This is a genomic window from Arthrobacter sp. sptzw32 (assembly GCF_059089735.1).
Genome location: NZ_JBNHEZ010000009.1, coordinates 1 through 111095, shown reverse-complemented (window position 1 = coordinate 111095; position 111095 = coordinate 1). Strand labels below are relative to the sequence as shown.

Below are 111095 nucleotides of genomic sequence, written 5' to 3'. Positions count from 1 at the left end.
CCGCTGACCGCCATGACCGGCCTTGGGTACTTCCCGGCCGCTGCCGTCCCGCCGCCGGATGCCTGCGCCCTCAAGGTGCCGGCCGGTCGCCTTTCCGGTGCACCCGGAACCAGCGGTAACCGTACCGTACCAGCTCAACCGTGAAGCCGCCGTCGGGCTCCAGAGGCACGTTGTCGCCGTCGAACAGGTCCAGCAGGATGGCATCCTGGAATGCCTGCTCCGGCCCGTCTTCCGGCCCGGCCTTGGCAGTGACTTTTACCGGTTCCTCGCCGAGGTTATGCAGGAGGACCAAGGTGCCGCCGTCGGAGCTGCAGGTGTGTGCGAAAACCGCGGGCTCCGGCTGGTCGATGATGGCGAATTTGCCCCAGCCCAGCTCAGGGGATTCGCGGTAGCGCAGGATCAGGGTGGCCATGAAGTTGAACAGGGAGCCGGGGTCGCGCTTTGCGTCGGCGGCGTTAACCCGTTCCGGGCCGTACTCCCCGCGGGCCAGCGGTGCCACCAGGTCTGATGCTTTGGCCGTGGAGAAACCGCCGTTGTCCGCGTCGCTCCACTGCATGGGGGTGCGCACCGCGGCGCGGCTCTTTTGCTGGAGGTCCTCGCCCATGCCGATCTCCTCGCCGTAGAACAGCACCGGGGTGCCGGGGAGGGAAAACATCAGTGAGTACACCATCCGAAGGCGCTCCGGGTCACCGCCCAGCATCGGGGGGAGGCGCCGGCGCAGCCCGCGGCCGTAGATCTGCATGTCCTCCTCCGGGCCGAAGGCGGCGAAAACCTCACCGCGTTCGCCGTCGCTGAGCTTGTCCAGGGTGAGTTCGTCATGGTTGCGCACGAACATGGCCCACTGGTTGTCGGGATGGAGCGCCGGGCGGCTGGTGAGCGTTTCTGCCAGTGGCCGGGCATCTTGCCGGGCCAGGGACAGGTAGAGGTGCTGCATAGTCATAAAGTCGAACTGCATATTCAGTTCGTTGCCTTCCGGGCCGCCGAAGTACTCCAGCTGCTCTTTGTACGGCAGGTTCACCTCGCCCAGCAGCACCGCGCTCCCGTTCCGGCGGCTGACGAAACTCCGCAACGCGGTGAGGTAGCCGTGGGGATCCAGGTTAGCCGCCTCCTCCTGGGGCTGGCCGCGGGTTTCCAGGAAGAACGGCACGGCGTCCAGCCGGAAGCCGTCCAGCCCAAGTTCGAGCCACAGGCCCATGGCCTTCGCAATCTGATTCCGCACCGCGGGGTTGGTGACGTTCAGGTCCGGCTGGTGCTTGGCGAACATGTGCAGGTACCACTCCCCGGTGGCGTCATCCTGGGTCCACAGCGAGGTTTCCTCTCCAGGGAACACCACCTCGGCGGACGTGTCCGGGGGAGTGTCGCTGCGCCACACGTAGAAGTTCCGGTACGGGTTGTCGGTGGACTGCCGGGCCTGAACGAACCAGGGGTGCTGGTCCGAGGTGTGGTTGACCACGAAGTCCGCGATGACCCGCATGCCCCGGTCCTTGGCCGCGCGGATGAACTCCACCAGGTCCCCCATGGTGCCCAGCCGGGGGTCGACGCCGAAGAAATCGGTGACGTCGTAGCCGTCGTCCCGGTCCGGGGAGGGGTAGAACGGCATCAGCCAGATGCAGGTGACGCCCAGCGCAGCGAGGTAGTCCACGCGCTGGGTGAGGCCGGCGAAATCACCGGTGCCGTCGCCGTCATCGTCGAAGAACGTCTCCACGTCCAGGCAATAGACCACTGCGTTCTTCCACCAGAGGTCTGAGGTTTCGGCGATCCTCACGCCGGAGCGCCCGACGCCGGTTCGGCAGCGGAGGCGACCAGCTGGGGTTCGGCGGGGGTACCGGCAGTGATGCTGCCGGGATTGCGGAGCTGCGGCAGGACCTCCCCGGCAAAGGCATCGATGAACCGTTCCTGTTCCTGTCCCACGAAGTGCAGGTAGAGCTCGTCGAACCCCAGGTCCGCGTAACCGGCCAACAGGTCCACGTGCCGGTCCAGGCTGGCTGAGATGTTGACCGTCTTGCGGACCTGTTCCTCTGTCACGTGTTCGCCCACGAGGTCGAAGTGTCCGGCCGTGGGCAGGTCCCAGGGGATGGGAGGATCGTAGGTGTTGGTGCGCCACTGATCGAGGGCAATGGCCGTTGCCTCGTCCTCGTTCGCGGCCCAGGACAGGTGGACCTGCAGGACAGCCTTGCCCTGTCCGCCGTTGTCCCGGTAGGCGGCGAGCACTTCCCGAAGCTTGTCAGCAGGCTGGTTCACGGTGACCAGCCCATCGGCCCAGCTGGCAGCCCGCCGGGCGGTGTCCGCGCTGACAGCGGGAGCAATGAGCGGCGGCGTATTTTCGGGAACATCCCAGATCCGCGCCTGCTCCACGGTAACCAGGCCGCGGTGGGTGACCTCCTCGCCGCGGTGCAGCCGCCGAATCACCTCAACACACTCCTCCAGCCGGCGCTGGCGGATGTCCTTTGCCGGCCATCCGTCACCGGTAATGTGTTCGTTCATGTTCTCGCCGCTGCCTGGTGCAAGCCAAAAGCGGTCCGGGAACATGCTGGCGAGGGTGGCCGAAGCATGCGCGGTGATGGCCGGGTGGTACCGCTGTCCGGGCGCCGTCACCACCCCAAAGCGGAGCTGTGTGGTGGCCAGCGCCGCACCCAGCCATGACCAGGCGAACCCCGAGTGTCCCTGCCGGGCGGACCACGGCTCAATGTGGTCCGAGCACATGGCGGCGTCAAAGCCCGCCCGTTCGGCGTGCTGGACGTCCTTAAGCAGTTGGCCGGGACTGATCTGTTCGTGGGAGGCATGGAAGCCGACAGTAACCATCCGTTAACCTCTACTGTCACGGACGGTGCTGTGTCGAGGATTTTCTTGGCGGCGCCGCCGGGGACCGGGGGCGTGCCAGGTGCACGTTACTTGTCGGATAAGTTTGTAACTTGTAGTACTGCGCTCCCCGAAACTCCTGCGCAGGCGGCGGAACTGGAAGGAAGTACCACTCGTGGGCGGTGTGCTGATCGGGTTGGCGGTGATCGGCGTCGTCATCGCGGTGGGATACATCGCCGCACGGTGCGGGCTGGGCGGTGAGCCGACCGTTTCGGCGCTGACCAAAACCGCGTTCTTCATCACCAACCCCGTGCTGCTGTTCACAGTGGTACTGGAATCCGATGTCACCACCATCTTTTCCGCGTACGTTCCGCTGGCGCTGGTCACTGCCCTCTTCACCGCACTGCTGTACATCCTGGCCAGCCGGCTGTGGTTCCGCCGCCCGCTCGCGGAAACGGCCATCGGCGCCATGGCCAGCTCTTACGTCAACGCCAACAACATCGGCATCCCCATCACCCTGTACGCCTTGGGCGACGCAACGCCGGTGGCCCCGGTCCTGCTGGTCCAGCTGCTCCTGCTGGCACCGCTGGTCCTCACCCTCCTGGACCTGTCGGCGGCGGGCCGGTTTTCCCCGAAGCTGATGCTCACGCAACCCTTCCGGAATCCCATGATCATCGCGACCCTCCTGGGTGTGGTCCTGGCAGCGTTCGACGTCGAACTGCCCGAACCCGTGATGGCGCCATTGACACTCCTGGGCGGTGCCGCCGTTCCGGTGGTGCTGCTGGCTTTCGGCATGTCCCTGCACGGCAGCCGGATGCTGGGCAGCGGCGGGCACACGGCGGAGATCCTTACTGCCACCGCGCTGAAGTCCGCGGTGATGCCCGCAGTAGCCTTCGTCGTCGGGCGCTTCCTGTTCAATCTGGACCAGCACATGCTCCTGGGTGTGGTGCTGATGGCGGCCCTGCCGCCGGCCCAAAATGTCTTCCTGTTCGCCAGCAAGTACGGGAGGGGAGTTGCGGTGGCCCGGGAAAGCATCCTCATTTCGACGGCCGCGGCCGCCCCGGTGCTGGTCCTGATCGTGTGGTTGCTCGCGGGATAAGCAACCCCTGCAACCCGGGCTCCGTGACCCCTGCAACCCGCCTGGGGTTCCACGAGCGGCTGTCTCCGGGCAAGAATGGGCACATGGAACTTCCCGTGATGCCGCCCGTCCCGCCCATGCTCGCCAAGGCCGTCAGCGGCGTCCCGGAAGGGGACCTCAGCTATGAGCCAAAGTGGGACGGCTTCCGGTCCATCATCTTCCGTGACGGCGACGAGGTGGAGATCGGCAGCCGCAATGAAAAGCCCATGACCCGCTACTTTCCCGAACTCGCGGAGGCGCTGAAGGAGAACCTCCCTGAGCGCTGCGTGGTGGATGGCGAGATCATCCTGATTGGCTCCTCCGGTGACCGCCTCGATTTCGATGCTCTCCAGCAGCGCATCCACCCGGCGGCCAGCCGGGTGAAGCTGCTCGCTGCGCAGACGCCCGCCTCGTTCGTTGCCTTTGATCTGCTGTCCCTGGGTGAGGACGATTACACGGGCAAACCTTTCACCGAGCGGCGGGCGGCGCTTGAAAAGGCGCTGGCGGCCAGCAGGGCCCCGGTGCATCTCACCGCCGCCACCACGGACAAGGCCACGGCGGAACAGTGGTTCGAACAGTTCGAGGGCGCGGGCCTGGACGGCATTGTTGCCAAGCGCCTGGACGGGCGGTATGAGCCGGACAAGCGGGTGATGTTCAAAACCAAGCACGAGCGCACCGCCGACTGCGTGGTTGCAGGGTACCGGCTGCACAAGAGCGGACCGGACGCCATCGGCTCGCTGCTGCTCGGCCTGTACAAGGACGACGGCGCCCTGGCCAGCGTGGGCGTGATCGGCGCCTTCCCCATGAAGCGCCGGCAGGAGCTGTACGAACAGCTCCAGCCGCTGGTCACCGGCTTCGACGGCCACCCCTGGGCCTGGGGAAAGCAGGAGGAAGGGGAGCGGACCCCGCGGAACGCCGAAGGGAGCCGCTGGAGCGCCGGGAAGGACCTCTCCTTTGTGCCGCTGCGCCCGGAACTGGTGGTGGAGGTCCGGTACGACCACATGGAGGGGGACCGTTTCCGGCACACCGCCCAGTTCAACCGCTGGCGGCCGGACCGGGACCCGGATTCGTGCACCTACGCGCAGCTGGAGGAGCCTGTCAGCTTTGACCTGGCATCTGTGTTGGAGACCGGCCGGCCTTAGTTGGGCTTCGCACCGTCCAGGACACTCCACAGCCCGTCCGCGCGGCAGGGGATCGAGGCCTCCACCAGCGCCTGGCTGTGCTGGTGCTGCGGCGCGGCGAAGAAGTCCTTGGTTTCCGCCACCTCAACCACCCGGCCCTCAAGCAGAACAGCCACGCGGTCGCACATGTACCGCACCACGTCCATATCGTGCGAGATGACGATCAGGGACAGGTTGCGCTCACGCTGGAGCCGCAGCAGCAGGTTGAGGATGGTGCGCTGTGTGAGGGCGTCAAGTGCCGAGGTGGCTTCATCACAGATCAGGACCTGCGGCTCCAGCAGCAGGGCCCTTGCGATGGTGGCACGCTGCAGTTGGCCGCCTGAGCACTGGCCGGGGCGCTTGTCCAGCAAGGCCGCATCCAGCTCCACCTCAGCCATCACGGCGGTTATCCGCTGGTCCTGCTGTTCCGGCGACAAGCCGTGGCGTGTGTGCAGCGGGGCCTGGAGGCTGGTGCGGAGCGTCATCCGCGGGTCAAACGCGCCGTGCGGTTCCTGGAACACCAGCTGCACGGCCGTGGCCTCGTGAGGTCCGGCAGCATCGAGCTGCCGGGTGATGGTTCCCGTGCTGGCGGTCTCGAGGCCCACAATGGCCTTGGCCAGGGTGCTCTTGCCGGAGCCTGACTGGCCCAGCACGCCCAGGATTTCCCCGCGCCGAAGGGTCAGTGACACGTCCTGCAGCGCCGCGTGGCCCAGCTTCCGCCGCGACCCGAAGTGCTTGCCCACGCCGCTGAGCACCAGGACTTCACGTTCCCTGGACGGCGGACGACGGCGGGACTCCGGCGCAAGGCGTGCGGCGGCCAGCAGCTCACGGGTATAGGCGGTTTCGGGCCGGGTGAGGAGGGCGCCGGCGGGGCCGGCTTCCACAATGCTGCCCGAGTTCATCACGAGCACGCGGTCGGCAAATGCGGCAACGGAGGCGATGTTGTGGGTGATGTAGAGGATGCCCAGGCCGCGTTCCCGGCGTTCCCTGTCCAGCAGCTGCAGGATCTGGCGCTCCAGCACCTTGTCCAGCGCCGACGTCGGCTCATCCGCCAGCAGCATGCCGGGCTGCCCGGCCAGCGCCAGTGCGGTCATGGCCCGCTGTGCCATGCCTCCGGAGAGCTGGTGCGGATAGGCCCGGATGCCCTTGCCGGGATCGGCAAAGCCCACCTCCTCGAGCAGTTCCAGCGCCTTGCTGCGCGCCTTCGCTCCACGCAGCTTGGCATGCAGGCGCAGCGGTTCCTTGAGGTGCTGCTCAATGGTCCGGTTCGGGTTGAACATGCGCTTGGGCTGCTGGAACAGCATCCCCAACCGTCCGCCGCGCACCGAGTTGAGTTCCTGTTCGGACGCACGGGTCAGGTCCAGGTCGCCGAGCCTGATGGAACCATCGGCAATGCCAAGGCTGGGCGGCAGCAGCTGGAGGCAGGACATCGCGGTCAGCGTCTTTCCGGATCCGGAACTGCCCACGAGCGCCACGAACTCACCGGGATCAACGGACAGCGAGACCCCGGACAGCAGGAGCTTGCCGGACGTCCCGCCGTCGGACTCCTTGTGGCCCACCGCCAGGTTCTCCAGGACCAGGCGGGTGTTCATGAAGCTGCCTTTTCCAAAGTTTGCGGCATCAGCAGCGGCGCCGCGGCCATGTGGGCGGCCCGCTGGCCGAGCAGTGTCACGCACAGGGCCACAGTGAAGATGACCAGGCCGGGGGCGAGGATACCCAGCGGTGCCCGGTCCGCGAACGGCTGTGCCGCAGCCAGCATGGAACCCCAGTCCGACTGCGGCGGCTGCACGCCCAGGCCCAGGTAGGACAGCGCCCCCACGCTGATGAGCAGGTGCCCGAACCGCAGCGTCGCCTGCCCGAGGATCGGCGCCGCAAGGTGGGGCAGGACGTGCCGGAAGATAATAAACCGCGGCGTGCAGCCCACCACGCGCGCGGCGTCCACGAAACCCCGGGCCGAGACGTCGTACGCCAGGGTGCGGGCAAGCCGGGCGAAGGGAGTCCACCCGGTGACCACAAGCGCGAGCAGCAGCGGCCCGAAGCCTGTGCCCAGCGCCGCCACGATGAACAGCGCCACCACCATTTCCGGCAGGGCGAGCAGGACGTCGTTGGTGCGGGTCAGGAACTCATCCACCCAGCCGCGCCGCCTGGCGCTGATGATGCCGATGGCCACACCCAGCAGGCACGTCAGCAGCGTAGCCAGAGCCGCCACGGACATGGAGAAGCGGCCACCCTCCAGGATCCGGCTGAGGGTGTCACGGCCCAGGTTGTCCGTCCCCAGCCAGTGCCCGGGAGAGGGCGGCGCCAGGCGTTCGGCCAGGTTCTGTTCCGCCGGCGGGTAGGGCGAGATCCACGGTGCCAGGAGCACCGCCAGCACGATCAGGGCCAGCACGGCCGCGGCCAGGGTGGTCACGTTCAGCCATTTACGCAAGGGAGGCCCCCACGGTGCGGCTGAGGAAGCGGTGCACAAAGTCCGCCAGTGTGGTCACGCCAACGGCAAGGGCCACTACTACCACCACGCCGCCCTGGGCAAGCGGGATGTCGCTGTTGACCACGGCGTCAAAGAGCAGCCTGCCCATGCCGGGCACGGCGAAAATGACCTCCACGATGACCGATCCGCCCAACAGGCCCGCGAACCATACGGCGAACAGGGTGGACAGCGGTACCAGCCCGTTCGGCACCACGTGGCGGAGGATGGCCTGGCCCTGGCTCAGGCCGCGTGCCCGGGCTGCCGGCACGTGCTCGGCGGCAGCGGCGTCAATGATGCCGGCCCGGACAGCCGAAGTGAAAAAACTGATGGGCCGCAGGGCCAGGGTCAGGGCGGGCAGGACAGCGGACGAAAGATCGTTCCAGCCCGCCGTGGGCAGCACGGCCAACTTCAGGGCGAAGACCAGCACCAGCACGGGCGCCACCCAGTACTCCGGCATGGCGATCAGGGCCTGGGTGACCGCGGTAATGGCCTTGTCCGCGGCGCTTCCCGGCCGCAGCCCGGCAATGATTCCCAGCGGCAGGGATACCGCCACGGCCAGGACCAGTGCCATGGTGACCAGGCTGAGCGTGACCGAAAGCGCCGGAAGCACCTGCTCCGCCACAGGGGTGCGGCTGACAAAAGACAGCCCCATGTCCCCGCTGAAGAAGTCCCCCAGCCAACGGAAGTACTGGACGGCCAGGGGATCGTTCAGGCCGAGGCTCTCGCTGAGGCCCTGCACCGCTGACTCGTCCACGGCTTCCCCCGCCACCCTGGAGCGGATGATCTTCCGCACGGGGTCACCGGGGGTGAAATACGGGATCAGGAAGACCGCGAAAGAGGACACCACAACGGCGGCCACCAGGGTGGCCGTCCGTTTAGTGATGAACTGCAGCATTCGCGGGGGATTCGGGGAGTTGGACTAGGACGCGGCCTTGGCCGTTTTTGCGGTCAGGACGTAGCGGGACAGCGGGTCCTGGACGTAGGAGAGGACGTTGGTGCGGATCGCGTCGGTTGCCTGTTCGTTCACGAGCCAGGCGTTGACGGCTTTGTCCTGGAGAATCCGGCCTGCCTCCGCGTACAGCTTGTAGCGCTCGTTGGTGTCAATGGTGGTGGCGGCTTCGGCGATGATCCGGTCGTACTCGGGATCGCAGAAGTGGCTCAGGTTGTAGGTGCCTTTGCAGGTGTAGTCCGCGGTGAGGAAGCCGATGGGATCGGCGATGTCGATCAGACGGTTCCGCTGGCTGAGCAGCATGTCGTAGTTGCCGGCCAGGACATCCGGCTCCGCCGAGGCGTATTCCTTGGACGTGATGGTCACCGGGATGCCGATGTTCTTCAGGTTTTCCTGCACGACGGCGGCAACGTCCGCGAACTCCGCGCGCTCCACGATGGCGATGATCGCCAACGGGCGGTCCGCGGTGTAGCCGGCGCCGGCCAGCAGGCTGCGGGCTTCCTCAACGTTCTGCTGCTGCTTGTCCTGTTTCTCGCCGGCCCAGGGTTCGGACGGGGCAAAGGGTCCGGTGGCGGGGAGGGCGGCACCTTCGTAGACGCTGGTAGCCAGGGCATCAAGGTCCAGCGCGTCGCGGATCGCCTTGCGGACGTCAACCTTGTCCAGTGGTGCACGGCCGTTGTTCATGTAGAGCGTGGCAGTGCGGGGGGAATCGGCACCCAGCACGGAGACGCCGTCGTCTGCCTTCAGCGCCGCCAGGCTGGCGACGGGGATGGACAGCGAGATGTCTGCCTCGCCGGTTTGCACCTGGGCGGCGCGGGTGGCGCCGTTGGTGATGAAGCGGATTTCGGCGCCGGCAAGCTGTACGTCGCCGCCCCAGTAGTTCTCGTTGCGGTCCAGGGTCAGGGACTGCTTGGCTTTCTCAGACACGGGGGTGAAGGGGCCGGTGCAGTGGCCGAACGGGTCCAGGCCTTCAGGCTTGTAGGCAACCGGCGCGAGGATTCCTGTGTTGACGCTGGCCATCCGGTACGGCACAAGCGGGTTCTCCGCGGGCGTGCTGACGCGGACGGTCTGCGCATCCACCGCCGTGACACTGCTGATCATGGTGCGGTTGAAGGCGCGGGCGGGGACCTTCGCATCGAGCACGTGGTTGAGTGCCGACACCACCGACTCGGCGGTGAGATCGGTGCCGTCCTGGAACTTGACGCCCTGGCGGACGCTGAAGTCCCAGTCCAGGGGCGAGCTCTGCTTCCACTCCGTTGCCAGCGAGGGGAGGACCTTGCCCTCGGCCTGGTTGAAGGTGGTCAGCGTCTCCAGGCAGCCGGACAGGGAAAGGATGTAGGCAGCGTCGGATTCGACGGCCCAGTTCGCTACCGGCGCGCGGAAGTTGTCGACGACGATCCGCTGGCTGGTGTCCGCCGCTGCCGAGGGCTGTGGGGCCTGAGTCTGGGTGCCGCTGAATCCGCAGCCGGTGAGGGCGAGGGCAGCCGCCGCGGCCATCAGGACGCGGGGACGGAGGTAGGAACGCACAGAAAACCGCCTTGAAAGGTTGCCGTGGGGAAGGCAGAAATAAAAAAGGGGACGACTTAGGGTAGCCTTCCCTTCCGGTAAAGCGTGAATTCATGAAATGGCTGCTCAGTGCCGGACGCGATTGGTGGAGCTGCCCCCGCCCTCCCCCGATCCACTGGGGCTGCGCTGGGGCCAGGCCGCCGGGTAACTGTTTGCCATCCAAGCCCGCGGACCTACTCCCGCGACAGCGCGTGCGGGCCATAGACTCTAGCCAACTACGTGCAGCAGCGCCGCTTCGCGAAGCCGACTGGATCCAGAACCAGGGAGTACAGCAGGGCAGGGCGGCGCTCCCGTACTCGTGCAGCGAGGGGAGTCGGCGGGTGAAACTAGGCATACCGCGGGAACGCCGTGAAGGTGAACGGCGGGTGGCCGCCACACCGGAAACGGTGAAGCAACTGACCGCGTTGGGCGTGGAGGTACTCCTTGAGGCAGGCGCGGGTGCAGCTGCCGGTCATCCCGACGCCGACTACGGCCATGCTGGAGCACGCATCGTCCCGGCACTCGACGGAACCCAGTTGGATGTCCTCACACACGTCCGCCCGCTCGATCCGCAAACGGCGGGGTCCCTGAAAAGGGGCGCCGTGACAGTGGGGCTGGCATCGCCGTCGTCCGAACTGCCTACCGTCGAGGCACTCGCACAAGCTGGCGTCACGTCCTTCGCCCTTGAACTGGTGCCCCGCATCTCCAGGGCCCAGTCCATGGACGCCCTCAGCTCGCAGGCACTGGTGGCCGGCTACCGCTGCGTTCTGGAGGCGGCCATCAGGCTGCCCCGGTTCTTTCCGCTGTACATGACCGCCGCCGGCACCGTCCCACCCGCCCGCGTGCTGGTTTTGGGGGCGGGCGTCGCCGGACTTCAGGCCATCGGCACCGCGAAACGGCTCGGCGCCCGGGTCTTCGCCAACGACATCCGGCCAGCCTCCGCAGACGAGGTTGCCTCCATGGGCGGCACGTTCATCCGGCTGGACCTTGAGACAGCTGAGGCGGCAGGAGGATACGCGCGCCAGCTCAGTTCCGACGCCGGCACCCGCCAACGGCAGCTGCTCGCCCCGCATGTGGCGCAGGCTGACGTTTTGATTACCACCGCGGCCGTCCCCGGAAGGCGGGCCCCGCTTCTAGTCACTACCGAGATGGTGCAGGGAATGCGGCCGGGGTCGGTCGTCGTCGACCTCGCTGCCGAGTCCGGCGGCAACGTGGAGGCGGTGGTGCCGGGCCAGGACATTCCCGTCCCGACGGCCGACGGTTCCGGCCATGTGACCCTGGTGGGCCTGAAGGACGCGCCCTCCGCAATGGCGTCCGATGCCTCACGCCTGTATGCGAAAAACGTGGCCAACCTGCTGGCGCTCATCATCCGGGACGGTTCCCTGGCCCCCGATTTCGACGACGAAGTGCTCGCCGGAGCCTGCCTCACCCACGACGGCGCGGTGCGGCACCAGCCCACGGCGGAATTGCTTGCTGCCAGGGCCGGCACACGGCGGGAAGAGGTGCTCTGATGGACGGGATGAGCCTGCTGACCATCACGGTCCTGGCGGTTTTTGTGGGCTTCGAGGTGGTATCGAAGGTCTCCAGCACCCTGCACACGCCGCTGATGTCCGGCGCCAACGCCATCCACGGAATCATCCTCGTGGGCGCCATCATCGTGGCCGGGCAGGCAACGGACCCCTGGATGCTCGCGGTGGCGCTCCTCGCCGTCGTCCTGGCCACCGCTAACCTGGTGGGCGGATTTGTGGTGACCGACCGCATGCTGCACATGTTCCACGCGAGGAAAGAGGTGGGGCGCAAGGATTCCGGCGCCGCGGCAATCAGGAAGGACGGCAGATGACCCTCCTCGACCCGGTCTCGACCTCGCTCCTGTACCTGGCCGCCGCCGTCTTCTTCATCCTGGCCCTGCGAGGCCTCAGTTCCCCGAGGACCGCCCGCCGGGGCAACCTGATCGGCGCGCTGGGAGCCCTGATCGCCGTCGTCACCGTGTTCCTGTCCTCGCGGCTGGAGAACATCCCGTGGATCCTCGCCGCGATTGCCGTTGGCTCGGCCGTGGCCGCCCCGGTGGCGCGCCGGGTCAAAATGACCCAAATGCCTCAGCTGGTGGCGCTTTTCAACGGCGTGGGCGGCGGCGCCGCGGCGTTGGTGGCACTCCTGGAACTCAGCCATGCGGACAACCCTTGGGTCCGCCTGGCCATCGTGTTCACTCTCCTGGTGGGGGCCGTTTCCTTTGCCGGATCCGGGGTTACCTTCGCAAAGCTGCAGGAGCTGATGACCACCCGGCCCGTGGTGTTCCCGGGCCTTCCGGTAGTGATGGCTGCCGTGCTGCTCGCAGCAGTGGCAGCCGGCGTGGGCGTCATCTTTACCGGCTCCGGGGCGCTCGCGGTGCTGCTCCTGGTCCTGGGACTCGCCGCGGGGATCCTCCTGGTACTGCCTGTGGGCGGCGCCGACGTCCCGATCGTCATCTCGCTGCTGAACGCCTTCACCGGCCTGGCCGTGGCCGCCTCCGGCGTGGTCCTCGGCAACGTGCTGCTTGTGGTGGCAGGCACCCTGGTGGGAGCGTCCGGCACCATCCTTACCCGGGCCATGGCAGCGGCAATGGGCCGCAGCGTCGCCGGCATCCTCTTCGGCGCCTTCAAGGGACGTTCGACGGCGGGATCCACCGCCGTGAGCGAACGTCCGGTCCGCTCCTCCAGCCCCGAGGACGTGGCCGTGCTGCTGGGCTACGCGCAACGGGTAATCATCGTTCCCGGTTACGGCCTGGCAGTGGCGCAGGGCCAGCACACCGCTGCCGAGCTGGCACAAGCGCTGGAAGCCCGCGGCATCGATGTCGACTTTGCCATCCACCCGGTTGCCGGCCGGATGCCGGGGCATATGAACGTCCTCCTGGCGGAAGCCAACGTGCCCTACGAATCGCTCAAGGAAATGGGTGAAATCAACCCGCAGTTCAAAACCGCGGACGTGGCACTTGTGGTGGGCGCCAACGACGTGGTTAATCCTGCTGCCAAGACGTCCTCCGGGTCACCGATCTACGGCATGCCCATCCTGGAGGTGGCGGACGCACGTCAGGTGGTGTTCCTGAAACGGTCCATGCGGCCGGGTTTTGCCGGGATCGAAAACGACCTGCTTTACGAGCCCCAGACATCCCTGCTCTTCGGCGACGCCAAGGACTCCCTGGCCCAGGTTCTCGGAGCAGTAAAAACGCTCTAGCCGCCTTACTGCTGACCCGCCCTCGGCGGGCAGGCTACTCTTCTTTCAGAAGCAACCTTTCCATTCGCCACCAGAGGACGCCATGACTGCCACCCCCACTGCCCCCCAGCGCGCAGCCATCATTATCAATCCCGCCAAGACGGTGGACATCGACGTGCGTGAACTGGCAGCCAAGCACAGCGCCGAGAACGGCTGGGGCGAAACACTGTGGTTCGAGACCACCAAGGAGGACCCCGGCGTCGGCCAGGCGAAGGAAGCCCTCGCTCAGGGGGCCGACATCGTTATCGCCGGCGGCGGCGACGGCACAGTCCGCTGCGTGGCGGAAGTCCTCTCCGGGGGCAACATCCCCATGGGCCTGCTTCCCCTGGGTACGGGCAACCTCCTGGCCCGCAACCTTGGCATGGATGTAACTGATTACGACGGCGCGATGGCCGGCGCGTTCGCCGGGACTGAGCGCAAGATCGATGTGGTCCGCGCCCGCCGCAGCGATCCCGAGAAGGAGCAGCTCTTCCTGGTGATGGCGGGCGTTGGCTACGACGCCACCATCATGGCTGACACCGACGAGGAGCTTAAGCACAAGGTGGGCTGGTTGGCCTACGTGGACGCCGGCATCCGCAACCTGCCCGGCAAACCGGTCAAAGCAACCATCGTGATTGACGGAAAGACCGCTGTTCGCCGTGGCGTCCGCAGCGTGATGGTGGGCAACTGCGGCAAGGTCCAGGGCGGCCTGGAGATTTTCCCCGAAGCCAAGATGGATGATGGCCTCTTGGACGTTGCGGTGCTCGCCCCCCACCATGGCCGGCTGGGCTGGCTCTCCGTTCTCGTGGGAATGATCGGCAAGGGCCGCGGCAAAGACACCGCAGTGGAGTATTACCAGGGCAAAACCGTGGAAATCACCCTTGAACACAAGGACGATTACCAGCTAGACGGCGACCACGAGGGCGAGGGCAAGCACGTCCTGATGACCATGGACCCGGGTGCCCTGACTATCCGGATGTAACTCCCCAACTGACTCGCATTTATTGTCGTTTTGGAGCTTCAAAACGACATCAAATGCGAGTCAGTTGAGTGCGGTGCTCTGTTCCAGGCACGGCCTGGCCTACCTTGCCGAGGCCTGCACCGGCTGGCCGGGCACTGCCTCCCAGCACGTCGCGTCCTGGACATACGACGGCGGGTGAGTGCCGCTGCGGCGGCAGGCCGCCGTCGGGCGGGTAAGGAAAGCAGTGGCAAAAGGCGCCTTAGGGCACCAGCAGCCGCCGGATGGCCGCGGCGATGGCGGCAGGGTCAGGCTGCTCGTCCCGCCTGACGGTTAGCAGGTGGAGCAGCACGCCGTCACCGTAGTCGGCCACATCCCGCGCCCGTGCGCGCGCATCCGGCACTCCCAGCGCGGCAAGAGCCTGCTCAAGGCCCCCCACCAGCCGGAAGTGCCCGGGTGTCACCGCCTCGGGCCTATCCAGGGAGACGGCCAACCGGACGCGGGTCAGGCCCGCTTGCTGTCCGGCAAGCGCCAGCACCAGGGCGGCCAGCTGATGGGACAGCTCCTTAATGTTCTGCGGGGGACCGGCTGGCCCCTGGTCCTGCAGGAGTGCGGCGTCCCGTTGTTCCAGGCGGTCCAGCACTGCTTCGACGAGGGCGCTGCGGTTCCGGTAATAGTTGGACGTCGTTCCTTCGGGGAGCTGCGCCGCGCCGTCGACAGCCCGGTGGGTCAGGCCCTTCATTCCTTTGTCCGCCACGACGGCCAGGGCAGCGTCCATCAGTTCGGTGCGGCGGTCGGGCATGGGGCCAGTGTATTGCCCCTTTCCTGCCACTACAAAAGTAGTAAAATTGACGCATGGAAAAGATCTCGGTCATTGGCGGAGGAATTGCCGGGCTTGCACTGGCCGCCTGCCTGGATCAAACCAAGTTCCAGGTGAGCGTCTACGAGAAGCGGCCGGAACTGCCCACTGTTGGCACCGCCCTGGGAATGTGGCCAGACGCCCAACGCGCCCTGGCGCGGATCGGGGTGCTGGAGGAGGCGCGGGCCGCCAGTCCGGTGATCGGCAGCGGATCTGTGCGCAATGCCGCAGGTGAACCCTGGATTACCGTGAACGGCGGGGAGATGTTTGCGATCGCCCGGCTAGACCTGGTGCGGCTGCTTGATGCTGCCGTGCCCGGAACTGTCCGAAGGATTACCGCCAATGTCCAGGAGCCCCCGGGTGAAGGCGGCCTGGTTGTAGGCGCTGATGGCGTGCACAGCATGGTCCGCCGCGAGGTTTGGGGCGCAGGCACCGCTGCGAGGCTCACCCCGTACCTTGCGCTGCGCGGGACCCTTCCCTTCCCGGTTGCTCCGGATGAGGTGGGCGAGTACTGGGGCCGCGGAGACCTTTTCGGGATGGCGGCCGCGCGCGCCGGCATGTTCTGGTACGCCAGTTACCGGTCCGGACTTGGTCCCTACGGCATCGAGGTGGAACCGGTTTTGGCGGAGGCACGTGAACGCTACGCCGGTCACGCGCCGGCCATCAGGCGGGTGCTGGGCGCGGCCACTCCGGAAGCCTGTCTGGTGCAGCGGATTTGGACTGCTCCGCGTCTTCCGTCCTTCGCCCGTGGCCGGACCGTGCTCATCGGCGACGCCGCCCATGCCATGCTGCCCACCCTCGGCCGTGGTGCCTGCGAATCGCTGGTGGACGCCGTGACACTGGCCAACCTCCTCAATACGCTCCACGAGGACCAGGCGCTTCGAGCCTACGACCGGCAGCGGCGGCTGAGGACACGTGGCCTGAGTGTGGCCTCCGCCGCGCTCGGGCGCGTTGCGCTTGCCGAAGGGGCCCAGCCCCTGCGTGACCGCCTGCTCAACCTGGCCCGGCTGCGGCAGGCCGGCACCGCCGTCGCCAGTCGTTCCGGCAGCTGATCAGACCTACGCCTGCAGCAGAAGGGTGACCGCCCCGGCCCCCGCACTGCTAGGCCATGGCGGTGTGGGCCGCACTGCGGGCATCAATGCTTTTGGCGTAGCAGTAGGAGTGCGCCACCCCCACGTAGGCGCCGAAATTGGGCACGGGCTCAAAGCCGGAATTTTCGTAGAAGTTCCGTCCGTCGGGCTGGGCGGATCCCGCCTCCGCCTTGATGCGCGTGATCCCCTGTTTGTGCGCTTCGGCTTCCAGGGCGGCGAGGATGGAGCTGGCCACTCCTGATCCCCGGGTATAGGGGAGAACGTACAGGCGTTTGATTTCGGCTGTCCTGTCATCCAGGAGCCGCAAGCCGCCGCACCCTACTGGCTGGCCGGACCCTTTGTCATACGCCACGAGGAACACGGCGCAATCAGCGTCCGACGGCGGAGTGCCGGGTTCGTGGTCAGGGGAACCAAAGCGGGCGTCAAGTTCAGCCTGCTGTGCCCGGCGCAGATCAGCGCCCACGGGATGGGCCCAGGCAACCTGCCGGATGTTCAGGCGCGGGTTGGTTTGCATGTCTGCCTCGTTTCGCCGAAGGGATATGCGAAACAAGACTAGAAGTGTGCAGTTACGCTGATGTTTCTTCTGCGTAAGCGCCGGGATAACCCCGCGCATGCATTCTGCTTGGTTGCCTAGATACATGCTGGTCTAGAATGTTTCCATGCGTTCAATGGGAAATGAGGGCTCTGGCTATTGGTACGGGCCGGACGGCCAGTTGGATTACAGTGCCGCCGTGTTGAAGTCCCTGCGGGATTACCGGGCTGCTGAAACCAACGTCCGGCGGACTACCCGCGATTCCATGGGAATGGGTGAAACAGACATCCTCGCCCTGCGGTACCTCCTGCGCATGCAGGCCTCCGGCAAGGCCACGGCCCCCAAGGACTTGAGCCAGTTCCTCCGTATCACCAGCGCTTCCACCACTTCGTTGATCGACCGCCTGGTGGCAAGCGGACATGTGCGGCGTGAAGCCCACCCAACCGACCGCCGCTCGGTGGTGGTGGTCCCAACAGCGGAATCGGACAAGGAGGTCCGGGTCACCCTGGGGGCTATGCACCGGCGGATGATGGCCGTTGCGGAAGGGCTAAGTGCTGACGAGGCGCAGGTTGTGATCGGATTCCTGCAACGCATGACCGACGCCCTGGCCAACCTCGGTGAAGAAAGTGAACAAAGTAGTTAGCTGGACTAGTTAGCTTGACTAGTAATATGTATGCTTACGATCAGTCCTGAAAATCCCCTGGCTGGAGTCGTGAGTGTGTTGGTAATTTTCACTGGGCTAGGTGCCCTGGTCGCCCCGGCCAAGATGGCTGTGCAGCACGAAGAGTATGAGGAAGGCGGCTGGGACGGCGCCGCCGTTCATTGCGGCTCCGCGATGGACCTTGTGACGCCGGCTGTAGGTCCTGCCGACGTCGGCTACTCCTTCGAGCCGGACGCTGCCGGCCCCGTTCAGCTTCCTCCGGTGTGGCGGTGTCGCTGCGGGTTTCAGCTCGACGCCTGGTTCTACTCGCCGTACGCTTCGCAGGGCCAGGTTGCTGGTCCGGGAGCAGTGCACAGCCCGGTTCTCTCGGCGTGACGTGCGTCGCTGCAGCGCGGCAGCAGAACGCTGCCCCTATGCTTTCCGTGGAAACCGTGAGTGGGCGTTACGAGCTTAAAGAGCGTTTGGGACGGGGTTCACTAGCGGAGGTGTACCGCGCCGTCGACCGTGACAATGGCCCGGATGTGGCGGTCAAGGTTGCTGTTGGCACCTCGGAAAAGCACTTCGAGCGGATCCGCAATGAAGCCCAGTTTCTGGCAGCACTGGACCACCCCTCCATCATCAGGTTCATCGCCAGGTCCGTCATGCCCGGTACCACGCCCCTCGCGGGCCGTCCTTTCCTGGTTGAAGAGCTGGCCCTCGGTGCGAGCCTTGCCGAGGCATCCCGCGCCGGCTTGCCGGGCGCCGTCAACGTAGCCGCCTGGGCACGCGGCCTCTTCGGAGCGTTGGCCCACCTGCATGAGCAGGGGCTCGTCCACCGGGACATCAAACCCGCGAACCTCATGCTCAGCGGTCTGCGGAGAAGTCCGGTCCGCATCATCGACTTCGGCATAGTGGCCGCTGCCGGAGCGGCTCCCGAGCCAGGCATCTCCTCGGGAACAGTTCACTACATGAGCCCGGAGCAGGCTGCAGGCGGACCTGCGCGTACCTCCTGGGACGTTTACGCCATGGGCCTTGTCCTGCTGGAACTCCTCACGGGCACCAAAGCCTTTCCCGGAACGGCCATTGAATCCCTGGTAGCCAGGACCCTTAGGAGCCCGGAAATACCCGACTCGCTCGGGCCCGTATGGTGCTCCTTCCTTCGCGCGCTTACCGCAATGGACGGTGACGCACGGCCGACGGCGGCTGATGCGGCCGTTATGGCGGCGGGGCTTATCCCCCCGGCCGCCGCCGGCCAGTTCAACGGCACGTGCCGAAGTATGGCGGTGTTCCCGGCACGCCGGATCAGGCAGCTGGTTTAGGGCTCCGCCAGGTTCCGTCCCATGGGGTCCTCCGCAGTGGGATCGGCAAGGGCAAGTCCGCCCACCGGGCTGCCGTCCCAGTGGATCAACCGCCAGCCGCTGTCCGGGTCACCATTCAGCGCCACAATTCCGGTGTTGGCCAGCACATGCTTGGCCGCGAACTCGTGGTCCGCGTCCTGAGCCCTGCGGCCGGCCCAGGTGCGGATCGCGGCGCCGTGGCTGACGACTGCTGCCGTGGCCTGCTCCCCGGATGTGCGTTCAAGGACGCGGGCGATGGCGGCATCAAAGCGCTCAAAGAATGCATGGCCGTCGGGCCCGGCGGGCATGCGCCGGTCCAGGTCGCCCGCGGCCCAGGAGATTACCGTCCCCATGTACCGCTTGTGCGACTCGTGGTCCGTCAGTTTCTCCAGCGAGCCGGCTTCTATCTCGTGGAGTCCATCCAGCACCTGGACGTCGAGGCTGTGCAGCCGGCCCAGCGGTGCTGCGGTGATCTGCGTCCGAACCAGGGTGGAGGCATATAGCGCGTCGATCGGCTCGTTGGCCAGCGAACGGGCCAAGGCTTCCGCCTGCCGCTCACCCAGTTCGGTTAAGCCGGGACCCGGGTGGGCGGTGTCCAGTTGGCCGAGCACATTCCCCGGGGTTTGTCCGTGGCGGATCAAGAGCAACCTCATGCTTCCAGTTTCGCACTAGGAAGCATGCCGCCCCGCCCGGCCCGTCCCAGGGAAGGCGGGCCGAAAGGCGCCGGGCATGTCGCAGCCCGGCGCCGACGTCGAGCGTTACTTCAGGTGGTTCACCAGCTGGTCCGCGATGCCGGTGTACTTGCCCGGGGTCAGCGCCAGGAGGCGTGCTTCGGCTTCGGGTGAAAGGCCCAGGCTTTGGACGAATTCCTGCATGCGGGCAGCGTCCACCCGCTGTCCGCGGGTGAGGTCCTTGAGCCGCTCGTAAGGGTTCTCCATGCCTTCGACGCCGGCAATCGCCTCGGCGCGCATGACCATCTGGATTGCTTCGCCCAGAACTTCCCAGTTGGTGTCCAGGTCACCAGCGAGAACATCCTCGGCAACATCCAGGCGCTCGAGGCCCTTGGCCACGTTGGAAATCGCCAGCAGGGAGTGGCCGAACGCCACCCCGATGTTCCGCTGGCTTGAGGAGTCGGTGAGGTCGCGCTGCCACCGGGAGGTAACCAGGGTGGAACCCAGGACGTCCAGCAGCCCGGACGAAATCTCAAGGTTGGCCTCGGCATTTTCGAAACGGATGGGGTTGACCTTGTGCGGCATGGTGGACGATCCCGTGGCCCCGGCCACCGGGATCTGGGCGAAGTAGCCGATGGAGATGTAGCTCCAGATGTCCGTGCAGACGTTGTGCAGGATGCGGTTGAAGCGCGCGACGTCGGCGTACAGTTCGGCCTGCCAGTCGTGGCTTTCGATCTGCGTGGTCAGCGGATTCCAGGTCAGTCCCAGGGCCTCCACGAAGGATTTGGACACCTGCTGCCAGTCAGCGCCGGGGACGGAGGCAACGTGGGCGGCGTAAGTGCCGGTGGCGCCGTTGATTTTCCCCAGGTACTCGGTCTTTTCGATCCGGTCGAGCTGCCGGGTCAGGCGGTGCGCAATGACCGCAAGTTCCTTGCCGAGCGTCGTAGGGGTGGCGGGCTGGCCGTGGGTGCGGGACAGCATGGGGACGGCCCGGTTGTCCTGCGCCATCCTGCTGATCTGGGCCGCCAGCGCACGCGCTGCCGGGAGCCACACGTCTTCCACAGCGCCCTTGACACCGAGCGCGTAGGAAAGGTTGTTGATGTCCTCGGAGGTGCAGCCGAAGTGCACCATGGCCGTGAGGTGCCCGATGCCGATGGCCGGGAGGCGGCGGCCGATGTAGTACTCCACAGCCTTCACGTCGTGGACTGTTACCGCTTCGATGTCAGCCAGTTCCGTCACTGAGTTGGCGTCGAACCCGGTGACAATGGCCCGGAGCTGCTCCTGCTGCTGGGCTGTCAGTGGTCCCGCGCCGGGAAGGACATTGTTGCTGGTCAGGTGGATGAGCCATTCAACTTCCACTGCCACCCGGTCGCGGTTGAGCGCAGCTTCCGACAGGTAGTCCACCAGCGGGGCGACGGCGGACTGGTAGCGGCCGTCCAGCGGGCCGAGCGCGATTTTTTCCGGGGACGCGGCGAGGGCCAGGCGTCCTGAGGGCGTACGGGTGTCAGCTGTGGCGGCAGTTTCAGGCATGTGCTGATTCTTTCATGAACTCCCGCGGCGGCTTTAGCCCTTCCCGGGACGCTACTTGTCCACATACACGACGGCGGTGGTTGGGCAGGCCGGTTGCCCTCCGTAGCGTTCATTCCAGGCAGGGCCTGCCGCGGGAGCCGCGGTGTTGCAGGCGGGAGAGGTAAGAGCCATGGGCGGTCAATTGGCAGGGGCGGAGCTGCAGCAGGACATGCTCCGTGCTGCACAGGTGGAGCAGTTGGCTGTCCGCGTCGCCTCCTGCATCGGCCGCGCAGAAGAGGTGCTTGCCGGGTTCAGGGAGATCCAGCTGCTGGAATGGGAGTCTCCGGCCGGCCGTGCTTACCGCGATACCGTGTCGCTGCAGTCCACTGTCCTGCGGCGTGCGCTTGAAGCGCTGGTTGAGGCAAAGGCTGCTGTGGAGCGGCACGCCCGCGAGACATTTACCGCTGGCTGCACCTATTTGGGCAGCCCCTGATGGCCGAGGCAACACCGTCCAGCACTGGGTCCATCAAGGTTTTCAGCCCGCCCGATGACGGAGCCCTTTCCATTCGCGGCGGCGTGGGCGGAATAACTTTCCAGCTGGAGGAACTGGCGGCGGGCGCGAAGAAGCTGGATGAACTGGCGTGCACACTCTCCGATTTGGAGATTGAAGTCCGCCGGATATGGGAGGAACTCGTGCCTTTCCAGGACTTGCCGCGGTGGTCCGGCACGCAGGCTCTTAGCGTGGTGGGTGAGTCCGGGCGGAATATCCATGCAGTGCGCGCCGGGCTGCAGCACATCAGCGGCGAGGTCCGGGCGTGCAAACAGGAGTACGAAGTGGCGGAGTGGCTTGCCGGCACTGCAAGATACCTCGGCATAGTCAGCCCGCAGGACGTCCACGCGTCCCTGGCGCATATGGCCTCCACCCGGGCCGTTGACAGCAAGACGGCAGAAACCATGGTGGCCGGCCTTGGTCTCGAGGCCGCCGATGTGAAGCGGCGGGTCAAGGAGGATCCCGGGGTCTGGGGTGGCTTGGAGCAGGGAGGCATCTTCGGCCGCCCTTTGGCCATGCACCAGGAGGAGACAGTTCAGGTGGACCTGGACACGTCCCCGGCCGGCCTGCTGGAGCGTATCCGGCTTATAGATGCTCGTGGTGCGGGGTTTATCGAGGTCATCGAAGTCCCCAGCGGAGGGGAGAAGGCTTACGTGCTCGTTGTTCCCGGCACCCAGCCTGCTGGTTCCGGTGCCGGTGGTAAGAACCCGTTTGATGAAGCTGGAATAGTGGAAGCCTTGGTCTACAGCTCCGATGATTTGAGCGCTGCGGCGGTTGCAGCTCTGCAGGCGGCGGGCGCCGAGCAGGGAGCCGCCGTGGTGGCCGTTGGATACAGCCAAGGCGGTATCCATGCCATGAACATGGCCGCCGATCCGCATTTCCTCCGAAACTACGACCTCCGGTACGTGCTCACGGCCGGTTCCCCGGTCGCCGGCATTAACGCCGCGGAGGGAGTGCAGTCGCTGCACCTGGAGCATCGCACAGATTGGGTGCCGGGATCAGACGGGTCACCAAATCCGGACTCAAGGGACCAGGTGACGGTTTCCTTGGGGAACGCGCCGAGGGCCGCAGAAGGAGAAGGGGGCCTCGGGCCTGGCCACACCCTCAGTACCTACCAGGACGGCGCCCGGCTGGTCTCCGCCAGCAACGACCCCTCACTGGTGGGATCCACTGCCGCGTTGGGCGCTGTGCTTGGAGCGGGTGGCGCGGCCACCGCTACCCGCTTTTCCCTGACCCGGACCAAGGCCCCCGCTCCAAAATCCCGCGCGACAGACACCCGCACCGAGGGGCGCGGGTATGGCGGACGGTAGCCATGGCCGCCGGCGAAGCCTCTCAGGCAGCACGTTCGCGAGCGGGAGCAGCACTACTATTGCCCAGCTACCGCCGTGCTCCGGTAATCCGGCCGGCAACCAGGGACGTCAGCGTGATGATGATCGCCGCCAGGATGGCAGTCCAAAAGAAGGAATCAATCGTGAAGCGCACCGGCGTATAGGTGCTGATCCATGATGTCAGGTAGAGCATCGCGGCATTGATGACGATAGTAAACAGGCCAAGGGTCAGGATGGTTATTGGCAGGGCGAGGAGGCTCACCAGCGGGCGGACCAAGGCGTTGACCAAACCGAAGATGACACCGATGAACAAGTAGCCGAGGACGGTGCCGATCGTGTCAGTTCCCTGCGTAACCCCGGTTTCGGCCACTGCATCAGCGGCTGCGGAGCTGGAGATCTCCAGCCCTGGCAGTATCCAACCCGCCACCCAAAGGGCAAGGGCGTTAATCAGTACCCGGGCAATCAGTCGCATGGGCTAATGGTTGCATATGCCCCCGATGGTCTGCCGTTCAGTCGCTGCATTTGTTGGCCGGGATCCTGCATCGAAACCCGTCCGCCGAAAGTGGCTCCTCGAAAAGTGCGTGCCGGAAAATCAACCGATCGCGGACCCACCTCCAGCAGGCCGCAGCTCGATCCGGGGCTGCAAAAAAGTTCACACACCGGAGGCGTACCTCCATGCTGCCGCCAGCGTGGGAACACCGCCTACTTTCCCCTGGACGGAGAAGTAGGCTGGTCTGCATGACGTCATCAGAGACCCTTGCCGGGGGCATCCAGCCGCGCCCTGTGGTGGCAAAGCTGCCCCGCTATGCGGCCGGCAAGCCGCCCGCCGCAGTTGACGGACTGGCCAGTTACAAGCTGTCCTCAAACGAAAACCCCTTGCCCCCGCTGCCCGCGGTGGTTGAGGCAGTCGCCGGGCAGACAGACTTCAACCGCTACCCGGATCCGCTGAGCAGCCGGCTTCGCACCGAACTCGCCGCTTTCCTCGATGTTCCTGCTGGGGATATCGTCACGGGAGCCGGCAGTCTGGGCGCACTGAACCAGCTGCTGGCGGCATTCGCGGGGCGGAACGACGACGGCAAACCCGATGAAGTCATTTACGCGTGGCGTTCCTTTGAGGCATACCCCATCAGTGTTGGCCTCTCAGGAGCCGAAGGTGTCCCTGTTCCACTGGCTGCCGGGGGCCGGCACGACCTCGCGGCCATGGCAGCGGCAGTAACAGCCCGCACCAAACTGATCCTCCTCTGCACACCGAACAATCCCACCGGCCCCGCCCTTCGAGCTGCCGAGACCGAGGCCTTCATCCGTTCCGTCCCGTCAGGCGTGGTGGTAGTGATTGACGAGGCCTACCAGGAATTCGTGCGGGACCCGGAGGCGGTGGATGGGATCGCGCTCTACCGCAAATACCCCAATGTTGTAGTGCTGCGCACATTCTCAAAGGCCCACGGACTGGCCGGCCTGCGGGTTGGCTACAGCATTTCCAATTCCGGGCTGACCCAACACCTGCGGGTGGCTGCCACACCCTTTGCGGTGTCGCAAATAGCCGAAACTGCTGCAATTGTGTCCCTGCAAAATTATCCCCAGATTGTAGAAAGGGTACAAAGGCTTGTGGACGAACGGGAGCGCGTCACGGCCGGACTGAGGAATCTGGGCTGGGCCGTACCCGACGCTCAGGGCAACTTCGTGTGGTTGGATCTGGGCGCAGACAGTGCCGGGTTTGCGGAACTGGCGGGGGCGCGGGCCCTGTCCGTCAGGGCGTTCCCCGGGGAAGGGGTCCGGGTAAGCATTGGCGAGGCCGAAGCGAATACGCGTTTCCTCGAGCTGTGTGCGAACTATACAAAGGCCCCACACCGTTCCTAGCACTTAACAAGTAGGCCCGCACTTACCTACTGAAGATAAAGTTAGGATCAATAAGCCATTGTATATGCCTTAGCAGGAATCTATTCCTTTTGCGGCATATATCCCAGCGACATTGCATTGCATCCGCATGCGGCAAGCAAGGAGACGGTATGGGCGCACATCTGCCTGCCACCGAGTTCGACGGAACAGCTGTAGACGACCAACGCGAAGCTGATGCCGAAGCCGTTATGGGCGAACCTCCGGCACAGATGGTCCAGCTCCTGGCGCCGGATGGAAAGCTCGGTTTCGATCCCGTTTTCTCCGGTTACGCAGAAAAGATCACGCCGGAGAAGCTTCGCGGGCTCTACGCGGACATGGCCGCAATCCGCCGGTTCGACGTCGAAGCCACCGCCCTGCAGCGCCAGGGACAGCTCGCGCTGTGGGTCCCACTGACCGGCCAGGAAGCTGCCCAAATCGGATCGGGCCGCGCCAGCCAGCCGCAGGACTACATCTTTCCCACTTACAGGGAGCACGGCGTCGCGCTGACACGCAATGTGGACCTGGCCGAACTCCTGCGCCAGTTCCGCGGCGTGTCCAACGGTGGCTGGAACCCGAAGGACACCAACTTCCACCTCTACACACTGGTCCTGGCGGCCCAGACGCTCCATGCCGTGGGCTACGCCATGGGCATCCAGCGGGACCAGAAGTTGGCCGCTTCCAGTACTGCCGGCTCCCCGACCGCCGGCTCGGGCGCCGCAGCGGCCGCGCCGGATGCTGCAGTGATCGCCTACTTCGGGGACGGCGCCAGCTCCGAGGGCGACGTCCATGAATCCATGGTCTTCGCCTCCTCCTACAGCGCCCCCGTGGTGTTTTTCTGCCAGAACAACCACTGGGCCATCTCCGTCCCCACCAACGTGCAGACGCGGGTGCCGCTGTCCAACCGGGCCAAGGGCTACGGCTTCCCTGGTATCCGGGTGGACGGCAACGACGTCATCGCCGTGCACGCGGTTACGGAGTGGGCATTGGAGCACGCCCGCCAGGGCAAGGGCCCCGTCCTGATCGAAGCCTTCACCTACAGGGTGGGTGCGCACACGACGGCCGATGATCCCACCAAGTACCGCGAGTCGGCGGAGGAGGATGCCTGGCGGGCGAAGGATCCGCTGGCGCGCCTGGAGAAATACTTGCGCTCGGAAGGCCTGGCTGACGAAGCATTCTTCGCCAAGGTCAAGGCCGACGGCGACGAACTCGCAGCCTACGTCCGGCGCACCACCCATGACCTTGAAACTCCCGATATCCGGTCCGCTTTCGCCAACACCTACGTGGAAGCCCACCCCCTGGTGGCAGAAGAACTGGCCTGGTTCGAGGAGTACTCGGCGGGCTTTGCGGGCGAAGAGCCGGCAGAAGAACTGCAGGCAGCAACGCCGGCGTCCCAAAAGGCAGGCCACTGATGACCACCATGACCATCGCCAAGGCCATCAACGAGGGCCTCCGGGCAGCACTGTCAGACAACCCCAAGTCGCTGCTCATGGGCGAAGACATCGGCGCCCTGGGCGGTGTCTACCGGGTGACGGACGGGCTCATCGCCGAGTTCGGCCCGGACCGCGTGGTGGACACCCCGCTCGCCGAATCAGGCATCATCGGCACCGCGATCGGCTTGGCCTTGCGCGGCTACACCCCGGTCTGTGAAATCCAGTTCGACGGGTTCGTCTTCCCCGGCTTCAACCAGATCACCACCCAGCTGGCCAAGATGCACGCGCGCAGCAACGGCAACCTCACGGTGCCGGTGGTCATCCGGATCCCCTACGGCGGCGGCATCGGCTCCGTAGAGCACCATTCCGAGTCTCCCGAAGCGCTCTTCGCCCACACGGCAGGCCTCCGGATCATCACCCCGTCCAACCCGCACGACGCCTACTGGATGATCCAGCAGGCCGTGGACTGCCAGGACCCGGTGATCGTCTTCGAGCCCAAGCGCCGCTACTGGCTCAAGGGCGAAGTGGACACCGAAGCGCCGGGCCACGCCGCGGACCCGTTCAAGGCCCACGTCCTCCGTGAAGGCGCCGACGCCACCGTCGTCGCCTACGGGCCACTGGTACCGGTGGCCCTGGCCGCCGCCAACGCCGCGGAGGAGGACGGACGCAGCGTCGAGGTCATTGACCTGCGCTCCATCTCACCCTTGGACTTCGACACCGTCACCGCCTCGGTACAGAAGACCGGGCGCCTGATCGTCGCCCACGAGGCACCCACGTTCGGCGGCATTGGCGGCGAAATCGCCGCCCGGATCAGCGAGCGGGCCTTCCATTCCCTGGAGGCGCCGGTGATCCGTGTGGGAGGCTTCCACATGCCCTATCCCGTGGCCAAGGTGGAGGAAGACTACCTTCCGGACATCGACCGCATCCTCGAGGCGCTGGACCGCGCCCTCTCCTACTGAGGACACTATGACTCTGAACAAGTTCAACCTGCCCGACGTCGGCGAAGGCCTCACCGAGGCCGAAATCGTCTCCTGGAAGGTCAAGGCCGGCGACGCCGTCGCCATCAATGACGTCCTGTGTGAGATCGAAACCGCCAAGTCCATCGTGGAACTGCCTTCCCCCTTTGCCGGGACCGTCACGGAACTGCTGGTGCCTGAAGGGGTGACCATCGACGTCGGCACGGCCATCATCAGCGTCAGTGATGACGTCGCGGGCGACCCCACACCGGCCGACGCGCGGGCACCCGAGACACCCGTGCAGCCGCTGTACGGCAAGCTCCCCGCTGAGGACGCAACGTCCGACGCCGGCACAACAGACAGTGCCCCGGCTGGAGAAAGTTCCCTAACCGGCGGCCCGCTGGTGGGCTCGGGTCCCAAGGCCGACGCCGTCAAACGCCGCCCGCGGAAGGCTGCAGCTGCCTCGGGCTCTCAGGTGAGCGGGCCCGCCGCCGCCCGCGCCGCGGCTTCCACCCTGGAGCCTGTGCAGCCGCATTCTGCGGCCGAGGTGGTGGAGGCTGCCGGGACCCAGTCCGCCGAGCCGGTGGACAGCCGGCCGACTTTCGGCGGCGCCATCACCGGGCTGGTAAACAAGGTCCTGGCCAAGCCGCCGGTCCGCAAGATCGCACGGGACCTGGGCATCGATCTGGCTGACGTGGTGGCCACCGGCCTGCGCGGCGAGGTGACGCGCGAGGACCTGGTCAGCTACCAGGCCCAGCGGGACGCCGAGCTGGACAAGGCGGACGGCTTCTGGGGCAAGGCAGGAAAACCGCAGGACCAGCGGGTTGAGCGGATTCCGGTCAAGGGGGTCCGCAAGGCCACGGCAAAGGCGATGGTGGACTCGGCTTTTTCGGCACCCCATGTCAGCATCTTCGTGGATGTGGACGCCAGCCGCACCATGGAGTTCGTTAAGCGGCTCAAGTCCTCACGCGACTTTGAGGGGATCCGTGTATCGCCGCTGCTTATCCTCGCCAAGGCCGTGATCTGGGCGGCCGCCCGCAACCCGAGCGTCAACGCCACGTGGGTGGACAACGGCGAGGGCGCTGCGGAGATCCAGGTCAAGCACTACATGAATCTGGGAATTGCGGCGGCAACCCCCCGCGGCTTGATGGTCCCGAACATCAAGAACGCCCAGGACCTGTCCCTGAAGGAACTGGCGCTGGCCCTGAACAACCTCGCCACCACTGCCAGGGCCGGAAAGACGCAGCCTGCCGAGATGCAGGGCGGAACCTTGACCATCACCAACATCGGGGCCTTGGGCATCGACACGGGTACCCCCATCATCAACCCCGGCGAGGTGGCAATTGTTGCCTTTGGAACGATCAAGCAGAAGCCTTGGGTCCTGGACGGCGAGGTGATCCCCCGATGGATCACTACGCTGGGCGGTTCCTTTGACCACCGCGTGGTGGACGGTGACCTGTCGGCCCGTTTCATGGCCGACGTCGCCGCCATCCTGGAGGAACCCGCGCTGCTGCTGGACTAGGAAAACTGACAGCAGTGGTAATGGATGCAGGGGCTGTCCGTGCCAAAAACAGGACAGCCAGGTGGATCACTGAGGTGTTCCAGCCGCCAGTGGTGGTGAGCGTGCAGCTGTTGTTCAGCCCGATGACCCAGGCCGGCTTTCCCGGAACCATGGCCTATGGGGCGCTGGCAGCCTTGTTCGTCTGCGTGATCCCGCTGTTGCTGCTGCTTGTCCTGGTGAAGCGCGGTAAAGTCACCGACCATCACGTCAGCGACCGCAAACAGCGCGCACCCGTCCTGCTGATGGCGCTGGCTTCCATTGTGGCCGGCCTGCTGGTGCTGGCGGCGGTGGGGGCGCCGCAGAGCGTGGTCGCCATGGTCCTGGCGGTGGTGGGGGGAGTTGTGGTCCTGGCGGGGGTCAGCCCGTTCTGGAAGATCAGCGGGCACGCTGCGGCCATATCCTCGTCAGCGGTGATTGGCGTCCTGATGCTCGGCGCGGCGTGGCTTCCGTTGCTGCTGCTCATCCCCGCTGTCGGCTGGTCGCGGGTGGTGCTGCGCGCCCACACGGTGGCCCAGGTGGTTGCCGGCTCATTGTTCGGCGGTGTGGTGATGGCCGGTATCTGGTGGCTCCTGCAGGGCTGGATGGTGCCTTGGCCGGGAGCCCTCCTTTAGTGGACCGTGTAGGCCGAGAGCATCTCAACGGTGGATAGATCCGCAATGGTGCCCAGGGCAACGGCCGCTGAGATCATCAATGCGCCCATCCCGGCAGCCACGGCCCCGCAGACGGTCAGGATCTTCCAGTCCTCACGCAGCACGCTGCCCACCGAAGCGGGAAGTTCGAGGCCTGGAGAAATGAGGTTCGGTGCGCTGTCCACGGTTCCATCGTCCAGCAGCGCTACAACCCTGCCGCTGCTGCGGTCTATGCGCATGGAACAGATGTGGTTTCCGTGGCGGGCCAGGAGGATGTCGTGCCCTACGAGCTGGCGGCGCTGGAGAGTTATCAATGAAGCCCCTTGAAGATGGTGAATGGCGGATGACCGCACCATTGAGGGCTTAACCAATTTTATCCGGGGCTTCAGCTTCAAAACCCTGTTTCCAGGGTGAGAACGGACACCACGGGGCGGAATGCTGCCGCCCCATGGTGTCCAGCCGCTAGTCGGCGTCGTAGGTGTTGGCGATGTACACGTCGCAGGGAGCGTTGTGGGCCACGCTGTTGGCAACGCTGCCCAGGACCCGCCCAATGCCCTGCATCCTGCGGTTCCCCACCACGATGATTCTGGCCTCCATCCGGATGGCCTCCTTGATGAGGGCGTCTGCCGGGCGGCCGCGGGCTGCTGAGTAGGTCACTTTGATGTCCCGGCCGAGGGAGTCGGCGACGGTGCGGGCCACATGCTCGGCAGCATCGGCGTCGGAGACAATCCACTGGTCGCTGCCACTGCCGAAGACCTCGGTGCGGTCGCTGTCGAAAGCTGACACCACGTGCAGCGAGGCGCCGAGTGCTGCAGCGAGGTCCCGGGCGGACTCTGCTGCCTTCTTGGCCGTACCGCTGCCGTCAACGCCTACAACGATGATTCCGCTCATGTGCTGCTCCTTTGCTTGGTGATGAGGGCTTAAGCCAGTGAGCCCAAGGCTACCGTCCTGCAATGGCTTCCCGCAGTACCGGCGCCAGGCGCCGCACGCCTTCGGTGATGGATTCCGGCGGCACGGCGCTGTACGCCAGGCGCAGCTTGTTGGACGGCTCGTCCGACGGCGTGAAGGCGGCACCGGGGATGAACACCACTCCGGCGTCGATCGCCTTTTGCAGCAGCGGGTAGGTGTCCACGCCCTCCGGCAGCGTCACCCAGACGAAAAATCCGCCTTCCGGACTGGTCCAGCTGGTTCCGGCGGGCATGTACATCTCGAGGGCTGCCAGCATTGCCCGGCACCGCGCCGCATACAGGCCGCGGTAGGTTTCGATCTGGCCGCGCCAGTCGAAGTCGCGCAGGTAGGCGGACACCAGCATCTGGTTAAGCGCCGGCGGGCAGAGGGTGACAGCTTCTGCGGCCAGGTAGTACCGGCGCTGCAGGTGCTCGGGCACGAGGGCCCAGCCGATGCGAAGGCCGGGGGCGAAGATCTTTGAAAAGGAGCCCATGTAAATGACGTCGGCGGCATTGTCGGCGCGCAGCGGGGCCAGCGGCTCGCCGTCGAACCTCAGGAGGCCGTAGGGGTTGTCCTCAAGGACCAGTATATTCGCGTTACGGCATATGTCTACGACCTGCTGCCGCCGCTCCCGGGCCAAAGTGATGCCCGAGGGGTTGTTGAAGTTCGGTATGGTGTAGAGGAATTTCACGCTTTTGCCCGCGAGCTGCAGGGCGGCGATTTTTGCCTCAAGAAGATCCGGAACGAGGCCGTCTCCGTCCATCTCCACCGTTTCCACCTGAACCTGGTATGCCTCGAACGTGTTGAGCGCGCCCACGTAGGTGGGGTTCTCAACCAGCACCACGTCCCCCGGATTGCAGAAAACCTTGGTGGCGACGTCCTGGGCCGACTGTGACCCTGCGGTGATAACAACGTTCCGCGGCAGGGCGTCCAGGATGCCCTCCGCCGCCATCACCTCACAGATTTGGGCGCGAAGTACCTCTGTTCCCTGGCCGCTGCCATACTGCAGGGCCGTGAGGCCGTCTTCCGCAATGATTGCTGCCGCTGTGGTCGCGAGCCGTTCGAGAGGGAGGGACTGAAGGTAGGGGCTTCCGCCGGCCAGGGAAACCAGTCCGGGGCGCAGGGAGATGTCGAAGACATCCCTGACTGCTGACTGGCGGATGTTTGCTGCGCGCTCTGAGAAGAGTTCCTCGTGGCGGTGGGCGGACGTTGCCGCCCGTTCGATGGCATCAATGGCTTCGGCAGGCAGCGTCTGCGCTGCGGCGTCGAGTGTCTCGTGGCTCACACAGACAGGATACAGCCGGATGTTGCTGAGGAGACAACATCTGTTGAGCGAGAACCCGCACGAGGTGTAAGCGCCGGGCTGGTCAGTCCAGGCGGAGAGCCTCGGCCAGGCTGCGCCCGTTGACGTAGATTTCCGCCCGGATCGCCCCCACTGCCGCTACCGCAGTCTGTGTCAGCTGTGCTTCCACACGCGGAAGATCACAGGCACCTCCCATGCTGAGCGTCCCGGCAAGATAGACGGTCACGGTGGTGCCGTCAAAGCTTCCCGACAGAAACTTCAGGTCCGAATTAAGGAGTGCGTTATAGACCTCCGGCGGTACTTCGGGCTGTTCCGCGGCCTCCTGTACGTCCAGCAGCGCGCCCACTGCAGCAGCAAGGGTGTCTTCGCCGCCGGAACTGGAGTGGGATAACCCCACTAGGCTGTCATTGCAGCCGAACCGCACGCCATTGCTGCCGCCGTCGTCCAGGAGCACGTAGTAGGCAGTCACCGTCTGCAGCCCTCCCGCCTTGCCGGACGGAGGTGGTGCGGAAGGAAGGGGGTCCTCAGGGGCGGTTTCTTCGGGCGCGGGTGATGCTGGGGACGTGACGGCCGGCGGCGTTCCTGCAGGGGCTGCCGGGGCTCCGCCCTGGGTTTCCGGGGCGGGGGAAGGAACAGCTGTTTCCACGGGCGGCGGAACCTGTGGCTGGGGAACGGGGACAGCGGGTGTGGTTGCCGGAGCGGGGGTGACAGCGGCATCAATCGGGGGCAGCGGGGAGGGCGCCGCTCCCGGAGGGGGCACCGGGACGCAGGCGGCGGCCCACAGCGGAACCGCCAGGGCAACTGCCGCCATCACAGCGCGCACCCCCGCCGTCCGCGTTCGAGCAATCGGCCCTTTTGCCATCCCTGCACCGCAATCCCGTTCGGGTTCGTCCGTGGGTTAACGTTACGGCCGGCCCGTCAGGCAGGAAATGTCCCTGAGGTACCGGTTGGGATAAGAGTTGGTCACGGCATATCAGGCAGGACGCCTGATATGCGAGTCATGATCCGGGGCGGCCCGGCCACTCCTTGCCTGCCCAGGGGTCGTAGTCCGCTATGAGTTCCTCCTGTCCAGGGCGTTCAGTCTCGGGGACATGCTGCAGGTTCACCCGCACGCGGTACCAGAGCGAGCTCGATCCGCGCATGCCGTCCACTAGCACATCGGCGGGGTGCAGGGCTGGGATGACGTCTGCATGCCGGGACTTCCATTCATCGAGGGCCGCGAGTGCTTCGGGTTTGGTCTTAGTGCGGGCTACTTCGATGAGCGGCATTGCTGACAGCCGCCGCCCGGAGCCGTCACCACTGCGCGGCGCCTTCTCCGCGGGGCCCAGCTCTGCTGCCAGTGCGAGGAGGCCATCGAGTCGGCCCACCGCCTGGTCGATGCCGGAATGCGGGTCACCCAGGTCAGCGAAGCGCGCCGGCACCGTGCGTACCGTGAACTGGTCGGGACGGGCCGAGCGCACCTCGTCCCACACAAGCGGCGTCGAGACCCGGGCATCGGGCAGCGCGCGGACCGAATAGGCCGAGGCCACGGTTCTGTCCTTGGCGTTTTGGTTGAAGTCGACGAATACACTTTCGCCGCGCTCCTCCTTCCACCACCGCGCAGTGGCAAGGCCGGGGGCCCTGTTCTCCACTTCACGCGCGAGAGTCTCGGCGGCCAGCCGCACGTCACGGTAGGACCATCGCGGAGCGATGCGCACCAGGATGTGAAGCCCACGTGAGCCGCTTGTCTTCGGCCAGCCAACCAGCCCGACGTCGTCGAGCACCTCCCGCGCTATGTAGGCAACATCCACAATCTTGGACCAGTCCACCCCGGGCATCGGATCGAGGTCAACCCGCAGCTCATCAGGGTGCTCCAGGTCCTCTGCCCGCACCGGATGGGGGTTGAGGTCCAGGCAGCCAAGGTTCACCACCCATGCCAGGCCCGCGGCATCCCTGATGACGGCCTCCTCTGCTGAGGTGCCGGAGGCGTAATGCAGTATGGCGGTATCTATAAAATCAGGATGGTTCTCAGGCACCCGCTTCTGGAAGAACGGCTCGGCGTCAATGCCCTTCGGGAAACGCTTGAGCACCATGGGCCGCCCGCCCGCGCCCCGCAACGCACCATCCGCCACCGTGAGGTAGTAGCGCACCAGGTCCAGCTTCGTCAGCCCGGGCTCGGGGAACACGATTTTGTCCGGGCTTGAGATGCGCACGTCTTCGCCGTTGATGTCGAGGATCTCGGCCGGGGTCTTCGAGGGCGTCATTCCGTCACGCTAGCAACGATCGAAAGCCGCAGCCAGAGCAGGCGCAGTCCTGGCGGAAGGGACGACGCTGCTTGATAAAGCAGCATGCCCGGTACGAAGTTCCGTACCGGGCCCGCGGCAGCTTGATTATGCGGCAGGCTGGGCAGCTGCGAGGGCATCGAATACGCCCTTGATCTGCTCAACGACCTCGGCGTCGTCCTTCGGGTGGAGTTCAGCGAAGCGGACCATGGATCCGGGCACTGCGAGCTTGACGTCCTCGAGGATTTGGGCGCCGGCGATTCCTGCTGCCTTCCGCGCCTCGTCCTGGGCCCAGACACCGCCGTACTGACCGAAGGCAGTGCCGACGACGGCGGTGGGCTTGCCGGCGAGGGCGCCCGCGCCGAAGGGGCGGGACAGCCAGTCGATGGCATTCTTCAGGGCTGCAGGAACGGTGCCGTTGTGCTCGGGCGTGACCAGGAGGAGTGTGTCGGCGTCGTTGGCTGCAGCGCGCAGGGCGGCAGCGGCTGCGGGAACCTGGCCTTCGACGTCGATGTCCTCGTTGTAGAAGGGAATGTTTCCCAGGTTTTCGTGGATGACAACGTCCATCTGCTCCGGCGCATTCAGCTGGATTGCTTCGGCCAGCTTCTGGTTGGTGGATTCAGCGCGGAGGCTGCCGACGAGGGTAAGTACAGTGCTCTTGGTCATGGGAACTCCTGGGTAGGGGAGGCGGGAGGGGACCGCCAACCGGTGACAACTGAGGCTCTTTACGCCTTCACCCAATCTAAACGGACTACGGTCCGTTTCTTATTCCCGGGGTCTAGAATATTGACTGTGACCTTCATCCCAATGCATCCCCCCGCATCCACCGGCGAGGCGGTGGAACGCAGCGATGCCGCGCGGAACCGGGAGCGCTTGCTGAAGGCGGCCCGCGACCTGATTGGGCAGTGCGGGGCAGAGGGGCTCACCATGGACCGGCTCGCCGAGCACGCCGGGGTGGGCAAAGGTACTGTTTTTCGCCGTTTTGGCAGCAGGGCCGGACTCATGCTCACCCTTTTAAGCGAGTCCGAGGCTGCCTTCCAGGCGCGCTTTATGTTCGGCCCTCCACCTCTGGGCCCGGGCGCCCCGGGACTGGAACGCCTCGTTGCCTTCGGCACTGAACGCATTGCCTACATCATGGAGTTTGGTGATCTGGCCCTTGCCGCAGAGAACGCCTCGCGGGGCCGCAGTGAAGTTCCCGCTGCTGTCCTTTGGTACCGCCACATCGAACTGCTCCTCGCCCAGGAGGGCTTCACGGCTGACCCTTGGCTAATGGCGCGTGCCCTCGGGGCCACGTTGGCTCCAGAGCGGCTATTGAACCTGGTCCGGGTGCATGGAGTGGCAGAAAGCCAGCTTAGTGACTCTTGGAAGGAGCTTGTTACACGCGTTGTCACCGCCGCGTAGGTTACGTCGATCGGTTTCCTGGCTTACCGTCAAACTGATTTTACAAAAATATTCATAACGATCTGATACGCGTGGGTGGGTTTAGCCATCAGGCGTCCATTTCGGGCGCCGCCTTGTGATAGTTTCCTCTGGAATGTGACCCGCGACATAGTCCACAAGGGCAGGGCCTGCAAGGCTGCGGGAGTCAGTTATCCGCTGGCAGAGGACCCGGTGAAGCGGCACAACCCCCGCCGACCCGGGGAGAACGGAAGGATCCAGCACGTGATTGTTGAATTGCCTAACAGCCTGGCCAGCCTGCCCACACCGCGGGCCCTTATCGTCCAGCTGCCGGCGGCGAAGCAAAACTAGGCCATGCTCAGGTACCTCGCGAAGCGCGGCATCACGTACGTTTTTATGATCTTCCTGACCACCTCGGCCGGTTACTTCCTGGCGGTCAGTTCCCTCAAGCCCGCGCTGCTTGAACAGGAACGCATTCCCCGCCCCACCCCGGAACAGGTGGCGAACTCGATGCGGCTCAAGGGCCTGGACCCGGACCTGAGCCCGTGGGAACGCTACGTGGAATGGCTCACGGCCATTGTCACCCGATGGGACTGGGGCCGCAGCCCCAACGGGGCCTTCATTAACGCCGAGTTCGGGGACCGGGTGTGGATTTCCACCCGGCTCTTCCTGGCCTCCATCATCCTGACGCTCGTCATCGGTGTGGCACTCGGGGTTTATTCGGCAGCGCGGCAGTACAAGTTCCAGGACCGCGCCATCACGTCCTACAGCTACCTCGCCTATATTGTGCCTGCCCCGATTGCGTACTTCCTGGTGCAGCTTGGTGCCATCAGCATCAATGAGACGGTGGGGGAGCGCATCTTCTTTGTCACCGGAATTTCCACGCCCGGAGTGGAGCCCGGCTGGGCGCAGTTTGTGGACATGCTGGCGCACTACGCTGTTCCAACCGTTGCCATCACGCTGGTGGGCTGGGGTTCCTACCAGATCGCACAGCGGCAGTACCTCCTGGACAACGTCAACGCGGACTTTGTCCGAACCGCGCGGGCCAAGGGGCTCACCCGCAACCAGGCCATTTCCCGGCACGCACTGCGGGTCTCGTTCATTCCGGTGGCCCAGAGCATTGCCTTCACCATCCCGGCCATTTTTGCCGGCGGCTTCTTCGCGGAGAAGATCTTTGCCTGGCCCGGTGTGGGTTCGTGGAGCATCGACGCCATTTCGCTGCAGGACGTCAATGCCGCCACTGCCACGCTGGCCTACGGTTCCGTAATTTTCGCCCTGGGGGCCATTTTGGCTGATTTCGCCACCACCCTCGTTGACCCGAGAGTGCGGGTGCAGTAGCCATGACCAACCTCAATGCCGTCGATCCGGCGGCCGTTGCGCAGGACGCGCACCTGGAAAACGCCGACGCCATCATCGGCAAGAACACCATTATTTTCCGCCGCTTCATGCGCAATAGGACAGCCGTCGCGGGCCTGGCCATCTTCCTGGCCCTCACCGTCTTCTCCTTCGTCGGTGGCTTCTTAACCCAGTGGGACAAGGAAACCATCGACCCGTTCAACATCGGCATGCCTCCCTCCGCCGAGCACTACCTGGGAACGTCCCAGGCGGGCATCGACCTTTACGCCATGACGGTGGAAGGCACCAGGATCTCCATCCTGATCGGCCTGATCGTGGGTCTGGTCTCCGTCCTCATTGCCGCGGTCTACGGCTGCACCATGGCTTACTTCGGCGGCAAGGTGGACAAGGTGATGCTCTTCATCCTTGAAGCGCTCATCATGATGCCGGCGCTGCTGGTGGTGGCGGTGGCCACCAGCGGCGGAGGCGAGGGCTTAAAGCGGGACCTGCCCTCATGGCTGTTGCTGATCATCGTGCTGCTGGTCTTCAGCTGGATGGGTACGGCCAGGCTGATCCGGTCGCTGTCTATGTCCCTCATGCAGCGGGACTACGTCAAGGCCGCCCAGTACATGGGCGTTCCGCCGCGCCGGATCGTCTGGCGGCACCTGGTGCCCAACATCGGGTCCCTGCTGGTCCTGGACATCACCCGCGGCGTTACCGGGGCCATCCTTGCGGAAGTCGCGTTCTCCTTCATCGGCATCGGCATCAAGGTTCCGGACGTCAGCCTGGGTGTCCTCATCGGCGGCGCCACCTCGCAGGTGCAGACCTTCCCCTGGATGTTCTGGGTGCCGTTGACCGTGATGTTCCTGCTCACGGGGTCGCTCGCCATGATGAATGACGGCCTGCGTGACGCCTTCGACCCCAGCTCCAGCTCCAGTGGCAGCGCCAAAAGACAGCGTGCCCTGAAAACCCGAGTCAAGGGGAAGTCCTCATGAGCAGCGAAATTGTCGCCGGGCCCGCCGGGCAGCCCCAGCCAACAGCGGAGCGGCTGCACGTCGCAGGCCTGCACGCCCCCACGGACGCAATCCTGTCCGTGCGGGACCTGAACGTCCGCTTCAACACCGAGAACGGCGTAGTCCACGCCGTCCGGGGAGTCGACTTCGACCTCCTGCCCGGGAAGACACTGGGCATCGTGGGTGAATCCGGCTCGGGCAAGTCCGTCACGTCACTGGCCATCATGGGCCTCCTTCCCGCCACGGCCGATATCTCCGGATCCGTCCGGCTCAAGGGCAAGGAATTGCTGGGCCTTAGCGACAAAGCCCTGTGCGCGTACCGCGGCAACGAACTGGCCATGGTCTTCCAGGATCCTCTGTCATCCCTGACACCGGTCTATACCGTGGGCACCCAAATCATGGAAGCACTCTCCATCCACAACCCCACCATGAGCAAACAGGCAAAAGAAGCCCGCGCCGTCGAGCTTTTGGCCATGGTCGGCATCCCCAGCCCCAAGGACAGGCTGAAGGCCTTCCCGCATGAATTCTCCGGGGGCATGCGCCAGCGCGTCATGATCGCCATCGCGATCGCCAACAACCCGCGGGTACTCATCGCTGACGAGCCGACGACGGCACTGGACGTCACCATCCAGGCCCAGGTGCTGGAGGTGCTGCATACCGCGCAGGAGGAGACCGGTGCCGCCGTCGTCATGATCACCCACGACCTGGGCGTGGTGGCCGGCATGGCAGACGACATCATAGTGATGTACGCCGGCAAGCCTGTGGAGACAGGGGCGGTGGATGACATCTACTACAACCCGCGGATGCCCTACACCATGGGCCTGCTCGGCGCTGTGCCGCGCGTTGACGTTGCGGAGAAGTCATCGCTGGTTCCCATCGAGGGCATGCCGCCCAACCTGATCCACACCCCCACCGGCTGTTCGTTTGCGCCCCGCTGCCCGCTGGCCTCCGAGGCCTGCCTGGACGGCGAACCTGCGCTGGCACCAGTACCGGGAAGCGCCCTTCACCGCGCCGCCTGCATCAAATCCGGGGCCCTGGGCGGTGACGTGGACGTCCGCGACGTCTTTTCCGCTCCGCCGGTGCCGGTGTCCCGCTTTGATGCCATTCCCCGCGGGGAGCGCACAGCTGTCCTGGAGCTCAAGGACGTGCGCAAACACTTCCCGTTGACCAGGGGCGCACTGCTCAAGCGCAGGATTGGCACCGTCAAGGCCGTGGACGGGGTCAGCTTCGACATCCGCGAGGGTGAGTGCTTTTCGATCGTGGGAGAGTCCGGCTCCGGAAAAACCACCACCCTGCTGGAAATCATGGAGTTCCACAAGGACCAGGACGGCGAGGTGGTGATCGGCGGCATCAGCAACAAGAAAGCAGCCGATGCCAGGGCCAAGACGGCAATGCGCCGCGAACTCCAGATGGTCTTCCAGGACCCCACCGGTGCACTGGATCCGCGGTTCACGGTGTATGAGGTGCTCGCTGAGCCGCTGCAGAACGCCGGCATGGACAAGCAGGCCATCAAGAAGCGCATTATGGAACTCATGCAGCTGGTGGGCCTGCAGCCGGACCACGTCAACCGCTTCCCCAACCAGTTTTCGGGCGGACAGCGCCAGCGCGTGGGCATTGCCCGCGCCCTTGCCGTAAACCCGAGACTCGTGGTTTTGGACGAACCCGTCTCCGCCCTTGACGTTTCCGTTCAGGCAGGGGTCATCAACCTCCTGGACAAGCTCCGTGCTGAGCTGGGCCTTAGCTACCTGATGGTGGCGCACGACCTCTCCGTGGTCCGGCATATCTCCAACCGTGTGGCGGTGATGTACCTGGGCAAGATCGTGGAGATCGGGGAAGTGGACCGCGTGTTCGATAACCCCCGCCACCCCTACACCCGTGCCCTGCTCTCGGCTATCCCGGTGCCGGACCCGCAGGTGGAGCGGACGCGGGAGCGCATCATCCTGCGGGGCGACCTGCCCTCACCGCTGGATGCTCCCAAGGGCTGCAACTTCGCCACCCGGTGCCCCGTGTTCGCGGCCCTGCCGCCGGCCAAGCAGGAAAAGTGCCTCACCCTGGAGCCTTCGCTGGAACCCGTGGTTCACTCAGCAGCGGCCCAGGCCCTGTCCGCGCATCCGCTGCCGGATCTTGATCAGCGCTTCGCCTGCTTCTTCCCGGACGGGGAACTGGACGAGGACATGCTGGTAGTCCATGACTCGGCGGACCACCATGCACCCTAAGTTTTTTCGACCCATCACCAGCATCACACTCGCATCAATGAAGGGGAACACCATGAGGAATCTGAACAAGATCGGCGGGGCGGCGGCTATCGCCGCTGCGCTGGCGCTGACTGCCTGCGGCGGCGGCGGCGGTGGCGGCGGGGCTACCGGGCCGGAAACGGCAAAGGGCCAGGAGGCAGGCAGCGACCTGTCCAAGCTCATCAGCATCAACGAAAAGCCCGCTGCAGATCTTGAACAGGGCGGCAAGGTCACCCTTCCGCTGGGCAACATCGGCCCGGACTTCAATGGCTTCTCCAACAACGGCAACAGCGCGGACACCTCCGCGCTGATGGCCCCCATCAATCCTGTTGGCGTCTCTGGCGGCGGCATCGGTGGCTGCTGGAAGGTGAACTTCGAAGGCAAGGCAACGCCCAACAAGGACTTCTGCGAGGAGGTTAAAAACGAAGTCAAGGATGGCAAACAGACCATCACCATCAAGGTCAACGAAAAGGCCACCTACAACGACGGCACCCCCATCGATGTCAAGGCTTTCCAGAACACCTGGAACATCCTGAAGAGCCCGGATGCCGGTTACGACATCGTCACGTCTGGCTCGTACGAATTTGTGGATTCTGTCGAGGCAGGAAGCAGCGACAAGGAAGTCATCGTCAAGACCAGCCAGCCGGTGTATCCGCTGGAGGACCTGTTCTTTGGCCTGATCCACCCCGCCGTGAACAGCCCCCAAATCTTCAATGAGGGCTTCAACGGTGAAATGCACTCGGAGTGGATGGCCGGCCCGTTCAAGGTGGACCAGTACGACACAGCAGCCAAGACGGTAAGCCTGGTGCCCAACGAAAAGTGGTGGGGCAACAAGCCGGTCCTGGAAACCGTCGTCTTCCGCCAGCTGGAAACCAGCGCGCAGATCGCCGCTTTCAAGAACGGCGAGATCGACGGCGTGTCCGCCAACACGGTGTCCCTGTACAAGCAGTTGGAAGGCACCAAGGACTCTGAGGTCCGCCGTGGCCAGCGCCTGTTTGCGGGCGGCCTGAACCTGAACGCCCAGCGCATCACCGACGTAGCTGTCCGCAAGGCAATTTTCGCCGCCGTCGATCGTGAGGCCCTCCGCAAGGTGCGGTTCAACGGCCTGAACTGGGAGGAGCCCAGCTCAGGGTCCATGATGCTGTTGCCCTTCTCCGAGTACTACCAGGACAACTACCCCGTCAAGGAAACCGGTCCGGACGCTGCCAAGAAGGTACTGACGGACGCCGGTTACACGGCGAACGCCAACGGCATTATGGAAAAGGACGGCAAGCCGGCTGCCTTCAAGATCAGCAACTTCGGTGACGACCCGACCACCCTGGCGGTTGCCCAGACCCTGCAGAAGCAGCTCCAGGCCGGCGGCATGGATGTCGGCATCGACCAGCGCGCGTCGGCCGACTTCGGCAAAGTCCTTGGCTCGCGTGAGTTCGACTTGAGCATCTCTGGCTACACCGTCGGCGCGGACGCCACGTCCGCAGTCAAGCAGTACTACGATTCAGCGGTCAACGAGAACGGCCTTGGTGACGCCGAGCTGGACAAGAAGATCGCCGACCTCGCCTCCATCGAGGACAACACCGAGCGGAACAAGGCTGCCATGGAAGTTGAAAAGGAGCACATGGAGAAGTACTACTCCATGGGCGTGGTATTCAATGGCCCGCAGATCTCGTTCGTCCGCACCGGCCTGGCCAACTACGGCCCGTCCCTTTTCCAGAGCCTGTCCCAGGTTCCGGACTGGACCACCCTCGGCTGGGAAAAGAAGTAACAACCCGCGGCTGGAAGACAAATCCACTATAGGCAGTACGGCAAGGCCGGCACCTCCTGAAACATCAGGGATGCCGGCCTTGGCCGTTTCTCCGACGCTCTCCCACTTAACGCGGCTTTTCCTCCCACGCTCTCCCACTTAACGCAAGTTTCCCTGCGGCGCTCTCTCACCTTTGACGCGCGAGGTCCTGCCGACGGTGCGCGGGGGTACCGTAGCCCTATGACTGACTCCGCCGCTCCACGCACCATTCGCACCGCCGTCGCCGGCTACGGCCTGTCCGGAAGCGTATTCCATGCGCCCTTGATCGCGGCGGACCGCAACTACTCGCTGGATGTCATCGCCACGTCCAACCCGGACCGGCAGAAGGCAGCCACGGCCCGCTACCCCGGCGTGAGGACAGTGCACGACGGCGCCGCTGTCCTCGCGCGCGCGGCTGACCTTGACCTGGTGGTGCTTGGCACCCCGCCGGCTACGCATTACCCGCTGGCGAAGGCGGCACTTGAGGCCGGGCTGGACGTGGTGGTGGACAAACCCCTCACGGTAACCAGCGGCGAAGGGCAGGAGCTTATTGCCCTCGCCCAGGAACTGGGCCGGGTGCTGACGGTGTTCCAGAACCGGCGGTGGGACGGAGACTTCCTGACGCTCCAAAAACTTCTGGCAGTGCAGGCACTTGGAAAGGTGAGCCGCTTCGAATCGCGGTTCGAGCGCTGGTCCCCCGCCATAACCAAGACCTGGAAGGCCCACGCAACCGCTGCGGATGGCGGGGGAGTCCTGTTCGATCTCGGCAGCCACCTGATTGATCAGGCGCTCCTGCTGTTCGGCCCCGCCACTGTGGTCCATGCCGAGCTGAAAGCCCGGCGCGCGGATGAACGGGCCGACGACGACGTGTTCCTGGTGCTGCGGCACCACTCGGGGGTTCTGAGCCACCTCACCATGAACATGCTCTGTGCCCAGCAGGGACCCAGGTTCCGCGTCCTCGGCTCTGTAGGTGCCTTCACCAAGAACGGGGTGGACCCGCAGGAACCTTACATCGCCGCGGGCGGCAGTCCCCTCGACGCAGAGTACGGCGAGGAAGCGCCCGAGTGGGCGGGCCTCCTGGGCCGTGACGGCCACCTGGATGCCCTGCCCACCGAACGCGGCGCCTACCCGGAGTTCTACCGGCTGCTGGCGGACAAAATCCTGGACGGAGGAGCAAAGTCGCCCCTGCCCCTGCCAGTCGACCCAGCAGGACCAGTAGAGGTCCTCAAGTTAATAGAACAAGCAAGGGAACTGTCTGCGGCCCGAAGCTAACCACCAGCACGCAGAGGATGTGTGCCATTCCGCCCAGCGGAACTTGAACTTACGCCGAGACCAGTTCGTGCCAATCCGCTACGAGCGGCAGGTCGTGTGCCTCGGAGACGGAGTGGTGGGCGACGTGGCCGGCGGCTATGTTCAGGCCGGCTGCGAGGGCAGGGTCGCGGTCGAACGCGGCCTTGACGCCGAGGTTGGCCAGCGAAACGGCGTAGCGCAGGGTCACGTTGGTCAGTGCGTAGGTGGACGTGTTGGGCACAGCGCCAGGCATGTTGGCCACGCAGTAGAAGATCGTGTTGTGGACCTTGTAGGTGGGCTCCTGGTGCGTGGTGGGGCGGGTGTCCTCGAAGCAGCCGCCCTGGTCCACGGCGATGTCCACGAGAACCGAGCCGGGCTTCATGCGGGCAACGAGGTCGTTGGTTACCAGCTTGGGGGCCTTGGCGCCCGGGATCAGGACGGAGCCGATCACCAGGTCCGCGTCCACTACGGACTTTTCAATTTCGTACTTGTTGGACGCCACGGTCTTCAGCCGCCCCTGGTACTGGGCGTCCAGTTCGCGCAGGCGGTTGATGTTGATGTCCAGGATGGTGACGTCGGCGCCGAGGCCCAGCGCCATGGCGGCGGCGTTGGTTCCCGCAACTCCGGCACCCAGGACAACCACCTTGGCGGGCCGGACGCCCGGGACTCCGCCGAGCAGCACGCCTTTGCCACCGGCGGGGGCCATAAGGGAAGCGGCACCCACTTGCACTGAAAGCCGGCCGGCTACCTCGGACATCGGGGCCAGCAACGGAAGGGTGCGGCCTTCCTGAACGGTTTCGTAGGCGATGGCGGTGACGCCCGAGTTGATGAGTTCGCGGGTGAGCTCGGGCTCGGCGGCGAGGTGGAGGTAGGTGAAGAGGATCAGGCCCTTGCGGAAGCGGGAGTATTCGGCCTTGATCGGTTCTTTGACCTTCATAACCATGTCCGCGCGGGCCCAGACGTCATCGGCGTCGTTGACGATTTCGGCGCCGGCAATGGCGTACTCCTCGTCGGTGATGCCCGAGCCGAGTCCTGCCCCGCGTTCCACCAGCACCATGTGGCCGTGGGTGCGGAACTCGTGAACACCGGCAGCAGTGATGGCCACCCGGAATTCGTTGTTCTTGATTTCTTTGGGGACACCGATGATCATCGTGGGCTCCAGGTTCTCGGCCGGTAGGCCGGAAAGTGCGGAAGGATTCTGTGCTTCCACGATAAGTCCGCTTTGTGAGCCAACCGACATAGTTCCCTCCGAGGGCTGGCAGAAAAACCCTGCCATTCTGCGGAATCTTGCTTGCTGCGCTCGACATTTGTCCAACTGAGAAGCGTCAAGTGTCGCCTCTTGTCCGTTCAGTCACCGCGCCCCAAAAGCAGTAATGTTGGCGCATGCAGCAGGGCGTGGAGCAACTGGTTGAACAAGTGGCGCAGAAGCTGGGCCGCGGCCTGTCCCTGGAGGACCTCGACGGCGTACTGCTGGCTTACAGCTCCAACCAGTCCCATGCCGACCGCGTGCGCGTGAACTTCCTGCTCAGCAAGAAGGTGCCGGCGGACGTCAGCGCCTGGCAGCTGTCCCACGGCATTGCCACGGCAGTGCGGCCGGTGGTGGTTCCCGCGAACCCGCACTTGGGCATGCTGGGCCGCGTTTGCGTTCCTCTGATGGTCCGGGGGTTCCGCGTGGGCTACCTCTGGGTGCAGCAGGACTCGGCGGAGGAAAATCCGACGGCGATCCTCACCCAGCTGCCTGCAGTCGCCCACGAGCTGGAAACCCTGTCAGGGCTGCTGCTTGACTCGAACACAGCCGAGTCCGAGTTCCGGCGGGGCCGTGAGCGTGAGTTCCTGGCTGCGTGTGCCGGGGAAGCGAACGCGGTGGCGGCAGTGGCAGGGTGGAAGGAGGTCCAGGGCCGCGGACCGTGGCAGATGGTCACAGTACTCGACGCCGACGGATGGGCGGGCGGACCAGACCCCATCGCCTCGACCCTGATTCACCGTTCAGCTGCGCTGCAGGCCACCATCGGCGTGGATGCAGCCCTCTTCAGCGCCGGAACGGAAACCCACTCGGTGGTGCTGTTCCGTGAGTCGTTGGGCCGGGCCAACCATGCGCAGGTCCTGGTGCACTACCAGCTGGAGCTGGCCAAGCGCTCCGGCCGGCCCGTGCACCGCGTCATCCTGGGGCTCAGCGAAGGGTTTGCGAGGCCGCGGGAACTTGCCGAGGCCTACCGGCAATCAAAAGTGGCTGCCCAGGCCGCTGCCGTGGATCCGCAGCTTGGGGAACTGGTGGACTGCAGGTCTACCGGCGTTTATCAGTTGCTGGCGTCTGCCGGGGGAGGGGCAAGTGCTTGGGCTGACTCCGGTTCCGTGTACTTCCGCCTGCTCGAGGACCACGACCGCAACGGCGAGCTGATTCCGGTCCTGGAACTGCTGTACGACAACGACGGCTCCGTCCAGGACGTGGCCGAAAAACTCCACCTGCACCGCAGCAGCATCTACAACCGGCTGGGCCGGATCCGGCAACTGCTGGGCGTGGATCCGCTGAAGGGACTGCCACGACTGGAACTGCACGCAGCCCTCAAGATGCGCCGCTGGGTTCTCCGGCCCCGGATCTAGCTGGAATCAGCCGTTGCCGGCTGCCTGTTCCGCAGCGGCCTTTTTCTGCCTGTCCTTCTTCTGCCCCTCCAGCCACGCCATGATGGCCGCCAGAGGAATCCGCCGGTGACTGCCGCGGTACTCCACGGGGATCTCTCCGCGGTCCGTCATGTTGCGGAGATAGGTGTGCGAGATTCCCGCCAGTTCTGCAGCCTTGGAGGTGGTCAACATTTCCTCTACGCTGCTCACGGTCACCGCTTCACCCCGGCTGAACCGCTGCAGGAGGTCGACGACGGCGTCCCTCGCCAGGGGCGGCAGGCGGTGGACAGTGCCGTCCACGAAAACGGTGATGTCGTCGCTGCCTGCCAAAGCCTGCTGGAGCTTCACAGCCTCCTCCGGCGGAAGGGCGCCGGCCATTCTCGGAGCAATCAGTGCCATGGACCCAGCCTACCGGTGCGCTCCGGCCTCCCGGTGGGCCGGGCGCTCCGGCTGTATGCTCGCTGGATGGCATTATCTGGTGGCCGGGACGTTGAATCCGGCGGTTTGCAGGGAAGGCTTTACTCCTCCGTCCATGAGGCGGGGAATGGAGCGCGGCCAACCTTCGTGTTGCTGCACGGCATCGGCGTCTCACACCGCTACCTCGCCCGGCTGCATCAGGAGCTGGCAGAGGAAGCCGACGTCTACTCCTTTGATCTTCCCGGCTTCGGAAAGTCCTCGAACCCAGGTCGCCAGCTCCAGGTTGAGGAGTACGCGGCGTTCGTGAGCGCCGTCCTGGCGGAAGCTGGAGTTCACACGTACGTGCCGGTGGGGCATTCCATGGGCACGCAGTTCGCAGTGCAACTGGCGCGGCAGGAACCTGAGCGCGTGGCCGGCATTGTGCTGATGGGTCCGGTGGTGGAAACCAGCAGGAAGTCGGTTGCCCGGCAGGCAATGGCGCTGACCCGCGACGCGATGTTCAGGGAGTCCCTGACCTCCAACGCCATTGTATTTGGCGACTACCTTCGGGCCGGCCTTCGCTGGTACCTCACGGAGCTGGCGGTGATGATGGCGTACCCAATGGAGGAACGGGTGGCCGGGGTGACCCAACCGGTGTTGGTGCTCCGCGGCACCAAGGACCCCATAGCCCGCCGGCCCTGGTGCGCACACCTGGCAGAGGTTGCACCCCAGGGAACGATGGCCGAAATCCTGGGCCAGGGCCACGTCTTCCAGCACACGGCACCGGAAAGCGCGGCCCAGGCCATCAGCGGTTGGGTCCGGGCGGTGGACGGGTTCGGCGTAACGGCTTGACGGAAAACCCCCGCGGCCGCCGCAGGAGCAGGCGCGCGGGGGGCAGGCGTCAGAGGCCCAGTTCCTCCAGGACCGGCAGCTTTTCGCGCACCCACGCCCGCGCCTCGGTGGCGCTGGGGGCGGACAGTGCAAGCTTGGCCAGCTGCTGCGCTTCCTCCAGGGTGACGGTCTTGAGCACCGCGGCGACGGCGGCAATGGACCGGGCCGTCATGGACAGGGTGCTCACGCCCAGGCCGGTGAGGACGACGGCGAGGGCCGGGTCCGCGGCTGCCTCGCCGCACACGCCTACAGGTTTGTTGTTGCCCTCGGCACGTGATCCCTCCACAGTCAGCCCCACCAGCCGCAGGACGGCCGGCTGCCACGGGGTGTTGAGGTTCGCGAGCGGACCGAGCTGGCGGTCCGCGGCCATGGCGTACTGGGTGAGGTCGTTGGTGCCCAGGCTGGCGAAGCCGACTTCGCGAAGGATTGCTTCGGCCGTCAGGGCTGCCGAGGGAACCTCAACCATCACGCCCGGGGTCTTGATGCCGGCGGAGACGCACATCGAGGCAAAGCGGGCAGCTTCTTCCGCCGTCGAAATCATGGGGGCCATGACCCACACATCCGCGTCGGACTGCTGTTCGGCCAGTGCGATGGCTTCCAACTGCCGGTCCAGGACGCCGGGCGTGGTGAAGTCCGTGCGGTAACCCCGTACGCCCAAGGCTGGATTGGGCTCAGTGGAGTCGGTCAGGAAGGGGAGCGGTTTGTCGGCGCCGGCGTCGAGCGTGCGCAGGACCACCTTCTTGCCCGGGAAGGCGTCGAAAACACTCTTGTAGGCAGCGGCCTGCTCTTCCACGGAGGGTTCGGTGTCCCGCTCCAGGAAGCAGAACTCCGTGCGGAAGAGGCCTACACCCTGGGCGCCGAGTTTTGCCGCGGCCTGGGCATCTTTGCCGCCGCCCACGTTCGCGAGCAGCGGCACCAGGTGGCCGTCCGCCGTCGCGCCCGTTCCGCTGAACTCGGCCAGCAGGGAGGCCGTGGCCGCCCATGCCTCCGCTGCTGCCCGCAGGGACTCATCGGGCTCGGAGGTGATGCTGCCGGCGGCGCCGTCCACGTACACTTCGGTGCCGTCCGGAAGTGCATCGACGCCGACGGCGGCAACGACGGCCGGAAGGCCCAGGGAGCGGGCGATGATGGCGGTGTGGGACTGGGGGCCGCCGCCCGAGGTGACGAGGGCCAGGACCTTGTTGGGGTCCAGGGTGGCGGTGTCGGCCGGTGCCAGGTCCTCCGCGACCAGGACAAAGGGGGTGCCGGACGCAGGGATGCCGGGGGCAGGAACACCGCGAAGTTCGGCGACGATGCGGGCGCGGACGTCCAGGACGTCGGTGGCACGCTCGGCCATGTAGCCGCCGAGGTTGAGCAGCATTTCCGAGACGGAGGAACCGGACTCCCAGATGGCACGCTCGCCGGAGACGCCCCGGGCGATGAGCTTGGCGGCACCCTTGATGAGCATCGTGTCCTTGGCCATCAACGCCGTGGCTTCAAGGACGGCCTTGCCGTCACCGGTGGCGTGGGCGGCCCGTGCCTTGAGTTCGTCGTGCACGGCCTGGGACGCCGCCTTCAGGGCTGCTGTGGCTTCCTCCGCAGTGGTATCCGGCGCCAGTTGCTCACCGGCCGGAGGTTCGCTGATGGGCTTAGGCATCTGCCGTACGGTGCCGATAACGCGGCCTGGACTGACGCCTACTCCTGGGAAGTTCTGCACTGAAGGTCCTCATTCTCTGCCGGTTTGCCAGGCCCCGCCGATACGTCCGGCGCCATGCCGTTCCGCCGGAGGACTGCTACGTCCGGAAGCGGTAAACGTGCCTGAAAAAATTGTATGTGATTCAGTTCATATAGCAATGCTATAGGTGCTAGGGTAGCGGTTATGAGTTTGGATGGCCAGCTTCCCCCCAAAATGCGGCTGCTCCGTGCCGCGGCGGAATTGCTGGCAAACTCTGCGGGAGCCCCGGTCTCCACCCGCCAGATCACCCAGCTGGCAGGGGTAAGCGCTCCCACGCTGTACCACCACTTCGGTGACAAGGAAGGTCTGTTCGACGCCGTCGTCGCCGCAGGGTTTGAAGAGTATGTTGCAGGCGAAAGGGATTTCGCCCCCTCCGGACATCCGCTCGAGGACATCCGGAGAATGTGGGACAACCATGTCCAGTTCGGGCTGAACCAGCCGGAGCTGTACCTGGTGATGTTCGGCAACATCCGACCGGAGAGCCGCCCCGTCATCGTTGCCGATGCCGAGGCGCTGATGGAGGAGATGCTGAACAAGGCAGCGGTGGCGGGCCAGCTGAACGTCCAGCCCCGGGAAGCGGCCAGGTCCATCCTGGCGGCCAACGTGGGCGTGACGCTGATGCTGATTGCGGAACCCGCCGCTGACCGGAACCTCGAACTGTCCACCATGACCCGGGACGCCATGATTTTTGCGGTGTCCGCCGAGCCCTCCGGCGCGGCTCCGGGCGATACCGGGAAATCCTCGGTGGTGGTGGCAGCGATTGCCCTGAATGCCGCACTTCAGGCCTCGCACTCGGACCAGCTCTCCAGCTCGGAACTCAAGCTCTTCCTGGAATGGCTGCACCGCATCTCCACCGGCCCTGCCGGCTGAGAAGCGCCACCCAGTTCCACCAGTACGCCGCTCGTAATCATCGGACCATCCTGCGAGGCAGCAGGACAGACGGTTAGGAAATCACATGGCAACAGAAACAGTTGCAAAACCCCGCACCAGCGCGCGGGTACACGTCCAGAAGTTCGGGACGTTCCTGTCCGGAATGATCATGCCCAACATCGGCGCCTTCATCGCCTGGGGCATCATCACAGCCCTCTTCATTGAAAAGGGCTGGCTGCCTGTTCCGGAGCTCGGTGGGTGGGGAAACAACGCCGAGGGCGTGAAAAACGTCGGCCTCGTGGGCCCAATGATCACGTACCTGCTGCCACTCCTGATCGCCTACACCGGCGGCAGGATGGTCTATGACGTCCGCGGCGGCGTCGTGGGCGCTATTGGAGCCATGGGCGTGATTGTGGGTGCCGGCATCCCCATGTTCATCGGCGCCATGATCATGGGCCCGCTGGGCGGTTGGACCATGAAAAAGATCGATTCGATCTGGGACGGCAAGATCCGCCCTGGCTTCGAAATGCTGGTCAACAACTTCTCCGCCGGGATTTGGGGCGCGCTGCTGGCCCTGGTCGGCTTCTACGCGGTTGCGCCGGTGGTCCAGGCCTTCAGCACCGGAGCCGGAAATGTGGTCCAGTTCCTGGTGGACAACGGCCTGCTGCCGCTCACCAGCATCTTCATCGAGCCGGCCAAGGTCCTCTTCCTTAACAACGCCATCAACCACGGCGTTCTGACCCCGCTGGGCGTCCAGCAGTCGCTGGAGCAGGGCAAGTCCATCCTGTTCCTGCTGGAGGCAAACCCCGGCCCCGGCCTGGGCATCCTGCTGGCCTACATGTTCTTCGGCCGCGGCGCCGCCAAGGCCTCCGCTCCCGGTGCCGCCATCATCCATTTCCTCGGCGGCATCCATGAGATTTACTTCCCGTACGTCCTGATGCGTCCGCTGCTTATCCTCGCCGCCATCGCCGGCGGCATGACGGGCATTGCCACGCTGGCCATCACGGGCTCCGGCTTGGTTGCCCCCGCAGCACCCGGTTCCATCTTCGCGGTGCTCGCCCAAACCTCCCGCGACAGCTACCTGGGCGTCATCCTGGCGGTCCTGCTGGCCACGGCGGTATCCTTCCTGGTGGCCTCGGTGATCATGAAGACCACCAAGCACAGCGACGAAGGCGACCTGAACGCCGCCACCTCCAGGATGGAGCAGATGAAGGGCAAGAAGAGCTCGGTTGCCTCCACCCTGGCGGGCGCCGGCGCAAGTGCTGCCACAGGCGGCGGGGTTGGCGTCCTGGCAGGTCCGGTCCAGAACATCGTGTTCGCGTGCGACGCCGGCATGGGCTCGAGTGCCATGGGCGCCTCGGTGCTGCGCAACAAGATAAAGGCTGCCGGCTTCCCGGACGTCAAGGTCACCAACGCCTCCATCGCCAACCTCAAGGATGACTATGACGTTGTGATCACCCACCAGGACCTGACGGAGCGCGCCAAACCGGCGACGTCCAGCGCAGTCCACTTTTCCGTGGACAACTTCATGAGCAGCCCGCGTTACGACGAAATCGTTGAGCTGGTCAGGGAGAGCAACACTGCAGGGTCCGTGGCAACGGAAGGTCCGGACGCCGGTGCGGGAACGCCCGGCGGGGCCTCCGCAACGGGACCGGCAAGCGGATCAGCAGCGGGTGCAGCAACCGGAGCGGCCGCCGCCGGGACCGCCGCCGGAGCATCCGCTACCAAAGTCCCAGCCCACGGAACGTCCGAAATCCTGGCCCGCGAGAGCGTAGTGCTCCGCGGATCAGCCACCACCCGTGACGCCGCCATTGACGAAGCCGGCCGGCTCCTGCTGGCCCGCGGTGCGGTGGATGAGGACTATGTGCGGGCCATGCACGAGCGCGAGCAGTCCGTGTCCACCTACATGGGCAGCTTCCTGGCCATCCCGCACGGCACCAACGCCGCGAAGGACCACATCCGGAAGTCTGCGGTGTCCGTGATCCGGTATCCCGAAGGCATCGACTGGAACGGCAAGCAGGTCAAGTTCGTGGTGGGCGTCGCCGGGATCAACAACGAGCACCTGCACATCCTGTCCTCCATCGCGAAGGTCTTTACCAACAAGGAACAGGTGGCCCGGCTGGAGGCCGCCACGTCCGAGGACGAGGTCCTGGAGCTCTTCGGAAAGGTCAACGCATAGTGAAGGCTGTACATTTCGGGGCCGGAAACATCGGGCGCGGCTTTGTGGGACTCCTCCTGCATGACGCAGGTTACGAGGTGGTGTTCGCCGACGTCGCCGAGGAACTCATCAACCAGCTCGCCAAGGCGGACAGCTACGCCGTCCACGAGGTGGGGGAGGAGCCCACCAAGCGGCTGGTGAGCAACTTCCGGGCACTGAATTCCAACACCCAGGAAGCGGAGCTCGTCGCCGAAATCGCGACGGCGGACATCGTCACTACGGCAGTGGGGCCGCACGTCCTGAAGTTCGTGGCACCGGTCATCGCCAGGGGCATCGCCGCGAGGGATGCCGGGCTGGCCCCCCTGCAGGTCATGGCCTGCGAGAACGCCATTAACGCCACCGATATCCTGGCCGAGGAGGTGGCCTCCCGTCCGGAGGCCACCTCCGGCGCCCTGGAAGGACGTGCGGTCTTCGCCAACACGGCCGTGGACCGCATCGTCCCCAACCAGGAGGCCGGGCAGGGCCTGGACGTTACCGTGGAGACGTTCTATGAATGGGTCATCGACCGGACTGCTTTTGCCGGTGCCGCCCCGGCGATTCCGGGCGCCACGTTCGTGGATGAGCTCGCGCCCTACATCGAGCGGAAGCTGTTTACGGTGAACACCGGCCACGCGTCGGCCGCCTACTTCGGTTTCGAGGCCGGCCTGGAGAAAATCTCAGACGCCATGGCAGACCAGGACGTGGCCGAGGACGTCCGGGCGGTCCTGGAAGAAACCAAGCAACTCCTGGTGGCAAAGCACGGCTTCAACAACAACGAACAGGAGGCCTATGTCCAGAAAATCCTGGGGCGGTTCTCCAATCCGCACCTGCCGGACACGGTAAACCGGGTAGGCCGGGCCCCGCTGCGGAAGCTGAGCCGGCACGAACGCTTCATCGGCCCTGCCGCCGAACTGGCTGAGCGGGGTGTGGTGCCGGAAGCATTACTTGGCGCCATTGCCGCTGCGCTCCGCTTCAACGATCCCGCAGATTCCGAAGCAACAGAGCTGGCCGGCATTCTTGCCTCGGCCAGCCCGGCAGAGGCAACCGGGCGGATCACCGGACTGGAACCCGGGCACCCGCTGTTCAATGCCGTCTCCACCCTGGTGGAGGAACGGCAGGCGGAGGTCGCCCGGACCCCCGCCTGACCCTCTCTCACTTCCTGCGGCTTTTTCGGAAACCCTAGCGCAGGTTCTGCCGCTTTCCGGCGGTCCTTCTGCAGTCACGACGCCGGCACTCACCCGAGTGCCGGCGTCGTTCGTGTGATCTCGCTCACTTATAACCCGCAGCGGCGGCCGTCGTTTTGAAGTTAGCCTTCCCTTACTTATAGGCTCTGGGATTATTAGGCAACGAAGTTGTGACGTATTAGCCGAGCGGAGAAGATCGTGAAGAAGAAGCTGTCGAGCTACCTGGGGGCACTGGCGGCGGGAGCGGCACTTTTGACCGTCACCGCTTGCGGAGGAAGCGCGACGGCGACCCCCGCGAAGGAAGCGGCCACCATCACGGTGGAGCACGCCCAGGGCAGCACCGCCAACGTGCCCGTGAACCCGGAGAAGGTCTTCACCTTCGACCTTGGCATCCTGGACACCCTGGACGCGCTGGGCGTTGAACCGGCAGGCGTACCTGAGGCCGCTTACCCCGAAGCATTGTCCAAGTACTCGGATGCGAAGTACACCAAGATCGGGTCCCTGAAGGAGCCCGACTTCGAGGCCGTCAGCGCCGGGGACCCGGACCTCATCATCATCTCCGGCCGGACCGCCGGGGCCTATGGGGAACTGAGCAAGATCGCTCCCACCATCGACCTGTCCGTTGATGCGGCCCAGCCGCTGGAGAGCTTCAAGGTTCAGGCGCAAAAACTCGGGACCATCTTCGACAAAACCTCGGAAGTGGAAGAAAAGCTGGCCGCAGTGGACGCCACCATTTCCGAGACCAAAGCGAAGGCTTCCAATGCCGGCAAGGGCCTGATCGTCCTGACCTCCGGCGGTGAGGTGACGGCCTATGGCGCAGGTTCGCGCTTCGGCATCATCCACGACGTCCTGGGCGTGCCAACCGCCGCTGACGTGAAGGTTGAGGGCAGCCACGGCGAGGCCATCTCCTTCGAGTACATCAAGCAGGCAAACCCGGACATCCTCTACGTGATCAACCGCGACACTGCGGTAGGCACCGAAGGCGCGGCCACTGACCCCATACTGGACAACGAACTGGTCCAGTCAACCAATGCCGCGAAGAACAACAAGGTCATCAGCCTTGACCCCGCCGGCTGGTACATCGTGGGCTACGGGCTGAACAACGTCAAGGCCATGGTGGATGCCGTCGCCGACTCTGTTGCTTAGCGCCCGCTTCCGAAGCTTGAACCGCCAATGACCGCCACCGCCGTGCGCCCCCTGGCGCCGGCACGCCACAGCCAGGCCCGCCAGAGTGCAGGCCTGGCTGCGGCTGTTGTTGCCGTCCTTGCGCTCGCCGTTGCCAGCATGTTCGTGGGCGTCAGCGACGTTTCGCTTCCCGCCTTGCTGGCCGGGGACGCAGCCACGGTCGAAATCTTCTGGATATCCCGGGTTCCACGCACTCTCGCAGTGCTGCTCGCCGGGATGGCGGTGGCTGTCGCCGGGCTAATCATGCAGCTCATGGCCCGGAACCGTTTTGTGGAGCCCTCCACGGTGGGAACGGTTGAGTCCGCCACCCTGGGGATCCTGGTGGTCACCGTCTTCGCCCCCCAGGCCCCGGTGCTGGTGAAGATGCTGGTAGCCAGTGCCTTCGCGTTGCTGGGGACCGCGCTCTTCCTGGCCATCCTGTGGCGGCTGCCCGCCCGCAACACCCTGCTCATCCCGCTGGTGGGCATCATGCTGGGCGGTGTCATCGCCGCCGTCACCACATTTTTCGCCTACCGCTACGATCTGCTGCAGACCCTGAGCAACTGGATGATCGGCGACTTCTCCGGCGTCCTTCGGGGCCGGTACGAGCTGCTGTGGATCGTCGCCGTCCTGATGCTGCTGGGCCTGCTCGCCGCAGACCGCTTCACCGTGGCCGGCATGGGCCAGGACTTCACCACCAACCTCGGCCTGAACTACGGCCGGACCATGCGGCTGGGGCTGATCATCGTTTCGCTGATCTCCGCGGTTGTGGTGACCACCGTAGGCGCCGTTCCTTTCCTGGGCCTGGTAGTGCCCAATATGGTGTCCCTCATCTTCGGCGACAACCTTCGCCGCGCCGTGCCGTGGACTGCCCTGTTCGGGGCCGCGTTCGTGCTGGTCTGCGACATCATCGGCCGGACCATCCGTTACCCCTACGAGGTTCCCGTGGGAATGGTGATGTCCGTGCTGGGCGCTGTTCTCTTCCTCGCCCTGATTTTGAGGAAACGCAATGCCTGAGAGCACAACACTGCTGCCGCCGGACAAGGGGACGGGCGTCACGAGTCCGACGGCGGGAGGGCCGCGCGGGCTCCTGGCCGGCGTCCGCAGGGCCTCACCGCGTGTGGTCCTGGGCGTCCTGCTAGTGGCCGCTGCCGCCGTCGTCTGCCTGTTCCTGTTCTTCGAACTCAAGGGCAACGTGGGCTACATCCTGCCCCGCCGCGCCACCAAGGTTGCCGCCATGCTGCTGGTGGCCGTCGCAGTGGGCGTGTCCACGCTGCTGTTCCAGACCGTCACCGCCAACCGTATCCTGACGCCGTCCATCATGGGCTTCGATGCGCTGTACATCCTGGTGCAGACGGCGTTGGCCTTCACCCTGGGCGCCGCGGCGGTGGTGGCCGCCCCGCCCACGCTGCAGTTCGGCGCCGAAGTGCTGCTGATGGTGGCGTTCAGTGCGCTGCTGTACCGCTGGATGTTCACCGGCGCCACCCGCTCCCTCCACCTGCTCCTGCTGGTTGGCGTCATTTTCGGCAGCCTGTTCCGCGGCCTGTCCTCGCTATTGCAGCGGCTGATGGAGCCCAGCGAGTTCATCATCCTCCAGGACCTGTTCTTCGCAAGTTTCAACAACGTCGATCCCGCGCTGCTGGGCGTCTCGGCGGTCATCGTTGCCGCTGTTTGCACCTTTGTTTGGCGTGCCCGCCACACCCTGGACGTCCTGGCGCTGGGCCGGGACGTTGCCATCAACGTGGGGGTGAACCACCGGAAGGTGGTGATGCGGGTCCTGCTGGGCTGCTCGCTGCTGGTGGCAGTGTCTACCGCGCTGGTGGGGCCCGTGACGTTCTTCGGGCTGCTGGTGGTGAGCCTGGGCTACCAGCTGTGCCGCGGTTTCAGCCATGCCTGGCTGCTGCCCATTGTGGTGCTGATCGGGGCCGTCGCCCTGGTAGGCGGGCAACTGCTCCTGGAGCAGGTCTTTGGCTTCAGCACCGCCCTGAGCGTGGTTATCGAGTTCGCCGGCGGCATCCTGTTCCTCTACCTCCTCCTGAAAGGGGCCCTTCGATGACCATCGCGGTCAGCAACGTCTCCAAGAGCTACGGCGGCCAGACTGTCCTGGATGACGTCAGCTGCGTGATCCCGCAGGGCGGCATCACCTCCATCATCGGTCCGAACGGGGCTGGGAAATCCACCCTGCTCTCGCTGATCAGCAGGCTGCAGCCGCTCGAGACAGGTGCTGTTTCGGTGGCCGGGCTGGACGTCGCCTCCACGGACAGCCGGGAACTGGCCAGGACCATGGCCATTCTGCGCCAGGAAAACCATCTGACCATGCGGCTCACGGTCCGGGACCTCGTGGCTTTTGGCCGGTTCCCCCACTCAGGGGGCCGGCCCACGGTGGAGGACCTTGCCAAGGTGGAGGAGGCCATTGCGCACCTGGACCTGACCCCCATGACGGACAAGTTCGTGGACGAACTTTCCGGCGGCCAGCGCCAGCGGGCCTTTATCGCCATGGTGCTGGCCCAAAACACCCAGTACCTGCTCCTGGATGAGCCGCTGAACAACCTGGACATGAAGCACTCTGTGGAGATGATGCGGCTGCTGCGCCGGCTGGCTGACGAGTTCGGGAAGACCATCGTCCTGGTGGTCCATGACATTAACTTCGCGTCCTGCTACTCGGACACCATCCTGGCCATGAAGGACGGCCGCCTGGTCCATCAGGGCAGCCCCCGGCAGATCATGCAGCAGGCCATGCTCCGCGACGTGTACGACATCGACATCCGCATCGAGGACATTGACGGCAACCGGATCGGCGTCTACTTCGCCTGACCGGGAGCGCACGAACCCTCCTTCACAGGCTGTGAAGGAGGGTTTGCTGTTTAGCGACGGTACGTGAGAGAGCGTCGGAGGAAAACGCCCGTTAAGTGATAGAGCGTTGCTAGCCCTTCCTGGAGCCCTTCGCCACAAACAGCGTCTCAGCCTGCTCCAGGGACATGCCGTTGGTCTCCGGCACCTTGAACATCACAAAGAAGAACGACGCCGCGGCGAACAGCGCATAAATGGCGTACGTCAGCGGCAGCGAACCAGCGGCCATGACCGGGAAGCTGAGCGTGATCGCAAAGTTGGCCACCCACTGTGCGGCGGCAGCCAGGCCAAGGGCGCGGGCGCGGATCCGGGACGGGAAGATTTCGCCAAGGAGGACCCACACCAGCGGACCCCAGGATGCCCCGAAGCTGACCACAAAAACGTTCGCTGCCACCAGGGCCACGGGGCCCCAGGCGCCGGGGAGGGAAATGTCAGACCCGGAACCAATCGCCGAGGAAAACGCCAGGGCCATAGCGCCGAGGGACACGGCCATACCCACTGAGCCTGTCAGCAGGATGGGGCGCCGGCCGATGCGGTCCACCAGCGCAATGGCCACAAGGGTAACCAGGATATTGGTGATGGAGGTGGCCACCGAGATGGTGAGCGAGTCCTTTTCCTGGAATCCCACCGCCTTCCACAAGGTGGTGGAGTAGTAAAAGATCACGTTGATGCCCACGAACTGCTGCAGGACGGACAGGATGATGCCCACCCACACAACCGCCTGCAGGCCGAAGGTCCTGCCGCGCAGCGAACCCTTCTGGCCGGCCAGCTTGTCCTCTTCAATGGCTTCGCGGATCTCGCGGATGTGCCGGTCGGTGTCCTCCGACGGAGCGATGGAATCAAAGACTTTGCGCGCTTCATCTTCCTTGCCCAGGAACACCAGGAACCGGGGCGATTCGGGTAGGGTGTAGGCCACCCAGCCGTAGACCACTGCGGGCAGCGCGGCGGCCAGGAACATCCAGCGCCACGCCTCGATGCCCAGCCAGAAGGCCTGGTCGGCGCCGCCGGCGCTGGTGGCGAAGAGCGCGTCGGACAGCAGGGCGGCGAAGATGCCCGTAGTGATGGCAAGCTGCTGCAGGGAGGCGAGCCGGCCGCGGACCTTGCGGGGGGAGATCTCGGAGATGTACGCGGGGGCAATCACCGAGGCCAGTCCAATCCCCAGCCCGCCCACCAGGCGCCAAAAGATCAGGTCCCAAACACTGAAGGCAAAGCCGGTGCCGATCGCGCTGACCAGGAAGAGCAGCGCGCCCAGCTTCATGGCGGGAATTCTGCCGTAGCGGTCGGCCACTTTCCCCGCCAGGTACGCGCCGGCTGCACAGCCCAGCAGGGCGATGGCCACGGCAAAACCCGTCACAGCTTCGGACAGCGCGAACTCGTCCTTCATGGCATCAACAGCGCCGTTAACCACCGACGAGTCGAAGCCGAACAGGAATCCGCCCACCGCACCTGCAAGCGCCAGCCAGATCACCCGCCGCGGTATCTGGGCGGTTGTCTGCTCCTGGGCAGTGGGCATGGTTCTCCCTTGGTTCTGGGGTTTGGTGGCTGCGGTGCGGACGTCGTCGGCTGCGGAACCGGCCCCTGGCCGGCGCACACGCGTTTCACAGTGTTCCACGCGGCCGCGGACTGTTCCAATTGAGGTGGGTAACGGACCCCCGGCTGCCCTGGGGACAGAAAGGGACGACGACGGCGGGAAGGGCCCGCCGTCGTCGTCCCAGGTGAGGGAGACGGAAAGGTCAGTGCACCACGGCCTGCTCCTGCGGAGCCGCCTTGGGGTCCGTCAGTTTCTTGTTGGGGAGGGCGAAGCTGATCAGGAACGCGATCCCGGTGAGCACGGCTGCGGTGAGCATGACGGCATCAATTGCGTAGGCAAAACCCTCCGTAATGGGCCGGGTCAGCGTGCTGTCTGCCGTGTGGAGCCAGCTGGTGTCGTTGAGGGAATCATTGGAGGCCCCGTTGCGGAAGAACTCGTACAGCTTGGCGTTGGCGGGGTCCGCGGCCACTGCGGGGTCCTGAAGGACGGCCTGGTAGTCGGCATTTCCCATGGCGGTTTTCATGGTGTCCGCGATCCGTCCGGCGGCCAGGCTGAACAGCATGGAGATGAACACCGCCGTGCCCACCGCGCCTCCCATGGAGCGGAAGAAGGCGGCGGAAGAGGTGCCAACGCCCATGTCCCGGCGCGGCACGGACACCTGCATGGCCAGGGTGAGCGGCTGCATGCAGAAGCCCAGGCCCATGCCGAAGAACACCGCGATCAGTCCGGGAACCCACAAGCCGGTGTCCACGCCCAGGGACAGGCCCATCACCACGGCAGCGGCAGTGAGGATCGCGGTGCCCATAATCGGAAAGATCCGGTAGGTGCCGGAGGAGGAGATGGTGCGGCCGGCCGTGATGGAGCCGCTCAGGATGCCGACGGTGAAGGTGATCATCATCAGGCCGGCTTCCGTGGGAGTAAGGCCCTTAACCAGCTGCAGGTACATCGGGAGCATGGCGATGGCACCGAACATGCCGATGCCGATGATGAAGTTCAGCAGCGAGGACAGCCCGAAGGTGGCGTTCCGGAAGAGCCGGAGCGGGATCAGCGCGTAGTCCCCGGCGCGCTTTTCGGCGAGCAGGAACCAGACGATTCCTACTGCTCCCAGCCCGTAGCAAAGGAAGGAGTTCAGGGATGCCCAGCCCCAGCTGCGGCCTTGTTCCGCCACCAGCAGCAGCGGCACGATGGCCAGGGTGATGGCTGCCGCGCCCCAGTAGTCGATCTTCTGCTTTACGTGCTTGGCCGGCAGGTGCAGGAACAGGAACACCACAGCCAGCGCGGCCAGGCCAATGGGGAGGTTAATGAGGAACACCCAGCGCCAGCCGTCGAAGCCGAGGATGGTGGCGGATCCTGCGAACGCGCCGCCCACTACCGGTCCCAGCACCGAGGAGACGCCGAACACGGACATGAAGTAGCCCTGGTACTTGGCCCGGTCCTTGAGGGACACGATGTCGCCGATGATGGTCAGCGCCAGCGCCAGCAAACCGCCCGCCCCCAGCCCCTGGACACCCCGGGCCAGGGCAAGTTCGGTCATGGAGTGGACCGAGCCGGCATACAGGCTGCCCGCCAGGAAGATCACGATGGCGGCCAGGTACAGCGGCCGGCGGCCGAAGATGTCGCTGAGCTTGCCGTACAGCGGTGTGCTGACCGTGGACGTGATGAGGTAGGCCGTGGTGGCCCAGGCCTGAAGCGACAGCCCGCCAAGGTCATTGGCGATGGTGTAAATGGACGTGGAGACGATGGTTTGGTCCAGCGATGCCAGGAACATGCCCAGCATCAGGCCCACCATTACGGTGACAATCTGGCGCTGCGTCAGGGTTTCTCCTGCGGCGCGGTTGGCAGTGGGTGTGGACATGGATGCTCCAGGGAAGGGAAAAAACGATAGTTGCTTTCAGTAACTATCGCACGCCCCGGCGTATTCCCCGCGGCGGTACGCTTTCCTTCCCCTCCCTGGCATGCGGCTCAACGCTCCACGAGGATCCCGTCCGGGTCGCACCAGATCCTTGCCCCGGTACGGATGGTCACGCCGTCGATCTCCACATCCACGTCGACTTCGCCGGCGCCGGCCTTGGCGCTCTTGCGCGGGTTGCTGCCCAGTGCCTTCACGCCCAGGTCAAGCCGGCCGATAGCCTCGCGGTCCCGGATCGCACCATTGATGACGACGCCGGCCCAGCCGTTCGCCACGGCGCTTTCGGCAATCATGTCCCCCATCAGGGCAGTCGCCAGCGAACCGCCACCGTCCACCACCAGCACGCTGCCGTTGCCCGGGGTGGCCAAGGTGGACTTCACCAGGGCGTTGTCCTGGAAGCAGCGGATGGTCCGTGCCTTTCCGCTGAAGTGGGAACGGCCACCCAGGGACTGGAACTGCAGCGACACCGAGGCGAGATCGTCGCCGCGTTCGTCGTAGAGGTCTGCAGTGTTGACGGCGGGAGCCGCCTCGTTAGGGCTGGTCGCTGCGCTCATGTAGTTCTCCTCGGTGTTTCGGCTGCCGCCATATGTGCCCGTGCTGTCCGTGGGCGCAGCGGCGCGGTAACGCCCACGATAGTCTGATTCCGTCGCCAATCAGCCGTAGCCCGGGGAGCGAATCATGAGCCTGTCCGATACTCCCGCCCCCTTGGACCGGGGAGCCGTTCCGGAAGGTCCGGCGGCAGCCCTCGCCGAACCGACACGACGCGTCACTGCCCGGTGGATCACCGGGCTTGTCCTGGTCAACGTGGGCATTAACGCGGCCTTTTTTGGCCCCATCAACGTGTTCCTTGGGCAGCAGGCCATCGGGATTGACGAGGACAGCAAGGAAGCGATCCTGTCCCTCGTGTTGGGTTGCGGCGCTGCAGTGTCCCTGGTGGCCAACCCTTTGTTTGGCGCTTTCTCGGACCGGACAACCTCCCGATTTGGCCGCCGGTCTCCCTGGGTGCTCGCCGGCGCAATCCTGGCTACGGCTGCACTCCTGGCGCTCTCGGGCGCCACGACCGTTGCCCTTATGGTGCTGTTCTGGTGCCTGGTGCAGCTGGGGGCCAACGCGGCCTACGCGGCGATCACTGCCGCAGTCCCGGACCGCGTACCGGTGCTGCAGCGCGGTGGAGTGGGTGGGTTGGCCGCTATGGGCCAAACGGTGGGGATCCTGATCGGCGCAGTTTTTGGCGCCGTCGTCAGCGGCAACTACATGGTGGGCTACGCATTGTGCGCCGGGGCGCTGATCGTCTCCGTGCTGCCTTATCTCTTCCACCCCAACGATCCCCAGCTGCCGCTGGACCACCGCCCGCCTTTCGCCTGGGTCAGCTTTGTCCGGAGCTTTTGGATCAGCCCCGTCCGCTACCCGGACTTCGCCTGGGCCTGGCTCACCCGCTTCCTTGTTAACGTGTGCAACCAATTGACCATTGTGTACCTGCTCTTTTTCCTTCGGGACGTCCTCAAACATGAGGACCCGGCCCTGGGAGTCCTGACCCTGACCGGCATTTACGCGCTGATGGTCATGATCTCCGCGGTGGTGGCGGGGCGGTGGAGCGACCGGGTGGGCCGGCGGAAGCCTTTCGTGATCGGGTCCTCTGCAGTCATTGCCGCGGCGGGGCTGACACTGGCCTTCTTCCCCGTTTGGACGGGCGCACTTGTTGGAGCCGCCATCCTGGGCGTGGGGTTCGGAGCCTATCTTGCTGTTGACCTCGCGCTGCTGACCCAGGTCCTGCCCATGGCTGCGGACCGGGGCAAGGATATGGGCATCATCAACGTGGCGAGCTCGCTTCCCCAGGTGTTCGCGTCCCTGCTCGCGTTCCTCGCTGTGACGTACTTCGGCGGGTACCTCACGTTGTTCATCACGGCAGCAGTCGTTGGCCTGCTGGGTGCGGTGTTCGTGGTGAAGATCAAGGGCGTCCGGTGACCCTGCCGAGGGGCCGGAACTAAGCCACCTGACGAATTCCGCCACATGGCGGTGCCGTATAGTTGAACCGGATTTGCAGGCGGTCCGGGATGAAGACGCTCCCGGCTGCAGCACCGTCGAACACAACCCGGAAAACAGATGCCTGAGACCTTTCCAGACCATCCGCCAATGGCCGCCATACCCTCCGCTCCCCGCCAGCGGCTCCGTTATGCGCGCATCCTCGAGGCCGCCGGCGGCTATGCCAGGAAGGGCCTGGACGCAGTGGAGCTGCCCGAGGTGGCGGCCAAGGCTGATGTGCCCCTGGGGACGCTGTACCGCTACTTCCCCACCAGCACGCACCTGATGCTCGCGCTCTACCGCCAGCAGCTCGGGGAATTGCAGATTGCCGGGCGCACCACCGCGTCGCGCTTCCGGGGCAGGGCGCTGGGCGGATTGCTGATGGAGATGTTCCATATGCGCGTTATGCAGCCCGCCGTCGAGCAGTGCCTGAGCCGCGGGATCTATCTTCCCGACGGAGACACTACCGCGCTCCTGCGCGACATCGATGCGCTGAGCGAAAAGCTGGTAGCCAATGCCTCCGGAGACGCAACCGCTGCCCGGGTGCTACTGCTGACCGTCACTGGTCTGGTCCAGTCCGTCCGCAGCCGCCGCCTTTCCCTCTTCGAGGCGGAGGAAGACCTTAAAAAGGCCTGCGCACGGCTCGCGCCGGCCACCGAAGGCAGCTACACACTTCACCGAAGCGCGTAACCGGTCTAGACCATCAAGCGCATAAATCGCACTTATTTCCGTGACGCGGATCACGAGGGGCGGTGGAAAACCGTTTTGGCAGGCTGCATGTTTGTCAAAACGGGCAGCAGGCGTCCGCTTCGCTGCCTACCATGGTCCACAACGGAGCGGCTGGGCCACCACCGAAGCTCCCAAGGACCCGCCACCCCAGGGTTTTCCGCCGCACCACCTTCGACTCGTGCCTGTTCGGGTATGAGCCCCTTGTGCCGTGTGCCCACGGCGAGTACCAGGAGACAACGACGTGTCCATTGACGCAATTGCAGCCACTGATATTTCCGCAGCCACCGCGCTGAGCGAAGCCGAGATCTTCGACGCCCACCAGGGCGGCAAGCTCTCCATCGCCAGCACGGTGCCGCTGTCCAACAAGCGCGACCTGTCCATCGCCTACACCCCTGGCGTGGCTGAAGTCAGCCGCGCCATCCACAAGCAGCCTGAGCTTGCCCGCACCCTGACCTGGGCCGAGCGTCTGGTGGTCGTGGTCAGCGACGGCACTGCGGTCCTGGGCCTGGGCAACATCGGGGCCAGCGCCTCCCTGCCCGTGATGGAGGGCAAGTCGGCCCTGTTCAAGACCTTCGGCGACCTTGACTCCATTCCGTTGGTGCTCAACACCACGGACGTGGATGAAATCGTTGAGACCCTGGTGCGCCTGCGCCCCAGCTTCGGCGCCGTCAACCTCGAGGACATCGCCGCTCCGCGCTGCTTCGAGCTTGAGGAAAAGCTTATTGAAGCCCTGGACTGCCCCGTTATGCACGATGACCAGCACGGCACCGCCGTGGTTGCCCTTGCAGCGCTGACCAACGCAGCAAAGGTGACCGGCCGCCAGCTGGAGAGCCTGCGCGTGGTGGTTTCCGGTGCCGGTGCCGCCGGCATCGCCGTCGCCGAAATCCTGCTCGCCGCCGGCATCACCGACGTGGTCCTCCTCGACTCCCGCGGCATCATCAACAGCGCCCGTACCGACCTTGCTGCGGACCAGGCCAGCAAAAAGGCCGACATCGCCGGCCGCAGCAACCCCCGCGCCCTGGCGGGCGGCCCTGCCGAGGCGCTGGCCGGTGCCGACGTCTTTATCGGTGTCTCCTCCTCGAAACTGGACGAGGAACACCTGGCCCTGATGAACCAGGACGCCATCGTGTTCGCCCTCTCCAACCCGGACCCCGAGGTCCTGCCCGAGGTTGCAGTGAAGTATGCCGCCGTGGTGGCCACCGGCCGCAGTGACTTCCCGAACCAGATCAACAACGTGCTGGCCTTCCCGGGCATCTTCCGCGGCGCCTTGGACGCAGGTGCCCGGCGGATCACCCCCGCGATGAAGCTTGCCGCCGCCAACGCCATCGCTGACCTCGCGGCGGAGGACCTCGCGGCCGACTACATTGTGCCCAGTCCGCTGGACCCGCGGGTTGCTCCGGCTGTCACCGCGGCCGTTGCCGCAGCGGTGGAAGCAAAGTAGCAGCACACCGCTTTCCTGAAATTACGACGGCGGTGCCTCCCCTGCGCGGGTGGCACCGCCGTCGGGGGTTATCCGGGCCGAACCATAGACTGGGGACCATGAACTCGGAAACCGTGGTGACCGTCCTGTGCGGCCTGGCAATTCTTGTAGGCGTGGCAGGCACCGTGATCCCGGTGCTTCCGGGCAGCATCCTGATCGGCGCCAGTCTGTTGGCGTGGGCCATCTGGGGCGGAGCCGGCACCGCAGGGTGGGTGGTGTTCGCGATTGCCATGCTGTTTGTGGTTGCGGGCATGGCCGCCGGCGCCGTCCTCACGGGCAGGAAGCTCAAGGAACACGCCATCCCCAGCAGAAGCATTGCGGCCGCCCTGGTTACGGGCGTAGTGGGCATGTTCATTATTCCCGTGGTGGGGCTCTTCGTCGGATTTGCGGCCGGCCTGCTGCTGAGCGAATTCCTCCGCACCCGCAACATCGGTACAGCGACGACTTCGAGCTGGGCAGCCCTCAAAGCCACCGGGCTGGGCATGCTCGCCGAGTTCGGCCTGGCATGCCTCGCGGCCAGCACCTGGGTGATCGGTGTGTGGGTCGCGGCCGCGAACGGCTGAGCCCTTGCGGCCTCAAACGGCAGGGCGTAGAACGGCACCATGACTGAGCAACGTTCGGCGCAGGAGCAGGTGTCCGCCTGGATGGAGAAGTACCAAACCGCATGGACCAGCAACAGGCCCGAGGACATCCGTGCGCTCTTCACCGCGGACGCAAGGTATGAGACGCGGCCCCATGACCCCGCGGCATGGCAGGGGCTGGACAGAATCATTGAAGGGTGGCTCGCCGCCCGCGATGAGCCCGGGGACTGGAGCTTCAGCTGGGAGCTGCTGGGCGCGGACGGCGACACCGTTTTTATCCAGGGCGTTACCACCTATTCCGGCGGCCGACCTACCTATGACAACCTCTGGGTACTCCAGCTGGACGGCTCCGGCAGGGCATCGGCCTTCACGGAATGGTTTATGGAACGGCCATGAGCTAGAGGCCCAGCCCTCCCAGCTTGTCCCCGAGGCCGCCAGGGAGTTTCCCCAGCAGATCTGCGGGGTTGATGCCCAGCTTGGACAGGATTCCGGCATGCTGGTCCGTGTCCACCTGGTCCGGCAGCTCCGAGTCGGCCTGGGCGGCCTTGTCATGGTCCCCCTGGTTTCGAAGGAGCTCGAGGATCTGGGATTTGTCGATTTGCACTGTGCTCTCCTTATTGACGGCGGAACTGCTAAGGGTGCTTACCAGCCTTGCGGAAATTCCCAGCCGGAACAAGTACCGGCCGCCGCGCGGCCCGGCCACGGGCCACCCGGGAGCAACCGCTCCGCACTGCTGGAAGTCGCGGCTAGCATGGAAAGATGATGCCCGGGGACCCTCCACCGATCTATTGGGACAGCAGAGACCTCACACCGTTCGGCCAGCCCCAGCTGCGGACGCCAGTCCATGAGCTCGCCGGGGGAGTGGGCGGCCTGCTCACCGGTGTGCTCGGCGGACGCCACCCGGCCCTGCTGTCAGTGGACGGTGAAATCCCACGGCTCAAACGGATGCTGCCAAAGCCCGCCAAGGCCGTACACGAGGCAGTCTTCGCCAGCCGCCATCCCGAACAGCTGATCACCCTGGCACGGGCTTATCCCGGATGGGCCGGGCTCTGCTACCTCATGGCCGGACTGCTGGTCTACAAGCAGGGCGGCTACCTTCGAGCGTCGGAACTTCTCCAGCGCGGGCTTACCACCAGGAATGAAGACGAAGCCAACCGTTATTCCTCCACCTACCTCACCAGGATCGTCACCCAAATCGAACTGGCCGAACGGGTGGAAATCCCCATCCTGTTCAGCGAGGAGTCGGTGTTCCTCGCACTGGCACATTCGTTGCGGGAGACGGGGCGCACGGAGGCAGCGTTGGACGCCCTAAGCGGGCTGCCGCCGTCGCTCCCCATGGCCTTGGCGCGCTGTTCGCTGGCGCTGACCCTCGGCCGGAGCCGCACAGTGATCGACTGGACCGATGGCCTGCTCAACGCGGACGATCTTTCTGCCGCCCTGTTGCTCGTGCGGGCGCGGGCGCTGCGGCGGGAGGGCCGGCTGGAGGCGGCGAACCAGGCCCTGGCCGAGGTCCTGCGGCGGCGGAAGACGCACCTGACCCTGCGGAACGACGCCCTGACGGACCGTGCGCTCCTGCTTCTTGACTCCAGCCGGAGATCGCTCAACCCCCGGGACTGGGGGCGGCGGCGCGAGGACCCGGTGCCGCAGCGGGAAATCGCCGGACCGGTTCCCATCCGCAAAGACGAGGAAATGCGCCGCATCTGGGAACAGGACTGGAAACAGCTCAGCGACGACTAGTTAGGCACCGTCACCCAGGGCCCCGCCAAGGAGCGGCAGGAGCTGTTCTCCGAGCAGTACCGCCGCCAGCACCACCATGATCACACCGCTGGCCAGGGTCACCGTCCGGGCAGCACCCGGCCGGCTTTGCAGCAGGGTGCGGGACAACAGGGCGACGGCGGTGTATACGAGCCCCGCAAGCAGTACGAACGTCATGCCGAGCAGGCCCGACTGGACCGGGACGGGCAGGGGCGCCTCTGCGCTGACAAACTGCGGAACGAGGGCCACATAGAAAAGCAGGCCCTTGGGGTTGATGCCGCTGGTTCCCATGCCCTGGAGGAAGGAGCGAAGCCGCGTATGTCCTTCGCTGCCGGTGCCGGCCGAAAAGCTGGCCCCGCGCCAGGAGCGAAGGGTGCTCACCCCGAGCCACAGCAGGTAGCCGGCGCCGGCAAGGGTGATCCAGCCAAGGACCCCGGGCATCCCCGTGAGCAGGGCAGCAAGGCCGGCCACCAGCAGGACCGTGTGGAGGACATATCCGCCGCACAGCCCTGCCACCGCCGGCACGAAGCTGCGCTGCCTCAGACCTGCGGCGATGGAGTACGCCCAGTCCACCCCTGGCGTGCAGGCCAACGCTGCAGCCACCAGCACAAAAGCCAAGAACAGCTCCGGATTCATCGTTTCTCCTGCCAGGTGGGGTGTCAGGAGAAACCCTAGATACTTTCCGTCCGGAAGTGCTGTCCTTTCTCGCCCGAGCTGCTGCTCCGGCGGTAAGATTCTTGCGTGATTGACCATATTGACAGAAATATTTTGCGCCACCTTAAAAAGGATGGCAGGATGACTGCCACGGCGCTCGCCGGGAAGGTTGGCTTGACCGTCGCTCCCTGCCATCGGCGGCTGCGGGATCTGGAACGTTCGGGCGTGATTCGGGGCTACCGGGCGGACATTGATCCATCGGCTGTTGGCTTGGGATTCGAGGCGATTGTGTTCGTCACCCTTCGGCAGGTGGACCGTTCCACCATGGAGGTTTTCGAAAACCGTGTCGCGGACAATCCCAATGTCGTGGAGGCCCAGCGGCTCTTCGGATCGCCCGACTACCTGCTGAAGGTTATCGCCGAGGATCTGCCCGCCTACCAGCGCTTCTATGATGCCGAACTGACGTCCCTGCCCGGGGTTGAGCGGCTGACGTCCACCCTTGTCATGAAAAACCTCAAGTCCAACGCGGGGCCCCCGGTTTAGCTGTCAATCGTTGAGCAGGCCGGTGGTGCGGTAGGGGATGACTTCACGGAGGAACATGCTGGTGGAAGTCCGTACGATGCCCGGGCACAACCTGATTTCCTCCGAAACGCGGTAGAGGTCGTCTGGGCTGGCGGCTACTACGCGAATCAGCAGGTCCGTGTCCCCGGCCGGCGCGTGGCACTCAAGTACCTCTGGGATTTTGCGGAGCGCGGCAATGGCCTCGTTGAGGTGGCTCTGGTCCAGTTCCGCGCTGACCGAAGCAGCGACTCCTCGGCCCAGTGCGGCGGGAAGAACCCTGCTGCTGTTCGGGCGCAGCGCTCCGGACGCCGTCATCCGTTCCAGCCTGGTCTGCACGGTTCCGCGGGCCAGGCCCAGCCGCTGGGCCAGCACCATAACGGGAACACGCGGGTCTTCGTCCAGGCCCTTCAGGATGCGCTTGTCCGTGGCGTCCAGTTCCTGCAATTTGATCAGTTCCTGCCGGTTCGGGCCTGACGCATGGATCAGACTGACCAAGTGGCGCGTTGCTTGTTGTTCCAACTGTAGGTTGTCTGCTCAAATGATGGCAATAAAGGCAAGAGCTACCGCTTGACCCCCACCGGCTTACAGGCTCCCGGCACACCACCCGGGTTCTGGACACCGCCTCCCGCAAGGAGGCCGCCGCTGATTGACACTTGTTCACACCATAGTCATTCTGCAAACACGGCAAGAGCCCCTGGGCTACCGGCGTCGGATTCCCGAAGTCACCGGTAGCTGAGGGGCTCTTGAGTTGTCCCGCGCATCGTTGCGGCGAATAGGGTTGACCCATGACCTCCGCAGGCCGCTTTGCCCCCAGCCCTTCCGGGGAACTTCACGTGGGGAATCTCCGGACAGCCGTACTCGCCTGGCTTTTTGCCCGTTCCACCGGCCGGAAGTTCCTGCTCCGCGTCGAGGACCTGGACCGCGCACGCGCCGGCGCGGAAGCGGAGCAGCTGCGGGACCTGGAGGCCATCGGCATCACCTGGGATGGCGATGTGGTGCGACAGACTGCCCGGAGCTCCCTTTACGCCCAGGCGATCGCGCGCCTGGAGTCGGCCGGCCTGACCTACGAGTGCTTCTGCACCCGGCGCGAAATCCAGGAGGCACCGTCCGCCCCGCACGCCCCGCAGGGTGCCTATCCGGGGACCTGCCGCAACCTTGACCCCGCCGAGCTGGAGTTCAAGCGCTCCACGCGGCCGGCCGCTGTCCGGCTGCGCGCCGATACATCCCGGTACACCGTGCACGACCTGCTCCACGGCACGTACACAGGCCTGGTGGACGACTTTGTGCTCCGCCGCAACGACGGCGTGACCGCCTACAACCTTGCCGTGGTGGTGGACGACGCCGAACAGGGTATCGACCAGGTGGTCCGCGGCGACGACCTGCTGCCGTCGACGCCACGGCAGGCCTTTCTCGCGTCGCTCCTGAATATTCCAGTTCCGGAATATGCGCATGTTCCGCTGGTGGTGAATGCCGACGGCGCCCGCCTGGCGAAGCGCGACGGTGCAGTGACATTGCTGGATCTGTCGGTGGCGGGATGCCCTGCCGCTGTAGTACGCGACCGGTTACTGGAATCGCTGGGACTGCCGGCCGGGCCTCTGGAGAAAGCCCTGGCAGCATTCGATCCCGCTGACGTCCCGAGGGAGCCCTGGGTATACAACGGCATCAAGCCTGCCGCGCACTGATTTCCGCCATGAGGGAGCCCGGTTGAGCCAACGCAGCCCGCTCAGCCTAGGCTTAGAACATGTCAGACCAGCAGGCCGCGGAGCAGAGCCCGGCGCCCAAATTCACGGTAGAGACTGCAAAGGTCCTTGCCGAGGTGGCCCACAACCGGCAAAAGGACAAACTGAAGCGTCCGTACCGTGAGCATGTCCTCGCCGTTGGTGACGCCCTCGCCGATTTCGACGAAGACATCAGGATCGCCGGATACCTGCACGATATCGCGGAGGACACTCCCATCACCCGCCAGGCGCTGCTGGATATGGGGGTCTCGGAGCGGGCCGTGGAGATCATTGAACGCGTTACCAACCGGCTCCACAGCAACCCGGACGATTATCAGGCCGGTATTCGGGAAATCGCCGAGGACCACGACGCAGCCTTGGTCAAGATTGCGGACAACGCGCACAACTCACTGCCCGAGAGGGTCAAGGCGCTGGCTGAGAAATGGCCGGACAAACCGCCTGTCACCAAGTACCGCGACGCACGTCCTGTGCTGTATGCCGCCGTCGAGGTGGAGGAAGTACGGAAGATCCTGGCCCGGGTGAACCCGTGGCTGCTGCAGGAGTTGGACGACCAGCTGGATGAGGAAGACACCACCGATTACGAAAACCTGTCCTACGGGGAGCCGGATGGCGCGGGCGGGACGGCATTGGACGCTAGGACGGGCGGGGAGCGGTAGTCTCCGCCTCCAGCTTCTCCAGGGCGTGATGCAGGCGGTCCGAGCCGCGTCGCTCGTCAACGACAATGGAAGCGCCAAGTGCAAGCACAATCACCAGCAGGCACACCGGGACCGACACTCCGGCCGCTGCCAGTCCCACCGCGGCCGCCAGCGCCATCAGGACCCCGCCGGCCACGGTAATAATAGTCCTGTCCCGGCCAACCATGACGCTGTACAGCCAGGTCAGGGAGCCCTTGAACAGTCCCACCGGAACCGCAATGCTGGCTACGGCCACTGCGGCACTGACGTGTGCCTCATGGTCGATGTAGTAGGCGGCCACGTGCAGGCCTGCTCCCGTCGCCGCAATGGCGGCGAAGATGGGGATATGGCCGTAACCGAAGAGGAACGACCGGTGCCGGCGCACGTGCAGCGCCCGGCCGGAGGGCAGCATGAAGTAGATCCACCACATGGCGAATGCCAGGGCTGTTCCGCCGAAGCCCACCAACGCCGCGTCGAGGCTCCAGCCGTGGTTGGCAACGATGGCGCGCAGGGTTTCGATGGCACCGATGAGGCATTCCCCCAAGGCGATGATGGCCAGCAACCCGTACCGCTCGGCAATATGGTGTGCGTGCCACGGCGTCCTGGCTTTCCGCTCGGCGGCATACGGTGTCGCCATTTCCAGCGCCATCAAGGGCACAATCATGGCGAACGTGGTGGGAACATCGGCTTCGATGATCAGTACCGCAATCCATCCGAGCTGCACGAGCGCGAGGTACCGGGCGTAGCGCAGACACGTCCCGCGGCGCGCGGGATCCTGCCGGGCTGCCCGCAGCCACTGGGAGACCAGGGCCAACCGCATGAGCACGTAGCCGCCCACAATCACCGCGTTATCAACGTGGTCCCCCTCCACCAATGAATGGAACATCGGTTCAATTCCCATGGCGAGGATCAGGACTCCCACGATCTGGATCATGGTAACTACCCGGAAGATCCAGTCGTCAGTGTCGTAGGCACTGGCGAACCAGGTGAAGTTGATCCAGGCCCAGTTCACGGCGAACATCGCGAAGAAGAAGCCCAGCAGGCCGGGGATGAAGTGCGCCTCCGCGATCTCATGCGCGAACTGGCTTCCCGCCACGCTGAAGGCAATGACGAAGGTCAGGTCGAAGAAGAGTTCAAGAGGCGTGGCGGCACGGTGCTTTTCATGCGGATCGCGGCCACCCATCCGCGCCATGGCATGCCGAAGGGGATTGGAGGACATGAGTCAAAGATTACTGGCTTACACGCGGCCCAGTGCGTCGATGTCCTCCAGGAACTCCTGGTGCACTTCGGCGCTGACGGTGGTGCGGGTTTCGGAAATTGCGTCCAGGTAGTCCTGCGTGGAGGGCCCCTTCCGCACGGCATCACGGAGCGACGTGGTGCCGCCGGAAGCGGGACCGCCGTCGCCGTCCCTGCCGTAAACAACGTTTTCCAGCGCGCGCTGGGAGGCGCTGCGGGCGGCATACTCAATGTCGGCGGGGGAGAAGCCCTCGGTGCGCTCCACGAGCAGGTCCACGTCCACGGCGTCCACCACAAGTGCGGGGATGAAGCGTTGCCACATGGCTTCGCGGGCCTGCCGGTCGGGCAGCCCGATGGGGATGACGTAGTCAAAGCGGCCGTGCCGCAGGAAGGCGGAGTCCAGGGCGCGGATGAAGTTCGTGGCACAGACCAGCAGCCGGCCGGGCTGTTCGCGGAAGGCCGGGATGATCTTGAGCAGCTCGTTTGTGACGCCCTGCAGGGGAGAGGGCGGCTCCCCGGATCGCTGGGAAGCGATTTCCTCCACCTCGTCGATGAACACCACTGCATGCTCCAGCTCGGCGATCTCAAGGAAGGTTTCGCGGAGCGCGCCTGCCAGGCCCTGCGGGTCCGCGGCCAGCCGGGAGGGGAACACTTCGACGAAGGGCCACTCGAGGCGGGAGGCGATGGCTTTGGCGAAGGTGGTTTTGCCGGTGCCGGGCGGGCCGAAGAGGACGACGGCGCGCGGTGGGACGACACCGAACTCGTCGGCGAGGTCGGCCTCCGCCAACGGAAGCACCAGGCGGCGCTCCAGCAGTTCCTTTTCCTTCCGCATGCCGGCCACGTTCTCCCACAGGTCCCGGGCCAGGACGCGGCCGCCCAGCTGGCCCAGCGCGCCGAGTTCCTGGCGCTGGACGGGGATGGTCCGCTCGAAGTAGCGCAGGTTTTTCTTTAATGCGAAGCCGCGGCTCAGGAAGGCCTCCACGCGGGTTTCGGATTCCGGCATCAGCGCGGAGAGCTTGTTAAGCCCGTGCGGGGCCATGCGGTTCTCGACGGCGGCGAGCAGCGAGGTGCCGATGCCGCGGCCGCGGTATTCGGGGAGGGTGGCGAGGAAAACGATCCAGCCCTGGTCGTGCGCGGCGCGTCCGACGGCGGCGCCCACCACCTGGTCACCCTGCACCGCCACCACGGCGTGGTCCTTCTCGCACGAGGCCAGGACTTCGGAGAGTGCGTACACCGGTTCGACGTTGTGGGACTTGAGGGTTTCCCAGAGGTGCAGGATCCCGTCGAGGTCCGCTGAGTGGAAGTCCCTGATCCGCCAGTTGGTCATACCGTCTCCCGGTGTGGTTCGTCGTTGAACTGCTGAGTGCACGCACGCCACCCTTACCCGGCACGGGCACCAAGTGGCACTCAGCTGAGCATAGGGGATCGGCTTCCAACCGGGAGATGCGGGAGCGTTGCGTTACGCCGCGGGCTCGGGTCCTACAGCTTCGCAGCCTTCTTGTCCTTGGAGCCACGCCAGAGATGGTGGGGGCGATGGCTGCCGTCGGCGTGCACTACCAGGACCGGGCAGGCAGCGTGTGAGACGCACGCGGAGCTGACAGAGCCAAGGTGCATGCCAATGAAGCCGCCGTGCCCGCGGCGGCCCACCACCAGCATGGCGGCGTCCGTGCCGGCTTCGACGAGTTTGGCCGGCGCGGAGCCGCGGACCACTTCCTGGCTGATGTTCGTTGGGAGTTCCGGCCCGAACGCTTTTCCGAGCGCCTCGGTCAAGGTGTGCGCCGCAGCTGCCTGAAAGGCCTCAAAGTCCGGCGGCACGTAGCCGGCGTAGATCTGGGGGAAATCCCAGCAGGCCATGGCGTGGATCCGTGCGTTCAGCGCCGGGGCCAGCCGGGCCGCCAAACGCAGGGCCTGCACCGAGGAATCGGAGCCGTCCACCCCCACAACTATTTTTGCTTCCGGGTCGTTCATCACGGTCCTCCTCGACGGATGGCCGCCAAAGGCGGCGCCCGAAGTCCCGCCGCTTAAACGGCGGGATGCGGCTGAGGGTAGACCTGACCCGGGTGGCCGTCAAGGGGGTATTGCAGCCGGGGTGCGTGCAGGTGATTGAACGCCCAACAGGGGGTAGCAGCAGCCGTTGAGTGTCCCCTGCCCTAGGAGTAGCGTGACCCACATCACTTCCAACCCCTTCAGGAGCAACCATGCCACATCTGGGACGCCGGCTTGCAGCCATGACGGCGGCACTGGCAATGAGCGTGACCACAGGAGCGTTGGCCAGCCCCGCTGCTGCCCACCCGCAGCAGGCTGGTGACATCCAAAAGACCCCGACGGCTACGGGGTACGGCGGCGCGGTCAGCACCGTTGACCCTGACGCCTCCGCCGCGGCCATAGAAGTCCTCCGGAAGGGTGGCAACGCCGTGGACGCCGCCGTGGCCGCAGCCGCCACCCTCGGCGTCACCGAGCCTTACAGTGCCGGCATCGGCGGTGGTGGCTACTTCGTGTTCTACGATGCGAAGAGGGGCAAGGTCCGCACCATTGACGGCCGCGAGACGGCGCCGGCCGCCATGCCCGCAAATGCCTTCCTCAAACCTGGCAGCACCGAGCCGTACCCATTCAACAAGCAGGCAACCAGCGGGATCTCGGTGGGGGTACCGGGCACTCCGGCAACCTGGGAGCGGGCTTTGGACCGTTGGGGGAGCCTGAGCCTGAGGGAAGTGCTGAAGCCTGCAATTCATGTGGCGCAGCGGGGCTTCGTCGTGGACGAGACCTTCCGGCAGCAGACGCTTGAAAACAGGGACCGCTTCCTGCCCTTTGCAGCCACCAGGGAGCTTTTCCTTCCGGGGCCTAACAACGATGCGCCTGCCGTGGGGAGCATCCTGAAGAACCACGGTCTGGCGGAGTCGTACCGGCTTCTGGCCCGGGAGGGCATGGATGCGTTCTACGAGGGAGCCATCGCCGAGGAGATCGTTTCCACTGTCCGGAACGCACCGACAAATCCGGATCCGAATACCCTGCCCGGACCTGCAGGCGTCATGACCACAGAAGACCTGGATGACTACGAGGCCCTGGACCAGGACCCCACCCACGTGAACTACCGCGGCTATGACGTTTACGGCATGGCACCTTCCAGCAGTGGCGGCACCACGGTCGGGGAGGCCTTGAACATTTTGGAGGTGTTCGACCTTCCCGCTCTTGCCAATGACAAGCCAAAGGTCCTGCACCATTACCTTGAAGCCAGCGCCCTCGCTTTTGCCGATCGCGGCAAATATGTTGGCGATCCTGCTTTCGTGAACGTTCCTACGGAAGAACTCCTCGACCCGGTCTTCGGCAAGGAACGGGCCTGCGAGATTGATCCCTTGAAGGCGGCGCCGAAGCCAGTGCCGGCCGGCGACGTATCTTCCTACAATGGTGTGTGCGATCTGCCGGCCGCTGCACAGAGCAACCCAACTGATACTGAGAGGCTGTCAACCACCAACCTCACGGTCTCGGACAAGTGGGGCAACGTGGTGGAGTACACCCTTACCATCGAGCAGACCGGCGGCTCCGGCATCGTAGTCCCCGGTCGCGGCTTCATCCTGAACAATGAACTGACGGACTTTAACGTCCCCGCCAGCCCCACGGATGCGAACCGTATCGAGCCGGGCAAGCGGCCCCGCTCGTCCATGTCGCCAACCATCGTGCTGAAGGACGGCAAGCCGTTCGTGGCGCTCGGCTCGCCGGGCGGCGCAACGATTATCACCACCGTGCTGCAGACGCTCATCAACCGGATCGACCTCGGCATGAGCATCTCTGACGCGCTCGCCGCACCCCGTGCCTCCCAGCGGAATTCGGCAACGCCGCAGGCGGAACCGGCGTTCATTGCAGCCTACGAGGCTCAGCTCAAAGAGTACGGACACCCCGCCTTCAGCTCGGTTGCTGAGCTCGGTGCTGCCACCGCCATTGAATTCCTGCCGGACGGGCGTACTGTCGCGGCCGCTGAGCCGGTACGGCGCGGAGGCGGATCAGCGATGGTGGTGAAACCGTCACGCTAGCCCCGCCACTGAACAGTTAACGACGGCGGCACCCGGGTTCTGTAGCTCCAGAACCCGGGTGCCGCCGTCGTTGGTTGAATGCGGGGTTATTTCTTGAAGGTGTCCGCCGGCGGGTTGGCGACCACGGGGGAGATCCCGGTGAAGCCTTGGCGGGTTTCAGCGATTTCGTGGATGCGTTTGCGGCAGGCGTACCAGCCGAAGACCATCAGGACCGAGGCGATGGCCGTGACGAGCATGGTCAGCGGGGAATCGATGAACACCATGACCAGCACACCTGCCAGGAAGAGCAGCGAGAGGTAGCCGGTGTACGGGGCGCCGAACATCCGGAACGAGGGGCGCTTGAGCCAACCCTTGTTCGCCCAGCGCTGGAGCTGGATCTGGCACAGCACGATGGTTGCCCAGGTCATGATGATGCCTACAGAGGCCACGTTGAGGACGATTTCGAAGGCGTCGGCGGGCACGAGGTAGTTCAGGGGGACACCCAGCAGGGACACTCCTGCGGTGATGGCGATGCCGCCGTACGGTACGCCTGCCTTGTTCATGCGGGAGGCGAACTTGGGGGCGGAGCCGTTGACGGACATGGAGCGCAGGATGCGGCCGGTGGAGTACAGGCCGGCGTTGAGGGAAGACAGGGCGGCGGTGAGGACCACGAGGTTCATGATGACGTCCACGCCCTGGATGCCGATGGAGCCGAAGAACGTCACGAACGGGCTGACGCCCTTTTCGTAGGAGGTGTAGGGCAGGAGCAGGGCCAGCAGGATGACGGAGCCGACGTAGAACACGGCGATGCGGAAGACCACGGAGTTGATGGCCTTGGGCATGATCTTTTCCGGGTTTTCGGTTTCGCCGGCCGCGGTGCCCACGAGCTCAATGGAGGCGTAGGCGAACAGCACGCCCTGCATGAGGATGATCATGGGGAGCAGGCCGTTGGGGAAGACGCCGCCGTTGTCGGAGATGAGGCTGAGGCCCACCTGCTGGCCGTCCACGGGGGTGCCGAAGATGACGAAGTAGGTGCCGACGATGAGGAAGACCACCAGGGCGGCGACCTTGATCAGGGCGAACCAGAATTCCATTTCGCCGAAGACCTTCACCGAGACCAGGTTCAGTGCCAGGACCACCACGAGGGCGATCAGGGCCCAGGCCCACTGCGGGACTGCTGCCATCCAGGGTATGTAGTTGCCGAAGAAGTTCATGTACAGCGCGGCGGCGGTGATGTCCACGATGGTGGTGGTGGCCCAGTTGATCCAGTAGAACCAGCCGGAAACAAAGGCGGCCTTTTCGCCGAAGAATTCGCGGGCGTAGGAGACGAAGGAGCCCGAGGACGGCCGGTGCAGCACCAGTTCGCCCAGGGCCCGAAGGATCAGGAACGCGAAGAAGCCGCACACGGCGTAGGCGATGACGAGGGAGGGGCCCGCGGCGTTGAGGCGGCCGCCGGCGCCGAGGAAGAGCCCGGTGCCGATCGCGCCGCCGATGGCGATCATCTGGATCTGCCGCGGCTTGAGGTTCTTGTGGTAGCCCTTGTCCTCGGCGTGCAGTGCAGCCTCGGTGGCATGCGCCTGGGGCGGGACCGTGTGGTCCGTGATGGGGGAGTTTGTCATGGGGGAGTCCTTTGGGGGGTCCGGGGAGGGGGACTATTTGCTGAGGTTGGCGAGGCGTTCGGGGCTGAGGAGTTCCTGGAGTTGGGTGCTCGTGAGGAGTCCATGCTCGAGGACAAGCTCGGCGACGCCCTTGCCGGTGGCCAGTGCTTCCTGCGCGATGGCGGTGGCGGTGGCGTAGCCCAGATGGGGATTGAGGGCCGTGACCAGGCCGATGGACTGCTCCACCGTGCGGCGGAGGTGTTCGGTGTTGGCGGTGATGCCCCGGATGCAGCGCGCCGTGAGGGTGCGGCAGGCCGCTTCCAGGTGGGAAATGCTTTTGTGGAGGCTGTGGACAATGACGGGTTCGAAGGCGTTGAGCTGGAGCTGCCCGGCTTCGGCGGCCATGGTGATGGTGACGTCGTTGCCGATCACCTCATAGGCCACCTGGGAGACCACTTCCGGGATCACCGGGTTGATCTTACCGGGCATGATGGAGGAGCCGGACTGGACAGCCGGCAGGTTGATCTCGCCGAAGCCGGCGCGCGGACCGGACGAGAGCAGCCGGAGATCGTTGCAGATTTTGGAGAGCTTCACGGCGACGCGCTTCAGCACCCCTGAGAGGTGGACGAAGGCGCCCACGTCCTGGGTGGCTTCAATGAGGTCCGGAGCGGTGACCAGTGGCAGGCCGGTGATTTCTGCCAGGTGCCGGCAGGCCGCTGCGGTGTAGCCGGCCGGGGCGTTGAGGCTTGTGCCGATGGCCGTGGCACCGAGGTTGATTTCGTGGATCAGCAGGTCGGCTTCGGCAAGGCGGAGCCTGTCCTCCCCGATGGTGATGGCGTAGGTTCCGAATTCCTGGCCCAGTGTCATGGGGACGGCATCCTGCAGCTGCGTGCGCCCCATCTTGACCACCGTGCGGAACTCCAGCGCCTTTGCCGCGCACGCTTCCTCCAGTTCAGCCAGGGCGTCCAGCAGTTCCCGGGCGGCGAAGATGGTGCCCAGCTTGACGGCGGTGGGGTACACGTCGTTGGTGGACTGGGACAGGTTTACGTGGTCGTTGGGGTGCAAACGCTTGTAGTCGCCCTTGGGGTGGCCCAGGATTTCCAGGGCACGGTTGGCGATCACCTCGTTGGCATTCATGTTCGACGACGTTCCGGCGCCGCCCTGGATGACGTCCACGACGAACTGGTCGGCAAGCCGGCCGTCCAGGATGTCCTGGCAGGCCTGCTCGATGGCGTCAGAGCGTTCGGCGTCCAGCAGTCCGAGTTCTCGGTTGGTCCTGGCCGCGGCCAGTTTTACTGCTGCCAGGCCACGGACCAGGTGCATGTTGGAGGAGAGCTTCTGGCCGGTGATGGGGAAGTTTTCCACAGCACGCAGGGTGTGAACACCCCAATAGGCGTTGGCGGGGACGTCCCGGTCTCCGAGCAGGTCATGTTCAGAGCGGACTGCTGAGGTGGTGTCGGCGATTGTCATGGGGTCCTTACAGGGCTTCGTTGGCGGGTACGGACAGGGCAGTTTGGGGAAGGAAGTCGGTAGCCTGCAGCAGGCCTACCTGCTGGCCGCCGCCCAGTACCGGGGCGGTTGCGATGCCGGCGAGCGGTGCGGTGTCAACACCCAGTGCCTCGAGAAGCCTGACGGTGGCCGGCATCCGGGCGCGGTCGCCGCCGTCGGAAATCTTGACAGCCACGGCACTCCCATCGGCCAGGCCTACCAGCTGCACGCCTTCGAAGCCGTCCTTGGCTACGGAGCCCGGGAGCAGGCGCATCAACCCGGTCACGTCGCGGCCTTCACCGGCCACCATGTCCGGGTGCTGCTGCATGGCGAGTCCGACGGCGGCTTCCGCACTTCGCGGAGCCTGCCCGCCGACGTCGTGCGCACCACTGCCGGCGGCGGCGCGGGCGAGGAGGCCGAAGGCGCGGGCCATGCCCGGCAGGGTGAGGGCAAACAGCGGGGTGCCGCAGCCGTCGGTGCTGACAGTGACCGGTTCCTCATCCGTCAGCTCCTTCACCGTTGTGGCGACCAGCTGCTGCAACGGGTGCGAGGGATCAAGGTAACCCTGGACGGGCCAGCCGTTGATCACACAGGTGGCGGCCATGGCGGCGTGCTTGCCGGAGCAGTTCTGCGTCAGTTGCGTGGCCGCACCCCCGCTGCGCAGCCATTCCTCGCGCTCGCCGGCGCCATAGGGGAGGTCGGTGCTGTTTTCGAAGGCCGTAACGGTCAGCCCGTGCAGGTCGAGGATGCGCAGTGCTCCCTCGCGGTGCTTTGCAGCGCCGGAGTGGCTTGCCGCTGCCAGGGCAAGGAGATCGGCGGGCAACTCCAGGCCGGCGCGGACCATACCCACGGCCTGCAGCGGCTTGAGGGAGGATCGGGGGTAGAACGGGGCCAACGGGTCACCTGCTGACGCCACAATTGCGCCGTCTGCTGCAACGGCGATGGCTGACCCGTGGTGCACGCTCTCCACCAGGCCGTCGCGGATGGCGGTGACCAAGGGGGCGTGCTGCGGGAGCATTGCAGCAGTGTGGGCAGCAGAAAGTGCAGGGGATGGCATGGGGTCCTTGTGTGTGGTGTGGCGTGTTCGGTTTGCGGACGTTAGTTGTTCAGGATGGAGTCGAGGGCGAGGCCGACGGCGTGCAGGTGCCGGGCCATGGCTTTACTCGCGGCTTCCGGTGAGCCTGCCTCGATGGCGGCCAGGATCTCCTGGTGTTCGAGGTCTGAGGCGTGCTGCCGGTCTGCCACCATGTTCAGGGTTTCGGACTGGTGGGCCAGGGCGCCGCGGATGTCCGCCACCACGCTGGCGAACACCTTGTTGCCGCTTGCGCGGGCGATGGCGGCATGGAAGTTCGAGTCCAGGGTTACCCACGATTCCGGATCGGTTTCGGTGGCCATGGCGGCGACAACGCTGCGGAGTGTCTCCAGCTCTTCGTCGCTGCGGCGTTCCGCGGCCAGACCGGCTGCGGGTACCTCGATGTGCGGGCGTGCTTCGGTCAGGTCCCGGGCTGAGTACTGGCCCAACGTGAGGTCGTTGGCTACTTTGTTGGCGACGACGAAGGTCCCCTTGCCCGTTTTGGTAACCGTCAGGCCAAGGGCAGTGCAGGAGCGGAGTGCTTCGCGAATGACGGACCGGCTGACCCCGTACTGCTGGGAGAGGGTTGCTTCCGAGCTGAGTTTGCTGCCCACCGCCAGTCGCTCCGACTCGATGTCCTTGCGGATGGTACTGAAGACGGCTTCCGCGGCACTAAGCCGTGCGAGGGGAGCAGGCTGTCCTGCTGTCCGGCTGTCTGACAGGTTCACGCCTTAAATATGGCAGGCGTCACAAGCGGCTGTCAATGCGGGGCTTCAGCTGACGCGTGCCCGGTCCTCTATCGAGCGCAGGATGCCGAACAGCTTGACTACCCGGTCATCACCAGCAAAAACGGGTCCGAGAGCGGAGCGCTCCCCGGACCCGTTGCCGACAATTGGTTAGCAGGGGGTCCAGCTCTTCCCGCCAGGTGCGTAACATCTTGGACCTGTGTATTTGGAAGGTGCCGGTGGTACATACGGGGCAGGAGCCGGCGGAACATACGGCTGGGGAACCGGGGCCACGTACGGCGCCGGTGCCGGCAGCCTACGGAGCCGCTCTGCTTCCGCGGCGGCCTGGCGGGCGGCTTCCTCCGCAGCTGCCTTGGCCGCGGCAGCCGCTTCGTCGGCAGCCTTCTTTTCCGCCGCTGCACGTTCTTCTGCAGCCTTCTTTTCTGCGGCAACGCGGGCTTCGGCCGCCAGGCGTTCCTCTTCGGCCTTCTTTTCGGAAGCTGCCAGCGTCGACTGCTGTGCCTTGAACTCGTCCCTTTTCTTCTCTCCCGCAGCGATCTTACTGTCCAGGGCGGAAAGGGCTGTGGCTGTAGCAGCGGCTGAAAGCCCGGCCCAGTAGACGGCCCTGTTGGCGTCCTTGGTTGCAGCAAAAACCGCCCTGAGTGATTTCGCCGCGGCCACCTCAGTGACGAGTACAGCCGCAGCAGCACCGGCCGCCGCTGAAGTTGCTGCTGATTCGGTTTCAGCCGCCCCTTGCAGGGCCTGGGTCGTCGCAGCCAGCTGCGCAGGGAGTGTGCAGTCGATGTCCTCCGAGAAAAGGCCGGCCCCCGCAGTCCTTGCTTCCTCATAGGCTGCCTCGACTGGAGGCAGGAACTTCCGGTTGTTGCCGAATTGCACCGGTATCCCCAAACCTTCCCGTGCAATTTCTGCATTCACCAGTGACCCGTCCGGAGTGAAGACCCCGGCAAGGGTCCGGCCAAATTTGTCGTGCCTTTCAACATCGAACTCCAGCCGTACCTGGGTGCCTTCGGGAAGCACCTCTTCAAGGTATTTCGAGGCCTGCGGCCCGAGGCATTCCACCGGCTGATTCGGATCCTTGGTCTCAGGAGTGTCCACGTTGAGAAGCCGGATAGTGTGGTCCCCGTTGTTGATGGAGACAACCAAAGTGTCACCGTCAACCACTCTCACCACCGTTCCCGAGTCTTCATTTGCCGCTGCTCCAACTGCCACAGAGCCGGCCACTAAAGCTGTGGTGGCCAATGTGGTGATTATCAGTTTCTTCATCTACTGCTTTCGATAGGACCTTGCGCCAGGTCTTCGTAGCTGAAGGGACTAATCCTCGGGCGAACCTGAATGCTTTCTATAAATGCTGGCCATCCAAACTCAAGATTTACTCAAGAGAAAGTCAAGATCGAAGCAGTTCTGTTCCTCCTGCAACTAATAAGAGGGCCAGCAGTGCCTGAGGGATGGTCAGGGCCCCGGAGCGGGTTCCCGGGCCACTCCACAGGCGGCAGTTACGTGCCCTCGAACCACCGCAGTACCCGCAGGGCACGGAGGGTGTTCCATCGGCTTGGTTGTCCGTCACCGTCCTCGAGATCGAAGTGGACCTTGCCCGGGTGGGTGTTTTCCAGCAACCAGCTCCCATCCGGCTGCTTCTTCGACTGAACATTCTGAACTGCCTCTTCGAGGCGTTCATCAGGGGTGCCGCCGGCTGCGCGGAAGTAGTCGAGCCCGCGAAGGAGGTCGTAGTACCAGCGGGTGGGGTAGGAGAACTGCAGCCATGTGCTGTTAATGAGTTCACCGGTTGAAATCCGCCTGAGTAACTTGCGCTCCAGGAAGTACTCCTCGCCGCGGCGCCGGGCCTCCCGGGATTCCGGTGTTCCCCCGGTGGCCCGCTCATGCTCCAGGAGCCCTTCCAGAACGCAGATGGTGGTGTGAAAGGAAGAGCGCGTGGACCCTCTCTCGGCCTCACAATTCCAGCCGCCGTCAGCCAACTGTTCGCGTGTCAGCCGCTGTACCACCGAGTCAACTTTTTCCCCGAAGTATGCCCCGAGGGCGACAGTCATCCCATTGATGCAGGGCTCCACTTCGCCCTCAAAAAAGGGCTGGTTGCCTTCCTCCCAGCGGCTGTTGTCACGGACAAGCGCAATCGCTTGCCGTGCCGCAGGGCTGGCGGGGTCCAGGCCGAAGTCGCGCAGGAGCAGCAGGCTGTAGGTGGTGGCCGTCCAGGGCTGGTTGTCAGGGTCGTCGTCGTGAGCTGGCCAATAGGTGCCCCCGGCCCATTGTCCGTCCGTACCCTGCAGGGCGAGCAGCCTGGCACCCCAACCGTGGTTCGCAACCCGGTCGCGTTCGGCTTGAAAATCTTCGGCTGGAGCGTCTGCGAGGTCGCGCAGGACCTGCCAGCGGATTGCGGGATCAGAATCGAGCAGCCAAGCCAGCAAATCCATTGGCATTACCAGTCAGAGGTGTTGGATGCCGGCCCTCTGCATGGCGTCCTTGTAGATTGCGACGCTCTTGGCAAGCAGCTCTTCCTGCTTGGCTTCCGAGACGGCAAACGCCCGTCCGCCCAGGGCGGTGGCTTTGTAGACTTTGATGCCGCTGTTTTTCAGCGACGAGTGGTAGGTCTTCTCGAACAGGGTGAGGAATGTTGATGCGTCCGTGCCGTGGGCAATGATCGCGGAAACCCGGGAGTTGATCTTGAGGAACTGGCGGAAGGGCCGCAAACCGTCCGTCTTTTCCTGCACGCTCAAAGCCGACGGCATGCCAGGATCACGGACCCAGGGGTAGGCGTTCCACGGCATCACGTAGCGGGGGTCAAGCTCGGCGAGCTCGTAAATCTGGGTGGCCCGTCGTGCTGCTTCGTCGTCGTTGTAGTGCGAGACAAATCCCGACTCGGTGCCCTTTCCGGGGCTGACCTGCAGGCTGACGATCCGGCATTCGTCTTCGTCGTGCACCGGGTCGATGTAGGGGACGGTGGAGCCCGGCTTCTTTTCCATCAGTTCGTCGCAAAGCTGGGTTACCTTCGCGATGTTCGGTTCCTGTAGCAGGGCTTTCTTTTCGTCCCAGTCAATCGTCACGATTTCTCCCTCAGCAGCAAGGCGTCCAAAATCAGGCGTCTTAGGCAACTCTACGCTTTTGGGCGGAGGGGTGGGCAGGGAAACTTCTCAGTCAGGGAACCTCAGCCTGGTTGGCTCGTTCTTTGTGAAGAGGTTTGACTGGCATCGGGCCCTGCTGACGGTGCCTGAATCAGGACCTGACGCAGTTAGACCACTCACTTTAGAGGGAACACGTCGTGAGGTCCCACCAGCAGATTGTCGAAGCGGACGGCTTTACCGGTCACTTCATTGGGTTCGGGAAGCCGCTGTTTGAATGGCTTTGGCCAGGTCGCGGGGGCGGCTCCACATAGGCCAATGCCCCGTCGGGAGGTCAACGGCGTCGAGGTGCTCGATGTTAGCAACTTCGGCAAACATGGCATGGCCTGTGCGGGCCAGCTCCAGCACCTGCGCGCTCGGCATAGAGCAGCACACCAGGGTGGTCCGGACTTTGTGGCGGGCATCGTTCGTGAGCTCCACGGGCTGACGAAGTACGGGGCCGGGCTCGGGGACGGCCCGGGCCCGAAAACGCTCGAGGACTTCTGTGCTCAGGCCTTCGAGGCTCGCCTGCTGCGCGAGGATGTCGAGGGACGGCAGTGGAAGCTCCTCCAACTCCTCCGGGAGATGTGGGGCGAAAGTGCTTCCCGTCGCCACAGGGCCGGAGTCGACCCACACCACTCGATGGACAAGTTCGGGGTGTCGGTCAAGGACGAGACTGACAGGGGCGTTCGCCCCGCTGTGAGCGACGAGAGTTGCGGGCTGATCCGCCGAGGCCCCGAGTTGGGTGATGACGTCCAGGACTGCTGCGGCTTGATCGTCGAGGGTCTTCGCCGCACGCCCGGGATCGTCCGCGTCGAGACCGGGCAGTGTCATCGCGATTGCACGAGCGTGGTCGGTTGTCAGGTGTTCAAGGACTTCATCCCATGCCCATGCGCCCAGCCAGTGACCTGCGATGAGAATTATGGTCGGACTGTCTGTAGTAGTTGTCATGCCATTACCCTCGCAGGCACTGCGGACAAGGGTGTGTCACTATTTAGGTCATGAATTTGTCGGGGTCTGAATTGTGAAGCGCGCCGAACGGCTACATGCTCTGACAGAGTTGTTGGGCCGCAGCGGGGCGCGGGGGGTTTCCGCCGAACGGATGGCACGAGAGTTCGAGGTGTCAGTGCGCACCATTAAGAGAGACCTCGATGCGCTGGAGAGCAGCGGTGCACCTCTATGGTCCCGCCCTGGTCCGGGCGGTGGCTACGGATTAGCTGCAGGCGCGTCCCTGCCGCCTGTCAGCTTGTCCCCGGCGCAGGCCGTGGCGCTCATGGCAGCCGTATCCGCTGCACCCGATGCCCCGTACGCCGATCTGGCGGCTGCAGGAATCAAGAAGATCCTGGACGTACTCGATCCCATAACCCGAGCACGGGCCGATGAGCTGGCCCTCCGTGTCTGGGTCAACGCGCCGCCCTCGTCTTCGCGCGCAACGAAGTCGGCACTGGAGGAGGCGATGGCCGAGCAGCGAGTGCTTCGCATCCGCTACACATCAGGAGACGAAAGGACGACCACCCGCGACGTTGAGCCAGTACTGTTCGCCTCCAGGAACGGCCAGTGGTACCTGGTGGGGTGGTGCCGACTGCGCAACGCAATGCGATGGTTTACAGTGTCACGCATCGAGCGGGCAAGCGTAACCAAAACTGCTTGCAGCGGCCATACCATCCACGAGGTCGGAGAACCGCCAGCTAACGCCAGGCCGGTGCACGGTCGGGGCGCGTGAGTCACTCAATCAACGCTGCCGAAGCGATGCTGTTCAATGTAGGGATGCAGTTCACCAGAAAGGGCCTGAGAGACGACGGCTTTGCAGGCTTCAGGCCCTTCAACGACCTGGAGGTTATGCGGGTTCCGCAGGGAACCGGCGTCTTCGCTGTCCTGCAGCCCGAAGAGTTCCAGCCGGAATTCCTGACGAAAAGCACAGCCGGGGTCTTCAAGAAGAAGGACCCTTCCCTGCCCCAGCCGGCCCTTGCGGCGGAGTGGGTGGATGCCGCCGTCGTGCTTTACCTGGGTAAAGCAGGCCCGGGCAGCAAAGGCAACCGAGGCCTGCGGCGGCAGGTCCAGGAGTTCCTGGACTTCGGGCAGGGAAAGCCGCCCGGGCATTGGGACGGGCGGCTGGTCTGGCAACTCAGGGACGCCGGGCAGTTGCTGATCGCATGGAAGGAACTGCCCGCCGCAGCCCTGGCCCAGGCTGAAGCGGACTACCACACAGCCTTTATTGAGGAGTACGGGCAGCTGCCTTTTGCGAACCTCGTCCGGGCCCGGGCCCGGGCCCGGGGCGGGAATTAAGCAGCGTCACAAGGGCCGGACTCGGTCAAGCGCCGCGAAGACGTTCCATCTCGCGGCGGTCCTTCTTGGTGGGCCGGCCCGTGCCACGGTCGCGCTGCGGCAGGCCCAGAGCAGGAGCAACAGGCCGCGGGGGAGTGTGGTCCGTGAAGCAGTGCGATGCAGCTTCCGCACCCACGCGCTTGTTGATCAGCCGGCGCACTTCGAGGATGCGTTCATAGCCCGGCATCCTGACCGTCACCGTGTCACCGCTGACCAGTGTGGCTGACGCCTTCGCTGGGCTGCCGTTCAGCCTCACGTGGCCGGCACGGCACGCGGCCGTAGCCGCAGAGCGCGTCTTATAGGCCCGGATGGCCCACAGCCACGCATCGATGCGGACACTGGCGGGGGAGGAAGGAAGGCTGGTCATGGCTGGCACCGAGTATAGCCCGGCGCCTGTACGCAGGCCGCTACTCCACCCGGACGTTGATGCGCTGCACCATGTTGTTGCCGAGTCCCTGGTAGTTCCAGTTTTGCGCTAGGGGCTGGGTGGCACCGCTGGCGTCGGTGGCGCGGCAGGCCAGTTCATGCTTGCCCGGGTCAGCCACCCACGGCAGCGTCCATCGCCGCCAGGTGAATCCACCCGCAGATTCCTCCAGGTGGGCCGGCAGCCACTTCCCGTCGATGCCCACTTCCACCGCAGTCACCGCAGCATGCCCGGACCACGCCCGGCCCTGCAGCATCACAGGACCTGGCGGTACTACCCGTCGGCGTGTGAAGAAGTCCGGGATGCCCGGCGGGACCATCAACGAACGCACCCTCATCCGCGTTACCGGCCTCCCGGCGTCGTCCGCTGACTCCTGGTAACGGTAGGCCACCGCCTGCTGGTATCCCGTAAAGGGGGCCGTGACCACCTCGATGGATTCCAGCCACTTCACGCTCGTCATGCCGTACCAACCCGGAACCACCAGCCGGAGCGGGTAGCCATGCTGCGGCGGCAACTCAGTGCCGTTCATCTTGTATGCGAGTACGACGTCGGCACGCATCGCTTCATGGACCGGCACGCTCCGCGCGTACCGCTGCGTAACGCCGCCCTGGATGCCGGCATCCGCCCCGGTGAACACCACCTCGACGGCGCTCGGAAGGATCCCGGCTTTCCCCAGAAGGTACGCGAGCGGAACCCCGGTCCAGGCTGCTGTGCCTACTCCTTCCAGGAGCCACGGCTGGCTGAGCGGCCTGGGTTCCAGGAGTGAGCGGCCATTGCCCGCGCACTCCAAAGTGACCGGGACGGTGATGGCGGGGTCCTTCCGCAGCGCCGCCATGCTCAATTCCAGTGCACGTTCAACAGCCCCGCTGATCCGCAGGTGCCAGGCAGCGGTGTCGATGAACGGGATGTCGAAATGCGTGAGGACGTAGTGAAGTCCCGGCGGAGTGATGTCGCGGCGGAGCGCCTCGAGGGGCATGGAGTGGTTGCGGGCGCCCAGCTGGAGTTCCTCGCGGGTAAGCGGGACTGTGGTGGGCGCAGTTGTCAAGGAACCAGGCGGTCCCTGCTGTTCAGCTGGACGGGCGGGCTGGGGGTTCCTGAAGATCTGCTTCATGGGGCTGCGTCCTTGCGGCTGGTTCGGCTTGGCGGGCTGAAGGGGTCCCTGCCTCAGGTTTACGCCCGCCCCGCCAGCCCGTCAACGCCAAAAGCGTTCCCTTTTCCGCTATAGCTGCGGCCGCTTCAGGAACTCCGCCAGGCTGATCGGATCCTGGCCTGTCAGTCCGTAGACATCAGGTGAAATCCCTGCCAGTTCACCTGCCCGCATCGCCGTGTAAGTGCTGACCCACGCGTCCACCTGCCAGGGCGGCGCGCCGTAGGAGGCGCGGGAGGCGTAGGCTTCCTCCACTGTCTCCGGGTGATAGGTGATGGTGCGGCCGGTTCCCTCGGTAAGGATCCGGGCAGCGTCGGCCAGTGTGAGTTCTTCAGGCCCTGTCAGGTTGTACGTCTGTCCCTTATGGATGGCGGGGTCGCGCAGCACCGCTACGGCACAGCGCGCTAAATCTTCCCGCGCAACCCCGGAGAACACTCCCTCGCCGGCGGGCCCCCGCACCACGCCGTCCCCGTCCGCCAGAAGGGGCAGGAAATCAAGGTAGAAATTGTTGCGCAGGAAGGTATAGTCCATCCCCGAATCACGGATGTGCTGCTCGGTGCCGTAGTGGTCCCGGGCTAGCGTGAAGGTGGCATCCGGCGCCGCGCCGTAAAACGACGTGTACACGATGTGCTGCACTCCGGCGTCCGCTGCGGAGTCCACAAAACTGCGGTGCTGCTGCAGCCGGTCCGCTGTTTCTGCGGCGGACACCATGAACAGGACCTTGGCCCCTTCCAGGGCCGCGCGGGCAGCAGATGAATCCGAGTAGCTGGAGACCAGTGCCGAAGCGTTTTCCAGCTCAGGTGCACGTCCGGCGTCGCGGACCAGGAGGCGCTGGGCGGATCCGGCGCCGGCAAGCTGCCGCGATACCATTCCGCCCAGGCCGCCTGTGGAACCGGTGACGGCCAGATCCGGCAGTTCCGGACGGGACCCCACCACCTAGTGTTCCCGCTTGGCCGGGGACTTGGTCTGCTCCGGATCACGTTCGGCCAGGGAGCCGATGGCGTCGTCAATCTTCTTCATGACTTCCGGTTCCAGTTTCACCCCAGCCGCCGCAACACTGTCAGCGATCTGCTCCGGCCGGGAAGCACCAATGATGGCCGAAGCCACGTTGGGGTTCTGCAGCACCCAGGCCACGGCCAGCTGGGGCATGGAAAGCCCTGCTTCCTCCGCTACGGGCTTGAGCTCCTGGACCCCGGCAAGGACGTCATCCCGCATCCAGCGCTCGATCATCTTGGCGCCGCCCTTCTGGTCCGTGGCCCGGCTGCCTTCCGGTGCGGGCTGGCCGGGCAGGTACTTGCCGCTGAGGACGCCCTGGGCCATGGGGGACCAGACAATCTGGGACACGCCCAGTTCCTCCGATGCGGGGACAACCTCGGCCTCGATCACGCGCCACAGCATGGAGTACTGCGGCTGGTTGGAGATGAGCTGGAAACCGAGTTCCTTGGAAAGCGCATGGCCGGCACGCAGCTGGTCAGCGGACCATTCGCTGACGCCGATGTACAGGGCTTTGCCCTGCCGAACGATGTCCGCAAACGCCTGCATGGTTTCTTCCAGCGGGGTTTCAAAGTCGTAGCGGTGGGCCTGGTACAGGTCCACGTAGTCCGTCTGCAGCCTGCGCAGGGACGCGTTGATGGATTCCATGATGTGCTTGCGGGACAGGCCCAGATCGTTCTTTCCCTTGGGGCCGGTGGCGCCGTAGACCTTGGTGAAGACCTCTATGGACTCACGGCGCTCGCCCTTCAGGGCTCCACCCAGAACGGTCTCCGCGGCCGTGTTGGCGTAGACGTCCGCCGTGTCGAAGGTGCTGATACCGGCATCCAGGGCGGCCCTCACGCACTGGGAGGCGACGTCATTCTCCACCTGGGACCCGTGGGTCAGCCAGTTGCCGAAGGTAATTTCCGAGACTTTGAAGCCGCTGTTTCCGAGGTATCTGAATTCCATGGGTTTCACGCTAACCCAGATGGTTGCTCAGGGTAAGGGCTGTTTACCCCTATGTGGGCCGGCTTTGGCAGAAGAGCCCTTGGCAGCGGTTCCCGGGGCTCCGTCATTGGAAGAGGTTGCTGTGAGGGCCTGTGCCTGGGCCTTCCCGGAAAGCGACACCAGCGATCCGGTGTCCAGCGGGGCCACCGGACGCAAAGCCTGCGCCTTCTCAAACGACCGCGGCACCCGGCCGGGCCGGTGGTCCTCCAGCGCCGACTCCACCAGCGGCGCAACCTCCGCCACCTGGTCGGCAGGTACATGGGGATCGGGCAGGTCGCGGACTGAGAGCTTGATTTCCGGTGCTGCCGCCCGCGCCCTGGCCATTGCCCTCGCGTCCGCCTCCGCAACAGCGGAAGCCCAGTCCTCGGCAAGGACGGGGGAGTCGGGGCGTGCGGCTGCCGCCCCCGGGTGGCGTACGACGGCGGTGCGCAGCGCCGGGCGAAGGTTCGCGGGCTTGAGCGCGCTACGCCAATCCCGGGCCGGGCGCTTGCTTTCCCCGCTGCTGCGCCAGCCGAACAACGCCATGAGCATGACGGCGGCGAGTCTGCCTATTCCCGCAAGCACCAGCGTGATGACGCCCAGCAGAAAGAGGATCAGGAACATCAGGAAAGCTACTCCCACCGTGCCTAAAAAGGTCAGGTTGAGGATGAGCGTATCCGGATTATCCACGTCATCTCTCCTCTCTGCCGGCCCCAAAGCCCGCACCTGCGCCCCTCTGCCAAGGCAACAGCTCCTTCTCCACCATACGGATTTTTACTGCACTGTGCCGCCGGGCGGAGGGGCGCGTCCGGGTTGTTTTAAACCTGTTACCTGATATGACACCATCGGGTCATGGCTGAAGACCGGAGACTGGAAAGCTGCATGTGCCTGTCCGGCGAGCCGTACGGCGCGTGCTGCGGCCGGTTCCATAGCGGGGAGGCGGAAGCAGCCACGGCGGAGCAGCTGATGCGCTCCCGGTACAGTGCCTTCGCGCTTCATGACAGGGCCTACCTGCTGCGGACCTGGCACCCGGCGGAGGCTCCTGCCAACCTGGACTTTGATCCGGACCTGCAATGGCGCCGCCTGGATATCGTCTCCACCAGCCGCGGCGGCCCGCTCGACGTGCAGGGGACGGTGGAGTTCAAGGCCTGGTTCCGGCACGGTGCCGAACGCGGCACGCATCATGAAGTCAGCCGGTTTGCCCGCGAAAACGGCCGCTGGTTTTACGTGGACGGCAAGATCCTGGCCTGACTACGCGTTGTCGTAGTCCTCGTCCGGGGTGAAGCCGGCCTTGTCCACCTTGCGGTGGAACCGCATGCCTGCCAGGCCGCCCAGCATCGCTCCTGCCAGTGCCACAAGGGCCACCACGACAGCGGCAATGATGCTGGTGGTGGTCAACTGGCCCTCATTGACAGGTATCCGGGGGAAGCTGTTGAGGTTGGCCAGCACGTTGAACTGCTGTCCCGCCACGAGGCCCAGGATGGAGACGAGGACCGCCACGATCAGCGCCCAGATCCACACCATGAGGCCCTGCTTGGCGCCGTTGAAGCGCGCCATGCGCCCTGCCACGTAGCCGCCGCAGTAATAGGACAGGAACAGGATCACCAGCAGGACGATGATGCCCACCAGGCCAACGGTGCCCGTGTTCGAGGCTGCCTGGTTTACTGCCTCATTCACGTCTGTGTTGGTGGCAAGGCCAACGGCCGTTCCCGCCGCTGCCACGAGGGCCGTCAGGAGCACCGCCATGCCGGTGGCCGTGAGCCAGCCGAAGAAGGCCGACCCCACCTTGATGCCGCCGAACCGTTCCTTCTCCCTGGCGACGGCGGTGTGCCGGTCCGTCAGGCCGGGATCAACAGCAGGTGCCGAAGCCGCGGGGACGTAGTCCCGCTCTGCGTAGGCGGCAGTTGACCCGGAGTCCGGTACCCGCTCGTCGCCGTCCTCGCGGGCGCGTCGTGGGGGCAGGTTCTCTGGGTCGGTTGAGCTGCTCATGGCTCAACTCAACCATCGGGAAACAGAGATAGCAAGGATGCTTACTATTTTGTGACCAGTGGCGTCAGCGGTAGTTGCGGCGCAGGTTTTCCCTTTGCGAGGGCCCGGGCGAGGCGTCCGCAATCCACGGCCCGGTGCCTTCCGACTGGTCCACCACGCCCACCTCCAGCCACGTGTAATCGCCGGCCAGGACCTTCCGCGCCAGCCGGTGGTCGCCGTCGTCCGTGTTCCGCCACAGCTGGTCGAAGTACTCATCCACGCGCACACGGGCCTGCTCGCAGTACGCCTCCGCGAGTTCGTAGGCACTGGCTGCCTTTTCCGGGGCGGTGTGAAGCAGCATCTCCGCGCGCGAGCAGCACGCCGTCATGGCGAACAGTTCCGCACCGATGTCCACCACCCTGCCCAGGAAAGCCTGCTTGCGTTCCAGCTTCGCCTGCCACCGGCCCATGCCGTAGAAGGTCTGCCGGGCCAGGCGCCGGGACGAGCGCTCCACGAACCGCAGGTGCTTGGCCAGCCGCCCGAACTCGCTGTACGAGCGCGGATCCATACCGGCGCCGGCCACCAGCTTGGGCAGCCACCGGGCATAAAAGCCGGAAGCGCCGACGGCGGCCCTCGCCTTGTCGGACAGGCTCGCGTCCAGGGACGCGAGGTCGCCGGCGGCCGCCAGGTGCGCATCCACCGCTTCCCGGGCGATAAGCAGGCGCATGATCTCAGAGGAACCCTCAAAAATCCTGTTGATCCGCAGGTCCCTCAGCTGCTGCTCGGCCGGTACCGCCCGCTCACCGCGCGCCGCCAGGGACTCAGCCGTCTCAAAACCACGGCCGCCGCGAATCTGGACCAGCTCGTCCGCTATCCGGCAGCTGATCTCCGTAGACCAGAGCTTCGCAAGGGCAGCCTCAATCCGCACGTCCTTCTGGCCGGCGTCGGCCAACTCGGCAGAAAGCTCAAAGACTGCGTCCAGCGCGAAGGCCGACGCGGCAATGAAAGCAATCTTCTTGCCCACGGCCTCGTGCTCACCCACAGGCCTGCCCCACTGCGTGCGGGCGTTGGACCACTCCCGTGCGATCTTGAGGCTCCAGCGGCCCGAGCCCACGCAGAGGCCCGGAATGGAGAGCCGGCCCGTATTCAGGGTGGTGAGGGCAATCTTCAGGCCCTGGCCCTCCCGCCCCAGCCTGTTGGCAGCCGGGACGCGCACCTGGTGGAACCGGGTGACGCCGTTCTCGATGCCCCGCAGGCCCATAAACGCATTGCGGTTCTCCACCGTGATGCCCGGTGAGTCCATCTCCACGACAAACGCGCTGATGCCGCCCTTGTGCTTGGTGCCGTCCGGATCCGTGCGGGCGGGCACCACGGCCATCACCACCACCAGTTCCGCGATCACCCCGTTCGTGGTCCAGAGCTTGACGCCGTCCAAAAGGTAGGCCTCGCCATCGTCCGTCGGCGTTGCCGTGCTGCCCATGCGGGCAGGATCGCTTCCCACATCCGGTTCCGTAAGGAGGAACGCCGTGACCGCGCCGGCGGCGCAGCGCGGCAGGTACTCCCGTTTCTGCTCCGGCGTGCCAAAGACCTTGACCGGCTCGGGAACGCCAATGGACTGATGGGCGGAAAGAAGGGCGCCAAGGCTCGGGTGGACACTGCCCAACAGGGCCAAGGCCCTGCCGTAGTACACCAGCGACAGCCCCAGGCCGCCGTACTCCTCGGGAATTTTCATCCCGAAAACGCCGAGGTCTGCCAGCCCCCGAAGATATTCGTCAGGAATCCTGGCCTCGCGCTCAATGATCCGCCCGTCCATGGTCCGCACGTATTCCATCAGGCGCGCCATGAAGGCCTCGCCCCGTTGCACGTCCGCAGGGTCCGGGGAAGGCCAGGGGTGGACAAGGCTGAGGTCGAAACTGCCAAGGTAGAGACCTTTAGCGAAGCTCGGGCGGTCCCAACCGGTTTCCCGGGCGGCCTCGGCAACCGCCCTGGCCTCGTCCGCGGTGACGCCGGCACCGATCTTGCCGGCCGGGACCGGGGTTTCCTCCGCCGGGGCTTCTGTTGCCGGGCTGGTGGTGGTTTTGGAGGGGCTGTCAGTGGCGGAGCTCATGGGGCATCTCCTTGGCCGGATAGCTTTCTTAGCCAGGTCCGCCGGGTTGGAGAACCCTTCAGCTGTCTCCCAATATTACCCGCGGGTAGGATCCCGTGCTAGGGGAAGGCTGTCCCTGAAAGTCGGCGCCGGCGTCCATCGCGGCAGCGCGCCCCACCAGCCGGTACCAGGCAGCGTTGATGCCGTGGACCACGGCGAGGAGCGACTTGGAAACCACGGTCCAGCCAAGCTTTCCCGCTCCCAAAAGCACCAGCGCCACCAGTCCTGCCGTAAGAACAAAGGCGGCCAGGATGAACGCGAACAGCAATGTGCCCACGAATACCAAGGTAGCGGTTTCCACTGAGCTTAAATCGAACTGCATAAGTCCCCCTGCTGCGACGTTGCTCTGGTTGAAATCAGTAGCACGAGCGTAGGGGCAGCAGGCTTGCCCAGCCAGAGCCGCGGCAGGCTTAACGGGTTCTTGATATTGGATCGAAACACTACGCCGAAGTAGGTCACGGAGCGGTCGCGGCCGGCTGCGTTAACCTTGTTGTTGGCAGTTTTCCGTTTGGAGCCCCTGCCCCGCCCCCCAACAGTCCAAGGAGAGTGTGTGCCCCGCTCCGCCAGGTCATCGGCTGATGCCATCAGTGCCCGGCTCCGGGACCTCGAACTTCTCACAAAAGGGCCCGCCTGGGCCCTGACCCGCTCCGCCCCCTGGGTGATTGCGGTTCTGCAGGCATCCTTCACCCGCACCCGGCCGCAGCTGCCGCTGGAGGAGTTCCACGCCGACGTCGACTCCTTCCTTGAGGAGCTCCGCCGGCGTGAGCCCGGGCTCGGAGGCGGTGCCAACGGGAAAGCCTTCGGCGACGAGTGGACCCGGCGCCAGTTCCTGACGCGGCGGAACCAGTCGGGCCAGATCGTTTACGAGGTCACTGAGCCGGCGGCCCGTGTGCTCGCCTTCCTCGACAGCCTCTCGAGCGAAAGGTCCACGCTCAACGGATCGCGCCTTGGCACGCTGCTGGGCGACGTCGAGAAGCTCGCCAACGAAACGAACCCGGACCAGAGCGCCCGCCTGGAGTCCCTGGCGGACGAGATCAAGGAGCGCCGGCAGCTGATCCAGGACATCAGCTCCGGCGGGTTCGACGGCCTCCTGGATGACGACGAGGCGGTGGAAGCTGCCGGAAACATCCTGGACCTCGCCGCCAGCCTGCCTGCCGACTACAAGAAGATGCGTGACCGGATCGAGGAACTGGTGGGCGGGCTGCGCAACCAGATCATCGAGGAGTCGCTGACCAAGGGCGCCACGATGGCGCAGGTGCTGGAGGCCGACAAGCGGCTCCGCCAGAGCCCTGAAGGCAGGACTTTCCGTTCCTTCGCGGCGTTCCTGGAGGACCCGCAGCAGCAGCTGAGGTTCCGCTCGGCGATCGGAGAAGTCCTCAGCCGGCAGTTCGCGGACGACCTGTCACCGGAGGACCGGGAAACCCTGAAGAACCTGGTGGCGGAACTCCGCCAGCAGCACAGCCAGATCCAGCGGATTTACGGCAAGCTCAGCGAAAGCCTCAACACTTACGTCCAGAGCGACGATTTCCGCCAGTCCGTCCGGCTCCGGAAGGTCCTGCGGGAAGCCGAACAGGCCATCCGATCCCTTCCGTACGAGCGGGAACGCCCCGGGCTGGTCCCCGGGCCCGTTCTCTTCAACGCGGGGTTCGAGTCGCTGTCCATGGTGAAACTCTTCGACCCGGACGAGTTCGCGGCGCCGCCCAAACTTGCCGACCCCATCGCCTTCAGCGACTCCGACCGCGTGCGCTCGCCGAGGACCGGAAAGGCAAAGCCGGAGGTCATCAGGTCCGCCATGGCCGGCGCGTCCACCCTTTCCGAGGCCTGGCAGCAGCTGCCGCCCGAGGAACAGCACATCAACACCATCCGGGCGCTCCTCTCGCACGCCCTGCACGCCGGGGCAGGCTTCGACAAGGACGGACTCGAAGCCCTGGACTTCGAACAGATAGACGGCACCACGCGCAGGGCCTACCTGCCGCTGGTCACGCTTCCAAAGGATTGATGATGACTGAAGAGACAACCACGACGGCGGCATCGGGCGGGGAGCGGTCACTCACCGGAGTAACCCCCCGCGACACCTTTATCGACGGCGCTGCACTCTTCCCCGGCGATACCGGGGTGCTCTCCATGAAAGTGCGGCAGGCGCTGGTGAAGCTGCTCAAAGGCCCGTACGTGGACGGGGGCCGGGACGAGAAGCTCTGGACCGTCCTGCTGGACAACCAGATCATCCTGCGCAGCCGCCTGTCCGAGCTGCTTCTCACGATGCAACTGGACCACGACCGGAAAATCGCCGTCCTGCGCCCGGTGGACCCGGACGCGATCGGAGGCAGCACCCGCTCAAGCGTCCTCCGGCAGCAGCGTGCGCTCAGCCGGGTGGAGACCATCGTGCTTTTGAGGATGCGTTTGCTGCTCGACCGCCACGTCACGGCGCAGACAGATCCCACCGTCACCCGCGAGGAAATTGCCGACCTGGTGACGCACTACCAGCCCGCAGGCCAGCAGGACGCGCTGCGGGATTCGGACGTGGTCAACAGGGCCGTCACGAAACTGCTGGCCCGCCAGCTCCTCCTGCCCACCGGCCTGGACGACGTCTACACCATTTCAAACGCCCTGCCCCTTGCCCTCCCCTTCGACAACATCGGCGATATTCCGGCCCAAATAGAAGCACTGGCGGCAGCCACCACGGATGCCGCGGGCACCGAGGCCCTGATTGAGCTCGATCCGGATCCAGTGGCCGGCCCCACTGAAACTGAAGCGGAGGCAGCGGAGTGAGCATCGCAACCATGCTGCCGATGGGCGAGCTGACCAACCCCGGCCAAATGCGCCTGGCCCTGGTGCAGGTAGTCAACTGGGGCACCTTCCACGGGGCGCACACCATGCATGTGGACCGCAACGGCACGCTGCTCACCGGAAACTCGGGCGTCGGCAAGTCGACGTTGTTCGACGCCATGCTGCGGGTCTTCGACGCCAGGCCGAGGTCCAATGAAGCCGCTGCCCAGCGGGCGGGCGGTGTCGTTGAGGACAAGCGGACCACCTTCACCTACATGCGCGGCAAAGTGGGCGACAAGGCGGTGGGGGAGGGTTCGGCCAGTGCCTTCCAGCGCCCCGGTGCCACGTGGTCCGCCGTCGCGCTGACGTTTGATAACGCCGCGGGCACCCGCGTGACCGTTTCGGCGCTCTTCGACCTGCCGAAGAACGGCACGGAGTCGAGCGTGGGCCGGTTCTACCTTTTGGACCACCAGCCGCTGGACCTTGAAGCGCTCGAGGGCATCGCGGACAAGCGGTTCACGAAGGCTGCCCTCGAGACGATTTTTCCTGAGGCGCAGGTCTTTGACGTCCACAAGACTTTCGCGGAACGGTTCCGCCGGCTGCTCGGCATCAGCTCGGACCAGGCCCTTCCCCTCTTGCGCGTCATCCAGGCGGGCAAGGGGCTTGGCGGCAGCGTCAATACCTTCTTCCGTGACCAGGTCCTGGACGCCCCGGCCACGCTCGCCGCAGCGGACGACGTCGTCGAGGAGTTCAGTAACCTGATGTCCATCCGGCAGCGGCTGGAGGACGTCCGGCAGCAGCGCGACCAGTTGGCCCCGGTTCCCGGGCTGAACAAGGAGTATGCCCAGGCACTCCTGGACGCGAACCGGCTGAGGGACCTCGCACGCGGGGAATTCGAATCCTACAAGCAGCAGCTGGCGGTCACGGTCCACCAGAAGATGCTGGCCCGCTTCAAGGAGCTCGCGCAGGCGAAAGCCAAGGAGCTTGGGGCCGAGCGCTCGGTCCGGGACGGGCTGGCCAAAGAGCTGCGCCAGCTCGAGACCGAGTACAACAACCAGGGCGGCAACGCCATTTCCGCCATCGAGCAGTCCCTGGAAAACGCCCGGGTAGGTTTGAGGCTCCGCCAGCAGGTGGAGGAGGCGGCACGCCGGGCGCTGACCGACGCCGGCCTCCAGCTTGAGTGGACAGCGAAAGGGTGGGAGCAGGCGCACGAGCAGGCCGCCGCCCGGTCTGCCGAGCTCAAGGATGATTCCGAGGCCCTGCAGGAACTCCGCTTTGAGGCCTTCGACGCCCATGCAGCGAAGAAGCGTGAGCTGGCCACAGCTGAGCAGGAGCTCGTGTCGCTGAAGACGCGCAAGTCGCTGCTGCCGCCGTCGAGCATTGAAAACCGGGCAGCGATCGCCGCCTCCACCGGCGTTCCGGAGGACCGGATGCCCTTCGCCGGCGAACTGATGGACCTTGCTGAGGGGGAGGAGAAGTGGCGGCCTGCGGCCGAACGCGTGCTCCGGAGCCTCGCCACCACCCTGCTGGTACCCGGCGATCATTTCGCGGCGGTGACCCGGTACCTTAACGAGCACAACATACGCGGCGCGCTGCGGGCAGTGGACGTTTCCAAGCCGCTCCCGGGCGGCACGCTGGCGTTGGAGGACGTGCACGACGGCGACCTGCTCACCAAGCTGGACCTCCTCGCCTCGGGCGTCGCCTCCGAAGCCGGGGCGTGGGTCCGCGAGCGCATAGCACTGGACTTCGCCTACCCCTGCGTGGAGGACCCGGATGAGCTGGCGCGGCTGGACCGGGGCCTCAGCCTGGGTGGCGTGGTAAAGCGTAACCGGCACACTGTGGAAAAGGACGACCGGTTCACCAGCCGGCAGGATTACGTCCTCGGTTTCGATAACGCCGCCAAACTGGAACTCGTTGCCGGCCAGGTGGCGGACCTGCGGCAGGAGGTGGCCGAAGCGGCGGACTTGGCACAGGCCCGTGAGAATTCGCACCAGGGCATGAGCCGACAGCTCGACGCCCTCCGCCGCATCGCCGAAGACGAGCGTTCCTGGGAACAGGTCTCGGCGGCAGTTGCGGCCGAGGAACTGGCTCGAATCGAGCAACGGTTGAAGGATGCCCTGGCCGCGCAGGCAGACCTTGAGCCCCTCCGCGCAACCATTGACGAGGCGCGGCTAAAGCACCAGCACAGCACGGAGGCCGCTGCTGTGCTGCAGAGCGAGTACAAGGCCTTGGACCGGCAACTCACAGTTGCCGATTCCCTGCTGGAGGCCGCACGCGGGCGCCTTGCCCAGGAGCCGCCGTCGGAAGCGACCACTACTGCACTGGAACCGTACTTCGCCGACTTCGGCGAAGTGACGGAGATGCATGAGCTGGACAACCTCGCCAACCGGGTACGGACTGCACTGCTGGGTGAACTGCACACGGCGGAGTCCCGGGGCCAAACCACGGCCGAGCGCCTGACGAGGATCTTCGAGGGCTTCGTGCGCGACTGGGGGAGCGCCATCTCCGCCGACCACGGCACTACCATCGGGGCTGCCGGTGAGTTTGAGACCCGGTACCACGCCATCGTCAGCGACGGCCTTCCTGCCCAGGAGGCGGAATTCCGGCAGTTCTTCAACCAGCGCACACATGAGTCCTTCAGTACTCTGCTGCACCTGCTCGATGAGGAGCGCCGCTCCATCAGCAGCCGTATCCTTCCGCTGAACGGGATACTCTCGCAGGTGAACTTCCACGAGGGCAGCTTCCTGGAACTGGACATCAAACAGACCCTGCCCCCCACCGCGAAGCAGTTCAAGGACGCCATTCAGAACGCTTTGAAGGCCCGGCACACCCGGCCGGCCCGTGCAGACTCGTCCAAGGCGGAAGTGGCCGGCAGCGAGAGGGACGATGACGCCGAGCTCACCGCCCGCTATAAGTCACTGGAAACCCTGGTCAAGCGGCTGGGCTCGCAGGCGCCGGAGGACAGGCGGTGGCGTGCCGAAGTGCTGGACGTGCGCGGGCACCTGTTCATCCAGTGCAAGGAGCACCGGGAAGTTGCCGGGTCAGCCTCAGGAAAAAAGGCGGGAGCCCAAAGGACTGAGGTCTTTATGCACGCGGACACGGGATCCATGTCCGGCGGCGAGCGGCAGCGCTTCACCGCATTCATCATGGCCGCAGCATTGAGCTACCAGTTGGGCATCGCGGAGCAGGGCTTCACCACCTACGGCACGGTGATGATGGACGAGGCCTTTGTGCTGGCTTCCGAGGAATTTGCGGGGGCCGGAATCAAGGCGCTGCACGAATTTGGGTTCCAGCTCCTGCTCGCTGCCCCCGAAAACGTCATTGACCTGTCCCGGCATCTCGGCTCGGTCACCGAGATACTCCGGGACAAACGCACCAACCGGTCAGGGGTGCTGACGGCTCCGGTCATCCGGCCGCGGCCCGGTGACGAAGGTGCCTGGCGGTCGGAGGCTAACCCGGTGGATATCGTCCTGCGCTGATCTGAGACCGAAAATAACAAATTGATGGATTTATTCTTCGGGCCCTAGTGGGCGCTATTTCTGCTGTGCCACTCTGGGCATAACAACTCACCCCGCCTGAGTAGATCCCATAGGTACTGCGGCTTGCTGGGTCCGCATTGTTCCCCAAGAGAATGATGGCGTCCTCTTGAAAGGCACCCCCATGCGTCCAACACAACGCGCGATATTCCTCCTGACCGCACTGACCGCAGGGGTGTTGTCCCTCGCAGGTTGTGCTGCCGGCGCCCCGGCCGGCAGCAGCGGTTCCACCGGGCCCTCCACCCAGGCGGCCACGCAGAGCGTGGGCGCGCCCACAGAGCCCTCGGCCCCGACGGCCACGCCGAGCCCGGATCCATCCATTGCTCCCGCCGCCACTTCCTCCCCCGTACCTCAGGGGCCGGAAACCTTCACGTTCGCAGACAACCGGCTCTCGTTCGCTTACCCCGCAGGCTGGCGCGTGAAGCACGAGCAGGTGTCCACGTCCCCCGCCGTGGAGACGGCAACCGTCTACGACGCCGCCGGCGCCGAGCAGATCAACATCTACTACGGCCAGGTTGGTGACGCCACGGCCGGCAACGTTTCCAGGAACGTCATTGAGACGGATCCCGTACGGGGACTGATCGGCGCTTCTGTTCCTACACCTCATTCGTCGTTCTATATCGACCGCACCGACGGAACCGCCAATTATCGAATGGGGCTTACCCCGGGGCTGCCCGTTTCACCCGACGGGAAGGTGCAATACGGGCTCGTTCGGCTCGGCGACCGTATTTTGTCTGCGGACGTGCTGTTTTCTGAACCACGGTTTGAAGGGGATGAGGCAGCGCAGGACTGGTATTGGAGCAATGAGGGCCGTGCATTAAAGTCCGTGCTTATGAGCTTCTCCTACCGCTGACCGTAATTAAGGAAGCCCTCCTCCGGCTGGGGGAGGGCTTCCTTCTGCCCACGGGCTGAACCAGCCCAGGCTACTTGGCCTGCACGCGACCCATAAACTGTGCGGTCCGGTCCCACAGGCCTTCGATTTGGCGGAGGACGACGGCGGCCGGGTCCGGGTTGATCTCGTTGGCCGGCGGTTCTTTGCGGACGTTGCCGCAGCACAAAAAGTCGGCGCAAATGAGCGTGCCCACGGTGTTGCCATTACGGCCCGCCTGGCCTGCGCGCCGTGCCACCCACAGAAGGACGTCCTCTTTGGAAAATACGTCGCGGCACAGCTCGCAGAGTACCGAGCGGTTTTTTCGGGCCCCGCCTTCCGGAGCCCGGAGCATAACGCCGGTAAGGCCCTTCGGTCCGGGCACGACGAGGTAACCCCGCAGCGGCATCTTTTCGTCCCGCCATCCCAGGAAGTCCAGGCTGTCCCAGTCAAGGGAGTCCCAGTTCTTGGGGAGGTTGAGCTTCGCGGCCTCGGAACGGCTGGCATTGACGAAAGATGATCTGATTTGTTGGGGCGTGACTGATTGCATGGCTAGCTTTCGTTAGAGATGAGTGGTGGCCCGAACGCGGGCGCGGAAAAGTGGGGCTAGTTATTCCCCGCGGAGCAGGCCGAGGCGGCCGCCCCGCTTTCTATGGCAGCGGGGGCTGTATCAGCCATGCGCATGCTCATTTATCCTCGTGTCCCATCTCATCAGCTGCTGAACGTCAACGTCCTGCCAGCAGTGACATCCTGCCAAAGCCGGCGGCGCCTGTCCAAGGCGCGCCGTAGGCGCAAAGGCAGCAGCGCGGGAACGGGATGTGCCCTTGGTCACCCTGGGGAATAAGCCACAGAAACGTTGCGTAATACGATTGAGGGTAGGTTAGCCTTACTTAAGTTCGCATCATTCACTTAAGGAGTTCCGTGACTTCCCTCCTCTCCCCAGGCCTCAGTGCCACGCGCCGCACGCTGTTCAAATCAGCCGGCAAGGCGACGGCGGTTCTGGCCGCTGCGGCGCTGACCCTCTCCGCCTGCTCCACGGGCCCCGCGTCCTCCAACACGGACGCCAGCGCTTCAGGTTCCACCAGCTCGCAGTTCCCTGTGACCATCGAGCACGTTTACGGCAAGACCACCATCGAAAAGCAGCCCACCCGCGTTGCTACCGTTTCCTGGGTCAACGACGATGTCGCCATTGCCCTCGGCGTTGTCCCGGTGGGTGTCCCCAAGGTCGAGTGGGGCGGCAACGACCAGGGCTCCACGCCCTGGAAGGACGCAGCCCTCGAAGAACTCGGCGCCGGCTCCGGCTCCGGTAAGGCCCCCGTGCAGTACTCCGAGGCGGACGGCATCAACTTCACCGAGATCGCCAAGCTCACCCCGGACGTCATCCTCGCGGCATACTCGGGCCTCATTGAAGAGGACTACAAGAAGCTCACCGAGATTGCTCCCGTTGTTGCCCACCCGGAACTGGCCTACGGCACCCCGTGGCAGGAGTCCACGTCCATTATCGGCAAGGCCCTGGGCAAGGACGCCGAAGCCACAAAGCTGATTTCGGACACCGAGGCCACCATCAAGGAAAAGGTCGCAAAGTACCCGCAGATCCAGGGCAAGAGCTTTATCTACGGCAACCTTGAGCCTGCCTCCGCTGACGGCCTCAACATGTACACCGCGAACGACAACCGTCCCCGCTTCCTCTCCGGAATCGGCATGAAGCTGGCCCCGGTGGTGGAGGAGAACTCCAAGGGTTCAAAGGAATTCTTCATTCCCTGGTCAGCCGAGAAGGCCAACGAGCTCGAATCGGACATCTTCGTTTCCTGGGTGCCGGATGCAGCCACCACTGATTCCATTAAGGCCGATCCCCTCCTGGGACAGATCCCTGCCGTCAAGAACGGCGCCCTTGTAGCCGACTCGGACAACACCCTGACGCTGTCCATCTCGGCCGCCTCTCCGCTGAGTTTGCCGTGGTCACTGGACAAGTTCCTGCCGCAGCTGGCCGCGGCAGCGGACGCAGTGAAGTAGCACCTGCTCCATGACGCACAGTACGACGACGGCGGCCTCCCGGGAAGGGAACGCCGGCACCACAGTGCCGGCGAAAGGACCAGGCGGTCCCTCCCGTGGCCTCGCCTCCGGGGGGAGGCGGGCCGCCTGGCTGCTGGCCGCCGTCGTTGTGCTTGCACTCCTGGCCGGGGCCTCCCTGGCCATCGGCGCCCGGGGCCTTTCCCTCAACGTCGTTTGGGAGGCCCTGACGCAGTTCGATCCCGCGAACGGTGACCACGCCGTGGTCCACGCCCGTATTCCGCGCACTGTCCTTGGACTGCTCGCCGGCGGTGCCCTCGGCCTGGCGGGCGCAGCCATGCAGGGTGTGGCGCGCAACCCGTTGGCTGATCCCGGCATCCTGGGCGTCAACGCCGGCGCCGCGCTGGCCGTGGTCACCGGCATCTATGTCTTCGGTATCGCCACGTTCTCCGGCTATGTCTGGTTCGCTTTTGTGGGGGCAGCAGTTGCCGCCGTCGTGGTGTACCTCATCGCCTCCCTGGGCCGGGACGGCGCTACGCCCGTGAAGCTCGCTCTGGCCGGTGCCGCGCTCAACGCGGGCCTGTACTCCCTGATGAATGTCATCCTGGTTTCCAGCCAGGACACTCTTGACCGGTTCCGCTTTTGGCAGGTGGGCGGGATTGCCGGGCGTGACTGGTCCGTGGTGCTGTCCGGTCTTCCATTCCTGGCCGCCGGCGCCCTTATCGTCTTGTTGACCGGCCGCATCCTCAACGGCCTGGCACTGGGGGATGACATCGCCCGCGGTCTCGGCCAGCGCGTGGGACTGGTCCGCGGCATCACCGCGCTCGGCATCGTGCTGCTGTGCGGTTCGGCCACGTCCCTGGCCGGCCCCATTGGCTTTGTTGGCCTGGTCATTCCCCATGCTGTCCGTTTCCTCACTGGGCCTGACTACCGCTGGATTTTGCCGTTCTCGCTGGTCCTCGCGCCGGTCCTGCTCCTCGGCGCCGACATCATCGGCCGTGTGGTACTCCTTCCCGGGGAAGTTCCGGCCGGCTTTATGACCGCCCTCGTCGGTGCCCCCGTCTTCGTTTGGCTGATCCGCCGGGGCAAAGGGGCCGGACTGTGACGCTCGCCCACGAGAGGAAAGCTGCGGAAACTCCGGTTCCGCTGTCAGCTATCGCTGTCCAAACGGGACCTGAAGGACCAAAACTCACAGGGCAACGCCTCAGCATGGCCCGGGTGAACCGGACCGCCCTTCTGGCCGCCGCCGTCGTGATCCTGTTCGCCGTTTCCGTCCTGCTGGGCAGCTACACCGTCACCATCCCCGACTTTTTAAAGATCCTCCTTGCGCACCTGACCGGCGGCGAGAAGATTCCAGGCGCCGGCTTCATCGTGATGGAGAACAAGCTGACGCGGGCGGTTATTGGCACCATGATCGGACTGGCGTTCGGCCTGGCAGGCGCCCTGTTCCAGACCATGCTGCGCAACCCGCTGGCCAGTCCCGACGTCATCGGCATCAGCTACGGCGCCAGTGCTGCCGCCGTTGTGGCCATCGTGGTCTTTGGCGCCTCCGGCGCGGCCGTCTCCGGTGCTGCACTTTTCGGCGCCCTGGGCGTGGCCGCCATCATCTATGCCATCTCCAGTGGGGCCATGCGCGGAACCAGCCGCGGCGATGCCGCCGGCAACCGGCTCATCCTGGCAGGCGTAGGAATCGCGGCGGCGCTGCACGCGGTGGTTAACTTCCTGATGACCCGGGCGGACATCCGCACCGCCGCTGATGCCCTTGTCTGGCTCAACGGGTCCCTGAACTCCGCCAGCTGGGACCGGGCTGGCGTCCTTGCCCTCGCCCTTGCGGTCCTGATCCCCGCCGTGATGGCCATCGCCGGCCCCCTGCGCATCCTCGAACTCGGCCCCGACGCTGCCGCCGGGCTGGGCATCCGGGTAGGCGCCACCCGCCTGGCACTGGTGATCACCGCGGTGTCGCTGGCAGCAGTCGCGACGGCGGCAGCCGGCCCGGTCTCATTCGTCGCTTTCCTCGCCGGCCCCATCGCCCGTCGGTTCACCGGCAAGGCAAGTCTTCCGGCGTCGGCTCTTGTTGGTGCCGTTATTGTCCTTGCAGCCGACTATGTGGCCGCCAACCTTGCACCCCTGCTGCTGGACGGTACGGTCCTGCCGGTGGGCGTGATCACCGGCGCGCTGGGTGCCCCCTTCCTGCTGTGGCTCCTGGTCACGGCCAACCGAAAGGATGCCTGACATGGCAGTTTTAAAGGCTGAGGACCTGACGCTGAAATACGATCAGCGCTGCGTGGTGGACGGGCTTACCGCCGAGATTCCCGAGGGCAAAGTGACAATGATCGTCGGTGCCAATGCCTGCGGGAAATCCACCCTCCTCCGCGGACTGTCCCGGCTCCTTAAGCCCGCGGCCGGCGCGGTGACCCTGGACGGCAAGGACATCCACCAGCGCCCCGCACGGGAACTGGCGCGCACCCTTGGCCTGCTCCCGCAGCACCCCACCGCCCCTGACGGCATCGTTGTCCGCGACCTTGTGGGCCGCGGCCGCTACCCCCACCAGGGCTTCTTCCGCAGCTGGAGGGAGGGGGACTTGTCCCCACATGATCTCGCCGTGCAGCGCGCGCTGGAAGCCACCGGGACGATGGCCCTCGCCGAGAGGAACGTGGACGAACTCTCCGGCGGGCAGCGGCAGCGGGTCTGGATCGCCATGGCACTTGCCCAGGAAACCGACGTCCTGCTACTGGATGAGCCCACCACTTACCTTGACCTTGCCCACCAGGTGGAAGTCCTGGACCTGGTGACCGACCTGAACCGCCAGCGCGGAACCACCGTGGCCATCGTCCTGCACGACCTGAACCTGGCTGCCCGCTACGCGGACAACGTGATTGCCATGAAGGGCGGCGCCGTGGTGGCAGTAGGGGCGCCCCAAAAGGTGGTGACGGAAGGCCTGGTCCGCAGCGTCTTCGGGCTGGAATCGCGCGTCATTCCGGATCCCGTCTCCGGAACCCCCCTGATCATTCCCATCGGCCGGCACCACGTCCCCGCCAACGAACTGGAGCTCGTTTCATGAAGACCCGCGACCTGCCCGCCGCCTCCACCGAGCCGATGACCCTGGCTTTTGAGGTCACCGTTTCCTCAGTGCAGGAACTCAGCCCCAACTTCCGCAGGATTACCTTCGGCGGATACTCGCTGCGGGACTTCGGCGTCAACGGCGATACCCTCGACCTCAGGATCAAACTCATGATCCCGTCCCTGGCCGCCGACGGCACGCCGCTGCCTTTGCCCGTCTTCGAGATGAGCCATGCCGGCTGGTACCGCGAATGGCTTGCCATGGACCCGGCGGTGCGCGGCTCCATGCGCACCTACACCGTCCGCCAGGCCCGCCTGGACACCGTGTATCCCGAGATCGATGTCGACTTCGTCATGCACTTCGACAGCCACGGCAACGGCGGACCTGCCGCCAACTGGGCCCTGAACGCCAAGCCCGGAGATGCCCTTACCCTCATCGGCCCAAACAACCGGGCCGCCCAATGCGCTACTGCCGAAGCTTATGGCGGTGTCGAGTGGCGGCCCGGCCTTGCGCAGCGCGTCCTGCTCGCCGGCGATGAAACAGCCATCCCCGCCATCTCCGCCATCCTGGAAAGCCTGCCCGAATACATGACCGGCCACGCCTTCCTCGAAGTCCCCGAAGCGGGTGACTTCCTTGAACTCTCCTCGCCCGCCGACATCGAAATCACCTGGCTGGCGCGCGGCGCCGCGATTGGCCGGTCCCGGCCGCACGGCGAACTGCTCCAGCACGCCGTCCGCAAGGCAGTCCCCGTGCCCGGCTGGGTGGGAATCAAAGCAGCCGACAGCGGTGCCGGACCTGAGCCCGAAGACGTCAACGTGGACGTCGACATCCTCTGGGAAACACCCCAGCGGATGGAGACGGCCGAAATCCAGGCCACTAAAAACCCCGGCATGCCCGCAGGCGCCATGCCCTTCTACGCCTGGATTGCCGGCGAAGCAGCCGTCATCAAGGACATGCGGCGGTACCTTGTCCGGGACGTCGGCATTGACCGGAAGCAGGTTGCTTTCATGGGGTACTGGCGTCAGGGTAAGGCCGAGGGGTAAGCCTCTCTCGTCGCTGGGTGCCTGGGTGCTGGCTGCGCCGGCGCCGCGGCGGGAGGCACACCCTCTGCGTGCTCGCTCGTTCCTCGCTTAGACGCACGCTGCCGGATGTCCCTCCCGCCGCTTCAAAACTTCCCTGCGACCTCCTGACGTTCGCTCACCTTTGCCCGTAAACCTAAACGCTCGCTCAGCTCTTGCGGTCAAAACCCAAACGCTCTTTCAGATAACGCTGGTTTTTTCTGCACGCTCGCTCAGCTTCTGCGGTTAAACCAACACGCTCTGGCACTTACTGTTCATCCCGGCGTCGTACTCGCTTTTCTTTGGGTGATTACTTTGAGCGGGTGATGCCTGATCCTTTGCTTCCTGCGTCCGGGCGGCGGGTGTTTGTGGCTTTGGGGGATTCTTTCACCGAGGGAGTCGGGGACCGGGACGAGCGGTTGCCCAACGGCGTGCGGGGCTGGGCCGACCGGGTGGCGGAAAAGCTCGCCAAGGCACAGCCAGGATGGCGGTACGCAAACCTGGCAATCAGGAGCAAACGGCTCCGGCACGTCATCGGCGAGCAACTGGAACCGGCGCTGGGCATGCGGCCCGCCCTGGTCACCCTCTACGCCGGCGGCAACGACATCCTGGACCTGAAGACGGACATGGGCGCGCTCATGGCCGAATATGAAAACCTCGTGGCGCAGCTCGCGGAAACGGGTGCCACGCTGGTGCTCTTCACCGGCTTCGATGTGAAAGTCTCGGCACTGTTGGAGCCATTAAAGAAGCGCAACAACTTCTACAACGAGCAGGTCCGGGCAATTGCAGCCAAGTACGGCGCGGTGCTGGTGGACTACTGGTGCCTGGACGCTTTCCACGACCGCCGGATGTGGGATTCGGACCGCCTCCACATGTCCAAGGCCGGACACAAGTACCTCGCAGGACAAGTACTGGACCAGCTGGGCGTGCCGCACAAGATCCGGCGCAAGGACTGGGAACCGCCGGAAAAGCTAAGCCTGCGGGAATGGGAACAAAGCCAGCGCCGCTGGGTCCACGACTGGGTCCTGCCGCTGTTCGGCCGGAAACTCCGGGGGGTCACACTAGGTGACAGGCTCACCGCGCGCTGGCCGGAACCGGTAAAAGTGCCGCGAAAAGGCGGCTTGAAAAGGGTAGCGTCAACGGCCCCCGGAGCCGGCGCGGGGGCCTAGCTGTCCAGCAGGTTCTCAAAACCCGCGGCAACCCTCGCAGCGTGGAACTCGACCACCTCGAAGTCGGCAACACCATTCGAGTAGAACGGGTCCTGCGCCAAGGCGGCGTCGAGGGTGGCGCGGTCAGTTCGCGAGAGCAACATACCGCCCGTCCGGGGAACCTTGCGCCCGGCAGCGATGAACACCCCGTCGTCAAAGGCCTTCTTCAGCCATGCGATATGTGCGTCGTTGTGGAAGTCCACAATGTCCTGGGGAACCCGGTAGCTCAATGAGACAACATACATGCCCCCAGCCTACGGGGGCATTGCTGCTACTTGAAGGATCAACCGCCCCCTTCTCGTAGAATGGGCAGATGACCGAACCCCGCTGGCTGTCCGCCGACGAACGCCGTGCCTGGCTTGCCCTGGTGAGCATCAACACGCTCCTGCCGGCGGCCCTCGACACCAAGCTTCATGCCGCGGGGAAGCTGTCCCTCTTCGACTACACAGTCCTTGCCATGTTGTCGGAGGCGGAGGGCCGGTTCCTGCCTATGAGCGAGCTGGCTGCCCGAAGCAGCGCATCGTTGTCGCGGCTTTCGCATGTGGTGACCAAGCTTCAGAAGCGGGGGTGGGTGGAACGCCGTCCGCATCCGCACGATGCCCGCGTTACCACGGCACACCTCACGGAAGAAGGCATGGCTACCATCGTGGGCCTGGCACCCGGCCATGTTGAAACTGTCCGGGACCTGTTCCTGGACGCCCTGACCGAGCAGGACGTGCTGGACCTGGCACGGATCGGTGAAAAGGTGGTGGGCCGGCTGGACTCCGACCACTGGATCCTTAGGGAAAGCTAGGCACCAAACCGGTTGGTTGCTCCCAGCAACTGCTGGCAAACTGGCCAGATGGAATTTACTACCCGGTTCGTGGCCCTTGGCGACTCTTTCACCGAAGGGGTAGGCGACGACGATCCCGCCCGCCCCAATGGAGTTCGCGGTTGGGCTGACCGTGTGGCGGAGCAGCTTGGCGCCGCCGACCCCGGCTTCGGCTACGCCAACCTCGCCATCCGCGGAAGGAAACTCCGCCAGATCCTTGCCGAACAGGTGGACGCCGCCGTCGAACTCAAACCCACCCTGGTAAGCATTTACGCGGGCGCCAACGATATCCTCCGCCCGAGGATCGACATTGACGAGCTCCTGGTGGAGTACGACGGCGCCATCGCCAAACTGCGCGCCACCGGCGCCACTGTGGTCATGTTCACCGGCTTCGACTCCAGGGGATCAAAGGTCTTCAGCACCACCCGCGGTCGCACGGCCATTTACAACGAACTGGTGCGCGGCATCGCCGGAGACCATGGAGCGTTGCTTGTGGACTACTGGCGCTTCAGCGAGTACTACGACTGGGGCATGTGGGCCCAGGACAGGATGCACATGTCCGCCGCGGGGCATGCCAACATGGCCAAACGCGTGCTGGACGTCCTGGAGCACGACCACTCCCTTGAGGTTCCCCCCATGACACCTGTGCCGGAGCTCAGCCGGGTGGAGGCACTCCGCGCAAATGCCCGCTGGGTGCGGGAGTTCGCCGCCCCATGGGTTGTCCGCCGGGTCACCGGAAAGTCATCCGGTGACAACCTGCAGCCGAGGTACCCCCAGCTCACAAGGCTCTAGCGGCCGGGCCTCCTTATACACCCTTTAGGGCCTGATTGGTCTTTAATTGCACGAACTCGTAGACTTGGTAGGCGCTAAGTGCGCGGAGCGTGCGCAATTGCTCCGGCAGCCCGGTAATTTTTCCAGGGCGGCCGGTAGTTAGGGGCTCAAGTTGCGTGACTAACCGTTGCCCTTCTTCAATTTTGGGTCGCCCTTAGCAGCATGGTCCAGCAGCAGATATGCGGATCATTACTTTCAATTCTTGAGGAGAAGTCATGGCAGCACACTGCCAAGTGACCGGAGCCGAGCCGGGCTTTGGGCACAGCATTTCGCACTCGCACCGCCGCAACAAGCGTCGGTTCGATCCGAACATTCAGAAGAAGCGCTACTGGGTTCCGTCCCTGCGCCGTAATGTCACGCTGCAGGTTTCTGCAAAGGGCATCAAGACCATCGACGTACGCGGCATCGACGTTGTCGTCGCCGACATTCTCGCTCGTGGGGTGAAGCTCTAGTGGCTAAGGACAAGGACGTACGTCCGATCATCAAGCTCAAGTCGACCGCGGGCACGGGTTACACCTACGTAACCCGCAAGAACCGTCGTAACGATCCGGACCGTATGGTCCTGAAGAAGTACGACCCCAAGATCCGCCAGCACGTCGAATTCCGAGAGGAGCGCTAAACATGGCTAAGAAGTCCAAGATTGCTCGCAATGAGCAGCGCAAGGTCATCGTTGAGCGTTACGCTGCGAAGCGCCTCGAGCTGAAGAAGACCCTGGTTGACGAAAACGCAACCGACGAAGCACGCGAAGCAGCCCGCCTGGGCCTGCAGAAGCTGCCCCGCAACGCGTCCCCGATCCGTGTCCGCAACCGCGACATCATCGACGGCCGCCCCCGCGGTACCTTCCAGAAGTTCGGCATCTCCCGTGTCCGCCTGCGCGACATGGCCCACAGGGGCGAACTTCCGGGCATCACCAAGTCCTCCTGGTAATTCAGCCACGCTGATACCAGCTGCTTGAGAAAGGGCCGGCAACCTCACGGTTGCCGGCCCTTTCTGCGTTAAAGCTTGTTGACCGTACCCGCCGGATCCATCATCTGGGTGTGGTGCAGCACATGCAGGGAAAGTCCGACGGCGTGCTGCCGGTAAGGCGACCATGCCCGCTTCAGCGGCACAATGGTGCGGAGCAGGCCCCTCTGAAGGGGGATTTGCGGAGCGGCCGAAGGGGGTGTATTGTTTTCTAAGTCGCCGCGAGGGAAACAGCGAAGAGCTGGATGCCCCGGGCGGCCAAAACCCCCAAAATCAATACCAATTCTGGTAGGGCTTTCGAGTGCTCCCTGAAGAGGTGGGGACGAACCTCCCACCGATGAGAATCCTGAAACACGGATTTGATTCGGAGCCGGGGTTCGGGTAAGTTTGAAAAGTTGCTCCGGAGCGATCCACATGGCGTGTTGTTGTGGTGGTGGTGCCGGGTGTGTCTGTTGTTTGAGAACTCAATAGTGTGCCAAGTTTG

At 65.1% G+C, this 111095-nt stretch carries 109 protein-coding genes (1 of these 109 running past the window's edge); 62 read left to right on the top strand and 47 right to left on the bottom strand.

The genetic code is table 11. The features are described 5' to 3' along the window. On the top strand, positions 1-7 hold the end of the coding sequence (locus AC5RVN_RS16385) for a hypothetical protein (RefSeq protein WP_494138638.1). Its footprint begins 389 nt before the window's first position; the window shows 7 of its 396 coding nt (coding positions 390-396); the start codon falls outside the window, past its left edge; the stop codon is at positions 5-7. A 63-nt stretch (positions 8-70) separates the two neighbouring features. Here AC5RVN_RS16385 and AC5RVN_RS16380 read toward each other — a convergent pair whose 3' ends face one another. Then, positions 71-1765, bottom strand: a complete 1695-nt coding sequence (locus AC5RVN_RS16380; RefSeq protein WP_494138637.1) for an alpha-amylase family protein — start codon at positions 1763-1765, stop codon at positions 71-73. Further along, positions 1762-2802: a TIGR03885 family FMN-dependent LLM class oxidoreductase gene (locus AC5RVN_RS16375; RefSeq protein ID WP_494138636.1), complete on the bottom strand. Its 1041-nt coding sequence runs from the start codon at positions 2800-2802 to the stop codon at positions 1762-1764. The genes AC5RVN_RS16380 and AC5RVN_RS16375 overlap by 4 nt, the downstream gene beginning before the upstream one ends. 172 nt (positions 2803-2974) lie before the next feature. On the opposite strand from AC5RVN_RS16375, the gene AC5RVN_RS16370 reads away from it, so the two are divergent. Both AC5RVN_RS16370 and AC5RVN_RS16365 read left to right on the top strand, forming a co-directional pair. Further along, complete coding sequence (locus AC5RVN_RS16370) at positions 2975-3898, top strand: AEC family transporter (protein WP_494042393.1); 924 nt, start codon at positions 2975-2977, stop codon at positions 3896-3898. 83 nt (positions 3899-3981) lie between these two features. Beyond that, on the top strand, positions 3982-5058 hold the full coding sequence (locus tag AC5RVN_RS16365) for an ATP-dependent DNA ligase (protein ID WP_494138635.1): 1077 nt from the start codon (positions 3982-3984) through the stop codon (positions 5056-5058). Here AC5RVN_RS16365 and AC5RVN_RS16360 read toward each other — a convergent pair. The 4 genes from AC5RVN_RS16360 to AC5RVN_RS16345 are packed head-to-tail and all read right to left on the bottom strand — an operon-like array spanning position 5055 to position 9989. Then, positions 5055-6668: an ATP-binding cassette domain-containing protein gene (locus tag AC5RVN_RS16360; protein WP_494138634.1), complete on the bottom strand. Its 1614-nt coding sequence runs from the start codon at positions 6666-6668 to the stop codon at positions 5055-5057. The two genes, AC5RVN_RS16365 and AC5RVN_RS16360, sit on opposite strands and share 4 nt — an antisense overlap. Further along, positions 6665-7504: an ABC transporter permease gene (locus AC5RVN_RS16355; protein WP_494042390.1), complete on the bottom strand. Its 840-nt coding sequence runs from the start codon at positions 7502-7504 to the stop codon at positions 6665-6667. Before AC5RVN_RS16355 ends, AC5RVN_RS16360 begins: the two co-directional genes overlap by 4 nt. Then, the gene (locus tag AC5RVN_RS16350; protein ID WP_494138633.1) at positions 7497-8438 is read right to left on the bottom strand and encodes an ABC transporter permease; all 942 of its coding nucleotides are present in this window, start codon (positions 8436-8438) and stop codon (positions 7497-7499) included. The genes AC5RVN_RS16355 and AC5RVN_RS16350 overlap by 8 nt, the downstream gene beginning before the upstream one ends. 24 nt (positions 8439-8462) lie before the next feature. Next, complete coding sequence (locus tag AC5RVN_RS16345; protein WP_494138644.1) at positions 8463-9989, bottom strand: ABC transporter substrate-binding protein; 1527 nt, start codon at positions 9987-9989, stop codon at positions 8463-8465. 389 nt (positions 9990-10378) lie between these two features. On the opposite strand from AC5RVN_RS16345, the gene AC5RVN_RS16340 reads away from it, so the two are divergent. The 4 genes from AC5RVN_RS16340 to AC5RVN_RS16325 all read left to right on the top strand — a co-directional run bounded on the left by AC5RVN_RS16340 (position 10379) and on the right by AC5RVN_RS16325 (position 14247). Next, positions 10379-11548 (top strand): Re/Si-specific NAD(P)(+) transhydrogenase subunit alpha, encoded by a 1170-nt coding sequence (locus tag AC5RVN_RS16340; protein WP_494138632.1) that lies wholly within the window; start codon positions 10379-10381, stop codon positions 11546-11548. After that, positions 11548-11877: an NAD(P) transhydrogenase subunit alpha part 2 gene (locus tag AC5RVN_RS16335; RefSeq protein WP_494042387.1), complete on the top strand. Its 330-nt coding sequence runs from the start codon at positions 11548-11550 to the stop codon at positions 11875-11877. The genes AC5RVN_RS16340 and AC5RVN_RS16335 overlap by 1 nt, the downstream gene beginning before the upstream one ends. Continuing rightward, on the top strand, positions 11874-13247 hold the full coding sequence (locus AC5RVN_RS16330; protein WP_494138631.1) for an NAD(P)(+) transhydrogenase (Re/Si-specific) subunit beta: 1374 nt from the start codon (positions 11874-11876) through the stop codon (positions 13245-13247). The genes AC5RVN_RS16335 and AC5RVN_RS16330 overlap by 4 nt, the downstream gene beginning before the upstream one ends. 82 nt (positions 13248-13329) lie before the next feature. Next, positions 13330-14247 (top strand): diacylglycerol/lipid kinase family protein, encoded by a 918-nt coding sequence (locus tag AC5RVN_RS16325; protein WP_494042385.1) that lies wholly within the window; start codon positions 13330-13332, stop codon positions 14245-14247. Between the two features lie 238 nt (positions 14248-14485). On the opposite strand, the gene AC5RVN_RS16320 is transcribed toward AC5RVN_RS16325, so the two are convergent. After that, the gene (locus AC5RVN_RS16320) at positions 14486-15025 is read right to left on the bottom strand and encodes a TetR/AcrR family transcriptional regulator (protein WP_494138630.1); all 540 of its coding nucleotides are present in this window, start codon (positions 15023-15025) and stop codon (positions 14486-14488) included. 53 nt (positions 15026-15078) lie between these two features. On the opposite strand from AC5RVN_RS16320, the gene AC5RVN_RS16315 reads away from it, so the two are divergent. After that, positions 15079-16134, top strand: a complete 1056-nt coding sequence (locus AC5RVN_RS16315; protein ID WP_494138629.1) for an FAD-dependent monooxygenase — start codon at positions 15079-15081, stop codon at positions 16132-16134. 49 nt (positions 16135-16183) lie between these two features. Here AC5RVN_RS16315 and AC5RVN_RS16310 read toward each other — a convergent pair whose 3' ends face one another. Further along, positions 16184-16687, bottom strand: coding sequence for a GNAT family N-acetyltransferase (locus AC5RVN_RS16310; RefSeq protein WP_494042382.1), 504 nt, complete (start codon positions 16685-16687; stop codon positions 16184-16186). 145 nt (positions 16688-16832) lie between these two features. On the opposite strand from AC5RVN_RS16310, the gene AC5RVN_RS16305 reads away from it, so the two are divergent. From AC5RVN_RS16305 to AC5RVN_RS16295, 3 genes are all read left to right on the top strand, one after another. Then, on the top strand, positions 16833-17348 hold the full coding sequence (locus AC5RVN_RS16305; protein WP_494138628.1) for a MarR family winged helix-turn-helix transcriptional regulator: 516 nt from the start codon (positions 16833-16835) through the stop codon (positions 17346-17348). Between the two features lie 69 nt (positions 17349-17417). After that, the gene (locus AC5RVN_RS16300; RefSeq protein WP_494138627.1) at positions 17418-17741 is read left to right on the top strand and encodes a hypothetical protein; all 324 of its coding nucleotides are present in this window, start codon (positions 17418-17420) and stop codon (positions 17739-17741) included. Between the two features lie 38 nt (positions 17742-17779). Next, positions 17780-18664, top strand: a complete 885-nt coding sequence (locus tag AC5RVN_RS16295) for a serine/threonine-protein kinase (RefSeq protein WP_494138626.1) — start codon at positions 17780-17782, stop codon at positions 18662-18664. Here AC5RVN_RS16295 and AC5RVN_RS16290 read toward each other — a convergent pair. Further along, positions 18661-19335 carry a histidine phosphatase family protein gene (locus tag AC5RVN_RS16290; RefSeq protein WP_494042378.1) on the bottom strand — a complete coding sequence of 225 codons (675 nt, stop codon included), beginning with the start codon at positions 19333-19335 and terminating at the stop codon, positions 18661-18663. The genes AC5RVN_RS16295 and AC5RVN_RS16290 overlap by 4 nt on opposite strands. 105 nt (positions 19336-19440) lie before the next feature. Beyond that, positions 19441-20883 carry an adenylosuccinate lyase gene (gene purB, locus AC5RVN_RS16285; RefSeq protein WP_494138625.1) on the bottom strand — a complete coding sequence of 481 codons (1443 nt, stop codon included), beginning with the start codon at positions 20881-20883 and terminating at the stop codon, positions 19441-19443. Positions 20884-21052: 169 nt separating this feature from the next. On the opposite strand from purB, the gene AC5RVN_RS16280 reads away from it, so the two are divergent. Both AC5RVN_RS16280 and AC5RVN_RS16275 read left to right on the top strand, forming a co-directional pair. Continuing rightward, positions 21053-21355 (top strand): hypothetical protein, encoded by a 303-nt coding sequence (locus AC5RVN_RS16280; RefSeq protein WP_494138624.1) that lies wholly within the window; start codon positions 21053-21055, stop codon positions 21353-21355. After that, the gene (locus AC5RVN_RS16275; RefSeq protein WP_494138623.1) at positions 21355-22722 is read left to right on the top strand and encodes a hypothetical protein; all 1368 of its coding nucleotides are present in this window, start codon (positions 21355-21357) and stop codon (positions 22720-22722) included. The genes AC5RVN_RS16280 and AC5RVN_RS16275 overlap by 1 nt, the downstream gene beginning before the upstream one ends. Positions 22723-22789: 67 nt before the next feature. Here AC5RVN_RS16275 and AC5RVN_RS16270 read toward each other — a convergent pair whose 3' ends face one another. After that, positions 22790-23212: a phage holin family protein gene (locus tag AC5RVN_RS16270; RefSeq protein WP_494138622.1), complete on the bottom strand. Its 423-nt coding sequence runs from the start codon at positions 23210-23212 to the stop codon at positions 22790-22792. Between the two features lie 266 nt (positions 23213-23478). Between AC5RVN_RS16270 and AC5RVN_RS16265 the strand changes: the two genes are divergently transcribed. The 5 genes from AC5RVN_RS16265 (at position 23479) to AC5RVN_RS16245 (ending at position 29173) form a co-directional block, all read left to right on the top strand. Next, on the top strand, positions 23479-24597 hold the full coding sequence (locus tag AC5RVN_RS16265; RefSeq protein WP_494138621.1) for a histidinol-phosphate transaminase: 1119 nt from the start codon (positions 23479-23481) through the stop codon (positions 24595-24597). Between the two features lie 149 nt (positions 24598-24746). Then, a complete protein-coding gene (pdhA, locus tag AC5RVN_RS16260; protein ID WP_494042372.1) occupies positions 24747-26024 on the top strand; it encodes a pyruvate dehydrogenase (acetyl-transferring) E1 component subunit alpha in 1278 nt (425 codons plus the stop codon). Beyond that, positions 26024-27004 carry an alpha-ketoacid dehydrogenase subunit beta gene (locus AC5RVN_RS16255; RefSeq protein ID WP_494042371.1) on the top strand — a complete coding sequence of 327 codons (981 nt, stop codon included), beginning with the start codon at positions 26024-26026 and terminating at the stop codon, positions 27002-27004. Before pdhA ends, AC5RVN_RS16255 begins: the two co-directional genes overlap by 1 nt. 7 nt (positions 27005-27011) lie before the next feature. Then, the gene (locus AC5RVN_RS16250) at positions 27012-28523 is read left to right on the top strand and encodes a dihydrolipoamide acetyltransferase family protein (protein WP_494106094.1); all 1512 of its coding nucleotides are present in this window, start codon (positions 27012-27014) and stop codon (positions 28521-28523) included. A 20-nt stretch (positions 28524-28543) separates the two neighbouring features. After that, entirely contained in the window at positions 28544-29173 is a 630-nt protein-coding gene (locus tag AC5RVN_RS16245) for a phosphatase PAP2 family protein (protein ID WP_494106095.1), read from the top strand. On the opposite strand, the gene AC5RVN_RS16240 is transcribed toward AC5RVN_RS16245, so the two are convergent. The 6 genes from AC5RVN_RS16240 to AC5RVN_RS16215 all read right to left on the bottom strand — a co-directional run bounded on the left by AC5RVN_RS16240 (position 29170) and on the right by AC5RVN_RS16215 (position 34369). Further along, positions 29170-29505 carry a hypothetical protein gene (locus AC5RVN_RS16240; RefSeq protein ID WP_494106096.1) on the bottom strand — a complete coding sequence of 112 codons (336 nt, stop codon included), beginning with the start codon at positions 29503-29505 and terminating at the stop codon, positions 29170-29172. The two genes, AC5RVN_RS16245 and AC5RVN_RS16240, sit on opposite strands and share 4 nt — an antisense overlap. Positions 29506-29653: 148 nt before the next feature. Next, positions 29654-30082 carry a universal stress protein gene (locus AC5RVN_RS16235; protein ID WP_494042367.1) on the bottom strand — a complete coding sequence of 143 codons (429 nt, stop codon included), beginning with the start codon at positions 30080-30082 and terminating at the stop codon, positions 29654-29656. A gap of 49 nt (positions 30083-30131) precedes the next feature. Then, on the bottom strand, positions 30132-31424 hold the full coding sequence (locus AC5RVN_RS16230) for an aminotransferase-like domain-containing protein (protein ID WP_494138620.1): 1293 nt from the start codon (positions 31422-31424) through the stop codon (positions 30132-30134). An 82-nt stretch (positions 31425-31506) separates the two neighbouring features. Further along, positions 31507-32253, bottom strand: coding sequence for a GerMN domain-containing protein (locus AC5RVN_RS16225; RefSeq protein WP_494138619.1), 747 nt, complete (start codon positions 32251-32253; stop codon positions 31507-31509). Between the two features lie 187 nt (positions 32254-32440). Next, positions 32441-33685: a non-homologous end-joining DNA ligase gene (ligD, locus tag AC5RVN_RS16220; RefSeq protein WP_494106098.1), complete on the bottom strand. Its 1245-nt coding sequence runs from the start codon at positions 33683-33685 to the stop codon at positions 32441-32443. Positions 33686-33811: 126 nt separating this feature from the next. After that, the gene (locus tag AC5RVN_RS16215; RefSeq protein ID WP_494042363.1) at positions 33812-34369 is read right to left on the bottom strand and encodes an NAD(P)H-dependent oxidoreductase; all 558 of its coding nucleotides are present in this window, start codon (positions 34367-34369) and stop codon (positions 33812-33814) included. A 126-nt stretch (positions 34370-34495) separates the two neighbouring features. Between AC5RVN_RS16215 and AC5RVN_RS16210 the strand changes: the two genes are divergently transcribed. From AC5RVN_RS16210 to AC5RVN_RS16180, 7 genes are all read left to right on the top strand, one after another. Beyond that, positions 34496-35104 (top strand): TetR/AcrR family transcriptional regulator, encoded by a 609-nt coding sequence (locus tag AC5RVN_RS16210; RefSeq protein ID WP_494138618.1) that lies wholly within the window; start codon positions 34496-34498, stop codon positions 35102-35104. A gap of 135 nt (positions 35105-35239) precedes the next feature. Next, positions 35240-35452, top strand: a complete 213-nt coding sequence (locus AC5RVN_RS16205) for a hypothetical protein (protein ID WP_494042361.1) — start codon at positions 35240-35242, stop codon at positions 35450-35452. A 3-nt stretch (positions 35453-35455) separates the two neighbouring features. Beyond that, positions 35456-36439 carry an ABC transporter permease gene (locus AC5RVN_RS16200; RefSeq protein ID WP_494042360.1) on the top strand — a complete coding sequence of 328 codons (984 nt, stop codon included), beginning with the start codon at positions 35456-35458 and terminating at the stop codon, positions 36437-36439. Positions 36440-36441: 2 nt separating this feature from the next. Then, a complete protein-coding gene (locus AC5RVN_RS16195; RefSeq protein WP_494042359.1) occupies positions 36442-37431 on the top strand; it encodes an ABC transporter permease in 990 nt (329 codons plus the stop codon). After that, a complete protein-coding gene (locus AC5RVN_RS16190; RefSeq protein WP_494138617.1) occupies positions 37428-39665 on the top strand; it encodes an ABC transporter ATP-binding protein in 2238 nt (745 codons plus the stop codon). Before AC5RVN_RS16195 ends, AC5RVN_RS16190 begins: the two co-directional genes overlap by 4 nt. A 52-nt stretch (positions 39666-39717) precedes the next feature. Beyond that, positions 39718-41445, top strand: coding sequence for an ABC transporter family substrate-binding protein (locus AC5RVN_RS16185; protein ID WP_494138616.1), 1728 nt, complete (start codon positions 39718-39720; stop codon positions 41443-41445). A 219-nt stretch (positions 41446-41664) separates the two neighbouring features. Continuing rightward, positions 41665-42735, top strand: coding sequence for a Gfo/Idh/MocA family protein (locus AC5RVN_RS16180; protein ID WP_494138615.1), 1071 nt, complete (start codon positions 41665-41667; stop codon positions 42733-42735). Positions 42736-42784: 49 nt separating this feature from the next. On the opposite strand, the gene ald is transcribed toward AC5RVN_RS16180, so the two are convergent. Beyond that, positions 42785-43903, bottom strand: a complete 1119-nt coding sequence (gene ald, locus AC5RVN_RS16175; RefSeq protein ID WP_494138643.1) for an alanine dehydrogenase — start codon at positions 43901-43903, stop codon at positions 42785-42787. A 233-nt stretch (positions 43904-44136) separates the two neighbouring features. Here ald and AC5RVN_RS16170 point away from each other — a divergent pair, with 233 nt between their 5' ends. Further along, on the top strand, positions 44137-45354 hold the full coding sequence (locus AC5RVN_RS16170; protein WP_494106103.1) for a PucR family transcriptional regulator: 1218 nt from the start codon (positions 44137-44139) through the stop codon (positions 45352-45354). A gap of 6 nt (positions 45355-45360) precedes the next feature. Here the strand turns inward: AC5RVN_RS16170 and AC5RVN_RS16165 are convergent, their stop codons facing one another. Then, positions 45361-45771, bottom strand: coding sequence for a helix-turn-helix domain-containing protein (locus AC5RVN_RS16165; protein ID WP_494042354.1), 411 nt, complete (start codon positions 45769-45771; stop codon positions 45361-45363). A gap of 66 nt (positions 45772-45837) precedes the next feature. On the opposite strand from AC5RVN_RS16165, the gene AC5RVN_RS16160 reads away from it, so the two are divergent. After that, positions 45838-46620: an alpha/beta fold hydrolase gene (locus AC5RVN_RS16160; RefSeq protein ID WP_494138614.1), complete on the top strand. Its 783-nt coding sequence runs from the start codon at positions 45838-45840 to the stop codon at positions 46618-46620. A gap of 49 nt (positions 46621-46669) precedes the next feature. Here AC5RVN_RS16160 and ptsP read toward each other — a convergent pair whose 3' ends face one another. Beyond that, on the bottom strand, positions 46670-48355 hold the full coding sequence (ptsP, locus tag AC5RVN_RS16155) for a phosphoenolpyruvate--protein phosphotransferase (RefSeq protein WP_494138613.1): 1686 nt from the start codon (positions 48353-48355) through the stop codon (positions 46670-46672). 162 nt (positions 48356-48517) lie between these two features. On the opposite strand from ptsP, the gene AC5RVN_RS16150 reads away from it, so the two are divergent. The 7 genes from AC5RVN_RS16150 (at position 48518) to AC5RVN_RS16120 (ending at position 56602) form a co-directional block, all read left to right on the top strand. Beyond that, positions 48518-49243: a TetR/AcrR family transcriptional regulator gene (locus tag AC5RVN_RS16150; protein WP_494042351.1), complete on the top strand. Its 726-nt coding sequence runs from the start codon at positions 48518-48520 to the stop codon at positions 49241-49243. A gap of 85 nt (positions 49244-49328) precedes the next feature. Beyond that, the gene (locus AC5RVN_RS16145) at positions 49329-51422 is read left to right on the top strand and encodes a PTS mannitol transporter subunit IICBA (protein ID WP_494138612.1); all 2094 of its coding nucleotides are present in this window, start codon (positions 49329-49331) and stop codon (positions 51420-51422) included. Beyond that, positions 51422-52585 carry a mannitol-1-phosphate 5-dehydrogenase gene (locus AC5RVN_RS16140; protein ID WP_494138611.1) on the top strand — a complete coding sequence of 388 codons (1164 nt, stop codon included), beginning with the start codon at positions 51422-51424 and terminating at the stop codon, positions 52583-52585. The genes AC5RVN_RS16145 and AC5RVN_RS16140 overlap by 1 nt, the downstream gene beginning before the upstream one ends. Before the next feature lie 237 nt (positions 52586-52822). Next, positions 52823-53770, top strand: a complete 948-nt coding sequence (locus AC5RVN_RS16135; RefSeq protein ID WP_494138610.1) for a siderophore ABC transporter substrate-binding protein — start codon at positions 52823-52825, stop codon at positions 53768-53770. A gap of 27 nt (positions 53771-53797) precedes the next feature. Further along, entirely contained in the window at positions 53798-54805 is a 1008-nt protein-coding gene (locus AC5RVN_RS16130) for an ABC transporter permease (protein WP_494138609.1), read from the top strand. Further along, positions 54798-55844: an iron chelate uptake ABC transporter family permease subunit gene (locus AC5RVN_RS16125; RefSeq protein WP_494138608.1), complete on the top strand. Its 1047-nt coding sequence runs from the start codon at positions 54798-54800 to the stop codon at positions 55842-55844. Before AC5RVN_RS16130 ends, AC5RVN_RS16125 begins: the two co-directional genes overlap by 8 nt. Next, positions 55841-56602, top strand: a complete 762-nt coding sequence (locus AC5RVN_RS16120; protein ID WP_494138607.1) for an iron ABC transporter ATP-binding protein — start codon at positions 55841-55843, stop codon at positions 56600-56602. Before AC5RVN_RS16125 ends, AC5RVN_RS16120 begins: the two co-directional genes overlap by 4 nt. A gap of 109 nt (positions 56603-56711) precedes the next feature. Here the strand turns inward: AC5RVN_RS16120 and AC5RVN_RS16115 are convergent, their stop codons facing one another. From AC5RVN_RS16115 to rraA, 3 genes are all read right to left on the bottom strand, one after another. Then, the gene (locus tag AC5RVN_RS16115; protein WP_494138606.1) at positions 56712-58151 is read right to left on the bottom strand and encodes a sugar porter family MFS transporter; all 1440 of its coding nucleotides are present in this window, start codon (positions 58149-58151) and stop codon (positions 56712-56714) included. 220 nt (positions 58152-58371) lie between these two features. Beyond that, on the bottom strand, positions 58372-60024 hold the full coding sequence (locus AC5RVN_RS16110; protein ID WP_494106112.1) for an MDR family MFS transporter: 1653 nt from the start codon (positions 60022-60024) through the stop codon (positions 58372-58374). A gap of 107 nt (positions 60025-60131) precedes the next feature. Beyond that, on the bottom strand, positions 60132-60632 hold the full coding sequence (gene rraA / locus AC5RVN_RS16105; RefSeq protein ID WP_494042342.1) for a ribonuclease E activity regulator RraA: 501 nt from the start codon (positions 60630-60632) through the stop codon (positions 60132-60134). Between the two features lie 124 nt (positions 60633-60756). Between rraA and AC5RVN_RS16100 the strand changes: the two genes are divergently transcribed. The 5 genes from AC5RVN_RS16100 to AC5RVN_RS16080 all read left to right on the top strand — a co-directional run bounded on the left by AC5RVN_RS16100 (position 60757) and on the right by AC5RVN_RS16080 (position 65286). Further along, positions 60757-62043: an MFS transporter gene (locus AC5RVN_RS16100; protein ID WP_494138605.1), complete on the top strand. Its 1287-nt coding sequence runs from the start codon at positions 60757-60759 to the stop codon at positions 62041-62043. A 138-nt stretch (positions 62044-62181) separates the two neighbouring features. Continuing rightward, entirely contained in the window at positions 62182-62790 is a 609-nt protein-coding gene (locus tag AC5RVN_RS16095; RefSeq protein WP_494138604.1) for a TetR/AcrR family transcriptional regulator, read from the top strand. A 280-nt stretch (positions 62791-63070) separates the two neighbouring features. Then, entirely contained in the window at positions 63071-64270 is a 1200-nt protein-coding gene (locus tag AC5RVN_RS16090) for an NAD(P)-dependent malic enzyme (protein WP_494138603.1), read from the top strand. Between the two features lie 98 nt (positions 64271-64368). After that, a complete protein-coding gene (locus AC5RVN_RS16085; RefSeq protein WP_494042338.1) occupies positions 64369-64872 on the top strand; it encodes a DUF456 domain-containing protein in 504 nt (167 codons plus the stop codon). Positions 64873-64911: 39 nt separating this feature from the next. Continuing rightward, complete coding sequence (locus tag AC5RVN_RS16080; RefSeq protein ID WP_494042337.1) at positions 64912-65286, top strand: nuclear transport factor 2 family protein; 375 nt, start codon at positions 64912-64914, stop codon at positions 65284-65286. Position 65287: 1 nt separating this feature from the next. Here the strand turns inward: AC5RVN_RS16080 and AC5RVN_RS16075 are convergent, their stop codons facing one another. Further along, entirely contained in the window at positions 65288-65494 is a 207-nt protein-coding gene (locus AC5RVN_RS16075) for a hypothetical protein (RefSeq protein ID WP_494042336.1), read from the bottom strand. A gap of 155 nt (positions 65495-65649) precedes the next feature. Between AC5RVN_RS16075 and AC5RVN_RS16070 the strand changes: the two genes are divergently transcribed. After that, positions 65650-66627 (top strand): hypothetical protein, encoded by a 978-nt coding sequence (locus AC5RVN_RS16070; RefSeq protein WP_494042335.1) that lies wholly within the window; start codon positions 65650-65652, stop codon positions 66625-66627. Here AC5RVN_RS16070 and AC5RVN_RS16065 read toward each other — a convergent pair whose 3' ends face one another. Continuing rightward, positions 66628-67281 (bottom strand): LysE family translocator, encoded by a 654-nt coding sequence (locus tag AC5RVN_RS16065; RefSeq protein WP_494138602.1) that lies wholly within the window; start codon positions 67279-67281, stop codon positions 66628-66630. Between the two features lie 105 nt (positions 67282-67386). On the opposite strand from AC5RVN_RS16065, the gene AC5RVN_RS16060 reads away from it, so the two are divergent. Beyond that, positions 67387-67842, top strand: a complete 456-nt coding sequence (locus AC5RVN_RS16060) for an Lrp/AsnC family transcriptional regulator (RefSeq protein WP_494138601.1) — start codon at positions 67387-67389, stop codon at positions 67840-67842. Positions 67843-67845: 3 nt separating this feature from the next. Here the strand turns inward: AC5RVN_RS16060 and AC5RVN_RS16055 are convergent, their stop codons facing one another. Further along, complete coding sequence (locus tag AC5RVN_RS16055) at positions 67846-68304, bottom strand: Lrp/AsnC family transcriptional regulator (RefSeq protein WP_494042401.1); 459 nt, start codon at positions 68302-68304, stop codon at positions 67846-67848. A 341-nt stretch (positions 68305-68645) separates the two neighbouring features. On the opposite strand from AC5RVN_RS16055, the gene gluQRS reads away from it, so the two are divergent. Both gluQRS and AC5RVN_RS16045 read left to right on the top strand, forming a co-directional pair. Continuing rightward, positions 68646-69542 carry a tRNA glutamyl-Q(34) synthetase GluQRS gene (gluQRS, locus tag AC5RVN_RS16050; protein WP_494042332.1) on the top strand — a complete coding sequence of 299 codons (897 nt, stop codon included), beginning with the start codon at positions 68646-68648 and terminating at the stop codon, positions 69540-69542. Between the two features lie 59 nt (positions 69543-69601). Further along, a complete protein-coding gene (locus AC5RVN_RS16045) occupies positions 69602-70255 on the top strand; it encodes an HD domain-containing protein (RefSeq protein ID WP_494138600.1) in 654 nt (217 codons plus the stop codon). Here AC5RVN_RS16045 and AC5RVN_RS16040 read toward each other — a convergent pair. The 3 genes from AC5RVN_RS16040 to AC5RVN_RS16030 form a co-directional block, all read right to left on the bottom strand. Beyond that, a complete protein-coding gene (locus tag AC5RVN_RS16040) occupies positions 70233-71492 on the bottom strand; it encodes a low temperature requirement protein A (RefSeq protein WP_494138599.1) in 1260 nt (419 codons plus the stop codon). The genes AC5RVN_RS16045 and AC5RVN_RS16040 overlap by 23 nt on opposite strands. An 18-nt stretch (positions 71493-71510) precedes the next feature. Next, positions 71511-72836, bottom strand: coding sequence for an ATP-binding protein (locus AC5RVN_RS16035; RefSeq protein WP_494138598.1), 1326 nt, complete (start codon positions 72834-72836; stop codon positions 71511-71513). A gap of 152 nt (positions 72837-72988) precedes the next feature. Next, positions 72989-73477, bottom strand: a complete 489-nt coding sequence (locus AC5RVN_RS16030; RefSeq protein ID WP_494106122.1) for a universal stress protein — start codon at positions 73475-73477, stop codon at positions 72989-72991. A 230-nt stretch (positions 73478-73707) separates the two neighbouring features. Here AC5RVN_RS16030 and ggt point away from each other — a divergent pair, with 230 nt between their 5' ends. After that, a complete protein-coding gene (ggt, locus tag AC5RVN_RS16025; RefSeq protein ID WP_494138597.1) occupies positions 73708-75537 on the top strand; it encodes a gamma-glutamyltransferase in 1830 nt (609 codons plus the stop codon). Positions 75538-75623: 86 nt separating this feature from the next. On the opposite strand, the gene AC5RVN_RS16020 is transcribed toward ggt, so the two are convergent. The 8 genes from AC5RVN_RS16020 to AC5RVN_RS15985 form a co-directional block, all read right to left on the bottom strand. Further along, the gene (locus AC5RVN_RS16020; protein WP_494042326.1) at positions 75624-77135 is read right to left on the bottom strand and encodes an amino acid permease; all 1512 of its coding nucleotides are present in this window, start codon (positions 77133-77135) and stop codon (positions 75624-75626) included. A gap of 33 nt (positions 77136-77168) precedes the next feature. Continuing rightward, complete coding sequence (locus AC5RVN_RS16015; RefSeq protein WP_494138596.1) at positions 77169-78584, bottom strand: aspartate ammonia-lyase; 1416 nt, start codon at positions 78582-78584, stop codon at positions 77169-77171. A 7-nt stretch (positions 78585-78591) separates the two neighbouring features. Continuing rightward, entirely contained in the window at positions 78592-79659 is a 1068-nt protein-coding gene (locus AC5RVN_RS16010) for an asparaginase (RefSeq protein ID WP_494138595.1), read from the bottom strand. 41 nt (positions 79660-79700) lie between these two features. Beyond that, positions 79701-80402, bottom strand: a complete 702-nt coding sequence (locus AC5RVN_RS16005; protein WP_494106126.1) for a FadR/GntR family transcriptional regulator — start codon at positions 80400-80402, stop codon at positions 79701-79703. Between the two features lie 168 nt (positions 80403-80570). Next, complete coding sequence (locus AC5RVN_RS16000; protein ID WP_494042322.1) at positions 80571-81683, bottom strand: thermonuclease family protein; 1113 nt, start codon at positions 81681-81683, stop codon at positions 80571-80573. 230 nt (positions 81684-81913) lie between these two features. Beyond that, on the bottom strand, positions 81914-82846 hold the full coding sequence (locus AC5RVN_RS15995; RefSeq protein ID WP_494138594.1) for a prenyltransferase/squalene oxidase repeat-containing protein: 933 nt from the start codon (positions 82844-82846) through the stop codon (positions 81914-81916). A gap of 12 nt (positions 82847-82858) precedes the next feature. Further along, the gene (locus tag AC5RVN_RS15990) at positions 82859-83476 is read right to left on the bottom strand and encodes a uracil-DNA glycosylase family protein (RefSeq protein ID WP_494042320.1); all 618 of its coding nucleotides are present in this window, start codon (positions 83474-83476) and stop codon (positions 82859-82861) included. A 264-nt stretch (positions 83477-83740) separates the two neighbouring features. Next, the gene (locus AC5RVN_RS15985; protein ID WP_494138593.1) at positions 83741-84481 is read right to left on the bottom strand and encodes an alpha/beta fold hydrolase; all 741 of its coding nucleotides are present in this window, start codon (positions 84479-84481) and stop codon (positions 83741-83743) included. Between the two features lie 73 nt (positions 84482-84554). Between AC5RVN_RS15985 and AC5RVN_RS15980 the strand changes: the two genes are divergently transcribed. Together AC5RVN_RS15980 and AC5RVN_RS15975 are read left to right on the top strand one after the other, a co-directional pair. Beyond that, positions 84555-85253: a helix-turn-helix transcriptional regulator gene (locus AC5RVN_RS15980; RefSeq protein ID WP_494138592.1), complete on the top strand. Its 699-nt coding sequence runs from the start codon at positions 84555-84557 to the stop codon at positions 85251-85253. Positions 85254-85297: 44 nt separating this feature from the next. Then, on the top strand, positions 85298-85816 hold the full coding sequence (locus AC5RVN_RS15975) for a hypothetical protein (protein ID WP_494138642.1): 519 nt from the start codon (positions 85298-85300) through the stop codon (positions 85814-85816). Positions 85817-85841: 25 nt separating this feature from the next. Here the strand turns inward: AC5RVN_RS15975 and AC5RVN_RS15970 are convergent, their stop codons facing one another. From AC5RVN_RS15970 to AC5RVN_RS15950, 5 genes are all read right to left on the bottom strand, one after another. Then, on the bottom strand, positions 85842-86222 hold the full coding sequence (locus tag AC5RVN_RS15970; protein ID WP_494042316.1) for an RNA-binding S4 domain-containing protein: 381 nt from the start codon (positions 86220-86222) through the stop codon (positions 85842-85844). A gap of 40 nt (positions 86223-86262) precedes the next feature. Further along, entirely contained in the window at positions 86263-87390 is a 1128-nt protein-coding gene (locus tag AC5RVN_RS15965) for a sulfite oxidase (RefSeq protein ID WP_494138591.1), read from the bottom strand. A 108-nt stretch (positions 87391-87498) separates the two neighbouring features. Continuing rightward, complete coding sequence (locus AC5RVN_RS15960) at positions 87499-88362, bottom strand: SDR family oxidoreductase (protein ID WP_494138590.1); 864 nt, start codon at positions 88360-88362, stop codon at positions 87499-87501. After that, positions 88363-89367, bottom strand: coding sequence for an aldo/keto reductase family protein (locus AC5RVN_RS15955; RefSeq protein ID WP_494042313.1), 1005 nt, complete (start codon positions 89365-89367; stop codon positions 88363-88365). Between the two features lie 27 nt (positions 89368-89394). After that, positions 89395-90075: a hypothetical protein gene (locus AC5RVN_RS15950; RefSeq protein WP_494138589.1), complete on the bottom strand. Its 681-nt coding sequence runs from the start codon at positions 90073-90075 to the stop codon at positions 89395-89397. 162 nt (positions 90076-90237) lie between these two features. Between AC5RVN_RS15950 and AC5RVN_RS15945 the strand changes: the two genes are divergently transcribed. Beyond that, positions 90238-90636 carry a YchJ family protein gene (locus AC5RVN_RS15945; RefSeq protein ID WP_494042311.1) on the top strand — a complete coding sequence of 133 codons (399 nt, stop codon included), beginning with the start codon at positions 90238-90240 and terminating at the stop codon, positions 90634-90636. Here AC5RVN_RS15945 and AC5RVN_RS15940 read toward each other — a convergent pair whose 3' ends face one another. The 3 genes from AC5RVN_RS15940 to AC5RVN_RS15930 form a co-directional block, all read right to left on the bottom strand. Beyond that, a complete protein-coding gene (locus tag AC5RVN_RS15940) occupies positions 90637-91374 on the bottom strand; it encodes a hypothetical protein (protein ID WP_494138588.1) in 738 nt (245 codons plus the stop codon). 64 nt (positions 91375-91438) lie between these two features. Next, positions 91439-93460 (bottom strand): acyl-CoA dehydrogenase family protein, encoded by a 2022-nt coding sequence (locus tag AC5RVN_RS15935; protein ID WP_494138587.1) that lies wholly within the window; start codon positions 93458-93460, stop codon positions 91439-91441. 58 nt (positions 93461-93518) lie between these two features. After that, positions 93519-93776 carry a hypothetical protein gene (locus AC5RVN_RS15930; protein ID WP_494138586.1) on the bottom strand — a complete coding sequence of 86 codons (258 nt, stop codon included), beginning with the start codon at positions 93774-93776 and terminating at the stop codon, positions 93519-93521. A 273-nt stretch (positions 93777-94049) separates the two neighbouring features. Here AC5RVN_RS15930 and AC5RVN_RS15925 point away from each other — a divergent pair, with 273 nt between their 5' ends. From AC5RVN_RS15925 to AC5RVN_RS15910, 4 genes are all read left to right on the top strand, one after another. Beyond that, positions 94050-95498 (top strand): DUF3375 family protein, encoded by a 1449-nt coding sequence (locus AC5RVN_RS15925; protein ID WP_494138585.1) that lies wholly within the window; start codon positions 94050-94052, stop codon positions 95496-95498. Positions 95499-95500: 2 nt separating this feature from the next. Beyond that, a complete protein-coding gene (locus tag AC5RVN_RS15920) occupies positions 95501-96268 on the top strand; it encodes a DUF4194 domain-containing protein (protein ID WP_494138584.1) in 768 nt (255 codons plus the stop codon). After that, on the top strand, positions 96265-99744 hold the full coding sequence (locus AC5RVN_RS15915) for an ATP-binding protein (protein WP_494138583.1): 3480 nt from the start codon (positions 96265-96267) through the stop codon (positions 99742-99744). Before AC5RVN_RS15920 ends, AC5RVN_RS15915 begins: the two co-directional genes overlap by 4 nt. 181 nt (positions 99745-99925) lie before the next feature. Then, positions 99926-100654 (top strand): hypothetical protein, encoded by a 729-nt coding sequence (locus AC5RVN_RS15910; RefSeq protein WP_494138582.1) that lies wholly within the window; start codon positions 99926-99928, stop codon positions 100652-100654. A 70-nt stretch (positions 100655-100724) separates the two neighbouring features. Here AC5RVN_RS15910 and AC5RVN_RS15905 read toward each other — a convergent pair whose 3' ends face one another. Beyond that, positions 100725-101219, bottom strand: a complete 495-nt coding sequence (locus AC5RVN_RS15905) for an FBP domain-containing protein (RefSeq protein WP_494042303.1) — start codon at positions 101217-101219, stop codon at positions 100725-100727. Between the two features lie 371 nt (positions 101220-101590). Between AC5RVN_RS15905 and AC5RVN_RS15900 the strand changes: the two genes are divergently transcribed. From AC5RVN_RS15900 to AC5RVN_RS15875, 6 genes are all read left to right on the top strand, one after another. After that, positions 101591-102682: an ABC transporter substrate-binding protein gene (locus AC5RVN_RS15900; RefSeq protein ID WP_494138581.1), complete on the top strand. Its 1092-nt coding sequence runs from the start codon at positions 101591-101593 to the stop codon at positions 102680-102682. A gap of 10 nt (positions 102683-102692) precedes the next feature. After that, positions 102693-103784 (top strand): FecCD family ABC transporter permease, encoded by a 1092-nt coding sequence (locus AC5RVN_RS15895; protein WP_494138580.1) that lies wholly within the window; start codon positions 102693-102695, stop codon positions 103782-103784. A gap of 104 nt (positions 103785-103888) precedes the next feature. Beyond that, positions 103889-104911, top strand: coding sequence for a FecCD family ABC transporter permease (locus AC5RVN_RS15890; RefSeq protein ID WP_494138641.1), 1023 nt, complete (start codon positions 103889-103891; stop codon positions 104909-104911). A gap of 1 nt (position 104912) precedes the next feature. Then, the gene (locus AC5RVN_RS15885; protein WP_494138579.1) at positions 104913-105740 is read left to right on the top strand and encodes an ABC transporter ATP-binding protein; all 828 of its coding nucleotides are present in this window, start codon (positions 104913-104915) and stop codon (positions 105738-105740) included. Then, positions 105737-106783: a siderophore-interacting protein gene (locus tag AC5RVN_RS15880; RefSeq protein ID WP_494106144.1), complete on the top strand. Its 1047-nt coding sequence runs from the start codon at positions 105737-105739 to the stop codon at positions 106781-106783. Before AC5RVN_RS15885 ends, AC5RVN_RS15880 begins: the two co-directional genes overlap by 4 nt. Before the next feature lie 341 nt (positions 106784-107124). Next, complete coding sequence (locus AC5RVN_RS15875) at positions 107125-107967, top strand: SGNH/GDSL hydrolase family protein (protein WP_494138578.1); 843 nt, start codon at positions 107125-107127, stop codon at positions 107965-107967. On the opposite strand, the gene AC5RVN_RS15870 is transcribed toward AC5RVN_RS15875, so the two are convergent. Then, positions 107964-108251 carry a YciI family protein gene (locus AC5RVN_RS15870; protein WP_494042297.1) on the bottom strand — a complete coding sequence of 96 codons (288 nt, stop codon included), beginning with the start codon at positions 108249-108251 and terminating at the stop codon, positions 107964-107966. The two genes, AC5RVN_RS15875 and AC5RVN_RS15870, sit on opposite strands and share 4 nt — an antisense overlap. 68 nt (positions 108252-108319) lie before the next feature. On the opposite strand from AC5RVN_RS15870, the gene AC5RVN_RS15865 reads away from it, so the two are divergent. The 5 genes from AC5RVN_RS15865 (at position 108320) to rpsN (ending at position 110575) form a co-directional block, all read left to right on the top strand. Further along, complete coding sequence (locus AC5RVN_RS15865; RefSeq protein ID WP_494042296.1) at positions 108320-108799, top strand: MarR family winged helix-turn-helix transcriptional regulator; 480 nt, start codon at positions 108320-108322, stop codon at positions 108797-108799. A 48-nt stretch (positions 108800-108847) separates the two neighbouring features. Then, complete coding sequence (locus AC5RVN_RS15860; RefSeq protein ID WP_494138577.1) at positions 108848-109609, top strand: SGNH/GDSL hydrolase family protein; 762 nt, start codon at positions 108848-108850, stop codon at positions 109607-109609. A gap of 254 nt (positions 109610-109863) precedes the next feature. Beyond that, positions 109864-110100, top strand: a complete 237-nt coding sequence (rpmB, locus tag AC5RVN_RS15855; RefSeq protein WP_003798559.1) for a 50S ribosomal protein L28 — start codon at positions 109864-109866, stop codon at positions 110098-110100. Then, positions 110100-110267 (top strand): 50S ribosomal protein L33, encoded by a 168-nt coding sequence (gene rpmG / locus AC5RVN_RS15850; protein ID WP_013602737.1) that lies wholly within the window; start codon positions 110100-110102, stop codon positions 110265-110267. The genes rpmB and rpmG overlap by 1 nt, the downstream gene beginning before the upstream one ends. Before the next feature lie 2 nt (positions 110268-110269). After that, positions 110270-110575 (top strand): 30S ribosomal protein S14, encoded by a 306-nt coding sequence (gene rpsN, locus AC5RVN_RS15845; RefSeq protein ID WP_494042294.1) that lies wholly within the window; start codon positions 110270-110272, stop codon positions 110573-110575. Positions 110576-111095 lie beyond the last annotated feature (520 nt).

Coding starts and splice junctions, on each gene's coding strand:
- AC5RVN_RS16375 (WP_494138636.1), bottom strand. CDS start 2,802: ATGGTTACTGTCGGCTTCCATGCCTCCCACGAACAGATCAGTCCCGGC.
- AC5RVN_RS16365 (WP_494138635.1), top strand. CDS start 3,982: ATGGAACTTCCCGTGATGCCGCCCGTCCCGCCCATGCTCGCCAAGGCC.
- AC5RVN_RS16360 (WP_494138634.1), bottom strand. CDS start 6,668: ATGAACACCCGCCTGGTCCTGGAGAACCTGGCGGTGGGCCACAAGGAG.
- AC5RVN_RS16350 (WP_494138633.1), bottom strand. CDS start 8,438: ATGCTGCAGTTCATCACTAAACGGACGGCCACCCTGGTGGCCGCCGTT.
- AC5RVN_RS16345 (WP_494138644.1), bottom strand. CDS start 9,989: ATGGCCGCGGCGGCTGCCCTCGCCCTCACCGGCTGCGGATTCAGCGGC.
- AC5RVN_RS16335 (WP_494042387.1), top strand. CDS start 11,548: ATGGACGGGATGAGCCTGCTGACCATCACGGTCCTGGCGGTTTTTGTG.
- AC5RVN_RS16330 (WP_494138631.1), top strand. CDS start 11,874: ATGACCCTCCTCGACCCGGTCTCGACCTCGCTCCTGTACCTGGCCGCC.
- AC5RVN_RS16325 (WP_494042385.1), top strand. CDS start 13,330: ATGACTGCCACCCCCACTGCCCCCCAGCGCGCAGCCATCATTATCAAT.
- AC5RVN_RS16320 (WP_494138630.1), bottom strand. CDS start 15,025: ATGCCCGACCGCCGCACCGAACTGATGGACGCTGCCCTGGCCGTCGTG.
- AC5RVN_RS16315 (WP_494138629.1), top strand. CDS start 15,079: ATGGAAAAGATCTCGGTCATTGGCGGAGGAATTGCCGGGCTTGCACTG.
- AC5RVN_RS16310 (WP_494042382.1), bottom strand. CDS start 16,687: ATGCAAACCAACCCGCGCCTGAACATCCGGCAGGTTGCCTGGGCCCAT.
- AC5RVN_RS16305 (WP_494138628.1), top strand. CDS start 16,833: ATGCGTTCAATGGGAAATGAGGGCTCTGGCTATTGGTACGGGCCGGAC.
- AC5RVN_RS16295 (WP_494138626.1), top strand. CDS start 17,780: ATGCTTTCCGTGGAAACCGTGAGTGGGCGTTACGAGCTTAAAGAGCGT.
- AC5RVN_RS16290 (WP_494042378.1), bottom strand. CDS start 19,335: ATGAGGTTGCTCTTGATCCGCCACGGACAAACCCCGGGGAATGTGCTC.
- purB (WP_494138625.1), bottom strand. CDS start 20,883: ATGCCTGAAACTGCCGCCACAGCTGACACCCGTACGCCCTCAGGACGC.
- AC5RVN_RS16280 (WP_494138624.1), top strand. CDS start 21,053: ATGGGCGGTCAATTGGCAGGGGCGGAGCTGCAGCAGGACATGCTCCGT.
- AC5RVN_RS16275 (WP_494138623.1), top strand. CDS start 21,355: ATGGCCGAGGCAACACCGTCCAGCACTGGGTCCATCAAGGTTTTCAGC.
- AC5RVN_RS16270 (WP_494138622.1), bottom strand. CDS start 23,212: ATGCGACTGATTGCCCGGGTACTGATTAACGCCCTTGCCCTTTGGGTG.
- AC5RVN_RS16265 (WP_494138621.1), top strand. CDS start 23,479: ATGACGTCATCAGAGACCCTTGCCGGGGGCATCCAGCCGCGCCCTGTG.
- pdhA (WP_494042372.1), top strand. CDS start 24,747: ATGGGCGCACATCTGCCTGCCACCGAGTTCGACGGAACAGCTGTAGAC.
- AC5RVN_RS16255 (WP_494042371.1), top strand. CDS start 26,024: ATGACCACCATGACCATCGCCAAGGCCATCAACGAGGGCCTCCGGGCA.
- AC5RVN_RS16250 (WP_494106094.1), top strand. CDS start 27,012: ATGACTCTGAACAAGTTCAACCTGCCCGACGTCGGCGAAGGCCTCACC.
- AC5RVN_RS16245 (WP_494106095.1), top strand. CDS start 28,544: ATGGATGCAGGGGCTGTCCGTGCCAAAAACAGGACAGCCAGGTGGATC.
- AC5RVN_RS16235 (WP_494042367.1), bottom strand. CDS start 30,082: ATGAGCGGAATCATCGTTGTAGGCGTTGACGGCAGCGGTACGGCCAAG.
- AC5RVN_RS16225 (WP_494138619.1), bottom strand. CDS start 32,253: ATGGCGGCAGTTGCCCTGGCGGTTCCGCTGTGGGCCGCCGCCTGCGTC.
- ligD (WP_494106098.1), bottom strand. CDS start 33,685: ATGACGCCCTCGAAGACCCCGGCCGAGATCCTCGACATCAACGGCGAA.
- AC5RVN_RS16215 (WP_494042363.1), bottom strand. CDS start 34,369: ATGACCAAGAGCACTGTACTTACCCTCGTCGGCAGCCTCCGCGCTGAA.
- AC5RVN_RS16200 (WP_494042360.1), top strand. CDS start 35,456: ATGCTCAGGTACCTCGCGAAGCGCGGCATCACGTACGTTTTTATGATC.
- AC5RVN_RS16195 (WP_494042359.1), top strand. CDS start 36,442: ATGACCAACCTCAATGCCGTCGATCCGGCGGCCGTTGCGCAGGACGCG.
- AC5RVN_RS16190 (WP_494138617.1), top strand. CDS start 37,428: ATGAGCAGCGAAATTGTCGCCGGGCCCGCCGGGCAGCCCCAGCCAACA.
- AC5RVN_RS16185 (WP_494138616.1), top strand. CDS start 39,718: ATGAGGAATCTGAACAAGATCGGCGGGGCGGCGGCTATCGCCGCTGCG.
- AC5RVN_RS16180 (WP_494138615.1), top strand. CDS start 41,665: ATGACTGACTCCGCCGCTCCACGCACCATTCGCACCGCCGTCGCCGGC.
- ald (WP_494138643.1), bottom strand. CDS start 43,903: ATGATCATCGGTGTCCCCAAAGAAATCAAGAACAACGAATTCCGGGTG.
- AC5RVN_RS16170 (WP_494106103.1), top strand. CDS start 44,137: ATGCAGCAGGGCGTGGAGCAACTGGTTGAACAAGTGGCGCAGAAGCTG.
- AC5RVN_RS16165 (WP_494042354.1), bottom strand. CDS start 45,771: ATGGCACTGATTGCTCCGAGAATGGCCGGCGCCCTTCCGCCGGAGGAG.
- AC5RVN_RS16160 (WP_494138614.1), top strand. CDS start 45,838: ATGGCATTATCTGGTGGCCGGGACGTTGAATCCGGCGGTTTGCAGGGA.
- AC5RVN_RS16150 (WP_494042351.1), top strand. CDS start 48,518: ATGAGTTTGGATGGCCAGCTTCCCCCCAAAATGCGGCTGCTCCGTGCC.
- AC5RVN_RS16145 (WP_494138612.1), top strand. CDS start 49,329: ATGGCAACAGAAACAGTTGCAAAACCCCGCACCAGCGCGCGGGTACAC.
- AC5RVN_RS16130 (WP_494138609.1), top strand. CDS start 53,798: ATGACCGCCACCGCCGTGCGCCCCCTGGCGCCGGCACGCCACAGCCAG.
- AC5RVN_RS16125 (WP_494138608.1), top strand. CDS start 54,798: ATGCCTGAGAGCACAACACTGCTGCCGCCGGACAAGGGGACGGGCGTC.
- AC5RVN_RS16120 (WP_494138607.1), top strand. CDS start 55,841: ATGACCATCGCGGTCAGCAACGTCTCCAAGAGCTACGGCGGCCAGACT.
- AC5RVN_RS16115 (WP_494138606.1), bottom strand. CDS start 58,151: ATGCCCACTGCCCAGGAGCAGACAACCGCCCAGATACCGCGGCGGGTG.
- AC5RVN_RS16110 (WP_494106112.1), bottom strand. CDS start 60,024: ATGTCCACACCCACTGCCAACCGCGCCGCAGGAGAAACCCTGACGCAG.
- rraA (WP_494042342.1), bottom strand. CDS start 60,632: ATGAGCGCAGCGACCAGCCCTAACGAGGCGGCTCCCGCCGTCAACACT.
- AC5RVN_RS16100 (WP_494138605.1), top strand. CDS start 60,757: ATGAGCCTGTCCGATACTCCCGCCCCCTTGGACCGGGGAGCCGTTCCG.
- AC5RVN_RS16095 (WP_494138604.1), top strand. CDS start 62,182: ATGCCTGAGACCTTTCCAGACCATCCGCCAATGGCCGCCATACCCTCC.
- AC5RVN_RS16085 (WP_494042338.1), top strand. CDS start 64,369: ATGAACTCGGAAACCGTGGTGACCGTCCTGTGCGGCCTGGCAATTCTT.
- AC5RVN_RS16080 (WP_494042337.1), top strand. CDS start 64,912: ATGACTGAGCAACGTTCGGCGCAGGAGCAGGTGTCCGCCTGGATGGAG.
- AC5RVN_RS16070 (WP_494042335.1), top strand. CDS start 65,650: ATGATGCCCGGGGACCCTCCACCGATCTATTGGGACAGCAGAGACCTC.
- AC5RVN_RS16065 (WP_494138602.1), bottom strand. CDS start 67,281: ATGAATCCGGAGCTGTTCTTGGCTTTTGTGCTGGTGGCTGCAGCGTTG.
- gluQRS (WP_494042332.1), top strand. CDS start 68,646: ATGACCTCCGCAGGCCGCTTTGCCCCCAGCCCTTCCGGGGAACTTCAC.
- AC5RVN_RS16045 (WP_494138600.1), top strand. CDS start 69,602: ATGTCAGACCAGCAGGCCGCGGAGCAGAGCCCGGCGCCCAAATTCACG.
- AC5RVN_RS16040 (WP_494138599.1), bottom strand. CDS start 71,492: ATGTCCTCCAATCCCCTTCGGCATGCCATGGCGCGGATGGGTGGCCGC.
- AC5RVN_RS16035 (WP_494138598.1), bottom strand. CDS start 72,836: ATGACCAACTGGCGGATCAGGGACTTCCACTCAGCGGACCTCGACGGG.
- AC5RVN_RS16030 (WP_494106122.1), bottom strand. CDS start 73,477: ATGAACGACCCGGAAGCAAAAATAGTTGTGGGGGTGGACGGCTCCGAT.
- ggt (WP_494138597.1), top strand. CDS start 73,708: ATGCCACATCTGGGACGCCGGCTTGCAGCCATGACGGCGGCACTGGCA.
- AC5RVN_RS16020 (WP_494042326.1), bottom strand. CDS start 77,135: ATGACAAACTCCCCCATCACGGACCACACGGTCCCGCCCCAGGCGCAT.
- AC5RVN_RS16015 (WP_494138596.1), bottom strand. CDS start 78,584: ATGACAATCGCCGACACCACCTCAGCAGTCCGCTCTGAACATGACCTG.
- AC5RVN_RS16010 (WP_494138595.1), bottom strand. CDS start 79,659: ATGCCATCCCCTGCACTTTCTGCTGCCCACACTGCTGCAATGCTCCCG.
- AC5RVN_RS16000 (WP_494042322.1), bottom strand. CDS start 81,683: ATGAAGAAACTGATAATCACCACATTGGCCACCACAGCTTTAGTGGCC.
- AC5RVN_RS15995 (WP_494138594.1), bottom strand. CDS start 82,846: ATGGATTTGCTGGCTTGGCTGCTCGATTCTGATCCCGCAATCCGCTGG.
- AC5RVN_RS15985 (WP_494138593.1), bottom strand. CDS start 84,481: ATGACAACTACTACAGACAGTCCGACCATAATTCTCATCGCAGGTCAC.
- AC5RVN_RS15975 (WP_494138642.1), top strand. CDS start 85,298: ATGCAGTTCACCAGAAAGGGCCTGAGAGACGACGGCTTTGCAGGCTTC.
- AC5RVN_RS15970 (WP_494042316.1), bottom strand. CDS start 86,222: ATGACCAGCCTTCCTTCCTCCCCCGCCAGTGTCCGCATCGATGCGTGG.
- AC5RVN_RS15965 (WP_494138591.1), bottom strand. CDS start 87,390: ATGAAGCAGATCTTCAGGAACCCCCAGCCCGCCCGTCCAGCTGAACAG.
- AC5RVN_RS15955 (WP_494042313.1), bottom strand. CDS start 89,367: ATGGAATTCAGATACCTCGGAAACAGCGGCTTCAAAGTCTCGGAAATT.
- AC5RVN_RS15945 (WP_494042311.1), top strand. CDS start 90,238: ATGGCTGAAGACCGGAGACTGGAAAGCTGCATGTGCCTGTCCGGCGAG.
- AC5RVN_RS15940 (WP_494138588.1), bottom strand. CDS start 91,374: ATGAGCAGCTCAACCGACCCAGAGAACCTGCCCCCACGACGCGCCCGC.
- AC5RVN_RS15935 (WP_494138587.1), bottom strand. CDS start 93,460: ATGAGCTCCGCCACTGACAGCCCCTCCAAAACCACCACCAGCCCGGCA.
- AC5RVN_RS15920 (WP_494138584.1), top strand. CDS start 95,501: ATGACTGAAGAGACAACCACGACGGCGGCATCGGGCGGGGAGCGGTCA.
- AC5RVN_RS15910 (WP_494138582.1), top strand. CDS start 99,926: ATGCGTCCAACACAACGCGCGATATTCCTCCTGACCGCACTGACCGCA.
- AC5RVN_RS15905 (WP_494042303.1), bottom strand. CDS start 101,219: ATGCAATCAGTCACGCCCCAACAAATCAGATCATCTTTCGTCAATGCC.
- AC5RVN_RS15895 (WP_494138580.1), top strand. CDS start 102,693: ATGACGCACAGTACGACGACGGCGGCCTCCCGGGAAGGGAACGCCGGC.
- AC5RVN_RS15890 (WP_494138641.1), top strand. CDS start 103,889: ATGGCCCGGGTGAACCGGACCGCCCTTCTGGCCGCCGCCGTCGTGATC.
- AC5RVN_RS15885 (WP_494138579.1), top strand. CDS start 104,913: ATGGCAGTTTTAAAGGCTGAGGACCTGACGCTGAAATACGATCAGCGC.
- AC5RVN_RS15880 (WP_494106144.1), top strand. CDS start 105,737: ATGAAGACCCGCGACCTGCCCGCCGCCTCCACCGAGCCGATGACCCTG.
- AC5RVN_RS15875 (WP_494138578.1), top strand. CDS start 107,125: ATGCCTGATCCTTTGCTTCCTGCGTCCGGGCGGCGGGTGTTTGTGGCT.
- AC5RVN_RS15870 (WP_494042297.1), bottom strand. CDS start 108,251: ATGTATGTTGTCTCATTGAGCTACCGGGTTCCCCAGGACATTGTGGAC.
- AC5RVN_RS15865 (WP_494042296.1), top strand. CDS start 108,320: ATGACCGAACCCCGCTGGCTGTCCGCCGACGAACGCCGTGCCTGGCTT.
- AC5RVN_RS15860 (WP_494138577.1), top strand. CDS start 108,848: ATGGAATTTACTACCCGGTTCGTGGCCCTTGGCGACTCTTTCACCGAA.
- rpmB (WP_003798559.1), top strand. CDS start 109,864: ATGGCAGCACACTGCCAAGTGACCGGAGCCGAGCCGGGCTTTGGGCAC.
- rpsN (WP_494042294.1), top strand. CDS start 110,270: ATGGCTAAGAAGTCCAAGATTGCTCGCAATGAGCAGCGCAAGGTCATC.